Origin of the sequence: Synechococcus sp. UW69 (assembly GCF_900474185.1) — a bacterium.
In the GTDB taxonomy this organism is placed as follows: Bacteria; Cyanobacteriota; Cyanobacteriia; order PCC-6307; family Cyanobiaceae; genus Parasynechococcus.
The window spans coordinates 1-110,391 of the sequence record NZ_UCNW01000006.1 but is presented as its reverse complement, the minus strand read 5'-3'; the positions used below and the strand labels follow the sequence as shown (position 1 = coordinate 110,391).

Annotated in this window: 118 protein-coding genes and 5 tRNA genes (1 of these 123 only partly in view); 86 read left to right on the top strand and 37 right to left on the bottom strand. The window is 59.2% G+C overall.

Annotation, left to right across the window (positions count from 1 at the left end; genetic code table 11):
- A protein-coding gene (locus DXY29_RS03275) for a low molecular weight protein-tyrosine-phosphatase (protein ID WP_115022889.1) crosses the window boundary here: on the top strand, positions 1–346 show its 3' portion. 134 nt of this gene lie to the left of the window's left edge; only the last 346 of its 480 coding nucleotides appear in the window; the start codon falls outside the window, past its left edge; the stop codon is at positions 344–346.
- Here DXY29_RS03275 and DXY29_RS03270 read toward each other — a convergent pair.
- Both DXY29_RS03270 and DXY29_RS03265 read right to left on the bottom strand, forming a co-directional pair.
- Positions 330–1,847: a bifunctional pantoate--beta-alanine ligase/(d)CMP kinase gene (locus tag DXY29_RS03270; protein WP_115022887.1), complete on the bottom strand. Its 1,518-nt coding sequence runs from the start codon at positions 1,845–1,847 to the stop codon at positions 330–332. The genes DXY29_RS03275 and DXY29_RS03270 overlap by 17 nt on opposite strands.
- On the bottom strand, positions 1,844–2,383 hold the full coding sequence (locus DXY29_RS03265; RefSeq protein ID WP_115022885.1) for a septal ring lytic transglycosylase RlpA family protein: 540 nt from the start codon (positions 2,381–2,383) through the stop codon (positions 1,844–1,846). The genes DXY29_RS03270 and DXY29_RS03265 overlap by 4 nt, the downstream gene beginning before the upstream one ends.
- A gap of 319 nt (positions 2,384–2,702) precedes the next feature.
- Here DXY29_RS03265 and purM point away from each other — a divergent pair, with 319 nt between their 5' ends.
- Together purM and DXY29_RS03255 are read left to right on the top strand one after the other, a co-directional pair.
- Complete coding sequence (purM, locus tag DXY29_RS03260; RefSeq protein ID WP_115022883.1) at positions 2,703–3,746, top strand: phosphoribosylformylglycinamidine cyclo-ligase; 1,044 nt, start codon at positions 2,703–2,705, stop codon at positions 3,744–3,746.
- A 119-nt stretch (positions 3,747–3,865) separates the two neighbouring features.
- On the top strand, positions 3,866–4,498 hold the full coding sequence (locus tag DXY29_RS03255) for a histidine phosphotransferase (protein ID WP_115022881.1): 633 nt from the start codon (positions 3,866–3,868) through the stop codon (positions 4,496–4,498).
- Positions 4,499–4,507: 9 nt separating this feature from the next.
- Here the strand turns inward: DXY29_RS03255 and DXY29_RS03250 are convergent, their stop codons facing one another.
- The gene (locus DXY29_RS03250; RefSeq protein WP_244279294.1) at positions 4,508–5,524 is read right to left on the bottom strand and encodes an aldo/keto reductase; all 1,017 of its coding nucleotides are present in this window, start codon (positions 5,522–5,524) and stop codon (positions 4,508–4,510) included.
- On the opposite strand from DXY29_RS03250, the gene DXY29_RS13310 reads away from it, so the two are divergent.
- The 5 genes from DXY29_RS13310 to DXY29_RS03230 all read left to right on the top strand — a co-directional run bounded on the left by DXY29_RS13310 (position 5,523) and on the right by DXY29_RS03230 (position 9,006).
- Complete coding sequence (locus DXY29_RS13310; protein ID WP_166017559.1) at positions 5,523–5,681, top strand: hypothetical protein; 159 nt, start codon at positions 5,523–5,525, stop codon at positions 5,679–5,681. The genes DXY29_RS03250 and DXY29_RS13310 overlap by 2 nt on opposite strands.
- Positions 5,681–6,154 carry a hypothetical protein gene (locus DXY29_RS03245; RefSeq protein ID WP_244279293.1) on the top strand — a complete coding sequence of 158 codons (474 nt, stop codon included), beginning with the start codon at positions 5,681–5,683 and terminating at the stop codon, positions 6,152–6,154. The genes DXY29_RS13310 and DXY29_RS03245 overlap by 1 nt, the downstream gene beginning before the upstream one ends.
- Positions 6,155–6,417: 263 nt before the next feature.
- Positions 6,418–7,794 carry a hypothetical protein gene (locus DXY29_RS03240; protein ID WP_115022877.1) on the top strand — a complete coding sequence of 459 codons (1,377 nt, stop codon included), beginning with the start codon at positions 6,418–6,420 and terminating at the stop codon, positions 7,792–7,794.
- Between the two features lie 257 nt (positions 7,795–8,051).
- Complete coding sequence (locus DXY29_RS03235; RefSeq protein WP_115022875.1) at positions 8,052–8,345, top strand: hypothetical protein; 294 nt, start codon at positions 8,052–8,054, stop codon at positions 8,343–8,345.
- Positions 8,346–8,694: 349 nt separating this feature from the next.
- Positions 8,695–9,006, top strand: coding sequence for a hypothetical protein (locus tag DXY29_RS03230; protein ID WP_115022873.1), 312 nt, complete (start codon positions 8,695–8,697; stop codon positions 9,004–9,006).
- A 114-nt stretch (positions 9,007–9,120) separates the two neighbouring features.
- Here the strand turns inward: DXY29_RS03230 and DXY29_RS03225 are convergent, their stop codons facing one another.
- Positions 9,121–9,945: a hypothetical protein gene (locus DXY29_RS03225; protein ID WP_170952097.1), complete on the bottom strand. Its 825-nt coding sequence runs from the start codon at positions 9,943–9,945 to the stop codon at positions 9,121–9,123.
- A gap of 79 nt (positions 9,946–10,024) precedes the next feature.
- Between DXY29_RS03225 and DXY29_RS12965 the strand changes: the two genes are divergently transcribed.
- Entirely contained in the window at positions 10,025–10,546 is a 522-nt protein-coding gene (locus tag DXY29_RS12965; protein ID WP_136987709.1) for a hypothetical protein, read from the top strand.
- Positions 10,547–11,380: 834 nt separating this feature from the next.
- Here the strand turns inward: DXY29_RS12965 and DXY29_RS12960 are convergent.
- Positions 11,381–11,737, bottom strand: a complete 357-nt coding sequence (locus DXY29_RS12960; protein WP_136987708.1) for a hypothetical protein — start codon at positions 11,735–11,737, stop codon at positions 11,381–11,383.
- 653 nt (positions 11,738–12,390) lie between these two features.
- On the opposite strand from DXY29_RS12960, the gene DXY29_RS12955 reads away from it, so the two are divergent.
- Positions 12,391–13,509 (top strand): hypothetical protein, encoded by a 1,119-nt coding sequence (locus DXY29_RS12955; protein WP_136987707.1) that lies wholly within the window; start codon positions 12,391–12,393, stop codon positions 13,507–13,509.
- A gap of 22 nt (positions 13,510–13,531) precedes the next feature.
- On the opposite strand, the gene DXY29_RS03210 is transcribed toward DXY29_RS12955, so the two are convergent.
- Together DXY29_RS03210 and DXY29_RS03205 are read right to left on the bottom strand one after the other, a co-directional pair.
- On the bottom strand, positions 13,532–13,720 hold the full coding sequence (locus DXY29_RS03210) for a hypothetical protein (RefSeq protein ID WP_115022865.1): 189 nt from the start codon (positions 13,718–13,720) through the stop codon (positions 13,532–13,534).
- Positions 13,714–14,304 (bottom strand): recombinase family protein, encoded by a 591-nt coding sequence (locus DXY29_RS03205; protein ID WP_115023014.1) that lies wholly within the window; start codon positions 14,302–14,304, stop codon positions 13,714–13,716. The genes DXY29_RS03210 and DXY29_RS03205 overlap by 7 nt, the downstream gene beginning before the upstream one ends.
- A gap of 220 nt (positions 14,305–14,524) precedes the next feature.
- Here DXY29_RS03205 and DXY29_RS03200 point away from each other — a divergent pair, with 220 nt between their 5' ends.
- The gene (locus tag DXY29_RS03200) at positions 14,525–14,773 is read left to right on the top strand and encodes a DUF1651 domain-containing protein (protein ID WP_115022863.1); all 249 of its coding nucleotides are present in this window, start codon (positions 14,525–14,527) and stop codon (positions 14,771–14,773) included.
- A gap of 477 nt (positions 14,774–15,250) precedes the next feature.
- Here DXY29_RS03200 and DXY29_RS03195 read toward each other — a convergent pair.
- Positions 15,251–15,321: transfer RNA gene (locus DXY29_RS03195), tRNA-Cys, on the bottom strand.
- 54 nt (positions 15,322–15,375) lie between these two features.
- Here DXY29_RS03195 and DXY29_RS03190 point away from each other — a divergent pair.
- Both DXY29_RS03190 and DXY29_RS03185 read left to right on the top strand, forming a co-directional pair.
- Positions 15,376–16,596, top strand: a complete 1,221-nt coding sequence (locus DXY29_RS03190) for a lipid-A-disaccharide synthase-related protein (RefSeq protein WP_115022861.1) — start codon at positions 15,376–15,378, stop codon at positions 16,594–16,596.
- A 19-nt stretch (positions 16,597–16,615) separates the two neighbouring features.
- Entirely contained in the window at positions 16,616–16,873 is a 258-nt protein-coding gene (locus DXY29_RS03185) for a hypothetical protein (protein WP_115023012.1), read from the top strand.
- Between the two features lie 2 nt (positions 16,874–16,875).
- Here DXY29_RS03185 and DXY29_RS03180 read toward each other — a convergent pair whose 3' ends face one another.
- Positions 16,876–17,520: a ribonuclease D gene (locus DXY29_RS03180; protein ID WP_115022859.1), complete on the bottom strand. Its 645-nt coding sequence runs from the start codon at positions 17,518–17,520 to the stop codon at positions 16,876–16,878.
- A gap of 115 nt (positions 17,521–17,635) precedes the next feature.
- On the opposite strand from DXY29_RS03180, the gene DXY29_RS03175 reads away from it, so the two are divergent.
- Genes DXY29_RS03175 through DXY29_RS03165 form a run of 3 tightly spaced genes read left to right on the top strand, consistent with a single transcriptional unit; the run spans position 17,636 to position 19,491 of the window.
- Positions 17,636–18,019 (top strand): helix-turn-helix transcriptional regulator, encoded by a 384-nt coding sequence (locus DXY29_RS03175; RefSeq protein ID WP_115023011.1) that lies wholly within the window; start codon positions 17,636–17,638, stop codon positions 18,017–18,019.
- 50 nt (positions 18,020–18,069) lie between these two features.
- Positions 18,070–18,624, top strand: coding sequence for a cofactor assembly of complex C subunit B (locus tag DXY29_RS03170; RefSeq protein WP_115022857.1), 555 nt, complete (start codon positions 18,070–18,072; stop codon positions 18,622–18,624).
- 3 nt (positions 18,625–18,627) lie between these two features.
- Positions 18,628–19,491 carry an N-acetylmuramoyl-L-alanine amidase gene (locus DXY29_RS03165; protein WP_115022855.1) on the top strand — a complete coding sequence of 288 codons (864 nt, stop codon included), beginning with the start codon at positions 18,628–18,630 and terminating at the stop codon, positions 19,489–19,491.
- On the opposite strand, the gene hemF is transcribed toward DXY29_RS03165, so the two are convergent.
- On the bottom strand, positions 19,488–20,576 hold the full coding sequence (gene hemF, locus DXY29_RS03160; RefSeq protein ID WP_115022854.1) for an oxygen-dependent coproporphyrinogen oxidase: 1,089 nt from the start codon (positions 20,574–20,576) through the stop codon (positions 19,488–19,490). The genes DXY29_RS03165 and hemF overlap by 4 nt on opposite strands.
- Positions 20,577–20,691: 115 nt before the next feature.
- Between hemF and DXY29_RS03155 the strand changes: the two genes are divergently transcribed.
- The 8 genes from DXY29_RS03155 to DXY29_RS03120 all read left to right on the top strand — a co-directional run bounded on the left by DXY29_RS03155 (position 20,692) and on the right by DXY29_RS03120 (position 31,100).
- A complete protein-coding gene (locus tag DXY29_RS03155; RefSeq protein WP_115022852.1) occupies positions 20,692–21,768 on the top strand; it encodes an Mrp/NBP35 family ATP-binding protein in 1,077 nt (358 codons plus the stop codon).
- A 2-nt stretch (positions 21,769–21,770) separates the two neighbouring features.
- Positions 21,771–23,009: a rod shape-determining protein RodA gene (rodA, locus tag DXY29_RS03150; protein WP_115022850.1), complete on the top strand. Its 1,239-nt coding sequence runs from the start codon at positions 21,771–21,773 to the stop codon at positions 23,007–23,009.
- Positions 23,006–24,355: a sensor histidine kinase KdpD gene (locus tag DXY29_RS03145; protein WP_115022848.1), complete on the top strand. Its 1,350-nt coding sequence runs from the start codon at positions 23,006–23,008 to the stop codon at positions 24,353–24,355. Before rodA ends, DXY29_RS03145 begins: the two co-directional genes overlap by 4 nt.
- Before the next feature lie 102 nt (positions 24,356–24,457).
- The gene (locus DXY29_RS03140; RefSeq protein ID WP_115022846.1) at positions 24,458–24,889 is read left to right on the top strand and encodes a photosystem I reaction center subunit II PsaD; all 432 of its coding nucleotides are present in this window, start codon (positions 24,458–24,460) and stop codon (positions 24,887–24,889) included.
- Between the two features lie 60 nt (positions 24,890–24,949).
- Entirely contained in the window at positions 24,950–26,467 is a 1,518-nt protein-coding gene (locus DXY29_RS03135) for an anthranilate synthase component I family protein (RefSeq protein WP_115022845.1), read from the top strand.
- Entirely contained in the window at positions 26,464–27,612 is a 1,149-nt protein-coding gene (gene gshA / locus DXY29_RS03130) for a glutamate--cysteine ligase (protein WP_115022844.1), read from the top strand. The genes DXY29_RS03135 and gshA overlap by 4 nt, the downstream gene beginning before the upstream one ends.
- 32 nt (positions 27,613–27,644) lie before the next feature.
- Positions 27,645–30,638 (top strand): phosphoenolpyruvate carboxylase, encoded by a 2,994-nt coding sequence (gene ppc, locus DXY29_RS03125; protein WP_115023009.1) that lies wholly within the window; start codon positions 27,645–27,647, stop codon positions 30,636–30,638.
- Positions 30,639–30,644: 6 nt separating this feature from the next.
- A complete protein-coding gene (locus DXY29_RS03120; protein WP_115022843.1) occupies positions 30,645–31,100 on the top strand; it encodes an N-acetyltransferase in 456 nt (151 codons plus the stop codon).
- Positions 31,101–31,117: 17 nt separating this feature from the next.
- On the opposite strand, the gene DXY29_RS03115 is transcribed toward DXY29_RS03120, so the two are convergent.
- Positions 31,118–31,191, bottom strand: a tRNA-Arg gene (locus DXY29_RS03115).
- Between the two features lie 103 nt (positions 31,192–31,294).
- Between DXY29_RS03115 and recF the strand changes: the two genes are divergently transcribed.
- Positions 31,295–32,389: a DNA replication/repair protein RecF gene (gene recF / locus DXY29_RS03110; RefSeq protein WP_244279297.1), complete on the top strand. Its 1,095-nt coding sequence runs from the start codon at positions 31,295–31,297 to the stop codon at positions 32,387–32,389.
- 31 nt (positions 32,390–32,420) lie between these two features.
- A complete protein-coding gene (gene speD, locus DXY29_RS03105; RefSeq protein ID WP_115022841.1) occupies positions 32,421–32,888 on the top strand; it encodes an adenosylmethionine decarboxylase in 468 nt (155 codons plus the stop codon).
- 16 nt (positions 32,889–32,904) lie between these two features.
- Here the strand turns inward: speD and larE are convergent, their stop codons facing one another.
- Positions 32,905–33,732, bottom strand: a complete 828-nt coding sequence (gene larE, locus DXY29_RS03100; RefSeq protein WP_115022840.1) for an ATP-dependent sacrificial sulfur transferase LarE — start codon at positions 33,730–33,732, stop codon at positions 32,905–32,907.
- Between the two features lie 53 nt (positions 33,733–33,785).
- Between larE and DXY29_RS03095 the strand changes: the two genes are divergently transcribed.
- The gene (locus DXY29_RS03095; RefSeq protein WP_115022838.1) at positions 33,786–34,934 is read left to right on the top strand and encodes a cob(I)yrinic acid a,c-diamide adenosyltransferase; all 1,149 of its coding nucleotides are present in this window, start codon (positions 33,786–33,788) and stop codon (positions 34,932–34,934) included.
- A 9-nt stretch (positions 34,935–34,943) separates the two neighbouring features.
- Here DXY29_RS03095 and moeB read toward each other — a convergent pair whose 3' ends face one another.
- Together moeB and DXY29_RS03085 are read right to left on the bottom strand one after the other, a co-directional pair.
- Positions 34,944–36,080 carry a molybdopterin-synthase adenylyltransferase MoeB gene (moeB, locus tag DXY29_RS03090; RefSeq protein ID WP_115022836.1) on the bottom strand — a complete coding sequence of 379 codons (1,137 nt, stop codon included), beginning with the start codon at positions 36,078–36,080 and terminating at the stop codon, positions 34,944–34,946.
- Positions 36,052–36,579: a M67 family metallopeptidase gene (locus DXY29_RS03085; RefSeq protein WP_115023007.1), complete on the bottom strand. Its 528-nt coding sequence runs from the start codon at positions 36,577–36,579 to the stop codon at positions 36,052–36,054. The genes moeB and DXY29_RS03085 overlap by 29 nt, the downstream gene beginning before the upstream one ends.
- A 10-nt stretch (positions 36,580–36,589) precedes the next feature.
- On the opposite strand from DXY29_RS03085, the gene DXY29_RS03080 reads away from it, so the two are divergent.
- Positions 36,590–36,976, top strand: a complete 387-nt coding sequence (locus tag DXY29_RS03080; RefSeq protein ID WP_115022834.1) for a CAAD domain-containing protein — start codon at positions 36,590–36,592, stop codon at positions 36,974–36,976.
- A 3-nt stretch (positions 36,977–36,979) separates the two neighbouring features.
- Here DXY29_RS03080 and DXY29_RS03075 read toward each other — a convergent pair whose 3' ends face one another.
- Entirely contained in the window at positions 36,980–37,867 is an 888-nt protein-coding gene (locus tag DXY29_RS03075; protein ID WP_115022832.1) for a fructosamine kinase family protein, read from the bottom strand.
- A 50-nt stretch (positions 37,868–37,917) separates the two neighbouring features.
- Between DXY29_RS03075 and crtD the strand changes: the two genes are divergently transcribed.
- Entirely contained in the window at positions 37,918–39,420 is a 1,503-nt protein-coding gene (gene crtD / locus DXY29_RS03070) for a C-3',4' desaturase CrtD (RefSeq protein ID WP_115022830.1), read from the top strand.
- Here crtD and DXY29_RS03065 read toward each other — a convergent pair.
- Entirely contained in the window at positions 39,404–40,285 is an 882-nt protein-coding gene (locus DXY29_RS03065) for a prephenate/arogenate dehydrogenase (RefSeq protein ID WP_115022828.1), read from the bottom strand. The genes crtD and DXY29_RS03065 overlap by 17 nt on opposite strands.
- An 83-nt stretch (positions 40,286–40,368) precedes the next feature.
- Here DXY29_RS03065 and DXY29_RS03060 point away from each other — a divergent pair, with 83 nt between their 5' ends.
- The 3 genes from DXY29_RS03060 (at position 40,369) to DXY29_RS03050 (ending at position 42,513) form a co-directional block, all read left to right on the top strand.
- Positions 40,369–41,814, top strand: coding sequence for a helicase (locus tag DXY29_RS03060; protein WP_115022826.1), 1,446 nt, complete (start codon positions 40,369–40,371; stop codon positions 41,812–41,814).
- Between the two features lie 35 nt (positions 41,815–41,849).
- Positions 41,850–42,098 carry a DUF2839 domain-containing protein gene (locus tag DXY29_RS03055; protein WP_115022824.1) on the top strand — a complete coding sequence of 83 codons (249 nt, stop codon included), beginning with the start codon at positions 41,850–41,852 and terminating at the stop codon, positions 42,096–42,098.
- 70 nt (positions 42,099–42,168) lie between these two features.
- Complete coding sequence (locus DXY29_RS03050; protein WP_115022822.1) at positions 42,169–42,513, top strand: DUF1815 family protein; 345 nt, start codon at positions 42,169–42,171, stop codon at positions 42,511–42,513.
- Positions 42,514–42,515: 2 nt separating this feature from the next.
- On the opposite strand, the gene recA is transcribed toward DXY29_RS03050, so the two are convergent.
- The 6 genes from recA to DXY29_RS03020 form a co-directional block, all read right to left on the bottom strand.
- Positions 42,516–43,637, bottom strand: coding sequence for a recombinase RecA (gene recA, locus DXY29_RS03045; RefSeq protein WP_115022820.1), 1,122 nt, complete (start codon positions 43,635–43,637; stop codon positions 42,516–42,518).
- Between the two features lie 86 nt (positions 43,638–43,723).
- Entirely contained in the window at positions 43,724–44,473 is a 750-nt protein-coding gene (locus DXY29_RS03040; RefSeq protein ID WP_115022818.1) for an HAD family hydrolase, read from the bottom strand.
- Between the two features lie 9 nt (positions 44,474–44,482).
- Positions 44,483–44,554, bottom strand: a tRNA-Gln gene (locus tag DXY29_RS03035).
- A 103-nt stretch (positions 44,555–44,657) separates the two neighbouring features.
- Positions 44,658–46,286: an AAA family ATPase gene (locus tag DXY29_RS03030; RefSeq protein WP_115022817.1), complete on the bottom strand. Its 1,629-nt coding sequence runs from the start codon at positions 46,284–46,286 to the stop codon at positions 44,658–44,660.
- A 22-nt stretch (positions 46,287–46,308) separates the two neighbouring features.
- Positions 46,309–47,340, bottom strand: coding sequence for an LdpA C-terminal domain-containing domain (locus DXY29_RS03025; RefSeq protein ID WP_115022815.1), 1,032 nt, complete (start codon positions 47,338–47,340; stop codon positions 46,309–46,311).
- Positions 47,307–47,768: an NAD(P)H-quinone oxidoreductase subunit N gene (locus DXY29_RS03020; RefSeq protein WP_115022813.1), complete on the bottom strand. Its 462-nt coding sequence runs from the start codon at positions 47,766–47,768 to the stop codon at positions 47,307–47,309. The genes DXY29_RS03025 and DXY29_RS03020 overlap by 34 nt, the downstream gene beginning before the upstream one ends.
- A 380-nt stretch (positions 47,769–48,148) precedes the next feature.
- Here DXY29_RS03020 and rplC point away from each other — a divergent pair, with 380 nt between their 5' ends.
- From rplC to prfA, 30 genes are all read left to right on the top strand, one after another.
- Positions 48,149–48,805: a 50S ribosomal protein L3 gene (gene rplC / locus DXY29_RS03015; protein ID WP_115022811.1), complete on the top strand. Its 657-nt coding sequence runs from the start codon at positions 48,149–48,151 to the stop codon at positions 48,803–48,805.
- Positions 48,805–49,440 (top strand): 50S ribosomal protein L4, encoded by a 636-nt coding sequence (rplD, locus tag DXY29_RS03010; RefSeq protein ID WP_115022810.1) that lies wholly within the window; start codon positions 48,805–48,807, stop codon positions 49,438–49,440. Before rplC ends, rplD begins: the two co-directional genes overlap by 1 nt.
- Complete coding sequence (locus tag DXY29_RS03005) at positions 49,433–49,735, top strand: 50S ribosomal protein L23 (RefSeq protein ID WP_115022808.1); 303 nt, start codon at positions 49,433–49,435, stop codon at positions 49,733–49,735. Before rplD ends, DXY29_RS03005 begins: the two co-directional genes overlap by 8 nt.
- Before the next feature lie 15 nt (positions 49,736–49,750).
- Entirely contained in the window at positions 49,751–50,614 is an 864-nt protein-coding gene (gene rplB, locus DXY29_RS03000; protein ID WP_115022806.1) for a 50S ribosomal protein L2, read from the top strand.
- A gap of 35 nt (positions 50,615–50,649) precedes the next feature.
- Positions 50,650–50,925, top strand: a complete 276-nt coding sequence (rpsS, locus tag DXY29_RS02995; RefSeq protein WP_006849645.1) for a 30S ribosomal protein S19 — start codon at positions 50,650–50,652, stop codon at positions 50,923–50,925.
- Between the two features lie 3 nt (positions 50,926–50,928).
- On the top strand, positions 50,929–51,294 hold the full coding sequence (gene rplV, locus DXY29_RS02990; protein ID WP_115022804.1) for a 50S ribosomal protein L22: 366 nt from the start codon (positions 50,929–50,931) through the stop codon (positions 51,292–51,294).
- A gap of 20 nt (positions 51,295–51,314) precedes the next feature.
- On the top strand, positions 51,315–52,043 hold the full coding sequence (gene rpsC, locus DXY29_RS02985; protein ID WP_115022801.1) for a 30S ribosomal protein S3: 729 nt from the start codon (positions 51,315–51,317) through the stop codon (positions 52,041–52,043).
- A gap of 16 nt (positions 52,044–52,059) precedes the next feature.
- A complete protein-coding gene (gene rplP, locus DXY29_RS02980) occupies positions 52,060–52,536 on the top strand; it encodes a 50S ribosomal protein L16 (RefSeq protein WP_115022799.1) in 477 nt (158 codons plus the stop codon).
- A gap of 2 nt (positions 52,537–52,538) precedes the next feature.
- Entirely contained in the window at positions 52,539–52,748 is a 210-nt protein-coding gene (rpmC, locus tag DXY29_RS02975; protein ID WP_038551201.1) for a 50S ribosomal protein L29, read from the top strand.
- A gap of 16 nt (positions 52,749–52,764) precedes the next feature.
- The gene (gene rpsQ / locus DXY29_RS02970; RefSeq protein WP_115022797.1) at positions 52,765–53,061 is read left to right on the top strand and encodes a 30S ribosomal protein S17; all 297 of its coding nucleotides are present in this window, start codon (positions 52,765–52,767) and stop codon (positions 53,059–53,061) included.
- A complete protein-coding gene (gene rplN / locus DXY29_RS02965) occupies positions 53,058–53,423 on the top strand; it encodes a 50S ribosomal protein L14 (protein ID WP_115022795.1) in 366 nt (121 codons plus the stop codon). Before rpsQ ends, rplN begins: the two co-directional genes overlap by 4 nt.
- Positions 53,424–53,425: 2 nt before the next feature.
- Entirely contained in the window at positions 53,426–53,782 is a 357-nt protein-coding gene (gene rplX / locus DXY29_RS02960; protein WP_115022793.1) for a 50S ribosomal protein L24, read from the top strand.
- Between the two features lie 40 nt (positions 53,783–53,822).
- Complete coding sequence (rplE, locus tag DXY29_RS02955) at positions 53,823–54,362, top strand: 50S ribosomal protein L5 (RefSeq protein ID WP_115022791.1); 540 nt, start codon at positions 53,823–53,825, stop codon at positions 54,360–54,362.
- Positions 54,363–54,381: 19 nt separating this feature from the next.
- Positions 54,382–54,783, top strand: a complete 402-nt coding sequence (rpsH, locus tag DXY29_RS02950) for a 30S ribosomal protein S8 (RefSeq protein ID WP_006850769.1) — start codon at positions 54,382–54,384, stop codon at positions 54,781–54,783.
- Positions 54,784–54,797: 14 nt separating this feature from the next.
- Positions 54,798–55,337: a 50S ribosomal protein L6 gene (gene rplF, locus DXY29_RS02945; RefSeq protein WP_115022789.1), complete on the top strand. Its 540-nt coding sequence runs from the start codon at positions 54,798–54,800 to the stop codon at positions 55,335–55,337.
- 33 nt (positions 55,338–55,370) lie between these two features.
- Positions 55,371–55,739, top strand: coding sequence for a 50S ribosomal protein L18 (gene rplR / locus DXY29_RS02940; protein ID WP_115022787.1), 369 nt, complete (start codon positions 55,371–55,373; stop codon positions 55,737–55,739).
- Between the two features lie 14 nt (positions 55,740–55,753).
- Positions 55,754–56,398 (top strand): 30S ribosomal protein S5, encoded by a 645-nt coding sequence (gene rpsE / locus DXY29_RS02935; protein WP_011363379.1) that lies wholly within the window; start codon positions 55,754–55,756, stop codon positions 56,396–56,398.
- Positions 56,399–56,404: 6 nt separating this feature from the next.
- Complete coding sequence (gene rplO / locus DXY29_RS02930; RefSeq protein WP_115022785.1) at positions 56,405–56,860, top strand: 50S ribosomal protein L15; 456 nt, start codon at positions 56,405–56,407, stop codon at positions 56,858–56,860.
- A 104-nt stretch (positions 56,861–56,964) separates the two neighbouring features.
- Positions 56,965–58,284, top strand: coding sequence for a preprotein translocase subunit SecY (gene secY, locus DXY29_RS02925; protein ID WP_115022783.1), 1,320 nt, complete (start codon positions 56,965–56,967; stop codon positions 58,282–58,284).
- A gap of 52 nt (positions 58,285–58,336) precedes the next feature.
- A complete protein-coding gene (locus tag DXY29_RS02920; RefSeq protein WP_115022781.1) occupies positions 58,337–58,888 on the top strand; it encodes an adenylate kinase in 552 nt (183 codons plus the stop codon).
- A gap of 46 nt (positions 58,889–58,934) precedes the next feature.
- Positions 58,935–59,048: a 50S ribosomal protein L36 gene (rpmJ, locus tag DXY29_RS02915; RefSeq protein WP_006850859.1), complete on the top strand. Its 114-nt coding sequence runs from the start codon at positions 58,935–58,937 to the stop codon at positions 59,046–59,048.
- 69 nt (positions 59,049–59,117) lie between these two features.
- Positions 59,118–59,483 (top strand): 30S ribosomal protein S13, encoded by a 366-nt coding sequence (gene rpsM, locus DXY29_RS02910; RefSeq protein ID WP_115022779.1) that lies wholly within the window; start codon positions 59,118–59,120, stop codon positions 59,481–59,483.
- Positions 59,484–59,518: 35 nt separating this feature from the next.
- Positions 59,519–59,911 (top strand): 30S ribosomal protein S11, encoded by a 393-nt coding sequence (gene rpsK / locus DXY29_RS02905; RefSeq protein ID WP_006850182.1) that lies wholly within the window; start codon positions 59,519–59,521, stop codon positions 59,909–59,911.
- A 47-nt stretch (positions 59,912–59,958) separates the two neighbouring features.
- A complete protein-coding gene (locus tag DXY29_RS02900; RefSeq protein ID WP_115022776.1) occupies positions 59,959–60,897 on the top strand; it encodes a DNA-directed RNA polymerase subunit alpha in 939 nt (312 codons plus the stop codon).
- A gap of 49 nt (positions 60,898–60,946) precedes the next feature.
- Positions 60,947–61,297, top strand: a complete 351-nt coding sequence (gene rplQ, locus DXY29_RS02895; RefSeq protein WP_006851925.1) for a 50S ribosomal protein L17 — start codon at positions 60,947–60,949, stop codon at positions 61,295–61,297.
- Positions 61,298–61,322: 25 nt separating this feature from the next.
- On the top strand, positions 61,323–62,204 hold the full coding sequence (truA, locus tag DXY29_RS02890; RefSeq protein ID WP_115022774.1) for a tRNA pseudouridine(38-40) synthase TruA: 882 nt from the start codon (positions 61,323–61,325) through the stop codon (positions 62,202–62,204).
- 157 nt (positions 62,205–62,361) lie between these two features.
- Complete coding sequence (rplM, locus tag DXY29_RS02885) at positions 62,362–62,814, top strand: 50S ribosomal protein L13 (RefSeq protein ID WP_115022773.1); 453 nt, start codon at positions 62,362–62,364, stop codon at positions 62,812–62,814.
- Positions 62,811–63,212: a 30S ribosomal protein S9 gene (gene rpsI / locus DXY29_RS02880; protein WP_115022771.1), complete on the top strand. Its 402-nt coding sequence runs from the start codon at positions 62,811–62,813 to the stop codon at positions 63,210–63,212. Before rplM ends, rpsI begins: the two co-directional genes overlap by 4 nt.
- A 10-nt stretch (positions 63,213–63,222) precedes the next feature.
- Complete coding sequence (gene rpmE / locus DXY29_RS02875) at positions 63,223–63,474, top strand: 50S ribosomal protein L31 (protein ID WP_115022769.1); 252 nt, start codon at positions 63,223–63,225, stop codon at positions 63,472–63,474.
- 15 nt (positions 63,475–63,489) lie between these two features.
- Positions 63,490–64,587: a peptide chain release factor 1 gene (gene prfA / locus DXY29_RS02870; protein WP_115022767.1), complete on the top strand. Its 1,098-nt coding sequence runs from the start codon at positions 63,490–63,492 to the stop codon at positions 64,585–64,587.
- Positions 64,588–64,590: 3 nt separating this feature from the next.
- Here prfA and DXY29_RS02865 read toward each other — a convergent pair whose 3' ends face one another.
- The gene (locus tag DXY29_RS02865; protein ID WP_115022765.1) at positions 64,591–65,091 is read right to left on the bottom strand and encodes an HNH endonuclease; all 501 of its coding nucleotides are present in this window, start codon (positions 65,089–65,091) and stop codon (positions 64,591–64,593) included.
- A gap of 69 nt (positions 65,092–65,160) precedes the next feature.
- Here DXY29_RS02865 and alr point away from each other — a divergent pair, with 69 nt between their 5' ends.
- Together alr and DXY29_RS02855 are read left to right on the top strand one after the other, a co-directional pair.
- Positions 65,161–66,291 (top strand): alanine racemase, encoded by a 1,131-nt coding sequence (gene alr / locus DXY29_RS02860; protein ID WP_170952096.1) that lies wholly within the window; start codon positions 65,161–65,163, stop codon positions 66,289–66,291.
- A 37-nt stretch (positions 66,292–66,328) separates the two neighbouring features.
- Positions 66,329–66,417: transfer RNA gene (locus tag DXY29_RS02855), tRNA-Ser, on the top strand.
- Between the two features lie 16 nt (positions 66,418–66,433).
- Here DXY29_RS02855 and DXY29_RS02850 read toward each other — a convergent pair.
- A complete protein-coding gene (locus tag DXY29_RS02850; RefSeq protein WP_115022763.1) occupies positions 66,434–67,348 on the bottom strand; it encodes a serine hydrolase in 915 nt (304 codons plus the stop codon).
- A 17-nt stretch (positions 67,349–67,365) separates the two neighbouring features.
- On the opposite strand from DXY29_RS02850, the gene DXY29_RS02845 reads away from it, so the two are divergent.
- Both DXY29_RS02845 and DXY29_RS02840 read left to right on the top strand, forming a co-directional pair.
- Entirely contained in the window at positions 67,366–68,094 is a 729-nt protein-coding gene (locus DXY29_RS02845) for a C40 family peptidase (protein WP_115022761.1), read from the top strand.
- Positions 68,095–68,154: 60 nt separating this feature from the next.
- Positions 68,155–69,117, top strand: coding sequence for a glycosyltransferase family 2 protein (locus DXY29_RS02840; protein WP_115022759.1), 963 nt, complete (start codon positions 68,155–68,157; stop codon positions 69,115–69,117).
- Here DXY29_RS02840 and DXY29_RS02835 read toward each other — a convergent pair.
- On the bottom strand, positions 69,075–69,542 hold the full coding sequence (locus tag DXY29_RS02835; RefSeq protein WP_115022757.1) for a HEAT repeat domain-containing protein: 468 nt from the start codon (positions 69,540–69,542) through the stop codon (positions 69,075–69,077). The genes DXY29_RS02840 and DXY29_RS02835 overlap by 43 nt on opposite strands.
- Before the next feature lie 90 nt (positions 69,543–69,632).
- Here DXY29_RS02835 and DXY29_RS02830 point away from each other — a divergent pair, with 90 nt between their 5' ends.
- From DXY29_RS02830 to DXY29_RS02815, 4 genes are all read left to right on the top strand, one after another.
- The gene (locus DXY29_RS02830) at positions 69,633–69,749 is read left to right on the top strand and encodes a photosystem I reaction center subunit VIII (RefSeq protein WP_006851672.1); all 117 of its coding nucleotides are present in this window, start codon (positions 69,633–69,635) and stop codon (positions 69,747–69,749) included.
- A 43-nt stretch (positions 69,750–69,792) separates the two neighbouring features.
- Positions 69,793–70,284: a photosystem I reaction center protein subunit XI gene (locus DXY29_RS02825; protein WP_115022755.1), complete on the top strand. Its 492-nt coding sequence runs from the start codon at positions 69,793–69,795 to the stop codon at positions 70,282–70,284.
- A 109-nt stretch (positions 70,285–70,393) separates the two neighbouring features.
- A complete protein-coding gene (locus DXY29_RS02820; protein ID WP_115022753.1) occupies positions 70,394–73,510 on the top strand; it encodes an efflux RND transporter permease subunit in 3,117 nt (1,038 codons plus the stop codon).
- A gap of 18 nt (positions 73,511–73,528) precedes the next feature.
- On the top strand, positions 73,529–74,518 hold the full coding sequence (locus DXY29_RS02815; protein ID WP_244279292.1) for a cupin: 990 nt from the start codon (positions 73,529–73,531) through the stop codon (positions 74,516–74,518).
- Positions 74,519–74,529: 11 nt separating this feature from the next.
- On the opposite strand, the gene DXY29_RS02810 is transcribed toward DXY29_RS02815, so the two are convergent.
- The 4 genes from DXY29_RS02810 to psaA form a co-directional block, all read right to left on the bottom strand.
- Complete coding sequence (locus DXY29_RS02810) at positions 74,530–75,294, bottom strand: DUF3598 family protein (RefSeq protein ID WP_244279291.1); 765 nt, start codon at positions 75,292–75,294, stop codon at positions 74,530–74,532.
- 38 nt (positions 75,295–75,332) lie between these two features.
- Positions 75,333–76,283: a helix-turn-helix domain-containing protein gene (locus tag DXY29_RS02805; RefSeq protein ID WP_170952095.1), complete on the bottom strand. Its 951-nt coding sequence runs from the start codon at positions 76,281–76,283 to the stop codon at positions 75,333–75,335.
- Between the two features lie 204 nt (positions 76,284–76,487).
- Complete coding sequence (psaB, locus tag DXY29_RS02800) at positions 76,488–78,701, bottom strand: photosystem I core protein PsaB (protein WP_115022749.1); 2,214 nt, start codon at positions 78,699–78,701, stop codon at positions 76,488–76,490.
- 22 nt (positions 78,702–78,723) lie between these two features.
- Complete coding sequence (psaA, locus tag DXY29_RS02795; protein ID WP_115022747.1) at positions 78,724–81,027, bottom strand: photosystem I core protein PsaA; 2,304 nt, start codon at positions 81,025–81,027, stop codon at positions 78,724–78,726.
- Between the two features lie 403 nt (positions 81,028–81,430).
- On the opposite strand from psaA, the gene DXY29_RS02790 reads away from it, so the two are divergent.
- Positions 81,431–82,756, top strand: coding sequence for a hypothetical protein (locus tag DXY29_RS02790; protein ID WP_115022745.1), 1,326 nt, complete (start codon positions 81,431–81,433; stop codon positions 82,754–82,756).
- Positions 82,757–82,825: 69 nt separating this feature from the next.
- Positions 82,826–84,553: a precorrin-3B C(17)-methyltransferase gene (gene cobJ, locus DXY29_RS02785; protein WP_115022743.1), complete on the top strand. Its 1,728-nt coding sequence runs from the start codon at positions 82,826–82,828 to the stop codon at positions 84,551–84,553.
- A gap of 215 nt (positions 84,554–84,768) precedes the next feature.
- On the opposite strand, the gene DXY29_RS02780 is transcribed toward cobJ, so the two are convergent.
- A tRNA-Pro gene (locus tag DXY29_RS02780) sits at positions 84,769–84,842 on the bottom strand.
- Positions 84,843–84,931: 89 nt separating this feature from the next.
- On the opposite strand from DXY29_RS02780, the gene lipA reads away from it, so the two are divergent.
- Complete coding sequence (lipA, locus tag DXY29_RS02775; RefSeq protein ID WP_115022741.1) at positions 84,932–85,801, top strand: lipoyl synthase; 870 nt, start codon at positions 84,932–84,934, stop codon at positions 85,799–85,801.
- Here the strand turns inward: lipA and DXY29_RS02770 are convergent.
- Both DXY29_RS02770 and gltB read right to left on the bottom strand, forming a co-directional pair.
- A complete protein-coding gene (locus DXY29_RS02770) occupies positions 85,779–86,087 on the bottom strand; it encodes a YciI family protein (protein WP_115022739.1) in 309 nt (102 codons plus the stop codon). The genes lipA and DXY29_RS02770 overlap by 23 nt on opposite strands.
- A gap of 14 nt (positions 86,088–86,101) precedes the next feature.
- Positions 86,102–90,703: a glutamate synthase large subunit gene (gene gltB, locus DXY29_RS02765; protein ID WP_115022738.1), complete on the bottom strand. Its 4,602-nt coding sequence runs from the start codon at positions 90,701–90,703 to the stop codon at positions 86,102–86,104.
- A 102-nt stretch (positions 90,704–90,805) separates the two neighbouring features.
- Between gltB and DXY29_RS02760 the strand changes: the two genes are divergently transcribed.
- The 9 genes from DXY29_RS02760 to DXY29_RS02720 all read left to right on the top strand — a co-directional run bounded on the left by DXY29_RS02760 (position 90,806) and on the right by DXY29_RS02720 (position 99,299).
- Positions 90,806–92,503: a phosphodiester glycosidase family protein gene (locus DXY29_RS02760; protein WP_115022736.1), complete on the top strand. Its 1,698-nt coding sequence runs from the start codon at positions 90,806–90,808 to the stop codon at positions 92,501–92,503.
- A gap of 34 nt (positions 92,504–92,537) precedes the next feature.
- The gene (locus DXY29_RS02755; protein ID WP_115022735.1) at positions 92,538–92,864 is read left to right on the top strand and encodes an AIR synthase; all 327 of its coding nucleotides are present in this window, start codon (positions 92,538–92,540) and stop codon (positions 92,862–92,864) included.
- A gap of 72 nt (positions 92,865–92,936) precedes the next feature.
- Positions 92,937–93,311 carry a 30S ribosomal protein S12 gene (gene rpsL, locus DXY29_RS02750; RefSeq protein ID WP_006850614.1) on the top strand — a complete coding sequence of 125 codons (375 nt, stop codon included), beginning with the start codon at positions 92,937–92,939 and terminating at the stop codon, positions 93,309–93,311.
- Between the two features lie 41 nt (positions 93,312–93,352).
- On the top strand, positions 93,353–93,823 hold the full coding sequence (gene rpsG, locus DXY29_RS02745; protein WP_115022733.1) for a 30S ribosomal protein S7: 471 nt from the start codon (positions 93,353–93,355) through the stop codon (positions 93,821–93,823).
- A 90-nt stretch (positions 93,824–93,913) separates the two neighbouring features.
- A complete protein-coding gene (gene fusA / locus DXY29_RS02740) occupies positions 93,914–95,989 on the top strand; it encodes an elongation factor G (protein ID WP_115022731.1) in 2,076 nt (691 codons plus the stop codon).
- A gap of 44 nt (positions 95,990–96,033) precedes the next feature.
- The gene (tuf, locus tag DXY29_RS02735; RefSeq protein ID WP_115022730.1) at positions 96,034–97,233 is read left to right on the top strand and encodes an elongation factor Tu; all 1,200 of its coding nucleotides are present in this window, start codon (positions 96,034–96,036) and stop codon (positions 97,231–97,233) included.
- A gap of 121 nt (positions 97,234–97,354) precedes the next feature.
- A complete protein-coding gene (gene rpsJ / locus DXY29_RS02730; protein WP_011363346.1) occupies positions 97,355–97,675 on the top strand; it encodes a 30S ribosomal protein S10 in 321 nt (106 codons plus the stop codon).
- A 56-nt stretch (positions 97,676–97,731) separates the two neighbouring features.
- The gene (locus DXY29_RS02725) at positions 97,732–98,367 is read left to right on the top strand and encodes an LON peptidase substrate-binding domain-containing protein (RefSeq protein WP_115022728.1); all 636 of its coding nucleotides are present in this window, start codon (positions 97,732–97,734) and stop codon (positions 98,365–98,367) included.
- Positions 98,367–99,299 (top strand): methyltransferase domain-containing protein, encoded by a 933-nt coding sequence (locus tag DXY29_RS02720; RefSeq protein ID WP_115022726.1) that lies wholly within the window; start codon positions 98,367–98,369, stop codon positions 99,297–99,299. Before DXY29_RS02725 ends, DXY29_RS02720 begins: the two co-directional genes overlap by 1 nt.
- Before the next feature lie 20 nt (positions 99,300–99,319).
- On the opposite strand, the gene pheA is transcribed toward DXY29_RS02720, so the two are convergent.
- The gene (pheA, locus tag DXY29_RS02715; RefSeq protein WP_115022724.1) at positions 99,320–100,162 is read right to left on the bottom strand and encodes a prephenate dehydratase; all 843 of its coding nucleotides are present in this window, start codon (positions 100,160–100,162) and stop codon (positions 99,320–99,322) included.
- A gap of 31 nt (positions 100,163–100,193) precedes the next feature.
- Between pheA and DXY29_RS02710 the strand changes: the two genes are divergently transcribed.
- On the top strand, positions 100,194–100,790 hold the full coding sequence (locus DXY29_RS02710; RefSeq protein ID WP_115022722.1) for a DUF1997 domain-containing protein: 597 nt from the start codon (positions 100,194–100,196) through the stop codon (positions 100,788–100,790).
- Here the strand turns inward: DXY29_RS02710 and DXY29_RS02705 are convergent.
- The 3 genes from DXY29_RS02705 to DXY29_RS02695 all read right to left on the bottom strand — a co-directional run bounded on the left by DXY29_RS02705 (position 100,737) and on the right by DXY29_RS02695 (position 106,203).
- Entirely contained in the window at positions 100,737–101,336 is a 600-nt protein-coding gene (locus DXY29_RS02705; protein ID WP_115022720.1) for a ribonuclease HII, read from the bottom strand. The genes DXY29_RS02710 and DXY29_RS02705 overlap by 54 nt on opposite strands.
- Before the next feature lie 5 nt (positions 101,337–101,341).
- Positions 101,342–103,282, bottom strand: coding sequence for an Rne/Rng family ribonuclease (locus DXY29_RS02700; protein ID WP_115022719.1), 1,941 nt, complete (start codon positions 103,280–103,282; stop codon positions 101,342–101,344).
- 257 nt (positions 103,283–103,539) lie between these two features.
- Positions 103,540–106,203: a TIGR03960 family B12-binding radical SAM protein gene (locus tag DXY29_RS02695; RefSeq protein WP_115022717.1), complete on the bottom strand. Its 2,664-nt coding sequence runs from the start codon at positions 106,201–106,203 to the stop codon at positions 103,540–103,542.
- 53 nt (positions 106,204–106,256) lie between these two features.
- On the opposite strand from DXY29_RS02695, the gene DXY29_RS02690 reads away from it, so the two are divergent.
- Genes DXY29_RS02690 through DXY29_RS02680 form a run of 3 tightly spaced genes read left to right on the top strand, consistent with a single transcriptional unit; the run spans position 106,257 to position 108,728 of the window.
- On the top strand, positions 106,257–107,483 hold the full coding sequence (locus DXY29_RS02690; protein WP_115022716.1) for an LL-diaminopimelate aminotransferase: 1,227 nt from the start codon (positions 106,257–106,259) through the stop codon (positions 107,481–107,483).
- Between the two features lie 47 nt (positions 107,484–107,530).
- Positions 107,531–107,851 carry an ATP-dependent Clp protease adapter ClpS gene (clpS, locus tag DXY29_RS02685; RefSeq protein ID WP_115022714.1) on the top strand — a complete coding sequence of 107 codons (321 nt, stop codon included), beginning with the start codon at positions 107,531–107,533 and terminating at the stop codon, positions 107,849–107,851.
- A 4-nt stretch (positions 107,852–107,855) separates the two neighbouring features.
- A complete protein-coding gene (locus DXY29_RS02680; protein WP_115022713.1) occupies positions 107,856–108,728 on the top strand; it encodes a CPBP family intramembrane glutamic endopeptidase in 873 nt (290 codons plus the stop codon).
- Here the strand turns inward: DXY29_RS02680 and DXY29_RS02675 are convergent.
- Positions 108,668–110,257 carry a photosystem II high light acclimation radical SAM protein gene (locus DXY29_RS02675; protein ID WP_115022711.1) on the bottom strand — a complete coding sequence of 530 codons (1,590 nt, stop codon included), beginning with the start codon at positions 110,255–110,257 and terminating at the stop codon, positions 108,668–108,670. The genes DXY29_RS02680 and DXY29_RS02675 overlap by 61 nt on opposite strands.
- Positions 110,258–110,391: the final 134 nt, after the last annotated feature.

Sequence of the window (110,391 nt, the reverse complement as noted above, 5' to 3'; positions counted from 1 at the left end):
ATGGCATGTGGGCAATCCGGCGGACCGACGCATGCAGGGAGCGGCCCACCGCCGTGGCATTCAGCTGCCCAGCCGCGCACGACAGATCAGCCTCGACGATTTCTCGAGTTTCGATCTGGTGCTGACCATGGACGACGACAATCTCACCGCCGTGCAAGGACTGGCCAGGGAAGCTGGCCAAAGGGCAACAGCCACCATCAAACCGATGCTCAGCTACGCCCGCAGCTTCTCTGAAACAGAGGTTCCAGATCCCTATTACGGAGGCGAAGCGGGCTTCGAGCATGTGCTCGACCTGCTCGAGGATGCCTGTTCCAACCTGCTCGACGAGCTCAGCCCGCCGGCGTAGGCCAGGCTTCTTCGGCCACTCGAGACCGAAACTCCGTCACCAGGGCGTCGACCACAGCCGCAATGCTCATGCCATCGGTGACGAGCTCCACGGCATCCTCTGCCTGTACCAAGGGGGCTTCCTCGCGGGTGCTATCGAGATGGTCCCGTTCGGCGATCTGTGCCTCGAGCTCAGATCGCTCAGGCACCGGGAAACCCCGCTGCTCAAGATCAAGGGCTCGACGCCGGGCGCGCTCGCCCACCGTGGCCGTCAGAAACACCTTTAGATCAGCATCCGGAAAAACAGCCGTGCCGATGTCGCGACCTTCCGCCACCAAGCCACCCTTGGCACCCATCGCCTTCTGCTGTGCCGTCAGTGCTTGCCTCACGCAGCGGTGAGCCGCCACAGCCGAGACCGACGCTGTGACTTCAGGGGAGCGAATCGCGTCGCTCACGTCCTGCCCGTTCACCAACACCTGCTGGCCGCCACCGGGCAGCGACCGCAGCTGAAGATCCAAGGCGTTCAGGAGAGCCTCAATGGACGTCGCATCCAGGGGGTCCACACCGTTTTGTTGCACCAACCAGGTCACCGACCGGTACATCGCGCCGGTATCGAGGTAGACCAGCCCCAACCGCTCAGCAAAAGCCCGGGTAACGGTGCTTTTCCCGGCACCGGCCGGGCCATCAATGGCAACGAGAGGCTGGCGAGTCATCAGGAAGACATGATCGATCAAACGGGTCGTCCCGCAGCGCACCGCCGCGGCCAGCAGCGAGATGGCGGTTTCAGACCCACAGGGCTGAAGACTGAGGGGATCGACCCTCTCTACATACTCCACCTCAAGCCCTGCATCAGACAGGCTCCTGCGGACTGAATCCTTGGGATCGTTCTGATCAGCACGGCGCAAAGCTGCTGGCAGAGCAGCAGCACGCTCACGATCCGCAGCAGAGAGGTACTGGTTACGGGAACTCAATGCCAGGCCATCCGCTTCACGAAGCGTGGGAACCCCCTGCACCGCCAGGTTCAAATCCAGATCAGCGACCAGCCGGCGCAGGATCACGAGCTGCTGCCAATCCTTTTCACCCAACCAAAGACATGAGGGCTTCACCAGCTGCAGGAGACGGGCCACGACTGTGACCACACCATCAAAGTGACCTGGACGGGATGCGCCGCAGAGATGGGACTGGAGGGCGGCCGGCGCTGACCGGGACACAACTGAATTGAGTCCACCGGGGTAGACCGTGTCGACACTCGGAGCCCAGAGGGCGTTGGCGCCACTGCCTTGGGCTAAAACCCGATCCGCCTCGAGCGCGCGCGGGTAGCGGTCAAAATCTTCGGTAGGACCGAATTGGAGTGGGTTGACGAACACACTCACAAGAACAGGGCCTTGTTGGGCAGCTCGGCGAATCAGCTGGCCGTGGCCTTCATGCAAACCACCCATGGTGGGCACGAATTGAAGCGGTCCACGGAGGCCAGTCCGGAAGATCTCCAGCTCGGCTTGCGTGGAGAGAACAACAAGGCTCAGCGCAGCACCTCAAGCTTGACTTGGGCAATTCCAGAGGCGGTCAGCCCAAGATCGGAGGCGGCGCCGTGGCCAAGGTCGATCACACGGTGATAAACGAAGGGCCCACGATCATTGATGCGAATAACAGCGCTTCGCCCGTTCCAAAGATTGGTCACACGAACCTTGGTGCCGAAGGGAAGCGTGCGATGGGCCGCCGTCATCGTGCCGGGCTGATAGACCTCGCCATTCGCTGTTCGGTTGCCATAAAAACCGGGGCCGTACCAACTGGCTTCTCCGGTGATGACTTTGACGACGTCAGGGACGACCCTCAGCTTGGGCTTAGGGAGCTCAGCTGCAGGGGGTGCATCGACTTTCTTGACCTCTGCAGGAGAGAGCGTTGCCTGCAACTCAGACACCTGTGGGTCGACGACCAGATCGAGGGGATCCAGGCGTTCTGCACCATCAACAGCCAGAAAATCGCTTGCCACCACCGGCAAGAGTGCAGCACTCCCTGAAATCGCTCCGGAGAGCGTGGCAACCGTCAGAAGGACTCGCATGCAGAGCGGCTTGACCAACGAAACGGAACTGAATTCGCAGTTCTCGAGCGTTGACTGGCCTAATCAAAGAGTTGCTTTAGAACCTAAAAAAACCGCTCCCGAAAGAAAATGGGGCCCCATCGCCATGACCGTCACAACAACCCAAGCCCGACTGCACCGGCAATCCCCGCACTGACTGGCAGATCAACACCCAAAAGCAAGCCCCCACGCATAAGCCGGAAATAAAGGGGCGATAAGCAGATCGAATCAGAAGCTGTGCCGGCAGCTCAAGCCGCACAGGCGCCCCGGCATTGCAGGATCATTGCAACGGATTCATTCCATGGATTACAAGAGCGCTGGAGTTGACGTTGAAGCCGGACGTGCGTTCGTGCAGCGCATCAAGGCCTCTGTAGAAGCCACCCACCGACCGGAAGTCATCGGAGGCCTTGGGGGATTTGGGGGGCTGATGCGCCTCCCCAGCGGCCTGCGAAAGCCCCTGCTGGTGTCGGGCACCGATGGCGTCGGAACCAAATTGGAGCTGGCCCAAGAGCATGGCAGCCATCACGGCGTGGGCATCGACCTGGTGGCGATGTGCGTCAACGATGTGATCACCTCAGGAGCAGCGCCTCTCTTTTTTCTGGATTACATGGCCACTGGCGCGCTGGCGCCGTCGGCGATGGCTGAGGTCGTGGAGGGAATCGCCGATGGATGCAGGCAAAGCGGCTGTGCCTTGCTCGGTGGAGAAACCGCGGAGATGCCGGGGTTCTATCCCAAGGGGCGCTACGACCTCGCCGGCTTTTGCGTGGCCGTCGTCGAAGAAGACCAACTCATTGACGGCCAGCGCATCCAGCCTGGCGACAGCGTGATCGGTGTGGCCAGCAGCGGCGTGCACAGCAATGGCTTCAGCCTGGTGCGCAAGGTGCTGCAACGCGCCAATGCTGATGCGAGCACCGTTTATGGCGATGACCAGCGGCCTCTGATCAGCGACCTACTGGCAGCCACAACCCTGTATGCCGACCTCGTGCAACATCTGCTGCAGGGCGGATGCGAGCTCCACGGAATGGCCCACATCACAGGCGGGGGACTACCGGAAAACCTGCCGCGGTGCCTACCAGAAGGCTTATCTGCTCGCATCGACGCCACCAGCTGGACCAGGCCTCCACTCTTCCGCTGGCTTCAGGACGCAGGAGACATTCCCGAACGGGACCTCTGGCACACGTTCAACCTCGGCATTGGTTTCTGTCTGGTTGTGCCGGCAGGGAGCGAAGGCACTGTCATCGATTACTGCCGCGTCAAACAACATCAGGCCTGGGTGATTGGCGACGTGGCGTCCAAGTCCAACGACCCGGGCAACACAATGGCTCTGGAGGGGGTGCCCGCCTGATTGCGTCAGTTTCAGACGGGTTCAATGCAGCTGAGCACCAGAACGGAAAGGATCGAATAGGGTGCTGCCAAGCACATCGGAATCTTTTCCGATAGCAACGTCAATACATTTATTTTTCAATGCCTTTTGATAAGCCCCAGCGCATCACGCGACGTCGATCGTCTGCAGGACCGGTTCCACCAAGACGCCCATTAGCTTCCGGACAAGACAGGCAGCAGGGCTACAGGCAGGGTGCAAGGCCGACATTTCTCACACTGCGAGATCACGGCAAGGTCTTCGTGGCCGACATGCCATACCTCTCAGATGGGCAGTTGGCCCACATCGGGAAAGAAGCCGAAGAGGTTTTGGAAAGCCTTGAACGGCGGATTCAAGACATGGAGCAGGAGCTCAGTCACGGTCCTCAGGAGCGCGACACCCTGATCAAGGCGTGCACCAAACGCGACGTCACCCGACGATTCATCCGCGCCATTCAGGACGAGCAGGAGAACCGTCAGAACAACCCTGCTTTAAAGAGCGCTGCAAGCGAATCCCTGCCTCGCACATTTCTGGAGGTCGCCCGGCATCGACTGCCCGGGGCAACCTTCGATTCACTCCTGCAAGAAGCGCTAACCGCCTGCGCTCAACAGCAGGAGGCCTCCCCCGCTCCCACTCCCCGGGAACCCTCCGAAGACAAGGTCATTCCGATTCGCACCAACGGAGACAGCCTCCCAGTCGTGGTGAGTCCAGCCCCCGAATCCGCCTCGGAGGCCTGAGCATCTCGCCTAGCGACTCTGGAATGGATTAGCGGGCATCCGCTCGCTGCAACTGCATCGGGCAGCATCCAAACGCTGGCATTCCTGCGTCGACAAGGACCACTGCAGTGCACCGGCAACATCCCTTGCTTGGTTCGGAGTTCGTAGCCCAGGAATCGGCGTCGTACCCATTGCTCTGCACCAGTTCAAGGCGACTTGCACCATCGTTGCCCCATGCTCGATCGCGATGGCATGCATCACCCTGCGCAGCTCAAAACTTGCGGGGAGGAGTCGCCGGAACAGACGACGTCTCAACCAGGTTGCGGGAAGCGTCTGCTCAGCCCCGGGAGGACAACCAAGGACGCCGAAGGCCAGAGGGCTGTAAGCCAAAACCTCCACATCCCTGTCCCTGCTGACGGCGATCAACTCGAGCAGCTGATCATCCCCAGGCGCCAGGAGTGAACACTGAACCTGAACACTGCGCAGGGAAACACCGCGTTCCAACAGACGGTTGTGGATCAACGCCAAGCGCTGGGGGCCCAAATTGGACAGCCCCAGCTCGGAGACCCGGCCAAAAAGCACGAGCTCAGCCAAGCCATCGAGAAGGCCTGCCTCTTGCCAAGGCGCATAGCGAGCGGTGCTCCAGTGCAACTGCACCCGCTGGAGCTGCCCTTTGAGACGCTTTCGGCTGGCCTCAAAGGCGGCATCGAATCCTCGACGGCCCCATCTCCAGGGGAAGGGTGCCAACTTTGTCGCGACCGTCAGCTGGGATCGACGAAGGGCTGGCAACTCAGCCATGAATTCGCCAAGAAGCTCTTCACTGCGCCCAGTCAGCCTCCCTGTGCCATAGGAATCCGCTGTATCCACCAGGTTGAGCCCAGAACTAAGGGCCTGTCGAAACGTGTCGCGCAGTCGGCCATCGTCCCGCTCGGGGTCGTATCCCCAAACCGCCTTGTTACCCCAGGCCCAGGTGCCAAAACCGATGCCGTTCAACGGGGCGACGCTGCTGCCAGCCATGATCGCCTTCATCTCGTCCAGCTGCGTCATGACCGCATCCCCCGCACAGGAGCCTGCGACATCGCCCGATCAGGCTGTGGAGGGATCGTCTGCAGACGAGGAACGCATCCTCTGCAACCACTGCCGAAGAACCGCCAGCAACGGCATTCGCTGCCTGGGCATGTGCGTCGCCGACAGCGATTACTGATGATCCGCCTGTGGCTGGCTTCCCTGCTGCTTGCCGTTCCTGCAACGGCCAATCCAATGCTGACTTTTGGCCGCTTGGAGCACAGGCCTTCAAAATGCCGCATCGTTGTCGACGGGCGTCCCTTGGATTGCAAGCGCCTCCAGATCAGTGCGAACGGAAGTAGTGGCCTGCGGCTTCGCTTCATCGGAGACGATGAGGCGACGGGGGGCAGTTTTCAATTGAGCTTCGTGAGCCTTGATGGAGACCAGGGCAGTCCGCTTCTCTGCGACCGCTCCGGCTGCCGCTTGGATCAGCGCAGCTGGAGCGCGAGCCTGCTCAGCACCGCATGGGCCCGCTTTGACGCCAGAGGACTTCCCACGGGCCTGCCAGTGGCACGCACAGCCACTGGAAGCTGTTGGATTGATGCCGAAACCGTCAACTGCGAGAGTCACTCACGCAACATTCCCGCAATGAGCGCGGAGGCTCAACTGTGACGAGGATTCAAAGGCGGCACCCAGATTCGAACGGGGCGTGAACTCCTAAAAAGCACTAAATAAGCACCAAAACGTTGCTCAAGCGATACAAAATCGCCTACTCAAGCAGGCACTCCGCTACACCTCCGCTACACCGCTACCCTTGAGATCCCAGTAAAAACGTCACGACCTGGCGTTAAGGGGGTAGCGGACTGGTGCCCAGAAAGAAACCACAACCAACCCTTCCAGAGGACTGGTTAAGCGGTGAGCGGAAATCGCTGCTGGTGGTGGAGGAACTTGGATTTCCCAGTAGGGGCGTCCCCGACGGACTGGTGGTTCAGAGGATCACCAAATCCAAGAACCTGGAGGCGGCATATCTCCCTCTGGAGGAAGACGACCCCAGAGACTTCGGAGGAGGCGCCAGGGGCGGCAAGAAGCGTCGTGTAAGGCGTAAAGCGTCTACAGGCACCCCTGACCCATACGAAGCGGCACAGAAGGCGATTGCGTGGGCAAAGCAGGACCTGGCGGATCTGAAGGCACAGAAGAAGGAGCAGGCACAGCAAGACGAGAAATCGCTCTTCCACTACTGGGAGACCTGGTTCGAGAGCGAGAGCAGGAAAAAAAGACAGCAGAGGGGGTTTGAAAAGTGGGCGAGAGAACGCAACCGCCTTTGGTCAGCAGAGGGTTACGGGGTCAAGCACCAACCATTCGCCAAGAAGGCAGTGACTGAAATCACCTTCAGAGATTTCTCCGATTACTGGACGCTCCTGGACGAACGATCACTCACACGGGGGAACGCAACCAACGGCGGAGCAACCAAGAAGGACCTGCGGACCCTCATCAACCACCTTCTGAAGGCAGCGAGGGAGAAGGACTATCCAGCACTAGTGCTGCCGCAATTCCCCGAGATCACCCATCAGAGGCACCCACGAGACCATTTCACGAGAAAGGAGTGGGATTCGCTCATCAGCAAGGTCATCGACCTATCAGGAGGTGCGGCACGACAGGACCTAACCCCAGAGCAATACGCGGAACTGCCTTCAGCGTTTAAGCGGATCGACTCCCAGAGGAACTGGGTGGATCTGTATGACGCCCTATGCCTTATGTGGTTCTTCCACCTGCGACTGGAGGACCTGCCCCGCTTGAAAGCGGAGTGGTTCAAGGCAGGGGAGGGCGAAGACCAGGTGATCTGCACTCTCGAAGAGACCAAGCAGAACCGTGACGCCCAGAGAACGGAAAACCCAAGACCAGACGGATACAGGTTCTGGGAACGACTGACGAAGAGGAAACCAACGGGATATCTGGTGTTCCCACAGAAAGAACGACCAGGCGGAGATCCAGTTCGGAGTTCTGTGCTGCCCGACATCAGGCACCTGTTCAAGCACTTGAAAGCGGTGGTTCAACCGCCAATCACCAGGTCAGGGGTGGAACCGAAGCAGACGAGGCACACAGCATTCCGCCTGCTAGTTGAAGAGGATTTCGAGTTCTACAGCACACCAGAGGGTCTGGCGGATCTTGCTTATCAGGGGAACACTTCGACCGACGAACTTCGCAGCAAATACCTGGAACCAGTCAGACGAGAACGCAACGCAGCAAAGGGCAGAAAACGATTAAAACCAGCAACCTGGTCAAACATCAAGCGTGTCGGAGACGACTTCTAAATCACGCTTCGGGTGCCGTAATTATACCACAATTTAATCAAATAAGGGGGGTCAACACGCCGCCAATGGAAGTGGTCAGAATGCTGTTCACAAAAGGACTTCTGGACTATAATATGTTCATCGGAAAGGCGGGAAACACCGCCACCCGACAACCAACTGAATACTTCATTCAATCCGCAAGGATTTTCTCCCATAACCAATTACTTGGTTCTTTAACTAACAAGTTAAAAGCAGAATAAACTCTTACCTTATTCATTATGCCCGCTGAAACCTTCTGCGTAAAACTCTATTGCGATTTTCCATCGCTACTTTCCCCAGCAACATTTTTCTTTAGTGAAAAAGAGATTAAAAAGGAAGTATCAATTCAAGAACTTAATCGTGATATTCTTGATAACATCCTGAAGAGTTGTAAGGGAGAATACTTGGGAAGTATGGGTAGAGCAACTACCTGGAATATTCCATCCAATCAATCGAGTAAACTCTTGAAAAAGATTCAAGCGTATAACAGCAAGAAAGAGTTAAAGCACATTATTCATCTGGAACTTTACTAATTCCTGATACAAGAAAGGGCACACCACTGCCCTTTCATTAATCCCGCAGAACCAGCAACCTGCGTTAAAATCCAAGATTAGAAACACCAACAATGGTGGGGGTAAATGCTGGGTTTAATTGCTAATCAATTATCCACATAACACACGTAGAAAAATGATTACTGCACAAAAAATGGTTCGCAAAGAAATCGCATTTGAGTATTCACTTGGAGTTCCATCCTTTACTCCTGAAAGAGAACTCACTCTCTCTGCTGCTCTCCTTCTTCCAACTTCAAGAGAAGTGCTTGTGCTGATTTGAGAAATTTTATTCGCTCTACACAATTACAAGTAAACCCTACCAATATTCACCATGAAACCACACGAATTGCCCAACTTTATTGATATAGAAAACCAGCTTCAGGAACTCCTGGAGTTATATTCTGGGTGGGAAAGAATGTACATCTCTACTTTAGAAGATTCACTTCCCCAGAGTTTCTTTGATTCCACAAATCCCGATTTAGATTTTAATGCTTGCCTACAGGAGTTTGAGTTAGAAGAAGAAGAAGTTGAAATTACGCTTGAACCTGGAGGACTTCCACCTCGAGCCTCTCTATATCAGTTTCTCAAGGCGAAGAAAATTGGTATTCGTGCAAAGGATTATGAGTTTTATACGCTTCCTTAGGTTGGCATAAAAAGGCAGGACTTTGCGGGGTTCCTGCCTTTGCTGTACTGCCGTTAGCGGATCAAAAATCTTGAACTAGTCCAGAATGTATGCTCGGGAAGAATCTTAATCTGGCTAAAACTGACTCTCATCAATCTTTACAGCATCTAGGACAGAGATCGTGTATTCAGTACGATAAATTTCAACTCCCGAAGTGCCGCGAAAGTGAAAGCAAGAATACTTTGAGCAGTATCCAGTTATATGCCCAGTCTGTTCACTATACTTTGGCTCATATTTTTGCTCAATTAATGCCCAAAATGCCCTTCTCTCAGCTTCATTATTAATAAAAAACTCCATGCTAAAAAGCACCTGCTTAGTGCTTGTATTGGGATGAGAAGTAAAATAAGCTTTGTTCAATAACATGTTAATCCCACCTACAGAAAACTCACAATCACTCTGCGAGTAGTCTGGGTAAACACCTCTAGTGTCCCTCACAATTGGACGATAATAATCGCCAGCACGATCTAGCTGCAGATACATCTTCGTACTGCCTGCATTTGCTCCGATATGAAGATGCACTTCGTCCCCGAAATGACCTTCCACTTTGTATTGTTCTATTGCTTTAAATCCGTCTTCGCCAACTTTTCCTTTTAGATAAGATCTGCCATCTTTATGATGATAAGTCTCTACATACTGATTTAGTGATTGGTCTTTTCTGGCCTCTCCATAAGCACATTTTGGAACGTATTTTTTAAATGCATCTGATGATGCCATCATTTCTGCCGATAAGGATTTGTCCCACCTAAAGTCACCCAGAATGCGCATATAGCCTTCGCTTTCAGAATTGCGTATTGATTGAGTACCCTTGGGAGAATTACCATCTCCGCTTGAGGTCGCTGGATTTACCTGGTATTCTGTAGTAGTGCAGGAAGAAAGAAGAATTGACGAACTAAATGCCAAAAACAACTTAAAATTCATTTTCTATTACTTTTATTGCATTAGATTAGTATAGGCAGTCAAATTTTTCTGCACTACATCGTTGATTCCATTTGCGATTGTTATGGTTAGAGCGTTAATGAGTATGGGCATGAAAGTGGGTGTAACTACAAGTGATTTATGCAGTGGCATCTCGGGGTTTCAATCGCTGCGGATATATACCTCCAAAAGAGTTTCGGATTTGTTTGTTGTTTGCAAAATCTCAATATGCAGATACGCTTTTATGATTATAGCTATTCATGCTGGTATTTGCATTCCAGTAAAGTCTGCTTCCATGATTTCTGCTATATGCAAAGGTGATATCAACGTCTTGCTAAGCATCTCAGAAAAAGAAGTTGTTGTTGAGCGTTCGGTCAGTCAGAATAATCTAGAAAGCCTAATAACATTGAATGATTACAGTAAGCCTGGTTCTACAGCCATATTTTATGGTGGCCAGTCTAGGTATTTTAGAAGTTATGATGAGTCAATATACTTTAATTATACTGTTGGGCATGGCGAGTCAAGGCAGATTTCAAATGCTTGGCTCAGGACAAAATCTGGCGATCGCTCTTGCGCAATAAAATAAACACGTATACTTTAAAGTCTATTGTCAGCTATTCATGCTTCGTCTAGCTTGCGGTTGATATGAATTTAAGTGCTAATCCATTTTTGTATGTCTTGCGATCAAATCTTTTTGCCCCTGCCTTGTTCTTTCGGTGGCTGAAGGTAGTGCAGGTATGGCTATCTATATTTTGATTGATATAACTTTCTGATCAGATCGGAGAGGTAGCTTTTCGGGTCTGTTTGGCGATCCCTCTTAATTAATTCCTTCAACATTGCTGCAGTAACTGTGTCAAATCGGATGTTCATTTAATTTCTTGTCGGTTTGCTTATGTATTTCGTTCAAAAGATCCTTTCTTCTCTTGCCTGTATCTGCTTGGGTTGATCATATTCCCTCGATTTAAATCCTCAATTATGCTTCGGCAGTGTCAGTTGTAATTACGATGTAATTAGGATCTTTTGTGGCTTGTCGTTGTTCAAGCGGTAGAAGTCTGTGGATTCCCTGAGGGACCATCGTTTAACGGCATCACTTGTCTCCCCATAACGCTGACCATTCGGCGTGCTGCTTCTCTGCCTTGCCTCTACGGATCAGGCGTCTGAAGTAGTGGGACCTGGAGGAACAGCACTCCATACGTGCCTGAAGATCCATCTCCTCAATTAGGTCCAGTTCGTGGAACGGAACGCTTATGGAGATAACAGTGCCTTTGTGCTCCTGCTCTTCACCAAGAGAGTCGCTTCCATATCCACTTGTCTGATTTGGTCTAATTCCTGAATACATTCTTTTCGTATCTCCTGTATGAGTTCGCCAAAGGTGTCGGCGATTGGTTTATTCAGTTGTTCTCTATAGAGATTTATAAGTTCAGCGAGGTAGTGCTTCCTGTCTTGGGTTTCGTGCATTCCAGTCACCAGTCGTTAAGTCCATATCACTTGCGGTCAGGTCAATAACGTCGGCAATGGAAAGGTCCTTGCCCACTTGCTTGGTGCAATACCCCAGAACACCGTTGAGTTCGGTGATCGGTTTCACCACAACCCCCAGTGTTCCATTGGGAACGGAGGAGTGGAGTCGGAGCACACGCTTCAAGAGAGCAACCTTCTGGGTGTCCGTTGGTATGCCCCCAGAGAGGGCGGTGAAGAGTGCTTCTGCATCGCGCTCCGACAGGAACCGCTCCATACGCTTTGAGGGCGTTTTCCAGAGTTCTGGAGGAAGGTCCTCCACCAGCAAGTGGCGGTGGAATCCTCCGTAGTGCCTGGAGACAGGATCCGTATGAACCTCATTGAAGAACCAGATCCTGATCGGATACTGGTAGAAATCACGAATGGTTCTTCGTAATCCCCTGTTATCACTACTGACTTGCCTTAAATCAGATTGCTTAAACCTATAAGGAATAGTCACAAAATACTTAAACTCAATACTACAATCTTCTATAAGTTTGTTTAGTGTATCTTTAATCATAATCTTATTGGTTCTTATATTGTGTTGTTATTGATAATCTCTGATATACAGAGAACAACCCATTATTCAGTTGATTAGAGGTCTTATTGTTCCTAGTGAATCCTTCTACTAGTAATTAATAAGTCCTAGTAATTATATAGCAATCTGAATTCTTCAGTAGAAGCAATCGCCATACATTGCTCGCTTCACTCGCAAGTCCTTCGGACGTTTCTGTATTTATCTGAACCTTTTTAATAACATATTTTCCATAAAGTTTTGATTTGACGAGATGTGTGGCCACTTTATGCTCTCGTTTATTGTTTTTGGCAATTCTTGTGCATTTTGATTATTACTATCTAATCGCATGCATCGCTGTAGTCATCGGTTTATGCATAATGCTATAATGAAAATATATAGAGAAAGCAGTAGATTATTTCATGAATAAACAAGAATTTTATGAGTTGGTTATTAGAGAAAGGATGGGTCCATCCAGGCTCGAAGAAGTCTCGCATCAGGTAACTGGTTCTTCTTATAACTGGGATAGAGCAATTAATTTACTATGTGGTTGGGAGGGGGAAATGAGTAAAATAACCCAACCACCAGATGATTCATTTGATTCCTACTCGCGCCTTCTCTATGAAGTTGAGCACCTAAAAGGTATCCATAGAAATATTTTAAAAACAGATAGATCTGTTCTTGGTGAAATAGAGAAGATCCTGGATGCCCTTTCGACTGTAAGCATTAATAAAAATTTCTACGAGTTGATCAAAGAATCTTCAGTCAGCTTTAAGTCAGGAAAATCTAATGATCAACGGATCAAGTTGATTGACCAAGAATCAAGTCATTCATTTAAGAGCAATAAAGGAAAAAAATTATTTGACCGCATAATGAATATCTTGCCAGTAATACCATTAATACCCTTGGCGATATTGTTATCTATGAGTTTTTACGAGAGAAATAAACGCACTGAAGACCTGCAGCAAGATCAAAGAATAGAGGGACTTATTGATGATACTTTTGCAGAACTTAATCAAGCAAAGGCGCATTATTATCGTGATAGTCCACACGGTGCAAATTTTTCTACTGCAGATGATTGTGATGGTCTCTCTAAGAGGCGGGCGTTGGATGAGCGCAAAAAAAGCGCTGAAAAGTTGGGCATAAGAAACGCTGATGCCGCAAAGGATGTTAATAAGTGCTCCTATCTAATTGTTCATAGAGCATCTGCAAAACTCAACATAGGCGAACTCAAGGGTGCCAAAAAAGATATTTACAGAGCATTGCATTTGAAGAATGATAATTGTCGTGCAATCGGTTTATATGGCGTTGTTCTTGCGCGTGAATCACAAGATCAAAAAGCAATAAAACAGTTTTTTCGTGCCATTGAATGTCATAAAGCAGAGACTGTTCCTTCTAATTTCGCTGAGCTTTATTATCAAATTGCAGGAGTTTACGGAAGAAGTGGTGATTGCAAGAAGAGAAAAGAGTACTTGCGCATTGCTGCTCTAAGGGGGAGCATGAACGCGCAATTAGAATACAATGTTCTTAAGTGTGAATAATCCCGATACCTTGGTATGTCTGTTACCAAGTAGATCGCTTCTTTACCTTCTCCTCCACCACGTCTCTCACCTTATCTTGAAAGTTCTTTCCCTCCTTCTCAGGAGCGAGGGCATCGGCAGCGGCACGAAGAGCATCAGCGGTGATTTGACGGGCACCTTCATTGGTGAAGAGCACAAACCCCAACGCCACGCCCAAAAGAATCTTCAGCACGACACCGCCTCCTGTTCCGAAATGATCCTGCGGATCGTGGAGAGAGCAAGTCCTGTCTGTTCTCTGATTGATCGGTAGGAGCACCCCTCATCACGCAGGCGAAGCACCAGGCGTTCCTTTGCTGCATTGGTCTTCGGGCGACCACCAAGATTCCCTCCAGTTGCTTTGCGGTGGGCAATTGACTCCTGGACTCTCTCGTTGATCAGGGACCGTTCCACCTCCGCCAGACCAGAAAGCAGTCCGATCAGAACAGGAGCGAACTTTCCTAGTCCTTTGGTCGAAACCATTCCATCAAGAGTTCGGACATGGATGCCTTCCTCCTGGAGTTGGTGCAGGCGTGAAACCACTTCCACTTGGGTCCTGCCCAAGCGATCCAACTTCGCCACAACCAGTTCGTCGCCGCTCTCAAGGGACGACAAAGCGGCTTGGAACTGTGGGCGGTTCTCTTCCTTCACCCGAGTGCTGACCTGCTCTTGGAAGACCACAGAGCAACCCGCTTCCTGCAGTGCGATCACTTGTGCCTCCAGTCCTCCCACTTGCCTGGAGGTTGAAGTTCTGGCGTATCCGATTGATTTGGCAAGCACGTTCCAGAAACCACCCCTGTTGTTGGAATTATAGAACAGAATCAACCGAACGGTCTTTTTGGAACGGTCAGACCCCAGTGGAAGTGACCTTTGGTGTTCTCGTTTGATCCTTGCTCGCAACCTCTAACTTTTTGGAACACCCGTTTCTTCCGTTTTTCGCCCTTGACCAGACCCCGCTAACCGTGAGTAGAACATATGCACTACTCAACAGGAGGGTTCAGTGAGAGAGGGTTGGTTGATTGATCAGGACGACTGCTGGATATGGCGGTTCTGGCGTGACGAGACGGCGTGGGTTCGGGATCCGAAGGTTTTCCTGGACAGGGGACGACTACTTCCTGGAGAGGAACCGCTACTGAAAGAGAGGCATTACCTCCGTAAGGACGCAGCAGAGCAGTTATGGAAGTCCCTTCAAACGCAGGGATGGAAACCGCTGAAGACGCCTGCTTGGGGTGCAACTGCTGAACCCTGAACAGGTCTATCTGCTGATGCCCTGGTGCTTTGAACCGCTTTAGACCAGGGATGAGGTAAGAGACCGCTGAAGCAGTAAAACCAGGTCTCAACGACCTTCAGGGGGGGGGGGCACCGCTTGCCCCCCTTCTCAATGCTTACGGGGGACCGAACCAGGAACGGTCGCCACTACCTGTTCTGACGGTTCTCCTACTCCTCACGGGAGAAATCCAGGAGGAAGGTGAAGGGGTCAAGAACGAGGAGACGGAACCTCTGGGGTGTGGGCACTCCAGAGGTTTTTCTTTGCGTGTGTGTATCGGAGATCTGGGAGACTTGTCGCAACTGCGGATTACAAGTTTTCCGCTACACCTCCGCTACACCAAAGCGGGATAAGTCAGTCGCAAATGAGACTCAAGTCAAACGCTATATATGGGGTATTTCAGTAGCGTGGAGATACCAAAACCACTAAAAAAGACCCTTTCGGGCCTCAATCAGATAAAGGCGGCACCCAGATTCGAACTGGGGATAAAGGATTTGCAATCCTCTGCCTTACCACTTGGCCATGCCGCCGCTGGGGAACAGCCGCTCCCATCAGGGGATCGTATCAGCCATGCCCCTGGCTCTCTGCTGTTTCTCTGCAACGGCCACGGAGAAGACCTGATCACCCTGCGGATCATCCAGGCCGTCCATAGACGTGCTCCCCGACTTTCCCTATCCGTGCTTCCTCTGGTGGGAACGGGCCGTGTTTTTGATGCTGCGGTTCAGCAGGGATGGTTAACGCGAATGGGGCCGAAAGCGGCTCTACCAAGCGGCGGATTCAGCAACCAAAGCCTACGGGGACTGCTGGCGGACCTCAGCGCTGGTCTTCCAACCCTTAGCTGGAGCCAGTGGCGCCTGGTGCGCCGCCTGGGTCATCACCACCAACCCATCGTTGCCGTCGGCGATCTGCTGCCGCTGCTGATGGCCTGGAGCAGTGGCTCCCCTTTTGGTTTCATCGGCACCCCCAAGAGCGACTACACCTGGCGCAGCGGGCCCGGACGGGCAAGAAGCGACTGCTACCACCTGCTCAAAGGCAGTGAATGGGATCCCTGGGAATGGAGCTTGATGCGTTCGCGGCGCTGTCGAGTTGTGGCCATGCGTGATCGCCTCACGGCCCGTGGCCTGCGCCGCAAAGGAGTGGATGCTCTGTCTCCGGGCAATCCGATGATGGATGGCCTACGGATTCATCCGTTGCCGTCGGCCCTAGAACGCTGCCGACGGGTGCTCCTGCTTTGCGGAAGTCGCATGCCGGAGGCCCAGCGCAACCTGCAGCGGTTGGTGCGTAGCGCCATGGCGCTGTCCGGCCGTGTGCCGATGGCACTGCTCGTGGCCGTCGGCGCCCAACCCGATGCAGAGGCACTGAGCGACAGTCTTGAACAACTGGGTTTTCGACGCAGCCTGCCGCCTTCGGACCAACTGGGTGCCGAAGCGTGCTGGGTGAAAGGAGCCTGCCTGGTACTGATCGGGCGAGGTTGCTTTGACCAATGGGCCGGCTGGGCGGAAGCCGGCATCGCCACCGCCGGAACGGCGACGGAACAATTGGTGGGGCTAGGCATTCCTGCCCTTTCCCTGCCGGGACGAGGACCACAGTTCAAGCCAGGCTTCGCCCGCCGTCAGAGCCGCCTGTTGGGGGGAGCGGTTCGTCCGTGCTCTGACGAATCCGAGCTCACCAGACGGCTCGAATACCTCCTGGATGACCCGGCACTCCGCTCCCACTTGGGACGAATCGGTGCTCAGCGGATGGGACCTGCAGGAGGGAGCGATCAGCTGGCACGCCTCATCCTGGATCGCTTCAACGGATACTGAAGACCCCCGGTTGGATGCGATGGCTGCGATTCAAGACCCCACCCTCGTCAAACTTTGCGCTCAGCTGGCGAGTCGATTGAGCATCAGCCTCGCCAGCGCCCGTCGCCAGGTCGAGCAAGCCGCGGCCCGTGAAGGTCATCGCGATGTGCAGGGGCGACGGGCGACGGCTGAATCCATGCTGGCCGCCCTCGACAACGACAACGGTGAGCACGCCCGTCAGCTGAACACGTTATTGGAGCACAGCGAAGGAGATGGCAATTTCATGCTCGAAGACTGACTTCAGTGCTCAAAAATCTGGTGAAAACGCTGCCGGTCCAACTCGGCAACCACCGGAACGCATTGAAAACAGCGCTGAGCCAGATCCCAGCGCCCTTCCCGTCGCAGCATCTGTTCCAAACGCTCCCGGGCCGGCAAGAGATATCGGACGTCGTTAGCGGCATAGGCCAGCTGAGCATCCGTGAGTTCGTCCACACGGCCCCAATCACTGCTCTGGGCGCCCTTATCAAGCTCAACACCCACCAATTCCATCACCAGATCCTTGAGACCGTGGCGGGGGGTGTAGGTCCGCCCGAGCCGACTCCCGACCTTGGTGCAGAAGACAGGATCCACCGCAATCCCCAGACCGGCGGCGAGAGCTGCCACATCAAACCGTGCGAAGTGAAACACCTTCTCCACAGTGGAGGCCTCAAACAGGCGCTTCAGGTTGGGCGCCTCGGTCTGGCCCAAGCCAATGCGGACACAGGCGACACGGTCTTCTGCGTCCGCAATTTGAACAAGACAAAGCCGGTCACGACCATGGATCAATCCCATCGCTTCGGTATCGACCGCAAGCCGCGGGCACTGCAAATAGCGCTCCGTCCAAGCTGCATCGAGATCGCGATCAAAGACGGCGAATTCCGCAGGGGACGAGGACTGCTCAGCCATGGCTTCAAGGATGGATATGGCCAGTGTGGCCAACCGCCTCTACAGCAAGTCTCAAGACTCTCCTCTTGAATCTCGAAATGAGATCGCATTTGATTGGGGGAGTTATCCCTCGCCTGTGTTCTCCCGCAGAAAGCCATCGCGCACCTGCCTGGCAGACATCGAGCAGTACTTCCACCAGCCACCGCCACAATTTCTCGACCTGGAACTGGCTGTCTGCTGGATCCTTGAGTGCCTGCTCAAAGACGACAACTATCCCTCCGCGCTCCTGCAGAAATTGATCCAGGAAGAGCCACAACTACGGCTCTCTGAAACCGTGCTGCAGCAGGCTCTGGATTTTCTCGAGCAACAGGGCTCAATTAGCAGCTACACCCAACGCTGCCCGAGTCGTGGACGACCACGGCGCATGCTGCATCTTCAATCGGATGCCCGCAATGAAGCCGAGCGACTCATGGCCCCCTGGCGCAGCTGGCTGGACGCACACCGATTTGCGTTGAACTAAGCGATTCAGCCTGCGAAAGGCTTAAAAAGGTTCATCACGATCGGGATGCCATGCCTGCAGGATTCCAATCCACTCTCCTGCTGACCGTTCTGCTGGCGATTGGCCTGGTGTTCTTCCTGCGGGCAGCAAGCAAAGACCGAACCACTGTTGTGGATGTGATGTCTCCCCAACCGCCCTTGACCGTTCTCGACGGGCTCAGCGCTTGGCTGGAGGCTCGCGGTTGGAGCCGAGATGGCGGAGATGCAGAGCGGCAGGTGCTCCGCTTTAAGGGGAAGGTGGCATCCAGCCAACCCCTGGCCGTCCTGCTGTCTCTACTGGCTGCCATCGGCTCCGCTTGCTTCGCCCTGGTTCTGCGTCAGCTGTCACCACAACTGCACTGGTGGCCCCTGCTGTTGATTGGCGTCGGACCTATGGCCGGAGCTCTTTACACACGACGAGCCTCACGCACAGAAGCCTTAGAACTGCAGTTGCTACCTCCTCCAGAGGGAGAAGGCAGCGCCATTCGCTTGCGGGCCCATCGCGACGAATTGATCGCGATCGAACTGGAACTGGCCGAGACCCTTGAACTCGCCAGTGATGGATCCCTGCTCTCCTCCCCCATCTGAACCATGCGTCTGCCGGCCTGGATTCAACGGCGTCGCTTTGCCACAGGCCTTGCCATCACAGGGCTGTCCCTGGTGACGCTCGCCATGACCAAGGCTGCTGAACAGCGCAATTGGCTGAGCACACCAGGGTCGAAAGAGCAACCAGCAGAGCAACTAGCAGAGCAACTAGCGCCGGCACCGCCAGACCCAAAACCCTGTCCCGCACCCGCCACGCCAGACCCGCTGCTGGGCCCGCGCACGAAGGAATCCGGGAGCTGGGTCGGTAGCAGCCCTGTTCAAACCAACTTGCCGATCGTCGTCATGGCAGGACACGCCGACTCCCAGGGCACCGCCAGTCCTGGAACACCGGGTTATGCCGTGGATCAGCAAAACCGTCCGCCGATGCAACCGGGCATTCGGGATGAGCTGTTCTGGAACCGCGAGGTTCAGGCTGCTGTTGTCAGCCAAGGCAAAGCACGTGGCTTGAACATCCGGTCTTACACCCCTCCCTCAATCACCATCGCGAACGACAACCACCCTTCCACCAACTGGTCGAAAGCCAAAGTGTTTTCCGAACGCGGGGAATATGTACTAGAGATCCATTTCGATGCCTACCGGCCCCATGGCTTCGGCTCAGGCCTGATTCCCGTGCTCGCGAACGTGCGTGCACTCAATGTCGTCGATGAAAGCTTGGCCAAGGCCTTTGGACGATTCCCACGGAATTTTCGAGGAGGCCTTGGAGGTCCAAGGCGTGGCATCGGGATTCTTGAAATCGCCATGCTTGAACCCCCCCTCGAAACCAAGCTCAGAGATCCGAGCACAAGGGAGCAAACCGTGAACTGCCTGGCCGAGCGCGTGGTGAACGCACTCGTTCAGGGCGTCAGTTAGTTGATCGCTCCATGGGGGCGGCAACGGTCTTCGAGGGTGGAATCCCCAAGCCAATCCTGAGGCTTGGTGAACAGCTCGGTCAGCAGGGCCTCCCTTGATCCGGCCTCTGCGGTGTAGCCATACTCCCAGCGCACGAGCGGGGGCAGAGACATCAGGATCGATTCCGTACGCCCATTGGTCTGCAATCCGAAAATCGTGCCGCGATCCCAGACCAGGTTGAATTCCACGTACCTGCCACGGCGATAGAGCTGGAACTCTCTCTCGCGGTCGCCATAAGCCATCGGGTGACGCTTCTCAACGATGGGTGCATAGGAGGGAAGGAAGGCTCTGCCGTTGGCCTGGCCGAGCGAGAACAGCTGCTCCCAGCTCAACGGTCTGGCCCCCAAACGTACAGACACCTGGGCGGCTGGGCCCGCCGGGTCCTGTCCCTTGTAAAGCGTGCCGTTGGCGTCTTGATAGTCGTAAAAAATGCCGCCGACGCCGCGGGTCTCACCACGGTGCTTCAAAAAGAAGTACTCATCGCACCAGGGCTTGAAGACCTTGTGCAGATCCGGATGAACCGAATCACAGGCCGCCTGATGGGTGCGATGAAAATGGCGTGCATCGTCGAGGAAGGGGTAATAGGGGGTCAGGTCGGCGCCCCCTCCAAACCACCACACCGGGCCAGCTTCGAAGTAGCGGTAATTGAGGTGAACCGTTGGGATGTAGGGGTTGCGCGGATGCAGCACCATCGACGTCCCCGTGGCGAACCAGGGATGACCCTTCGCCTCCGGACGCTGCTTGAGGATGGATGGAGGCAGTTCTTCCCCTTGAACCTCTGAGAAATTCACGCCGCCTTGTTCAAAGACACGGCCCTCACGCATCACCCTGGAGCGGCCACCACCCCCTTCAGGCCGCACCCAACTTTCCTCTGCAAAGCGACCTTCACCATCGAGAGCTTCCAGACCAGAGCAGATCTCGTCTTGAAGCCCCATCACCATTGCCCGAGCCCGATCTCTGGAGTCGCTGGGGGGAAGCTCGAGGGTGGAGTTGCTGACACCCACGTCCTGGCGTCCGAGGACGCGGCGAATCAGGGAGCGGACCATGTGTCAGAGACTGAAGACATCGAAACCTAACCAAGTCACCCCAGGCCTGGACAAGCATCCGTGAGGGACTGTCACGGGCGACGCCCCTAGGATCCGGCTTGCCCTAATGAAACTGATGAACCCGGTCGAGCAGGCCAACCACGCCCTCCAGCAAGTCAAAGATGCCGGCAGTGGCAAATCGGCACTGGAGCTCGGCTGGATCGAACAAATCCGCATCAGCCCGCCGCGGGCCGTGTTTCGCCTCAGCCTTCCCGGCTTCGCCCAAGGTCAGAGAGACCGAATCGTGACCGAGGCACGGGAAACTCTGCTGAGCATCGACGGCATCGACGACGTCCAGATTGAGATCGGCCAACCACCAAGCCAGGGGGGGATTGGCCAAGCAGGCCACGGACAGCCGGCTGAACGCCAGTCGATCCCAGGAGTGCGCCAGGTGATTGCTGTGAGCAGCGGCAAGGGAGGCGTCGGCAAGAGCACCGTGGCGGTCAATCTGGCCTGCGCACTCGCCCAGACCGGCCTGCGGGTTGGGCTCCTGGACGCCGATATCTACGGCCCCAACGCACCAACCATGCTGGGTGTGGCTGATCAAACGCCGGAGGTGCAGGGAAGCGGAGATCAGCAGCGGATTGTCCCGATCGAAACCTGCGGAATCGCCATGGTGTCCATGGGTCTGCTGATCGATGATCACCAGCCCGTGATCTGGCGTGGCCCGATGCTGAACGGCATCATTCGTCAGTTTCTCTACCAGGCCGAATGGGGTGAAAGGGACGTTCTTGTCGTCGACCTTCCGCCGGGCACCGGTGATGCGCAGTTGTCCCTGGCCCAGGCAGTTCCGATGGCAGGAGTTGTGATCGTGACCACCCCGCAACAGGTATCGCTGCAAGATGCGCGAAGGGGACTTGCCATGTTCCGGCAGATGGGCATTCCCGTCCTCGGCGTGGTGGAGAACATGAGCGCCTTCATTCCTCCGGATCGTCCCGACTGCCGTTATGCCCTCTTCGGCAGTGGCGGCGGAGCCCAACTCGCCTCCGACTACGACGTTCCTCTTCTGGCCCAAATTCCGATGGAAATGCCTGTGCAGGAAGGTGGAGACACAGGACGGCCGATCGTGATCAATCGCAGCGAATCAGCCAGCGCCGCAGAGTTCAAGGGGCTCGCAGATGCAGTGCTGAAGGCCGTCACCCAGCCCGCCTGAAGATGTTCAGCCGACGTGACCGCCGCAGACCGCACCGGGAGTGGGTGCTCTGGGGTGTTCCGATCGGGATGATCGCCATCGCCGGGGTGCTGATCGCCAGCACACAACGCCAGGCGGACTACGCCGACTGGTATCACCACTGGATCACCGCGGCCTTTGGGGTGCTGCTGGCGCTGGGACTGGAACGCCTGCCACTTCAGCGGCTCCGACCGCTGCTACTTCCTGTCTATGGCCTGACCGTGATCAGTCTGATAGCGGTACGGGTCATTGGAACCACGGCGCTGGGGGCCCAACGCTGGATCAGCATCGGCGGGGTTCATGTTCAGCCGTCGGAATTCGCCAAGATCGCCGCGATCCTGCTTGTGGCAGCGGTGTTGTCACGACACCCGGTGGAACGACCGATCGATCTCATGCGTCCGCTGGGGGTGATCGCCGTGCCTTGGCTCCTGGTGTTCATCCAGCCTGATCTGGGCACATCCCTTGTCTTCGGCGCCCTGATGCTCACGATGCTCTATTGGTCGGGAATGCCAATTGAGTGGGTGATTCTTTTGCTGTCACCGCTGGTGACGGCCCTTCTGTCAGGGCTTCTCCCCTGGGCCATGGGGATCTGGATCCCACTGATGGTCGTTGTCTCCTACCGCTCCCTGCCCTGGAAGCGCCTGGCGGCAACAGCAACCTTGGCCATCCACAGCGCCATGGCGGCAGTGACACCATGGCTTTGGATGCATGGCCTGAAGGACTACCAACGGGATCGTTTGGTGCTGTTCCTTGACCCCAGCAAGGATCCCCTCGGCGGGGGGTATCACCTCCTTCAAAGCACCGTGGGCATCGGTTCAGGCGGCGTCTTGGGGACGGGCCTTCTTCAAGGGCAACTGACCAAACTGCGGTTCATTCCCGAACAACACACCGATTTCATCTTCAGCGCTCTAGGCGAGGAGACGGGGTTTGTTGGGTGTCTCCTCGTGGTTCTTGGCTTTGCTGCATTGATGGCGCGGTTGCTTCAAGTCGCGCGCAATGCCCGCACCGACTTCGAATCGCTCGTGGTGATCGGAATCGGCACGATGCTGATGTTTCAAGTGGTGGTCAACATCTTCATGACCATTGGCCTGGGCCCTGTCACTGGAATCCCCCTGCCCTTCCTGAGCTATGGGCGCTCAGCGATGGTTGTGAATTTCATCGCCCTCGGCCTCTGCCTCTCTGTGGTTCGGCAGAGCCGTCGCTCCTTGGCACAACTCCGTTGACCGGACCAACCTTTACCGACCTGCGGCAACGACTGGCGCAGGATGTGCCCCAGGGTCGCTGCGATGAGATCGGTGTCCGAAGGCTTTGGTGGGCAGCTCTGGAGACCCTGCAACAGGACCTGCTTGAGCGCGGAATTGAGCGTGGAATCTGGCTAGCGGCGCCCCTGCCAGCTCTCTACGAACCGGAGTTGCTGAAACATCTGCAGGGATGGGTCTGGGCTCCAGAGCGCCTGGATCAATTGAGTCCTCATCCAACGGCACTACCTGGACGGTCAAGCAGCGATGAACCAGGCACGCTGCAGGGATGCCAACGCTTGTCACTGCGCCGCGATGACGGAGATGATCCCCTGCTGCTGGTCATCACGCCCGAGGTCCAAGTCGCCCTGGCCCTGCACGGCCCCGCCCAGAAACGCCAGTTGCTGATGCGTTCTGACCCGGAAACACTCAGTGATGTTCTGTTGCAGCTCGGGCGTCGGCTGGAGCATCAGTCACCGGCAGAGGCCGATCAGCTGCGCAAAGCACTCGAATCCATCGGCACCCTTCAGGGCAATGGATCCTGGTCAGAACAGTTCTGGCCCCGCCTAACTGAACGGCTCACCGGAACAGCCCCGGGGCTGATGCTGCAACCCATCCAGGCCGAGCGCCCACCAGAAGACCCCAGCCATGGCGATCTGAATTTGCTGGAAGCCATCACCCATGAGGTGAGAACCCCTCTAGCAACGATCAGAACATTGATCCGGTCTCTGCTGCGGCGGAAGGATCTGCCCGAAGTCGTCGTGAATCGCTTGCGTCAGATCGATGTTGAATGCAGCGAACAGATCGACCGATTTGGCCTGATCTTCCATGCCGCCGAGCTTCAACGGGAGCCCAACGAAGCCAATTTGGCCCGCACGGATTTACACGCCATCCTCACCGCCCTTGCACCCAGCTGGACGGAGCAACTGGATCGGAGAGGGATCAGCCTTGAGCTGGACCTCACCGCTGACCTGCCGGCCATTCTCAGTGACTCCCGACGGCTGGAACCGATGTTGGGAGGTCTGATCGACCGCTGCACCAGAGGGCTAGCCCCCTGCAGTCAGCTGACACTTCATCTCCAAGCGGCGGGCCCGCGAGTGAAGCTTCAACTCCATGTGGAGCATCCCAACAGAACCTCAGCCACCGAGCCCGGCACAGCTCCCCAACGCGAGGAAGTAGGGACCGTCCTGAGCTGGGATCCCAGCACTGGAAGCCTGCAGTTAAGTCAGGATGCAACTCGCCAAATGATGGCCAGCCTGGGGGGGCGCTATCAGTCCAGACGTGATCGCGACATCACCGTTTTCTTCCCCGTACACACCCCAGGAAACTGATCAATATGTTGTCGGGTGTGAAGCTTGCTTTCGGAGAGCAAAAGAGCAGCCGATGACGGTGCTACTTTCCAGTCGTAACGGCTCTTGTGGATTCCTTCAGCCATGGCAGCAACGGCGTTGAATGGTCAACTTCCTCAGCACATCGCCAGCACTGGCGGACTTCTGAACTCAGCAGAGACTGAAGAGAAATACGCGATCACCTGGACCAGCAAGACAGAGCAGGCTTTCGAGCTCCCCACCGGTGGGGCTGCCCTGATGAACTCAGGCGAAAATCTGATGTATTTCGCCCGCAAAGAGCAGTGCCTCGCCCTCGGCACCCAGCTGCGCACAAAATTCAAGCCCCGGATTGAGGACTACAAGATCTACCGGATCTACCCCGGTGGTGACACCGAGTTCCTGCATCCCAAGGATGGTGTTTTCCCCGAAAAGGTGAACGAAGGACGTTCCATGGTCGGGCACAACGCCCGTCGCATCGGCGAAAACGTCAACCCTGCCAACATCAAGTTCAGCGGCCGCAACACCTTCGACTCCTGAACGATCAATCTGCAAGCCCGGAGGTCGTGATCTTCGGGTCTTGGCTGCGATGATCAGGAGATGTTCAGTCCCGATCGCGACGCCTTTCATCAGGCGGTTTGCAGTGGAGCCAACCTGATCCCTCTGGCTCAGAGTTGGCCCGCAGATCTTGAAACACCGCTCACCACCTGGATCAAGGTGGGAGAGGGTAGGCCTCCAGGTGTTTTGCTGGAGTCCGTCGAAGGAGGTGAAACCCTCGGACGCTGGAGTGTGATCGCCTGCGATCCCCTCTGGACAGCATCAGCCAGGAATGACCGTCTGACACGCACTTGGCGCGATGGTCGTAAAGACGAGTTCACGGGCAACCCGTTTGAATCGCTCCGCGACTGCTTAGCTCCTTACGCCTGCGTCAACCTGCCGGGCTTGCCCCCACTGGGACAGCTCTATGGCGTTTGGGGCTACGAATTGATCCAATGGATTGAACCAACCGTTGCGGTGCATCCCCGAGGCGCGTCCGATCCCCCGGACGGGATCTGGATGCTGATGGACGCACTCCTGATCTTTGATCAGGTGAAACGGCAGATCACGGCCGTCGCCTTCGGCGACTTGTCCGATGGCGCGGATGAGGAACAGGCCTGGCGGTCCGCCATCGGACGGATTGACGACCTGCGCCAACGGATGGATGCACCTCTTCCGGCCGTCCAACCGCTGACCTGGGATGCCAGAAGCAAAGAACTTCCCGCCGTGCGCTCCAACCGCAGCCGCGATGAATTCGAAGCCGCCGTCGACACTGCCAAAGAACACATCGCGGCCGGCGATGTCTTTCAACTGGTGATCAGTCAGCGCCTTGAGACCGACGTTCCTCAGTCGCCCCTGGAGCTGTATCGCAGTTTGCGGATGGTGAATCCATCTCCCTACATGGCGTTCTTCGACTTTGGGGACTGGCAACTGATCGGCTCAAGCCCGGAGGTGATGGTTCAAGCCGAGCCTGCAGCAGATGGCATCCATGCCAGCCTGCGGCCCATAGCGGGCACCCGACCTCGGGGAGCCACGCCACTAGAGGATCGAGAGCTGGAAGCTGATCTGCTGGCCGACCCCAAAGAGCGCGCTGAGCACGTGATGCTGGTTGACCTGGGACGCAATGACCTCGGCAGGGTCTGCCAACCCGGAAGCGTGGCAGTGCAAGACCTCATGGTGATCGAGCGCTACTCACACGTCATGCACATCGTCAGCCAAGTCGAAGGACGCCTGGCCCCGACGCACGATGTGTGGGATTTGCTGATGGCGGCCTTTCCCGCCGGCACCGTCAGCGGCGCACCGAAGATCCGTGCCATGCAACTCATCCATACGCTTGAGCCCGATGCGCGCGGCCCCTATTCCGGGGTCTATGGATCCGTCGATCTGGCCGGAGCCCTCAACACGGCCATTACGATCCGAACCATGGTGGTGCAACCACGAGACGGTGGTGGATGCCGGGTCAAAGTTCAGGCCGGGGCCGGCATCGTTGCCGATTCACAACCGACGGCTGAATTCGAGGAAACCCTGAACAAAGCACGGGGAATGCTGACAGCACTGGCTTGCCTGAACCCGCCGGGATGACAGCTCAAAACCTTCTACTGAAAGGCTTCGAGGTCGAACTGTTCACCGGTCAGCCCAACGGAGCCAACGTCGGCGTCGCCACCGACGTTGCCAGGGAACTGCCTGGCTTCGTAACAGAACCGGACTGTCGCAATCTCGAATACATCACCGACCCGATCAGGGATTACGCCGAACTCCCCGAGGCACTGCTCGCGCCCCGACGGGAATTAAGGCGGTGGCTGCACGAGCGGGAGCTCACGCTTCTGCCAGGCAGCACCATGAGTTTGGGAGACAGCAGCCGGTTCGAACGCTCGGACCCCGGCAATGCGTATCACGCTCTCATCGAGCGGCTTTACGGCACCAGGGTCGTGACGGCCAGCATTCACATCAACCTCGGCATCACAGATCTGAACTGGTTGTTTGCGGCGGTCCGGCTCGTGCGCTGCGAGGCGGCTCTCCTGCTCGCCATGAGCGCCAGTTCCCCCTTTCTGGATGGGCGCAGCACAAGCCACCACTCCCAGAGATGGCATCAATTCCCCCTAACGCCGCAATCGGTTCCCCTATTTCGGGATCACGACCACTACATCCAGTGGGTGGAGGAGCAACTGGCCACGGGGGCCATGCGCAACGAACGTCACCTATGGACGTCCGTTCGTCCCAATGGTCTGCGACGCCCGTACGACCTCAACCGACTGGAATTACGCATCTGCGATCTCATCACCAATCCCCATGAGCTGCTGGCGATCACCTGCCTGCTTGAGCTGCGGCTTCTGGCCCTCAGACAGGACATGACTCGCCTCGATCCCCTTTGCAACAGCGTCCTATCCGCGGATGAGCTGGCCCAGCTGGCTGACAGCAATGATGCAGCCGTCGCTCAATCAAGCCTGAAGGCTGAACTCAAGCATTGGCGGGATGGCCGCCGTGCTATCACCTGCAAGGACTGGCTTGAGGAGCTGCTTGATGAGCTCGCTCCCCTCGCCGAATCCCTCCAGCTCAGTGCTTATTTGAAGCCGTTGGATGCACTGCTGACCCACGGCAATCAGGCCATGCGCTGGGAAGCGGCTCATGCCCGGGGCCAATCCATCGATGACTTGCTTCAGGAGGGGATCCAGCTGATGCAGCAGGAAGAACAACAGATAACCACCGGGGAACCCTGTTTGGGATGATCATGTTGAGTCCGTCGCAGCGTGGAGACTTCATGCCCGAGTCCACCACCCATGTCTCCGACAACGAGACAACACGCTTGAACGGTGGTGCATCCGGTGCCGGGCAGCTTCTTCAGCACCGTCTGGATCTGATTGAAGACCTGTGGAAGACGGTGCTGCGCAGTGAGTGCCCACCGGAGCAGAGCGAACGTCTGCTGCGACTCAAACAACTCAGTGACCCTGTCTCCTTAGAGGGACGGGACGGCGACAGCACGAGCGAGGCGATCGTCGAGCTGATCCGAGCCATGGATCTTTCAGAAGCCATCTCGGCGGCCCGCGCCTTTTCGCTCTATTTCCAGCTCATCAACATCCTTGAGCAGCGGATCGAAGAAGACAGCTATCTCGACAGCCTGCGGCCCAATCTCAGTGCTGAGTCGGCTCAACGGGACGCCTTTGATCCCTTTGCACCCCCTCTCGCCAATCAGACTGATCCAGCCACCTTTGGAGAAGTCTTCGAGCGGCTGCGTCGGATGAACGTCCCCCCCGCGCAGGTGGAGCACCTGCTGCGGGAGCTGGATATCCGTCTGGTGTTCACCGCCCATCCCACGGAGATCGTTCGGCACACCGTGCGTCACAAGCAGCGACGTGTGGCCAACTTGCTCCAGCAACTTCAATCAGACAACCCTCTCGCGAATCAGCTGCGCGAGGACTGTCGCGACCAACTGGAAGAGGAAATCCGACTGTGGTGGCGGACCGATGAACTCCACCAGTTCAAACCCACCGTGATCGATGAGGTGGATTCGACCCTGCACTACTTCCAGCAGGTGTTGTTTGACGCGATGCCGAAACTGCGTAAGAGGCTGATCACTGCTTTGCATCGGCATTACCCCGATGTCCAGGTGCCCCAGGCATCCTTCTGCACATTTGGCTCCTGGGTGGGTTCCGATCGGGACGGCAATCCCTCGGTGACACCCGACATCACCTGGCGAACAGCCTGTTACCAGCGTCAGCTGATGCTGGAGCTGTACATCCACTCCGTCCAGTCGCTACGCCAGCAGCTGAGCATCTCCATGCAGTGGAGTCAGGTGGCGCCATCACTGCTGGAGTCCCTGGAGATGGACCGGCTCCGGTTCCCGGAGATCTACGAGCGCAGAGCAGCTCGATACCGACTGGAGCCCTACCGGCTGAAGCTCTGCTACGTGCTCGAAAAGCTTGAGCGCACTCTTGCCCGCAACAATCAGCTGTCGGAGGCGGGCTGGCAGATGCCCTGTGAAGCCCTGACCGATCCCAAGGACGGACTCGGCGGAGCCGATGTTCTCCACTACACCTCGGTGGATCAGTTCCGCAGTGACCTGGAGTTGGTCCGCAACAGCCTCGTCAGCACCGAATTGAGCTGCGAACAGCTCGACACACTGCTGCACCAGGTGCACATCTTTGGGTTTTCGCTGGCCAGCCTTGATATCCGTCAGGAGAGCACCCGCCACAGCGATGCGATCGATGAACTCACCCGCAACCTGGAACTGCCCCAGGCCTACGGGGACATGGATGAAACGCAGCGGATGGCATGGCTCCTCCAGGAACTGCAGACCCGCCGGCCCCTGATTCCGCCAGCCACCAGTTGGTCAGCGCCGACATCAGAGACGTTGGCGGTGTTCCGAATGCTGCAGCGCCTCCAGGAAGAATTCGGCCAGCGGATCTGCAACTCCTATGTGATTTCGATGAGCCACACGGCATCGGATCTCTTGGAGGTTCTGCTGCTGGCGAAAGAGGCGGGTCTGGTGGACCCGCCGAATAAACGGGCCTCCCTACTGGTGGTGCCGCTGTTCGAAACCGTGGAGGATCTCCAACGGGCCCCCGCGGTGATGGAGGGGTTGTTTAAAACGCCGCTCTACCGCGAACTCCTACCGGTTGCAGGCCAACAGAAACAGCCGCTGCAGGAGCTCATGCTGGGCTATTCAGACAGCAACAAGGATTCCGGCTTTCTCTCCAGCAACTGGGAGATTCACCAGGCTCAGATCGCACTTCAAGAACTCGCCAGCCGCCAGGATGTGGCGCTTCGCCTCTTCCACGGCCGCGGTGGGTCTGTCAGTCGTGGAGGAGGGCCGGCTTACCAGGCGATCTTGGCCCAACCCAGCGGCACGCTGCAGGGCCGGATCAAAATCACCGAACAGGGTGAAGTACTGAACTCCAAGTACAGCCTGCCCGAGTTGGCGCTGTACAACCTGGAGACCGTGACCACGGCCGTGGTTCAAAACAGCCTGGTAACCAACCAGCTGGATGCGACGCCAAGCTGGAATCAGCTGATGAGTCGCCTCGCCACCCGTTCAAGGGAGCATTACCGGGCTTTGGTTCACGACAATCCCGATCTGGTGGCGTTCTTCCAGCAAGTCACTCCGATCGAGGAAATCAGCAAACTGCAGATCTCCAGCAGACCGGCCCGACGCAAAACAGGCGCAAAAGACCTGTCCAGTCTGCGGGCGATCCCCTGGGTCTTCGGTTGGACCCAGAGCCGATTTCTTCTGCCGAGCTGGTTTGGCTTCGGCACAGCTCTGTCGGAAGAAGTGGGCAGCGACTCCGAACAACTCGATCTGCTGCGCCGCCTCCATCAACGCTGGCCTTTCTTCCGGATGCTCATTTCAAAGGTAGAAATGACCCTCTCCAAGGTGGATCTCGACCTGGCTCATCACTACATGAACAGCCTGGGGCACCCCGAACAGCGAGAGGCCTTTGAAGCGATCTTCCAAGTGATCGCCAAGGAATACGAACTCACCCGCAAGCTGGTGCTGGAAATCACGGGACAAAACCGACTGCTGGGAGCTGATCAAGGGCTGCAGTTGTCCGTTGATCTGCGCAATCGCACCATCGTTCCCCTGGGCTTTCTCCAGGTTGCACTGCTGAAGCGACTGCGTGATCAGAACCGGCAACCGCCCATGAGCGAAACCCCGGGAGCGCCCGAAGACACACGCACCTACAGCCGCAGTGAGCTGCTGCGAGGTGCACTGCTCACCCTCAATGGCATTGCAGCCGGCATGCGCAACACCGGTTGAGCCACTGTGCTGTCGTTCCTTCAACAACCCTCGATTCCACCGTTGCCCCAGGGCACGCGACTTGAGACATCGACCCCTCCAACGTCTGAACAGCTCAACACCCTTCTGATGTCCTGTGGGGAATCAACCCACCCTGAAGAACGCTGGGAGCTCGCGCTTCAGCGCAGTCTGTGGCAAATCAGCATCCTGGATGAGTCGAATGGGGAACTGATTGGATTTGTGCGGGCCACCAGTGATCTAGCCCTCAACGCCAATCTTTGGAATTTGGCAGCGAAACCGGGGCCAAACCAAGCGATCCTCTTCGCTGTTCTGGTGCATCGTGCCCTGCAAATCCTGCGTCGGGATCTACCAGGCTGCAGCCTTTCGATCTCGGCACCAGCAGATGCCCTGCAGGCTCTCAAAGAGCAAGGTTTTCTGATTGATCCCAATGGCATCCGAGCCATGGGACTCAGCCTGAGCTGAGACATTGAGGTCAAACACGAGCATGGAGGGACTCGAACCCCCGACCCTCAGAACCGGAATCTGATGCTCTATCCAACTGAGCTACATGCCCACTGATCGGCGGTAAGCCGCAGTGATATCGAGCGGCAACCGACCCGATACAGGTACCTTACTCACTGTTCGCCCCTGCACCCATCCGGCTACACAGGCTCCAGCTGCAGGGCTTCCGGAACCACACCGTTCTGCAGCTTGAACTGACGCAGCCGCGCTTGCTGGTGATCGGACCCAACGGAATTGGCAAGTCCAACCTGCTCGAGGCGGTTGAGTTACTGGGCAGCCTGCGCTCCCATCGCTGCAGCAATGATCGGGACCTCATCCAGTGGGACAGACCCCAGGCCCTGATCCGTGCCGACGTGGGGGATGGTGATCGTCTGGAACTGGAACTTCGTCGCCAGGGAGGGCGTCAGGCCAAGCGGAACGGAAAGTTGCTGGATCGGCAGCTGGACCTGATTGGTCCGCTGCGCTGCATCGGCTTCAGCGCCCTGGATCTTGATTTGGTGCGAGGCGAACCCGGCCTGCGCCGGCAGTGGCTTGACCGCGTCGTGCTGCAGCTCGAACCGGTCTATGCCGATCTGATGGCACGGCTCAACCGGTTGTTGCGACAGCGCAGCCAGCTTTGGCGCCAGAGACAGACCCCCAGCGCCGAACGCCATGCGCTGCTCGACGCTTTTGACGTCCAGATGGCGCTGGTCAGCACCAGAATTCACCGGCGGCGTCAACGGGCCCTGCAACGGCTGGAACCAATTGCCCAGCGCTGGCAGGCCCACCTCAGCGGTGGGACAGAAGCTCTGGAATTGCAATACAAACCAGGCAGCCGACTCGACGGAGAAGACGCCGAAGAACCATGGCGACTCGCCATTGAGGAGCAACTGCGCGAGCAGCGGGAAGACGAGGAACGCCTCGGCAACTGCCGCGTGGGGCCACACCGGGATGAAATCGCCCTGCTCCTGGGCGGCAGCCCAGCACGACGGTTTGGATCCGCTGGACAGCAGCGGTCGCTGGTGCTGGGGCTGAAGCTGGCTGAACTGGAGTTGGTGACCCAGTTGTGCGGAGAGCCACCGCTGCTGCTTCTCGATGATGTGCTCGCCGAACTGGATCCAACCCGACAGCAGCTCTTGCTCGAAGCCGTGGGCGAATCGCATCAATGCCTGGTGAGCGCCACCCACCTCGAAGGCTTTGGCGGCGGCTGGCAGCAGCAGGCCCAAATTCTCGGAGCAAGAGACCTGAGACCAGACCTGGACATCAGATAGTCTGGCGGCCTTGTTTTTCTCTCATCGCCTGATGGAGCAGACCCTCTCTGAACTGCATCCCAACCCGGGATGGGGTGCAACTGAGATTCATGCCACCGACATGGTCGGTAAACACTGCATTCTCGAGCTCTACGACTGCGATCCAAACCGACTCGACGACGAAGCCTTTATCCGCACAACGATCACCTCAGCAGCCAAAGGCGCTGGTGCAACGCTGCTGAACCTGATCACCCATCAATTCCAGCCCCAGGGGGTCACGGGTCTGGCCCTGCTGGCGGAATCCCACATATCCATCCACACCTGGCCGGAATCCGGCTACGCAGCCGTTGATGTGTTCACCTGTGGTGACCACACCATGCCGGAGCAGGCCTGCGCGATTCTCTGCACGGAGCTTCAAGCGAAACGCCATGCGCTGAAAAGCTTTCTGCGCGAAACGCCTGCAGCCATTGCCACTGGGGTGAGAGAACCCGTGGAGACACCGACCCAGCTCCCCAGCTGAACAGACCGGCAAGCGTTCAGCGGCGATTCAACTTGCCGCTGACGAGACCTTCGAGATCCAGGTTGACGGAGGTGAACCCAAGGGAGCGAAAGGTTTCGACCAGAGGTTCGCTCTCCGCGAGCGCAAACACAGCGCGAATCTGTTCACTGGGCACCTCAATGCGCGCAGCGAGACCATGGGATCGCACACGGACTGTGCTGAAACCCCTGGCGATCAACCAGGCTTCCGCCTGGCCAACCCGCTTCAGCCGTTCAGCACTGATGCTTTCGCCGTAGGGGAAGCGAGACGCCAAGCAAGGCTGCGCTGGTTTGTCCCACCAGGGGAAACCGAGGGCCCGAGACAGCAGACGGATCGCTGCTTTGTCGATCGACAATTCAGCCAGGGGGGAGCGAACCCCAGCCTGTTGGGCGGCCTCGATACCAGGGCGATGATCACCCAGGTCATCGAGATTGACGCCATCAATCACCAACGCATCGCCCGCCTCCGCGGCAATGGGCTGGAGATGGTGATGCAATTCGCGCTTGCAGGCAAAGCATCGATCGACGGGGTTACTGCTGTAGTCGGGGTCGCTCAACTCGGCCGTAGGACACTCCCGATGCTGAATGCCGATCCAGGCAGCCTGGTCACGCGCCTCCCGCAACAGATGAGGAGCCAATGCCGGAGATACGCCCGTTACCGCCAAGGCTGAACTGCCCTTGGCTTCATAGGCGATTGCCGCCACCAGGGTGCTATCGACCCCACCGGAATAGGCCACACACAGTGCGGACTGCGCATCCATCCATTGCCGCAATTCAGCCAGCTGCTGCTGCTCACGATCCGCCAAAGGCTCCTGCAACCGAAACATCAGCGGGGAAAATCGTTTGATCTCTGTAGGCTCCAACGGTAAGAGCCGCCCCCATGCCTCAAAGCATCGGCATCGTCACCGCAGCGGACAGTCGCGAGCGCAGCCATGGACAGCTGCACATTTATGACGGCGAGGGCAAGGGCAAAAGCCAAGCCGCCCTTGGGGTTGTGCTGCGCACCATCGGACTCGGCATCTGCGAGCAGCGGCAGACCCGTGTGCTGCTGCTGCGCTTCCTCAAGGGTCCCGGCCGTGCCTACGACGAGGATGCGGCCATTGAGGCCTTGCAGCAGGGCTTCCCACACCTGATCGACCACCTACGCACCGGAAGGGCCGACCACTTCACGGCGGAGGAAGCCACCCGCTTCGACCGAGAGGAAGCGCAGCGGGGGTGGGTGATCGCCAAAGGCGCGATCGCTAGTGCCCTCTACTCGGTGGTGGTGCTTGACGAACTCAATCCTGTGCTGGACCTCGGCCTGCTGGATCTTGAGGATGTGGTCCGCACCCTCAGCAACCGGCCGGAGGGGATGGAAATCATCGTCACCGGTCGGGCCGCACCTGCCCCATTGGTGCGTGAAGCCGACCTCCACTCCGAGATGCGGGCCCATCGCCGTCCGGGCATGAACGACAACCGGGTCGTGCCTCTCAATGTGAGCAGCGGCATCGAGATCTACACCGGGGAAGGCAAAGGCAAATCGACCAGTGCGCTCGGGAAGGGCCTGCAGGCCATCGGTCGGGGCATCAGCCAAGACAAGAGCCATCGGGTCTTGATCCTGCAGTGGCTGAAAGGCGGGAGCGGCTACACCGAAGACGCGGCGATCGCCGCCCTTCGCGAGAGTTATCCCCATCTGGTGGACCACCTCCGCTCCGGCCGTGATGCGATCGTCTGGCGGGGCCAGCAGGAACCGATTGACTACGTGGAAGCCGAGCGGGCCTGGGAGATCGCAAGGGCAGCTATCTCAAGTGGCCTCTACAAGACCGTGATCCTCGATGAGTTGAACCCCACGGTGGACTTAGAGCTGCTGCCGGTCGAACCGATCCTGCAGACACTGCTCCGCAAACCGGCCGAAACCGAAGTGATCATCACGGGGCGCTGCAAAAACCCTCCCGCCTATTTCGATCTAGCGAGCATCCATTCGGAGATGGTGTGCCACAAGCACTACGCCGAACAGGGTGTCGATCTCAAGCGAGGGGTGGATTACTAACCCTGGGGTTCAGTAGCGGGGAACCGCAGGATCCACCTGCTGCGACCAGGCATCAATTCCACCGGTCACATTCGTGGCCGCGATGCCCTGCTGCCCCAGCAGCTCAACAGCACGTGCAGAGCGCCCCCCCAGCTTGCAGTGCACCAAAAGGCGCCGTCCCTCCGCCAAGGAACGCACGAGATCGATCGCCTCTCCACTCTCCAGGGAGGCCAAAGGAACCAAGTGGCTTCCTTCAATCGAAGCCACCTCTGCCTCAGCAGGATTACGCACATCGACAAGCACAATCTCGCCTGGGGCGGAGTCGAGCAAGGCCTTCAGCTCCGTGACATTGATGGATTCCATCTCCGATGACGCCGGACGGCAGAACTCGCGATAGTCAATCAGGCTTTCAATCTTCGGGCGATCGGGATCAACGCGGAGGGTGAGTTCCCGAAAGCGCATCGCCAGGGCATCCACCACCAGCAGCCGACCATCCAGGCATTCACCGATCTCGGTGATCAGCTTGATCGCTTCCGTGGCCTGAAGCAGACCGATCAGCCCCGGCATCACGCCCATCACCCCAGCCTCTGAACAAGACGGAACAGACTCAGGCGGGGGAGGTTCTGGGAGCAAATCGCGGTAGTTAGGGCTCATCGGCGTGCGATTGAACACGCTGACCTGGCCGTCAAAGCGCTGCACGGATCCATAAACAAGTGGCTTGCCAAGCAACACGCAGGCGTCGTTGATCAGATAGCGACTGGGGAAGTTATCCGTGCCGTCACACACCAGGTCATAGGCACCGATGAGATCCAAGGCGTTGTCCAGATCAAGCATGTGTTCGTGCACATCGACCTGGCAGTGGGGGTTGAGCTCATGGATTCGAGCTGCTGCCGACCGAGCCTTGGAACGACCAACCCCACTTGAGCTGTGGATCACCTGACGCTGAAGATTGGAGAGCTCCACCACATCACCATCCACGATTCCGATGCGGCCAACGCCTGCCGCAGCCAGATAAAGCAGCAGAGGAGATCCCAGCCCACCGCTGCCAACACAAAGCACAGACGCAGATTTCAGCCGGAGCTGGCCTGCCGGGCCAACCTCGGGAAGGATCAGATGGCGGGCATAGCGACCCCGCTCATCAGCACTCAGCATCGATCGGTCCTGCATGGTTGTGAGTGTCCCAAAGCTGGATGGGAATTTCATCCACGGTGCGGTCGCCATGCAGCCACCAGGCACGCAACCCAACCGAAGCCGAAAGAATCAGCATCAGACCTTCAGTCTCTCCCCAAAGCCGATCGTGATGCGATGGCACTGCTGGGGAAGCCGGATGGGAGTGGGCCACGCCAAGACAACGTTGATGGCGTGCACGAGCCCAACGCTGCGCTGCAAGCTGTTCTCTGGGGTCCACCAGAAATCTGCGGCGGCGGCCGATGACGGGCTGCTGCTCTGATCCTCCTCGCCCCCAAACATTGCAACAGGGCCAGGCCGTTTGAAGTCTCAAGAGCCCTGGCGAGACCCGTTCGCCAAGCAGCAATGCACAACCCTCCTCGGGGTGAGGTGCCAGCAGCGTGCAGCACAGATCCGTGTGGCATCGGTAATCAATTTGCAGCACGGATGGCGTATATCGCGTCTCACCGATACCCTCAGCTGAAATAGCGAATGACATGGTCGTTTCCATGAGTGACGCCCCCACTGAAGTCAAGGATGCCGACACAACCGTGACGACACCCGTCGACGGTCCTGCTCAGGAAGACACCACCTCCTTTGCTGAGCGCTACAGCGACGTTCTGGGCAAGGTGAACGACACCCTTGACCAGGTCGACTGGAGTCAGATGGGACGCATCGGCAAGATCGTTGGCATCTTTGCCGCTGTCATCATTGCCCAGATTCTGATCAAGGGCATCCTGGACACGATCAATCTCCTACCGATCGTTCCAGGGCTGCTTGAACTGCTCGGCGTGGTCGTGGTCGGCCAATGGAGCTGGCAGAACCTGACCACCAGCGACAAGCGCAACGCCCTGGTTCAGCGTGTTCAAACACTCCGACAGGAGTACCTGGGCTGATCCTCAAAGCCGTCGAGCCAGATCGCCAAGACTGGCTCGACATTGGTTGATGTAAGCGCCCCCAAACAAATTGGCGTGGTTGAGCAGGTGGTACAGGTTGTAGATCTCCACCCGACCGTCAGCGCCTGGAACCTCATGAAGGACTGTCCGATAGGCAGATCGGAACTCTTCCCCGAAGCCGCCGAACAGTTGGGTCATGGCCAGATCGACTTCCCTATCAGCCCACCAACTGGCGGGATCAAAAATGCTTCCCCGTCCATCCGCGAGGCTGGCGGCATTCCCACCCCATAGATCGCCATGCACCAACGCAGGACGCGGTTGATGCTCATTCAGGTGCTCTGCAAGGCGATACAACAACGGGTCCAAGTCGATTGAAGCTTGATTCAACCCATCAAGGGCCTCGAGCTGCGGGCGCAGCCTCAACTCCACGAAGGCCGATCCCCAGTCATCGCGCCACCCCCCCGGTTGAGGTCCAGCGCCGATGAAGCCGTCACGGTGCCAGCCGAAACGAGCTGGGCTAGAAGCCATCGACGACTGATGAAGCAGTGCCAAACCCCGGCCGAGGGCTGTTTGGTCGTTGCCACCGCAATCCAACCAGGGCAACAGCAGCACCGCACCATGGGGCAGTGCCGCCAGAGCGATGGGCTGGGGCACAACCAAGAACGAGGCATCGGCTTGGGCATGCAAGGCCTCAAGGGCCTCCGCCTCCACTTCAAACAGGGGCAGCGCGCTAGCGCCACCGCTTTTGGCAAACAACACCTGACCATCACGGAGGCGCAGTTTCCAGGCCTGATGAATGCAACCACCCCCGACGGGGGAGACATCCGTGATGACAGCCCCCGCCAACGGGCCATCTTCCGCGGTGAGATCCCGGCGCAGTTCGCTGTTCATCCTCAGCAAGCCCCCTGTCTTGCCAGCATGGCCTGATTCTTCAGGGCGTCGTGAGCGATTCCAGCGTGATCGTGGTGGGTGGTGGAATCGCTGGCTTAACGGCAGCGGCACTGCTGGCCCGCGATGGCGTCGACGTCACGTTGCTGGAAGCGCATCAACAACCGGGGGGATGTGCCGGAACGTTCCGGCGTGGTCCATGGGTGTTCGATGTTGGGGCGACCCAGGTCGCTGGGCTAGAGCCCGGGGGCAGTCATGCACGACTGCTGAAGCATCTGGACATGCCTCTGCCCACGGCAGAGCTTCTGGACCCAGGTTGTGTGGTCGACCTGGGCGATGGCTCGCCCCCCATTCCCCTTTGGCATGACCCGGAAGCGTGGGCCGCTGAACGGGAGCATCAGTTTCCTGGCAGCAAACCTTTCTGGAGCCTTTGCCATCAGTTGCATTCGAGCAACTGGCAGTTCGCCAATCAGGACCCCGTGGTGACTCCACGATCCCTCTGGGATCTCGGCACGTTGCTACGGGCCCTGCGGCCCGCAACGCTGGCATCGGGACTGTTCACAGGTCTGACCATCGCCGATCTGTTGCAGCTGTGTAGATGCGGTGACGATCCACGGCTGCGGCGCTTTCTCGACCTCCAGCTGAAGCTGTACTCACAGGAGCCGGCCGATCGCACGGCGGCGCTGTACGGCGCAACCGTCCTACAGATGGCCCAAGCACCTCTCGGGCTCTGGCATCTGGAGGGGTCGATGCAGGTGCTGAGCGACCAGCTGGTGGCCGCCATTAAGCGCGACGGCGGGAACGTGCTTTTGAAGCATCGGGTTACCAAAATGCAGCCCTGCTCATCCGGTTGGCAAGTGCATGTCACCACGGCCGGAGACGAGCACAAACAACTCAACAGTCGCGATGTGGTCTGCAGCCTTCCCCCCCAGTGCCTGCTGAAACTGATCGATCTGAATCAGCTGCCCAAGGGATATCGAAGGCGACTAGAAAACCTGCATGAACCGAGTGGTGCACTGGTTCTCTACGGAGCGGTATCTCGTGATGCCCTGCCCGATCCCTGCCCAGGCCATCTCCAGCGCGGCTGCGCATCCCCAGGATCCCTATTTGTCTCTGTCAGCCGCGACGGCGACGGGCGCGCGCCCCGGGGACAGGCCACCTTGATCGCCAGCGTGTTCACTCCAACGGGTGACTGGTGCCGCTTGCCGGAGCCGGACTATCAGCAGCGAAAGCAAGAAATGATGACCCTGATCCAAGCAGAACTGAACAGCTGGCTCAACCTTCGGGAGGATGCCTGGTTGCACGCTGAGCTGGCAACGCCGCGGGGCTTCGCCGGCTGGACGGGTCGTCCCAATGGAATGGTGGGGGGACTCGGGCAGCATCCCAGCCGGTTTGGCCCCTTTGGCCTGGCAGGACGAACGCCCATGCCCGGTTTTTGGCTCTGCGGCGACAGCCTTCACCCAGGCGAGGGAACAGCAGGGGTCAGCCTGTCTGCCCTGAATGCCTGCCGTCAGCTCATGGCGGAACGGGGACAGCCCCTCAGCTTTCGGAGCTGACCTCACCAGGTGCCCTCAAAAAATCTGGGCGCAGGGTTTGCGTTCGGAGCAATTCCAACTCCAATTGAGACCAGTTTTGCTGGAGAACGGCATCTTCAAGCTGCTCGAGGCTCCAGCGGTAGGCCGCCAATCCGCGCAACACCGCATCTCGATTGGTGGAGGCCATCGCCACCCCCAACTGCGGATTCCCTCCACCCACGCGACTGGTGTCGGCAAAGCCGCTGGAGGCCAGCACCATCGCCAGCTGCCGGATTTCCGGATCCCGCTCATCGCCCACCGCACGCAGCAGTGCGGCACTGACCAGCACCGGCATATGCGAAATCAAAGCAACGGCCTGGTCGTGTTGAGAGGCGGTGGACGTCAGCCAATGTCCACCCACGCTGAGGGCAAGATCACGAACCTGGTCCAGGGCGATGGGGTCCGTTTGAGCATCCGGAGTTGCGATCCAGGGGCGACCTCGGAACAGATTCAGCACACCGGCATCGACGCCCGCCTGGGCCGTACCCGCCATGGGGTGACTCGCCACAAAGCGGGGATGCCGGTGGCGCCAAGCCGCCAAAACGGGCTGCTTAACCGAACCGACATCGGTCACCACCGCTGATTTAGGCAGTGCGGCCACCAACTCTTCAGGTGGGTTCAGCAATAAGGGAATCGGCAAGGCCAGGATCACCACATCGCAATCCGCGAGGCAGCGCGGATCCGTCGACACCGTTCCCACCAGCCTCCGGGCCATGGCACGATCCGCCGTGATCTGACGATGCACGAGACCCTGCACCGTCCAACCTTGCGCCTGGAGATCGAGACCGAGGGATCCCCCAATCAATCCAAGGCCAACGATCCCCACCCTTCCCGGTTGCACCGCCATCACTCCTGCAGGGTCGTAAAGCCATGTTGATGGATGGATTGCCATGAACCAATCACAGGGGGAGCCCTGCTTAGGGTTTGACGATGTTGGAAGCCCAGGCCCACCATCAGATCAAAACCCTGCTACGCCAGGAGGAATCGGATTGGCCCCACCACCTGACCTTGAGCCGGTTGGTGGCCAGAAGCCTGAGGCGTCGCGATACAACACTCGTCCAACTCCCCCCCAGCAGCAGCGAACGTTGGTGGCTCGGTCTTCTTGTACCGCTTTGTCTGGCTCCCGAAGCTGGGGCTCTTGTGTTGACGGCCCCCCAGCGTCGGCGCCTGCTCCAGTTGGAATTGCCCCGTTTACGGAACCAGGGCCTACGCCTTCCCTGTTGGCAAGGGACAACCCCACCTGAGGGGCCACAGCTCTGGTTGATGGATGTTGCAGAGCTGATTCAGGCCCATCGGGACGGGCACTTGGGCACGCGACAACTGCTGATCCCGGAGATGGATCAGTTGAGCCGTCGAATGCGCAACGCCCTCACGTTTGAGATCACTCCCCATCACTGGGACGAGCTTCGCCAAGCCTGCCCACAGGCTGAAGCCGGGTTGATGGAGCTGCATGACCGGATGAGCCGACAGCTGTTCGCTGGAGCCACGCGACCAGGGGGCGCGGTGCGACTCGAGGGATCAGCAGGGCAAGCGCTGCGTGACCTCCTCCAGCTGATGCCATCGAGCCCTGAGCCCTGGGACAAGCTCCGAAAGATCAACCCGGCGGACTGGACGGAGTGGGCTGAACTCGATCACCGGTTGCTCCAATGGCGCTGGCAGCTGGCCCCCTTGGAACCCCTTCAACTTCTGCGGGGGGTTCTGCATGATCACCCCTGCCTGATGTTTAGCAGCAATGGAGATAACGCAAGGCTGGATCTGGAGTTTGAGCAGGCGGGGGTGGTCCCCGACGTCCGCGCAACACTGCGCGAACGGGAGCTCAATGAACCCCTCCCTCTCTATGCCCCCCGCCGCCAGCCGCTGCCGAACACACGGATCTATTCCCAACATCTCCTTGAGGAGAGCAGACGGCTCATCCTTGGTCAGGCGGGAATGACCATCCTGCTGATCAATGACGACCAACTACGGCGACAGCTCACCAGCTCCCTGGCTGCCGAATTCGGACGCCGTGTGGACCATGAATCGACTGCACCCGAAAGCAATGGTGTGGTGACCTGCAGCTGGGACTGGTGGCTTGAGCATCAGGAGCATCTCCCCTCTCCAGCGCAGCTGATTATCGGCATGCTTCCCCTCGCCAGCCTGGACAATCCACTCACATCAGCAAGGGTGGAACGCATGAAACAACAGGGCGAAGACTGGTTCCGCACTCTGCTTTTGCCGGAAGCATTGAGCTTGATTCCAGCAGCCATTGCACCACTGCGACGCAGCGGTGGACGCCTAGCCATCCTTGATGGTCGTCTCCGAGGGCGCAGTTGGGGTGATCAGGTGCTGCATCGGCTTGAGCCTTGGATTCCACTGCAGCGACTGCTGCCGGACTGAACAACGCCTAACCTCCGTTCAACGCGCAGAAGTGCATGGGAGAAGCACGCCGCCGAGCTGCACAGGGCATGCCCCCTCGTCAGCCCAAGGCCAACACAAAAGCACCGGATACATCGCCGCGAGTGGTGTCCTGGCTTCCTCTGACGCGCAATCAGACACAACAGTTCATGGCGGTGACCACACGCGGCGCCTGGATCGGCATCGGAGCCATGGTGGTCCTATGGATCACGGTGCGATTCATCGGACCCGCCGCAGGCTGGTGGACGCTCTCGGATACCCCCTGATCGGCCAGCCGGACCAAACACGCGAAAACGAAAGAAAACTTTTAGGATTGGTCTCATTGGAGACTCAATCATGTTTCCGCGTTTAGCCGAGCACTACAGGTCTGTCGTCGAAGACTTGGTGATGAGCCTGCAGGCCCTCGCCGGCAGCCTCGAAACTGCCGGCGTCACAGCCACCTGTTACTCCTGCGGCGACGGCCGCGATGGCCATGGCGCGTCTTTTGTGGCTGACATCGGCGATGGCCACATTGTGCGCTTTCTTGTCTCCGATTTCGGCATCAGCTGGGTGGAATCCCGCAATGGCCGAGAACTCGTGAAATTGGAGGGAGCTGAAGCCATCCAGGAACTACACCGAATGGTTGAACTGGCTCAGCAGGGCCAGGTCTGCGGCAAGCAGTCACTGACCCAAGCCGGCTGAGATCAAGCAGCCGCTTCCGGGGCCTTACCCGGAGTCGACTTATCGACAGTCGCCTTCGCAGCAGCCGCTAGGGGCCGCATGGAATTCGACTTCACTTCCGAACCTTCCGTCAGCTTTTGACGCACGAGCGTCTCAATCGTGGCCGTCGATTCCGGGTTCTCCTCCATCCAGGTGATGGTGTTGTCGCGACCCTGCCCGATGTTGTCTCCCTCGTAGCTGTACCAAGCGCCCTTGCGCACAACCACGCCTGTCTCTTCGGCGAGATCGAGCAGACAGCCCAGGGTGCTGATGCCGCGGCCAAAAAGAATGTCGAATTCAGCAATGCGGAAGGGTGGCGCCACCTTGTTTTTCGCCACTTTCACTTTGGCCCTGATCCCGAATTCCTCCGTCCCCTTCTTGAGCGTCTGAATCCGACGGATGTCGAGGCGAACCGAGGCATAGAACTTGAGCGCATTACCTCCAGTGGTCGTCTCTGGATTGCCGTAGGTCACACCAATCTTGAGACGCAGCTGGTTGAGGAAGATGACGGTGCAACCCGACTTGCCGATGTTGCCGGTGATCTTGCGCATGGCCTGACTCATCAGACGCGCCTGACTGCCAACCGCCAGGTCTCCCATTTCTCCCTCGATCTCGGCGCGGGGCGTGAGAGCGGCCACCGAGTCGATCACGACAAGATCAACCGCCGCCGATCGCACCAGTTGATCGACGATCTCCAGAGCCATCTCACCGGTATCGGGCTGAGAGACCAGAAGGTTCTCAACATCCACACCCAACGAAGCGGCATAAACGGGGTCCAGAGCATGCTCCGCATCCACGAAGGCCGCCACACCACCACGCTTCTGCACTTCAGCAATCGCATGCAGGGTGAGAGTGGTTTTACCGGAACTTTCTGGGCCATAAATCTCCACCACCCGGCCCTTCGGGTAACCACCACCCAGGGCAAGATCAAGGGTCAGAGCACCGGTGGAGATCGTCTCCACCCTCATGCGGGAGGCATCGCCGAGCCGCATGATCGACCCTTTACCGAAGTTGCGCTCGATCTGACCAAGGACCAGATTTAGCGCCTTGTCTTTCTCGCCGGAGGAGCGGGGGTCGGAAGCACTGGATTTCATATCTGCAGGCATGGAAGAGACCTGAAACTAAGGAACGAGAGATCCAATGCCACAGAAGCGCCGAATCGTCTCAGGTAGTACAAGCGTACCGTAGCGAATCAGGGCCATTGCGCCAGGGGGGCCCGGAAACGATCCGGATGGAGCAACGCAATCCCGGGAGGAAGATTGCTCTGATCCTGGGGGCGAAGATAGCCCCAACTCACCAGGAAGCAGGGCAGTCGTTCCAACCCTGGCGTGGACCGCACAGCCTCCAGCGTCGCCCGACGGTCTTCAACGAAGCCACACAACGTTCGCTGCTGCTGAAGCCGAAGCAAAACCTGGGGCTTCGCTCCAGCTTCGCGACCGTCCAAACGCCAGGGATGCAGGCCAAGACTGTTCAGCAGCTCAGCGGTAAAGGCCTGAGTCTTGGTGGTCAGGACAGCCCAGTCCACGCCCTCAGCCTCAAGCTGGCGGAGCCTTGCCACCAACCCTGGGAAGGGCCGATGCAACGCCAACCAAGCGGAGCGGTTCTGCCGAACAGATTCATCACGGGACGCATCCAGGGCGGCTTGCAGCTGCTCCGGCTCCCATCCGTGACGCTGTAAAGCGAGCGCCTGGGCTTCGGCGTAGGACTGCATCCAAACCTGGGGATCCAGAACAGGCAGCTCAGCAGCCAGCAACACCATCTCCCAACCGTGATGCACCCATGGGCGCAGCCGACGGAACGCATCAGGCACCCGGTCGGGAGTCAATCCTGTCGGAGAGGCATCAAGGCGAAGACACGCATGCCAAGCACTCCACCAGTACTCGGCCATGCCATCGACGATGACCCCGTCGAAATCGAACACCAGCAAGGGTCGATGGTTCATGGACAAAAACTGGGCCGCTAGGATTCGAACCTAGGAATGGCGAGACCAAAACCCGCTGCCTTACCGCTTGGCGACGGCCCACTGAACCGGAAAAGACCACAACCTGCGGCTCACCGGAGCACTAATAGTTACTCATAGCAGCCAACCCTTCGTCAATCCACCGGGCGAATCAAGCGAAGCGCGATCAGGGAGGGAAGACCCGCAAACGCGACTGTTCGGCTTGACCGAAAACATCACTACGCAGTTGGTAACGACTGACAAGATCCGCCTGCATGCGAAGCACGCGTTCAGTTCGCGGCAACAACTCCACGGGCCTGCCTTGCGGCATCACCACTTGTTCCACTGCAAGCCGGCATTCCTCAAGAGCAGCAAATTCATCGTCCTTTGACGCCCGATCGGGAGCGATGGCATCCGCAGCCGTTTCACTTGCCCGACGACTCAAGAGGCGAGCCATAGCACGGGTCACCTGGGGCAGGGTGTCGGACTTGATCACCAGGATTGGAATCCCAAGATCCCTAGCCTGACGCCTCAGAGACGGTTGACGGCTGAGTCCCAGCCGAATGCTCAACACAACATCCGCCTCACTTAAATCGTCCACCACCCGCGCAGTCCAGCCGTGAGAACGAATGGTTTCGTCCACAAGCCGGGGGGTGATCCCACAACAGAGAACCTGCAAAACGTCGGTGTTCTCAGGAGGGGCAGGAGGAGATGCTTCTGCTGCACTGGTCTGAGGCACAGACACAGGAACAGAGACAGGCCGTCCAGCTGCCGGTCGAGGAGAAGGAGGGCTTAGCAAACCCGACGACTGCGGGGGATCGACAAGCTGAACACCACCCTCAGCAGTCAGCTCGCGCTCCTGAACTCTGGGCTGCAGGCCCCTGAGCAACTGGTCCACCGTGGCAGCAACGTCGGTATGCACGGCCCAGCGGTGGCGACTGTGCATTTCAACCGCAACCGGAAAAGTTGGGTCAGCCGCGCGCTCGAGCACCGTCTTCTGACTGCGCCGCCGCCGGGCCTCCTCATCCCCAAGGGTGACCGCCTGAATTCCACCCACCAGATCACTAAGGGTGGGGTTCTTGATCAGGTTCGCCAGGGCATTGCCATGAGCGGTGGCGACCAGCACCACGCCACGCTCAGCAATGGTGCGCGCCGCCTGCGCCTCCAGCTCGGTGCCGATCTCATCGATCACGATGACTTCAGGCATGTGGTTTTCCACCGCCTCGATCATGGTTTGGTGCTGCAGTTCAGGCCTGGCCACCTGCATGCGGCGGGCCCTGCCAATAGCGGGATGCGGGATGTCGCCATCACCCGCGATCTCATTGCTCGTGTCAATCACCACAACGCGCCGCTCCAACTCATCAGCGAGCACCCGGGCGATCTCCCGCAATGCCGTTGTCTTGCCGACACCCGGGCGCCCCATCAACAGCAGGGACTGCCCTCCATCCAAAAGATCCCGCACCATGGCAACGGTGCCGAACACGGCACGCCCCACCCTGCAGGTCAGACCAACCACCTCACCCTGGCGGTTGCGGATCGCGCTGATCCGGTGAAGGGTCCTTTCAATCCCTGCTCGGTTATCGCCTCCGAACTGACCAATCCTGGCCACCACCGCCGCAAGGTCCTCCCGAGACAAGGGCGTGGAGCCCAGTGCCAAGGCACGACCTGGATAACGCGCTTCCGGGAGTCGACCGAGATCGAGCACCACCTCAAGCAACTGCTGTCGAGCCTCCTCCTCCCGCAACTGCTCCTGCACGGCATCCGGCAGAAGTTCGAGAAGGCGATCCAGATCGTCGGTGACCCGTTGCGTGCCCATGGGATCTGCGCGTTTCAGCCTTCTAGCAAGAGCGGCGCAGCCATGGAGTAACCAATGGACGCGCAAGGGAGAGGGCACGCTCCCAACCCTCGGGCCATTGCCACAGGGCAGATCCACGGGTTTGCGCCTCATTGAGCACGGGCATCAGCAAGCGACGCGCCACACCACCAAAGGCAATGCCAGCCGGCCGTTCCGTCGAATGCAAGAGATCCACCGTTGCGGCATTGGTTCCACCGGCAAGCTGCAGCGGACCAGGTGGTGCCAGAAGACGCATGGCACGCCAGAGCTGAACCGCAGCCCGCGCTGTTCCAGCCCCCACATCACCACTCATCGGCCGCCCATCCAATTGCCAGAGGGGCCTGTAACCGGCTTGCCGCAAACAGGAATGGCGATGCCACAGCAACCGAGCCAACTGATCAGCATTCACGCCATGCCCCTCCAACCCGCAGCTCACGGCCAAGCGCTGCAAGGGAACGTTGTGGTGCTGAAGGCTTTGGATCAGCATCGTGGAGCCCTCCTCATGCCCAGACCCCGTGTGAATCTCCACCGCATCGGGCTGAATGGATTTCAGCAGCGTGATCACCTGCTCTGGAGTCAGTCGATGGTCGCGTTCCTCGATTAGCCCATGGGGGCAGGCCGGCAAGCAGCGACCACAGCCATAGCAACGCTGCTGGTCGATCCCAGAACCGGGCGGAATTGCTGCAGCGGGGCAAATCCTTTCGCAAGGACGCGGACAGTCCGCGGGACAGCGGTCGGCGTCGAACCAAGCCTTGCGGAAGTGAGCATCCATGCCATCGCTGAGGCTGACCATGAGCCAGGGACGATGGCCCGTTTGGGCTTCAGCCCAGTCGAGGCCACGACGGGCTGCAAGCGCGACCGCTGGATCGGCAGCCACATCAATGCAATGAACACCGACAGCCGCAAAAACAGCGGTCAGATCGGCAATGGCAGGCAAATCCTGATTGCTGGCCCCACAGATGAGCTTGACCCAGCGGCCCTGATCGAGGGCTTCCTCAGGTGTCAGGCGTTCAAATGTGTGGTCATCGGTTCCCACTTCAGGCTTCGGGCACCACCCATCTCCACGATGATGCGTAATCGGGGTTCGCGCTTGCAGAGGTCGCAAAGCGAGAGAAGTTCCGAACGCGACAGCACCTGACCCTCAAGAAGCCAGAGAGCCACAGGGGCATCACCCTCAAACAGGTCTCCGAGCTGGGGAGCCACCTCCTGCACTTCTCCCACAGCAGCACCACGACCCACGCTTTGATGACCCAGATGAGGAGGACGGATGCCGTGCTTCTGGGTGAGGAACACCTCCGGATCACCGAGTCCCCGGGCTGATGTCATGCGGGTGCGGTATCCAGCGCCTCGCAAACGACGCAGCAAGCGCGTTTCTGCACCACCCTCGAGCGGGGCCTGAACAGCCAGACAGCCATTGGCTTCGAGATCGCGGCGAAATGCCTGACCGGTGAGAAGCAGAGGCATGGCATCTACAGGGATTGGAGTGATTCTGGCAGCAGGCAGAGGGATCAGGGGAGCTGCAAGGGCGGTGGTGTAGGTTCGTTGTTTGTTCTGTGTTTCTGTGCCCGTCCGCTAGCCGGGCCTCCAGTCGACAGAACAGATTCGACGATTGCGTCGGATCTCTAGGCCAGTACGGGAGCTTTCTTCGGAAATCCCCGTCGGGAAACTGCAACAGCACACCGTGCAGATGCAAGTCCCAGCCTCGCTGCATCGTTCGCTAGCCCATTCGAATCCACTCCCTCGGGAGTTCAGCTTCGAACCACGTCTGCGTCCAATCGATCAGCACCTGACCCCATGCGGATCTCCGCCTGGTGGTTGTCCACGCTGGCGCTTCCTCCCCACCCATGTCCATCGGCATTCTCGGGAAGAAGCTGGGTATGTCCCAGTTCTTCGACGAGCAGGGCAGAGCTGTTCCGGTCACCTTGATCGAAGCCGGCCCCTGCCGCATCACCCAACTCAAAAACAACGACACTGACGGTTATTCCGCAGTGCAGATCGGCTTTGGCGAATCCCGCGAAAAGCTGATCAACAAACCCGCCCAGGGTCACCTGACCAAATCCGGTGAGGGTCTTCTTCGTCATCTGCGCGAATACCGCATCGACAGCGTTGAAGGGCTCGAACTCGGTGGATCCATCACCGTCGGCGATTTCGAAGCCGGTCAGAAGGTGGACGTCAGCGGTGACACCGTGGGCCGAGGCTTCGCTGGCTACCAAAAGCGCCACGGTTTCAGCCGGGGTCCGATGACCCACGGCTCCAAGAACCACCGCGAACCGGGTTCAACCGGTGCCGGTACAACCCCGGGCCGCATCTACCCCGGCAAGCGGATGGCCGGTCGCTACGGCGGCAAGAAAATCACCACCCGCGGTCTGACCATCCTCAAGGTGGACAGCGAGCACAATTTGCTGGTGGTGAAGGGATCCGTGCCCGGCAAACCCGGTGCGCTGCTCAACATCCGCCCGGCCGTGCGCGTGGGCGCCAAGCCCGCCAAAGGAGGTAAGTGATGGCCAGTTGTGTCGTTCGTGATTGGCAGGGCAAGGAAGCCGGCAAGGCAACCCTGGACCTGAAGGTGGCCAAGGAGACCACCGCGGTTGATCTCATGCACCGGGCTGTTCTGCGTCAGCAGGCCCATGCACGCCAAGGAACCGCCAGCACCCTCACCCGTTCAGAAGTACGTGGTGGCGGTCGCAAGCCTTACAAGCAGAAAGGAACTGGACGGGCCCGCCAGGGATCCATCCGGACTCCCCTGAAACCGGGCGGCGGCATCATCTTCGGACCCAAGCCCCGCACGTACAACCTTGCGATGAACCGCAAGGAGCGTCGTCTGGCCCTGCGCACAGCGCTGATGGCCCGCATTGACGACGTGACTGTCGTGAAGGATTTCGCTGCTTCGCTGGAAGCCCCCAAAACCCGTGAGATCACGGATGCTTTGGGACGCCTCGGTGTCGCTGCCGGTTCCAAGGTGCTCATCGTTCTGACGAACCCCTCCGATGTTGTTCGCCGCTCCGTGCGCAACCTGGAGAAAGTCAAGTTGATCTCCGCGGATCAGCTGAACGTCTTCGACCTGCTCCATGCCAATGCTTTGGTGCTGGGCGAGGAAGCTCTCGCAACCATCCAGGAGGTCTACGGCGATGACTGAACGTTTCCAAGGCCGCCTGGCGGATGTGATCCGCCGTCCCTTGATTACCGAGAAGGCCACACGAGCCCTCGAAATCAACCAGTACACCTTCGAGGTGGACCACCGCGCCGCAAAACCCGACATCAAGGCCGCCGTTGAGCAGCTCTTCGATGTGAAGGTCACCGGCATCAGCACCATGAATCCCCCTCGACGCTCGCGTCGGATGGGGCGCTTCGCTGGCAAACGTGCCCAAGTGAAGAAAGCCGTGGTGCGCCTTGCGGAGGGCAACTCGATCCAACTCTTCCCTGAGTCCTGAGGGGTCTGAATCGTCATGGCAATCCGTAATTTCCGCCCCTACACCCCCGGTACCCGCACCCGGGTGGTCACTGATTTCAGTGAGATCACCAGCCGCAAACCGGAGCGGACCCTGGTGGTGGCTAAACACCGCCGCAAGGGCCGCAACAACCGCGGTGTGATCACCTGCCGCCACCGCGGTGGCGGTCACAAACGCCTCTACCGCGTGGTGGATTTCCGTCGCAACAAGCACGGTGTCTCCGCAAAGGTTGCAGCAATCCACTACGACCCGCACCGCAACGCACGCCTGGCGCTGCTCTTCTATGCCGATGGCGAGAAGCGCTACATCCTGGCTCCCGCAGGAGTGCAGGTCGGCCAGACCGTGGTCTCCGGCCCTGATGTTCCGATTGAGAACGGCAACGCCATGCCGCTTTCAGCGGTGCCTCTTGGTTCCAGCGTCCACTGCGTCGAGCTCTACGCCGGCCGCGGTGGCCAGATGGTCCGTACCGCTGGTGCCAGCGCCCAGGTGATGGCGAAGGAAGGCGACTACGTCGCTCTCAAACTTCCCTCCACCGAAGTTCGGCTGGTGCGCCGCGAGTGCTACGCCACCCTCGGCGAGGTCGGCAACTCCGAGATGCGCAACACCAGCCTGGGCAAGGCTGGACGTCGCCGCTGGTTGGGTCGTCGTCCTCAGGTTCGAGGCAGTGTGATGAACCCCTGCGATCACCCCCACGGTGGTGGTGAGGGTCGTGCACCAATCGGCCGTTCCGGTCCGGTGACTCCCTGGGGCAAACCCGCCCTCGGTCTCAAGACCCGCAAGCGGAACAAACCCAGCAACCAATACGTGCTCCGGAAGCGTCGCAAGACCTCCAAGCGGAGCCGTGGCGGACGCGATTCCTGATGCAAACCATCACTTTGCCGCTTGCTTAAACCGTTATGGGACGTTCACTCAAAAAAGGTCCGTTTATTGCCGACAGCCTGCTTCGCAAGGTTGAAAAGCAGAACGACAACGACGACAAGTCCGTGATCAAGACCTGGTCACGGGCCTCCACGATCCTGCCGATGATGATTGGCCACACGATCGCGGTACACAACGGCCGCACCCACGTGCCGGTGTTCATCACCGAGCAAATGGTCGGTCACAAGCTGGGGGAGTTTGCTCCCACCCGCACCTTCAAGGGCCACATCAGAGACAAGAAAGGAGGCCGCTAATCCATGACATCGTCTACCCCAACGGCACCCATTGCCCAAGCTCACGGACGCTTCATCCGAGGCTCCGTTTCGAAGGTGCGCCGTGTGCTTGACCAGATCCGTGGCCGCACTTACCGCGACGCACTGATCATGCTCGAGTTCATGCCTTACCGCTCCACCGGACCCATCACCAAGGTGCTCCGGTCTGCAGTGGCCAACGCTGAGCACAATCTCGGTCTCGATCCCTCATCTCTGGTGATCGCGAGCGCGAGCGCTGACATGGGCCCCTCCATGAAGCGCTATCGCCCCCGCGCCCAGGGCCGGGCCTTCCAGATCAAGAAACAGACCTGCCACATCAGCATTGCTGTGGCGGCTCAGACCGATTCCTGACCCCCGAGGACTCTGACCCAATGGGACACAAAATCCACCCAACCGGTCTGCGCCTGGGGATCACCCAGGAACACCGGTCACGCTGGTACGCCTCCAGCAAGAGTTATCCGGCTCTCCTTCAAGAGGACGATCGGATTCGCAAGTTCATCCACAAGAAGTACGGCTCGGCAGGCATCAGCGATGTGCTGATCGCCCGCAAGGCCGATCAATTGGAAGTTGAACTCAAGACCGCACGCCCCGGTGTGCTGGTCGGCCGTCAAGGCAGCGGTATCGAAGAACTTCGCTCCGGCATTCAGAAGACCGTCGGCGACTCCAGTCGTCAGGTGCGGATCAATGTTGTCGAGGTCGAACGCGTCGACGGTGATGCCTTCCTCCTGGCCGAGTACATCGCCCAGCAGCTGGAAAAGCGTGTGGCCTTCCGCCGCACCATCCGCATGGCTGTGCAGCGCGCCCAGCGTGCCGGTGTACTGGGTCTCAAGATCCAGGTCTCCGGTCGCCTGAACGGTGCTGAGATTGCTCGGACGGAGTGGACCCGTGAGGGTCGAGTTCCCCTGCACACCCTGCGTGCCGACATCGACTACGCCACCAAAGTGGCTAGCACGACCTACGGCGTGCTTGGCATCAAGGTGTGGGTGTTCAAGGGCGAGGTGCTGAGCGAACAGGCTCAGCCCATGCCGGTGGGTGCCGCCCCCCGGCGCCGGGCCAGCCGTCGGCCCCAACAGTTCGAAGACCGCTCCAACGAGGGTTGAACAGGAGGCCTGAACCATGCTGAGTCCAAAACGCGTCAAATTCCGTAAGCAGCAGCGAGGCCGCATGCGCGGCGTCGCCACCCGGGGCAACACCATTGCCTTCGGACAGTTCGCGCTGCAGGCACAGGAATGTGGCTGGATCACCTCGCGCCAGATCGAGGCCAGCCGTCGTGCCATGACCCGCTACGTCAAGCGTGGCGGAAAAATCTGGATCCGGATCTTCCCCGACAAGCCAGTCACCATGCGCGCTGCCGAAACCCGGATGGGTTCCGGTAAGGGCAACCCAGAATTCTGGGTGGCGGTGATCAAGCCCGGCCGGATCTTGTTCGAGATGGGCGGTGATGAAATCACCCCCGAAATCGCCAAGGAAGCCATGCGCCTCGCGCAATACAAGCTTCCCGTGAAGACCAAGTTCATCCAGCTGGATGAGCAGGAGAAGCCAGCTGGTGCCAAGGCCCCGGCAGCTTCTGAAGCCGTCACCGTGGAGTCCTGACCATGGCCCGTCCCAACGCCGCAGATGTGCGCAGCCTCTCCGATTCGGACATCACCGAACAGATTGACGGCCTCCGCCGCGAACTGTTCCAACTCCGTTTCCAGCAGGCCACGCGCCAGCTCGCCAACACGCACCGTTTCAAAGAGGTCCGCATCAAGCTGGCCCAGCTGCTGACGGTGCAGTCGGAGCGCCAGCGCTCCACCGCCTCCTGATCCCCCCTCCGTAACCATGGCAGTCAAGGAAAGGGTCGGCACCGTCGTCAGCGACAAGATGGAGAAAACGGTGGTGGTCGCGGTGGAAAGCCGCTTCCCTCACCCCATCTATCAAAAGACGGTCAGCCGTACCACCCGTTACAAGGCTCACGACGAAGACAACACCTGTCGCGTCGGAGACCGCGTTCGTATCACTGAAACCCGTCCCATGAGCCGCCAAAAGCGGTGGGCCATTGCCGAGGTTCTCAGCCACAGCCCCAAGGCTGCAGCTGAGGAAGCCAGCAAGGCTGAAGCTCAGGAGGTGAAGCAGTGATCCAGCAGGAGTCCTATCTCACCGTTGCCGACAACAGTGGCGCCAAGCGCATCCAGTGCATTCGCGTCCTCGGCACCAACCGTCGCTATGCCCACGTGGGCGACGTGATCGTTGCCGCGGTAAAGGATGCCGCCCCCAACATGGGCGTCAAGAAATCCGACGTCGTCAAGGCTGTCGTGGTGCGCACCAAAGCCACCATGCGCCGTGAAACCGGCAACTCGATCCGGTTTGACGACAACGCCGCCGTGCTCATCAACGACGACAAGAACCCAAAAGGCACCCGCGTCTTCGGACCGGTGGCCCGTGAGCTGCGCGAGCGCAGCTTCACCAAAATCGTGTCCCTCGCTCCGGAGGTGATCTGACCATGGCGACTGCAACCACCAAGGCCAAGGCCACCGAGCGCATCAAAATGCGCATCCGCAAGGGCGACACCGTCCAGGTGATCGCCGGCAAGGACAAGGGCAAGACCGGTGCCGTTCTGCGCACCCTGCCCAACGAGAACCGTGTCGTCGTGGAAGGGGTGAACATGCGCACCCGCCACGAAAAGCCCACCCAGGAGGGCGAGACCGGCCGCATCGTGACCGAGGAAGCATCACTGCATGCCTCCAACGTGATGCTTTATTCCACCGCCAAAAAGGTGGCAAGCCGCGTTGAAATCGTCGTCGAGAAGGACGGCACCAAAAAGCGCCGGCTGAAGAAAACCGGTGAAGTCCTCGACTGATCCCGACTTCTGACCACGTCCAGAAGCACCCCAACCCGTTATGTCACTCAAGAAGCGCTACAGGGAGACCATTCAGCCCAAGCTGAAGAAGGATCTCTCCCTCAACAACATCCATGAAGTCCCCAAGGTGGTGAAAGTCACCGTGAACCGGGGTCTCGGCGAAGCCGCCGCCAACGCCAAGTCCCTCGAGGCTTCGGTCAATGAGCTGGCGCAGATCACCGGCCAGAAGGTCCTGGTGACCCGTGCAAAGAAGGCCATCGCCGGCTTCAAGATTCGGCAGGGCATGCCGATCGGCTGTGCCGTCACCCTCCGTGGTGATCGGATGTACGCCTTCCTCGAGCGCCTGATCAACCTGGCGCTGCCTCGCATCCGCGACTTCCGCGGGGTCAGCCCCAAGAGTTTCGATGGGCGCGGCAACTACACCCTTGGGGTGCGCGAACAGATCATTTTCCCTGAGATCTCCTTCGACAAGATCGATGCAATCCGGGGCATGGACATCACCATCGTGACCACCGCCCGTTCGGACGAAGAGGGCCGGGCCCTCCTCCGCGAGATGGGAATGCCGTTCCAGAGCAACTGAGCCCTCCCCGTCGACACCTATGGCCAACCACGACCCCATTTCCGACATGCTCACCCGCATTCGCAATGCGAGTGAGAAACGTCACGAAACCACCAAGATCCCCGCTTCGCGGATGACTCGCAGCATCGCCAAGGTGCTGCAGCAGGAGGGCTTCATCTCCGAAATCAGCGAGCAGGGTGAAGGCGTTCGCACCGAACTGGTGCTCGCCCTCAAGTACAGCGGCAAGCACAGGCTGCCCACCATCCGCTCGATGCAGCGGGTCAGCAAGCCCGGTCTCCGCATCTACAAAAACACTCGCGGCCTGCCCAAAGTCCTCGGAGGACTGGGCGTGGCGATCATCTCCACCTCCAAGGGTGTGATGAGCGACCGCGACGCCCGCCGTGAGGGCGTCGGTGGCGAAGTGCTCTGTTACGTCTACTGATCCGGAGCTGAACCATGTCACGAATCGGCAAAAACCCCGTTCCCGTCCCTGAGAAGGTCACGGTTTCCCTCGACGGACTCACCGTCAAGGTGAAAGGACCCAAGGGTGAACTGGAACGCACCCTTCCTGAAGGCGTCAGCGTCAGTCAGGACAACGACTCCATCGTGGTCTCACCCACGAGCACCAAGCGCATCTCCCGAGAGCGCCACGGCCTGAGCCGAACCCTGGTCGCCAACATGATCGAAGGGGTCAGCAACGGCTACAGCAAAGCTTTGGAGATCGTCGGCGTGGGCTCCCGTGCCCAGGTCAAAGGCAAAACCCTCGTGGTAAGTGCTGGCTACAGCCACCCCGTGGAGCTGGAGGCCCCTGAAGGCATCACCTTCAAGGTGGAAAACAACACCAGGGTGATCGTCTCCGGCATCGACAAGGAGCTGGTGGGCAACGAAGCCGCAAAGGTCCGCGCCGTCCGTCCCCCCGAGCCCTACAAGGGCAAGGGCATCAAGTACGAGGGCGAGCACATCCTGCGCAAGGCGGGCAAGTCCGGCAAGAAATAAGCCTTGTCCTGACGTTCCTTCCTTTCACCCACCATGTCCAAACTTTCCCGCAAACAACAGACGCAGAAACGCCACCGGCGTCTGCGCCGCCACATCACTGGCACCCCAGACCGTCCGCGGCTGGCAGTGTTCCGTTCCAACAATCACATCTACGCCCAAGTCATCGACGACGCGGCTCAGAGCACTCTCTGCTCTGCGTCCACCGTCGACAAAGAGCTGCGTACCGGTCTCAAGGCTCCTGCTGGTAGCTGCGACGCCTCCGTCGCCGTTGGCGAACTGGTGGCCAAGCGAGCCATCGCCAAAGGCATCCAGCAGGTGGTGTTCGACCGTGGCGGCAATCTGTACCACGGCCGGATTAAAGCCCTTGCCGACGCCGCCCGGGAAGCGGGCCTTCAGTTCTGATTCCTGCTTAACCCATGACAGATTCCTCCCCCCAATCCAATCCCAACGCCGTACCGGGTGCGGCCGACGTTCCAGCGGCAGCCGAAGGGCAGCAGCAACAGGAGCAACGCCGTGGTCGTGGCGACCGTGATGGTCGTCGTGGAGACCGTCGCGGCGGTCGCCGCGGCCAAGAGCGCGACTCCGAATGGCAGGAGCGTGTGGTGCAAATCCGCCGCGTCTCCAAGACCGTGAAAGGCGGCAAAAAGATGAGCTTCCGCGCCATCGTCGTCGTCGGCAACGAAAAAGGCCAAGTCGGCGTTGGTGTCGGCAAAGCTGGTGATGTGATCGGCGCCGTCCGCAAGGGTGTTGCCGACGGCAAAAAGCACCTCGTCAAAGTGCCATTGACCCGTCACAACTCCATCCCGACCCTCTCCAATGGTCGCGATGGTGCAGCAAGCGTGCTGATTCGCCCTGCAGCCCCTGGTACTGGTGTGATCGCCGGCGGATCCATCCGCACGGTGCTCGAACTCGCCGGCATCAAAAATGTCTTGGCCAAGCGCCTGGGCAGCAAGACACCCCTGAACAATGCCCGGGCTGCCATGGTGGCCCTGTCGCTTCTCCGCACCCACAAGGAGACGGCCAAGGAACGGGGAATCTCCCTCGAGCAGATCTACTCCTGATTCCCGATGACTCTCCGACTCGATTCCCTCAAATCCAATAAAGGCGCTCGTCGCCGCAAACTGCGCAAAGGTCGCGGCATCGCCGCAGGTCAGGGTGCCAGCTGCGGCTTCGGTATGCGCGGTCAAAAGTCCCGCTCTGGCCGCCCCACTCGTCCAGGCTTCGAAGGTGGCCAGATGCCTCTGTACCGCCGGGTACCGAAGCTGAAGCACTTCCCCCTGGTGAATCCCAAGCACTTCACTGTGCTCAATGTCTCGGCATTGAACAACGTGAAAGAGGGCAGCACCGTCAACCTGGATTCCCTGGTCAAGGACGGCATTGTGACCAGCCCCAAGCATCCGCTGAAGATGCTCGGTAATGGCGAACTGACAGCCAAAAAGCTGACAGTTCAGGCCTCAGCGTTCACCGCCTCCGCCCGCACCAAGATCGAAGCTGCAGGCGGCACCTGCGAAACCCTCGACTAAACGGGGGCTCGTCCCCCAGTCAGCCCTAGGGTCTGAGCCGTCCGCTGGATTTCGATCCACGGGCGGCTTCTTGGCTTTTCGCCCAACTTCACTTTCCTCCAGACATGCTCGTCAGTCGGGGTCGCAACCCCAACGCCTCCGAAGTGATCAGCCAGCTGATCACCAACCCTGGGCTACGCAGTCGCGTGCTCACCACGCTCGGGCTGCTGCTGTTGGTGCGTCTTGGGATCTACATCCCAATGCCAGGAATTGATCGAGAAGCGTTCAAGCAGTTCATCGATCAGGGCGGACAACTGATCGGCTTCCTGGACATCTTCACCGGTGGTGGCATTTCCACCTTGGGCATCTTTGCCCTGGGGATCCTGCCATTCATCAATGCTTCGATCATCCTCCAACTGCTAACCGCAGCTTTGCCTCAGTTGGAGGATCTGCAGAAGAATGAAGGTGAGGCAGGTCGGAGAAAGATCGCCCAGATCACCCGTTATGTCGCCTTGGGCTGGGGTCTCGTCCAGAGCGTGGTCTTCGCAATGATCCTGCGCCAGTACGCCGTGGAAGGCCTGAGCGAAGTGGTCTTTGTCGTGCAGACAGCGCTTGCCTTGGTCACCGGGTCAATGGTGGTGATGTGGCTTAGTGAAGTCATCACAGAGCGGGGCATTGGCCAAGGCGCTTCCCTTGTGATTTTCCTGAACATCGTCGCAACACTGCCTCGCACGCTTGGTGCGACGATCGAAGCCGCTCAGACTGGTGACCGCGACACCGTTCTTGGCATCGTTGTTCTGGTGCTGGTGTTCCTGGCCACGATCGTCGGAATCATCTTCGTGCAGGAGGGAGCGCGCCGGATCCCCATCGTGAGTGCAAAGCGCCAGGTGGGTGGAGCAGGCGTTCTCCCCACCCGTCAGAGCTACCTACCGCTCAAGCTGAACGCTGGTGGGGTTATGCCGATCATTTTCGCCTCGGCCCTGATTTTTCTTCCGGTCACCATCGCCAATCTGACCAAAAGCGAATTGTTGATCCGCGCAGCCAGCGCCCTGAACCCTGGAGCCGCTAACCCCTGGCCCTATGCGCTCACATTTTTTGCGTTGATCCTGGGTTTCTCGTATTTCTACGCATCACTCACCGTTAATCCCGCTGACATTGCCACGAACCTGAAACGCGGCGGTGTCGCCATTCCAGGCGTTCGCCCCGGCAGCGCCACCGCCACATATCTCTCGGGCGTCCAAAACCGTCTCACCTTGCTTGGTGGTCTGTTCCTCGGCGCCGTCGCGATCATTCCAGCTGGCGTCGAACGCGCCACCAATGTGCAGACCTTCCAAGGCCTTGGAGCCACTTCGCTGCTGATCTTGGTTGGTGTGGCCATCGACACGGCCAAGCAAGTCCAGACCTATGTGATTTCGCAGCGCTACGAAGGGCTCGTTCGCCAGTGAGCGCTGCTGAGCAGCGCACCTTCTGTTCTCTCAACTTCACGATTACGTCACCATGAAAAATCGCTTGCTCTTTCTTGGTCCTCCTGGAGCCGGCAAAGGCACCCAGGCTGCTCGCCTGTGCGATGCCAACAGCATGAAGCACCTGTCGACGGGTGATCTGCTGCGCTCCGAAGTCGCAGCAGGCAGCGAACTGGGCAAAGAAGCTGAAGCGGTGATGAACCGTGGCGAACTGGTCAGTGACGCCCTGGTGCTGGCCATCGTGGAAAGCCAGATGAAGGCTTTAACCACAGACGGCTGGCTTCTCGATGGGTTTCCCCGCACGGTCCCCCAGGCTGAAGCGCTGGAACCACTTCTTGCCGAACTCAAGCAACCCATCCAAGCCGTGGTTCTGCTGGAGCTCGATGACGCTGTTTTGATTGAACGGCTGCTGTCGCGGGGTCGCGCCGACGACAACGAAGCTGTGATCCGTAACCGCTTGGAGGTGTACCGGGAGAAGACAGCACCTCTGATTCGCTTCTACAGCGATAAGGAGCTGCTGGTGTCCGTCCCCGCCCAGGGCTCTGTAGAGGAGATCACCAAGCGGATCGAATTAGTGCTTGGTTGACCCGCATGGTAACGTTGCCGTTTGGAAATTTGGAGAGCCACGCCTCATGAAGGTGCGCAGCTCAGTCAAGAAAATGTGTGACAAGTGCCGGGTGATCCGTCGCCACGGCAAGGTCATGGTCATTTGCGCCAACCCCAAGCACAAACAGCGTCAGGGCTGATCCCCCGCTGTTCTGAACATCCTCGCCTCCAGGACCTCGGAGGCATCTGTCCTTTTCAATTGAACAACCGTGGCACGGATCGCCGGCGTTGACATTCCCCGCGACAAGCGGGTTGAAGTGTCCCTCACCTATATCTACGGAGTTGGTCTCACCCGCTCGCAGGCCATTCTGGCCAAAGCCGGTGTGAGCCCTGACATCCGGGTCAAAGATCTCGAGGACGGAGATCTTCAGAAGCTCCGGAATGCCATGGAGGAATACACCATTGAAGGTGACCTGCGCCGGCAGGAAGGCATGGCCTTGAAGCGCCTGCAGGACATTGGTTGCCTTCGTGGCCGTCGCCATCGCATGAGCCTTCCCGTTCGTGGACAGCGCACCCGCACCAACGCTCGGACCCGCCGCGGCGCGCGGAAAACTGTGGCCGGCAAGAAGAAGTAAGCCCTCAACGTCCTTAACCCTGACTGCATTCGGCCATGGCAAAAACCGTCAAAAAATCCGGGCCCAAGAAGGCCAAGCGCAACGTCCCCAACGGTGTTGCTCATATCCAGAGCACCTTTAACAACACCATCGTTTCGATCACCGACACTGCCGGTGAAGTGATTTCCTGGTCGTCCGCAGGTGCGAGTGGCTTCAAAGGTGCCCGCAAAGGAACCCCTTTCGCTGCTCAAACGGCTGCCGAAGCAGCGGCCCGTCGTGCCCTTGATCAAGGGATGCGCCAAATCGAAGTTCTGGTGAGAGGTCCTGGATCAGGACGCGAGACCGCCATCCGCGCTCTCCAGGTTGCTGGTCTCGAAATCACGCTCATCCGTGACGTCACCCCCCTGCCTCATAACGGTTGCCGGCGGCCTAAGCGCCGCCGCGTCTGAACCGACCTGATTTCCGTCCGGTTTCTCCACTTACCCCGATTCAGACAGTGCTGCAGTACCAGATTGATCGCATTGAGCATCAGGTATCCGAGGATCGCGCCCAATCGGGTGTGTTCCTGATTGGTCCGCTTGAACGTGGCCAGGCCACGACCTTGGGCAACGCGCTGCGTCGCGTGCTGATGGGTGGGCTCGAAGGCAGTGCCGTGACCGCGATTCGTATTGCAGGAGTCAATCACGAATACGCCACGGTGCCTGGTGTTCGTGAGGACGTGCTCGACATCCTGTTGAACTGCAAGGAGCTCACTGTCAACAGCCGCTCTGGCGAGCTCGAGATCGGCCGCCTCGTTGTGGCTGGTCCTGCCGAAGTCAAGGCCGGCGACCTTCAGTTTTCCTCCCAGGTCCAGGTGGTCGACACCGATCGTCCGATCGCGACTGTGGCCGATGGACACAGCCTTGAGCTGGAAGTTCATGTGGAACGCGGCGTCGGCTATCGCCCGGTTGATCGTTACAACGAAGAAACCAGTGCGATTGATCTGCTCCAGATCGATGCTGTGTTCATGCCCGTAACCCGGGTCAACTTCACCATCGATGAAACCGCCGTTGCCGAAGGCGGTTCAGCACGGGAGCGCCTTCGGATTGAGATCGTCACTGACGGTTCCATTACCCCTGACGACGCCCTAGCTCAATCAGCCAATCAACTGATCGAGCTGTTCCAGCCGCTGGCCACGGTCACTCTTGTTGAGGAAGTCCCTGCTGAGCCGGAGCCTTCGGCAGAAGCACAGATTCCGCTGGAAGAGTTGAACCTTTCGGTTCGTGCCTACAACTGCCTCAAGCGCGCTCAGGTCAACTCCGTGTCTGATCTGATGGGCTTCAGCTATGAGGATCTGCTCGAGATCAAGAACTTCGGTTCTAAATCCGCTGATGAAGTGATCGAAGCCCTCGAGCGCATCGGCATCTCCATCCCCCAGAGCCGCACCTCTGCATAACTGCAGCACGGCCTGAACGTCCTTTTTCGTCTTCGTCACCAACAGAACCATGCGTCATCAATGCCGAGTTCCTCAGCTGGGACGCCCAGCTGACCAGCGCAAGGCAATGCTGCGCGCCCTGACCACCCAGCTGATTCGGGAAGGTCGGGTTACCACCACCAAGGCACGGGCCAAGGCGCTTCGCGACGAAGCCGAGCGCATGATCACCCTGGCAAAGGACGGCAGCCTCGCCTCCCGCCGCAGGGCCATGGGATACATCTACGACAAGCAGCTTGTCCACGCTTTGTTCGACAAGGCCCCCAACCGCTACAGCGATCGCAAAGGTGGTTACACCCGTATCACCCGGACTGTTCCCCGTCGTGGTGATAACGCCGAAATGGCCATCATTGAACTGGTCTGATCACACCTCACGTCAGTCCTGACGTTTGAACCTCGAACCCTCGTCTGCAGGTCCTGAGTCGTCGTCCCTTCAGAGGATTGCGCTCAGTCTTCAGTACGAGGGTTCTTCGTTTTGTGGATGGCAGCGTCAACGCAACGGTCGCAGCGTTCAGGCCGTGCTGGAGGATGCCATTGCACAGCTTGATCCGCATCGGCCTGTGCAGAGCTTCGCTGCAGGCCGAACTGACGCCGGTGTTCATGCTGCAGGCCAGGTCGTGCATTTCGACTGCAGTGGTCCGATCCCGGCTCGCAAATGGGCCCCCGCCTTGAACGGACGCCTCCCCAGCACGATTCGTGTGCGCGAATCCGTCACCCGTCCGCTCGATTGGCATGCCTGTTATTCGGCCACATACCGGCGATACAGGTACACGATTTACAACGGACGACGTCCCAACTTGTTTCTCAGTCCGTGGAGCTGGCACCGTTACCAACACAGGCTGGATGCGTCCCGCATGCGGGACGCTTTGAACACGATGCTTGGCCTGCACGACTTCAGTGCCTTCATGAAGGCAGGCAGCCGTCGCGCCCATGCCCGAACAACGGTGCAGGAGGTTCTCGTGGAACGTGATGGCGATCTTCTACGGGTCGAAATTCAGGCCAGCGGTTTTCTGTACGGCATGGTTCGCCTGCTGATGGCCCAGCTGGTGGCAGTCGGCGAGCACAGGCTCAGCGTTGCTGCCTTTGAACAGCGCTGGCGCGAACGACGACGCCATGAGGTGAAGGAGGCAGCACCCGCCTCGGGGCTCTGCCTGCTTCGGGCTGGCTATGCCGAGCCCATCTTCACCAAAGCCGGCTGGTATAATAGTCAGCCGTGGTTTTTTCTGGCTGAGAACGATCCGCCTCCGGATCCACCCTCAACGCCGGGATAAACGGGCCTCTACTCGGAGTGCTGCCCAACTCGAAGGAGCTGGAGGGCTGAAGAGTAAGCTCGATCTTTGAGCCCCGTCAGGTCCAGATCTGGACCGACCCCCTTTGCCCAGTTCCGCTGCAACAGGCGGGACATACCCGAACCGGCATGCCGGCGCGATGAACAAGACCTCTCTCCCCCCGATTGATTCGATCGACCGCCAGTGGTACGTGGTGGACGCTGAGAATCAGACCCTCGGCCGCCTGGCCACTGAGGTAGCCGCCGTGCTTCGCGGCAAGAACAACCCCAGCTTCACCCCCCATCTGGACACCGGTGATTTTGTCGTCGTTGTGAACGCCGAGAAAATCAAAGTCACCGGCAGAAAGCCCCAGCAGAAGCTGTACCGCCGTCACTCCGGACGTCCCGGGGGCATGAAGGTTGAAACCTTTGAGGCTCTGCAGGAACGGATTCCAGAGCGGATTGTGGAGAAGGCCATCAAAGGCATGCTTCCTCACAACGCTTTGGGCCGCCAGATGTTCCGCAAGCTCAAGGTCTACAAGGGCACCGAGCATCCCCATGCGGCTCAGAAGCCCCAGCCTCTCCAGCTCAACCCCTCCGCATCCGCCAAATGAGCAGCAACTCCGTCGTTTACTGGGGCACCGGTCGCCGTAAGACCTCAGTCGCCCGTGTACGCCTTGTTCCCGGCAATGGAACGATCACGATCAATGGTCGTCCCGGTGACAACTATCTGAACTACAACCCCTCGTACATCGCAGCGGTCAAAGCTCCCCTGGAGACCCTTGGCCTCACTAGCGAATACGACATTCTGGTGAATGTTCACGGCGGTGGACTTACAGGTCAGTCAGGCGCCATCAAGCAGGGTGCAGCCCGCGCCCTCTGTGAGCTTTCCGCTGACAACCGCAAGCCTCTCAAGACGGAAGGTCACCTGAGCCGCGACCCCCGTGCCAAGGAACGTCGCAAGTACGGTCTCAAGAAAGCCCGTAAGGCTCCTCAGTTCTCCAAGCGCTGATTTTTTACCAATGCCAAAGCCCGACATCCACCCCACCTGGTATCCCGACGCCAAGGTGATCTGCAACGGCGAAGTGGTCATGACCACTGGTGCCACCCAGCCAGAGATCCATGTCGACGTCTGGAGCGGCAACCACCCCTTCTTCACCGGCACCCAGAAGATCCTCGACACCGAGGGACGCGTGGACCGCTTCATGAAGAAGTACGGCATGGGCACCAAAAAGAAAGGTGCCGAACCAGCCCAGGCCGAGTCCAAGGCCTGAGGGTGAGCACGGGGCATGGACGCCTCGACGTTGTTTTCTCGGCTGGAAACGGCCACAGCCAGCTTCCGCAACCTCGAGCGGCAGCTGGCTGATCCTGATGTGGCCGCTGACCCAAAGCGGCTCGAATCGATCGCGCGGGAGCGATCAAGGCTTGAGCCGCTTGTGCTCGATTTTGAGGAACTGAAAAAGCTCGAGAACGAGCGGGATTCAGCACGTCAGCTGCTCAAAGACAGCCGCGGTGATGCCGCGATGGAGGAACTGGCCCAGGATGAACTGGTCAGCCTCCAGGAAAAGCACACAACGCTGACGGAGCGACTCACCCTGGCTCTACTACCGCGGGATCCCCGCGATGAGCGCAGTGTGATGCTCGAAATTCGAGCCGGTGCAGGAGGCGATGAGGCCTGTCTCTGGGCCGGTGATCTGGCTCGGATGTACGAGCGTTACAGCCAGAAGGTGGGCTGGGCGGTGCAGCCGATGAGCTGCACGGAGGCCGACCTGGGAGGGTTTCGAGAGCTGATCCTTTCGGTGCGCGGCGACAGCGTGTACAGCCAACTGAAATTTGAAGCGGGGGTCCATCGGGTTCAACGCGTCCCGGCTACGGAATCCCAGGGGCGGGTTCACACCTCCACCGCCACTGTGGCGGTGATGCCGGAAGCCGATGCAGTGGAAGTTCAGCTTGATCCAAAGGATCTGGAGATCAGCACCGCCCGCTCGGGTGGTGCAGGGGGACAGAACGTCAACAAGGTGGAAACCGCCGTGGACCTCCTCCACAAACCCACGGGCATCCGCGTGTTCTGCACCCAGGAACGCTCCCAGTTACAGAACCGGGAACGGGCCCTGGAAATCCTCCGGGCCAAATTGCTGGAGCGGGAACAAGCTGCTGCTGCGGAACGGGAAAGCAGCAACCGACGCGCTCAGGTCGGCAGTGGAGACCGCTCCGAAAAAATCCGCACGTACAACTACAAGGACAACCGAACCACCGATCACCGGCTGGGCCGGAACTTCACTCTGGAGCCTGTGCTGGAGGGCCAATTAGAGGACCTGATCGGTGCCTGCATCGCCGAAGAACAACGTCAGAAACTCGAAGCCCTGAGCGAACAGACCGACGCCTGACGTTCAAGAACCGATGACGTATTTCGCCCATTCCTGGTGATGGCCTGAATGGATCTGACGCCGGGCCTCGAAACTGAGGCTGCTGGCCGGACGGCGCGGCACATGGCTCAGAGGCATGGCCGCCTCCTTTGGCGTTCGGTTGCCCTTGCGAACATTGCAGCTGAGGCAGGCTGTTGTCACGTTTTCCCAGGTGTCGCCGCCTCCACGACTTCGTGGCATCACATGGTCGATCGATAAATGATCGTCACGACTGCCGCAGTACTGGCAGGTGTGGTTGTCCCGCTGAAACACATTGCGACGCGTCAGGGGCAGCTGGCGGAAGGGCACCCGTACGTATTGGCGCAATCGGATCACGGTCGGCAGGTGGGTGCCCTGACGAAGTTGCCGACAGGGGTCATGTTCCAGACCTTCGGCCTTTCCCTTCAGCATCATCACCACCGCCCGCCTCCAGGTGGTGATATTGAGCGGCTCATAGGACGCATTGAGAACGAGAACCTGGCCCATGCCAGCTCACTCAATAAGCGTCATGCTATCGGCCACATGAAGCCGTCTCGGTAGCGCCGAGCACCGCCTGTGATTCCGGAGCTGAATCCACGTCAGCGTGCCTGGGTGGAAGTCTCACCTGCAGCGATTCGGGCCAATGCCAAGGCTCTCTGCCATCACCTTGGCCCTCGCACCCAGTTGATGGCGGTTGTGAAGGCCGATGGCTATGGCCATGGCGCCGAGACCGTGGCACGAGCAGCACTCCAGGGGGGAGCCACCAGCCTTGGAGTAGCCACACTCCAGGAAGGCCTCGAGCTGCGCCGGGCTGGTCTGGAGGCACCGGTGCTGTTGCTGAGCAACCTCCACGAACCGGACGACCTACACACCTGCCTGCACTGGCGATTGATGCCCACCCTGAGCAGCCTCAGCGATGCTCAGCTGTGCAACGCGCTCGCAGCCGACAGTGGTCGACGTTTCGACGTGCAGCTGAAGATCGACACCGGCATGGCACGGCTGGGCTGCTCCCTCAGCGACAGTCATCAGACCGCAGCGGGGCTTCAAAGCCTGGAACATCTGAATCTGGTGGGTATCTACAGCCATCTGGCCTGTGCAGACGAACCCGACGATTCCCTGACAAGCATCCAGCAGGATCGCTTCGTCAACATGCTTTCGGCCGTGCCACAAGAGGGCGACAGCATCACCCGCCATCTAGCCAACTCCGCTGGAACCTTGCTCAATCGTGAGCTGCACCACGACCTCGTCCGCGTCGGCCTGGCCTTGTACGGCCATGCCCCTGCTGCCCACCTGAGCGACGTCATTCCCCTGCAACCCGCCCTGGCCGTACGTGCCCGGGTCAGCCTCATCCGTGCAGTCCCTGCCGGAACAGGCGTCAGCTACGGCCATCGCTTCGTCACGCAGCGCCCCTCCCGACTAGCGGTGGTGGGCCTGGGCTATGCCGATGGCGTTCTGCGGTCTCTCAGCGGGCACATTCATGCCATACATCGGAATCACCTGCTCCCGCAGGTGGGGGCCATCACCATGGACCAGCTTCTGATTGATGCCACCGATGCACCCGAACTGAAAGAAGGCGACATCGTCACCTTGCTTGGTCGAGACGGCGAGCTTGAATTGAGCCCTCAACGTTGGAGCGATCACTGCGGTTCGATTCCCTGGGAAATCCTCTGCGGTTTCAAACGACGCTTGCCCCGCGTGGAAGTCTGACCAACTGCCCAGCACTTGGTACTCTGGGTGCGCCGCTGGAGAGGTGGCTGAGTGGTTGAAAGCGGCTCCCTGCTAAGGAGTTACAGGAGGCAACTTCTGTCGAGGGTTCGAATCCCTCCCTCTCCGTTCCAAGCTCATGTGCTTAATCCACCCGCTCCTCGGAGCTGGTGAACTGGCTGAGTTGCCGTGCCAACTCCGGTAAAAGGGATGCATCCCTGGCACGATCAGGGCCCGTTGTGAACACCACCAGCAAGGTCGGTGGCTGCTGATCGGGAGCCTGAAACCAAGCCGCATCATGACGGGCCTGACTCATCCAACCGGCCTTGCTCCACAGTTGCGTTTCCTCGGGTAAGCCCTCGCCGAGGAACCCATCCACCTGGTTCTCAGGATCGGCACGCCGCTGCTGCTGATCCAGCGAGCGCTGCAACAGACCTTGCAGCCGACGACATGCCGGCGGCGACACCACCGCACCGGTCATGACGGCCTCCAACATCCGGGCTGTCGCGACGGTGGACAAGCCATTGCGGTTGCTGTTGTCGGCTCCATAGAAGATTTTCTCCCGGCCATAGGGACCATCTCCCCAGGTCTTCTGACAGCAATTCACCGCCTCCAGCTCTGGCCAGGCCAAGCTCTGCAGCCAGGCATTGATCAAGCGACGCTGCTGGGTCCAGAGCTCCCAGCGCTCGCCATGGAGTGCAGGGCCGCTGGTGGTGCCCGTAAGCAGATCAACCACGAGCCCAGTGGCATCGTTGCTGGAGTCGGCGATCATGTCGCGCACGGCGCGCTGCAGTTCATCACCGTCTGGGATCAGGTCGCGCTGCAACCACTGCTCAACGGCGACGGCATAAAACAGTTTGACCACGCTGGCCGGATAGAGGATCCGGTCTTGATTCCAGGAGGCGCCGCACCCCTGACCAGCCTCCGGTGCAGCATCGGTGTAACGCACCCAGGTGATCGCCAAACTGTTGCGCAGCCCCGGACGGCCGTCTGCATCGAGCGCATCGAGTGCCGTCTCAAGCCGAGCCGCCATGTCGGGATCGGGACGGTAGAACGCCATAGCGATTCGATTGGGCCATGGCGACGTTAGGCACCCTGCTGGCCCCAGACCTGATTCAGGCAGGTTCCAGCTGGCAGCTGTGTGAGGACGTCAATGGTTATGCGCGACCTAATGGCGAGAATCTGACCACGCAGGCCTGTCGTGGACGCCGCTTTCGCATCTTGGAGAAGCAGCGCAACAGGATCGCCGTGCAGCTGCTGGAGGATGGTTACCGCTGCTGGTTGGACCTTGAGGCTGTCCTGGGGCGAGCTGAGCAATGCTCACCCTGGAGACCGTCGCTGCTGAGCGAGTCGGACATTGAACGGAGGCTGCCCGGCGTGCTCGCCTGGAGCGAAACCGCCCAGCAACAGCCCAATACCTATCTGTGGGGCGGAACCACCGAGCCGGACATGGATTGTTCCGGCCTGATGCAAATGGCCTTCGCCAGCCAAGGCATTTGGATTCCGCGAGACGCCTACCAACAAGAACGGTTCTGCCAACCGATTGCTGCTCTTCCCGACGATTACAGCCTGCTGAAACCGGGAGATCTGCTGTTTTTCGGCACACGCCGGCGTTGCACCCATGTGGGGCTTCATCTCGGCGATGGCCGCTATCGCCACAGCTCAGGCCAGGCCCATGGGCGCAATGGAATCGGCATCGACAGTCTCCACAGCCGCGACCGACACCCGGTCGCTTGCCATTACCGAGCTGAATTTCGCAGCGCAGGTCGTGTGGTTCGTTGCCATGACGGATCCCATCTCTCCTGACGCTGTCAGCAAGATCGGCAGGGACCCTGCTTAAGTTGAGCGACTCGCAGCGCGACCGGCATGAGTGCACCTCTGAATCTCTCGGTGGTGGTGCCGCTGTACAACGAAGAGGAAAGCCTTCCCCATCTGGTTAACCAGCTCATCTCGGCACTGCGTCCAACCGGTGAGACATTTGAACTGGTCCTTGTCGACGATGGATCCAGCGACCGCACCGCAGAAGTGCTGGCACAAGTCAGCAGCGACGTACCGGAAGTAGTGGCTGTGCTGCTGCGCAAGAACTATGGGCAGACCGCAGCCATGGCAGCAGGGTTTGACGTTGCTGGTGGAGAGGTCATCGTCAGCCTGGATGGCGATCTTCAGAACGATCCAGCCGACATCCCAATGCTGTTGGCCAAATTGCGAGAGGGATATGACCTTGTGAGTGGCTGGCGCCATCAGCGCCAGGACGCCGCGCTTCAACGCAAATTGCCCTCCCGGATGGCCAACCGTTTGATCGGACGGGTGACCGGCGTGCGACTTCATGACTACGGCTGCTCACTGAAGGCCTATCGACGGGAGGTGCTGGCAGATATGCGGCTGTATGGAGAGCTGCATCGCTTTCTTCCCGCCCTGGCCTTCATCGAGGGCGCAAGAATCACCGAAGTGAAGGTGAATCACCGCGCCCGCCAGTTCGGCAGCAGCAAGTACGGGATCGACCGCACCTTCCGGGTGTTGATGGATCTGCTCACCGTCTGGTTCATGAAGCGGTTCCTAACCCGACCGATGTATGTGTTCGGCTTCGGGGGCTTGCTCGCGATTGCCGCCAGCTTGATTGCCAGCACCTACTTACTGGCGATCAAAGTGATGGGGGGCGACATCGCCAACCGCCCTCTGCTCACACTGGCCGTGGTGCTCGGGTTAGCAGGGATTCAGCTGTTCTGCTTCGGACTCCTCGGTGAACTGCTGATCCGCACGTATCACGAAAGCCAGGATCGGCCGATCTATCGCATCCGTGAAACGTTGCGGGGCAGTCGAGCCGCCTGAAGGGTCGGAGCCGCAGCTGGAGCACCACGGAACGGCGCGATCGCGGCGGCCGCCTCTTCCACCACGCGTGCATCACTGTCCCGCAGCGCTTGGCGCAGCAAAGGAAGCGCTGAACGATGCCCCCATCGAGCCGCCAAACGGACGGCACGCAACCGTTCCTCTGGCCCAGCCTCCATATCAGCTTTCAAGCGACGCTGCAAAGCAAGATGCTCCAGCTCGCTTGTTGGTGCCGTCCAGGACTCCAGTGACCCATCAGCGGAATCCCCATCAGAGGCTGGCTCAATCACCAGTTCCAGCTGGGCGCGATTGAGCTGGGCAATACCACTGGCATCGGTGCTGGAGAGCATCGGCTTGACCGGTTTCCTGCGCAACCAGAGCACCACCGTGAGCAGGACGACGGCACCAGGGAGGAGAACGTTCTGCATGCGGATTGAACTTTTATGTCGCCGACGCGGCCTAAAGCAGGCCGTCAGATCGGACCTCCTTACAGTAGCTGCGAAGCTTTTGGCCTCGACATGACTGGAGATTTCGCTGCTGCCTGGCTGCCTGCGATTTTTGTGCCCATCACCGGAATCGTTTTTCCCGCAGTGTTCATCGTCCTTGTTGGTCGAGTGATCACCGCTGCCGAGTGACCGCGAACTGCGGATCGTTTCAACCCCTCAGCACTCGTAACTCATGACTGTCACTCCTGCTGCTGATCCCTGCGTCGGCAATCTTGCGACCCCCGTCAACAGCGGTTATTTCATCAAGGGACTGATCAACAACCTGCCCCTTTACCGCCCTGGGATTTCCCCGAACTTCCGTGGCCTGGAAACGGGCGCAGCTTTCGGTTATCTGCTCTTCGGACCTTTCACCATCTGTGGCCCTTTGCGTGCCACCGAGTATCAGCAAACCGCCGGTCTGCTGGCCGCCATTGGTGCTGTTCACATCCTCAGCCTGCTGTTCTTGCTGTACAACCAGCCCGGCAAGCAACCCAACATCCCCCCGGCAGACGTCACGGTTGAGAATCCTCCCGCCGACCTCTTCACCCGCACAGGTTGGTCCGACTTCACCAGTGGGTTCTGGCTTGGTGGCTGCGGCGGCGCCGTTTTTGCCTGGTTCCTCTGCAACACCGTTCACGTTCAGGATCTGTTCAAGATCGCTGCTGGTGTCTGGAGCGTCGGCTGAATTCATTCACCCGAGCCCTTCACCCAAACCATTAATCCCCCGGTTGCTTGCCCCGCAGGCAATCGGGGGATTTTTCCTGCCAAGATCCACACACTTTTGAGACGTCCAGGTGCGGTCGATCTCCCAGCCGTTTCTCCGACGGCCGGTCCTTACGGTCGTCTGCAGCCTGCTGATCCTCCTGGCGGGCTGCACAGCGCTGTTCGGCCTTGGGCTAGAGGATCTTCCGCCACTCGCGCCCACCCGCGTCAGCGTTAACGCCAGCTTCCCTGCGGCTTCGCCGGAGGTGGTGGAGCAGAGCGTGACACGGGTGTTGGAACAACAGCTGAATGGCCTTGAAGGGGTCGAAAGCATCAGCTCAACCAGCAGGCAAGGCGGCGCCAGCATCTCGTTGCGATTCAACGCGGGAGATCCCGAGCTGAATGCCATCAAGGTGCAGAACGAGGTCAACCTCGCAAGCCGCCGGTTGCCTCAAGCGGTGACGCGCCAGGGACTCCAGGTGCGTCGCTCCTCGGAAGACCTGTTGATGATCTTGGGGTTCAGCCACCCACCCGATCAATACGTCCCGACTTTTCTCACAGGTTGGCTGGACCAGACCCTGCGCGACGCACTGCTCACCACACCAGGCATCGGCGATGTGCAGATCTTCGGCAGCAGTGAACTCTCCTTTCGCCTGTGGCTGGATCCGCAACGCCTCGAACAAACCAACCTGACCCTTGGCGATGTCAGCCGAGCCCTGGCTGAACAGAATGTTTTGGCTGCCGTTGGCAGCATTGGCGCGGCCCCTGTTCCATCGGGCCAGCTGCTGAGCCTTCCGGTGGAAGCGGAGGGGCGCCTCCGCAGCAGGTCGGATTTCGAGAATCTCGTGTTGCGCCGGCTGGACAACGGCGGGCTGCTGCGACTGAAGGATGTGGGACGGGTTGCCCTCGGACAGCGCAACTACGGACGAGAGGCCATGAATTTGGACGGGGAGCGCTCCGTCGCCGTGGGGATCTACCAGCGTGACGGGGCCAATGCCCTGGAGGTGAGCAGGGCGATCAAGCGCAAGTTGCAGCAGTTGGGACCGAGCTTCCCGCCGGGCATCGAGCTTTCGATGATCGTTGATGTGGCCGACACGGTTGAGGCCAACCTTGATCGCACCTTCATCACTTTGCGCGATGCCGTGCTGCTGGTGCTGGTCGTGCTGGTGCTGTTTTTGGGCCGATGGCGCCTCGCCCTGATCCCGGGCCTTGCCGTGCCGGTGGCGCTGGTGGGAAGCCTCAGCCTTGTGAAGCTGAGCGGTTCCAACCTCAACAGCCTGATCCTGTTTGGGCTGGTGCTGGCCACCGGGATCGTTGTGGATGACGCCATCGTCGTAAGCGAAGACATCGCCGGACGCATCGAACAGGGCACCCCCCCCGAACAGGCGGCGGAAGACGCAATGGCTGAGCTGGCGACTGCTGTTGTGGCCACCTCATTGGTGTTGGCAGCTGTGTTCCTTCCCGTGCTGCTCATTCCTGGATCGATTGGACGCCTTTATCAACCCATCGCCCTGGCCATCAGCGGAGCGATTCTGTTCTCCACCTTGAATGCGCTCAGCTTTACCCCGATGGCCTGCGCCCGTGTGTTGGGTCCAGGTGGTGGCCGTCTTCCTGGGGCCATCGGCAAGCTCAGCCGCTGGCTTCGGGAGGGAATGCAAACACTGCAATGCCAATACGCGAAGCACCTCGAGCACTGGCTGCAGCGAAAGCGGCTCATCGCCTTTGTGCTGCTGAGCGGCCTTGTCATCACAGCCTCAGGGTTGGCGGTGATGCCGACAGCTTTCATCCCCGATGACGACCAAGGTCAGATCCGCGGCTACTTCACCCTTCCCGACGGCGCCAGCCTCGAGCGCAGCGTGGCCGTGATGGACGACATCCGGCGCGTCGTCAGCGAAGAACCGCTGGTGCGCACCGGCAACTTCTATGCCGGCAGTTCGTTCGGACAGAGCGGAGAAGACCGAGGTTCCTTCTACCTGCGACTGCAAGCCCTGAAAGATCGGCCCGGCGTTGAGCAGAGCAGTGGCGCCATCAAACGCCGTCTCAACCGCAAGATTCAGCAACGGGTCGGCGATGCCAGGGTCGTGCTGATTACCCCTCCGGCAGTGCGGGGCTTCAGCAGTGAATCAGGACTCTCTCTTGAACTGCTGGACCGCAGCGGCGGCCAATTAAGCCTGGAGCAATTCGGCCGAGTCGCCCAAGAGTTCATTCAAACGGCTCAAGCGACAGACAGCTTTGAACGGGTGAGCACCCGCTTCGATGCCAGTTTCCCCCGCTGGCGCCTGGAGCTCGATCGCGACCAACTGGCCGCTCTCGACCTCGACTACGGCGCAACACTGCGGGAAATCGGCACAGCTTTCGGTGGCCGCTACATCGACGACACCTTCGACGGCGGTCGGATCCGCTCGATTGTTCTGCAGCTGGATGGCCGCGAGCGACGTCGCCCCGAAGATCTCACCGGCCTAATGGTGCGGAATCGCAGCGGTGAGCTGGTGTCCGTGGCAACAGTGGCCAGCTTGAGCCGAGAGGAGGGCGTCAACAACATTCGCCATTTCGGACTCAACCGAGCGATCCGCATCACCGCCATCCCCGCTCCAAGGGTCAGCAGCGGTGAAGCCATCGACGCTCTAACCCAGGCAGGAGAACGGATTGGAGGCAGCAACATCGGGTTGGCCTTCACAGGCCTGGCGTTGGAAGAACAAAGGGCTGCACAGGTGACCTGGGTGCTGTTCGGCCTTGGTGTGACTGTGGTGTATCTGCTTCTGGCCGCGCTCTACGAGAGTTTCGTCGACCCGTTGATCATTCTGCTGACGGTGCCGATGGCTCTGCTCGGAGCTCTGATCGGCTTGAAATTGCGGGGCCTTCCGCTGGATGTCTACGGCCAGATGGGACTCCTGGTGCTGGTGAGCCTGGCGGCCAAGAACGGAATTTTGATCGTGGAATTCGCCAACCAACGGCTTGCAGCAGGCCTGGAACTGCGCCAAGCAGTGGTCGACGCTGCCGTGAACAGGATGCGCCCAATCCTGCTGACAGCGGTCACATCCTTGGCGGGTTTCCTACCTCTTCTGCTCGCCCAGGGCACGGGAGCCGCCAGCCGGATCAGCATCGGCACCGTGGTCTTCAGTGGACTGCTAGTGGCCTCGTCGCTGTCCCTGTTTGCAGTCCCTGCTGTCTACCTGCTGTTGAAACGCGATCGAATGCCCACCGCGTAGGGTGCCGACCTCGATCCAATGGTTCTGCTGCTGGAAGGAACGATGACCATCACCCCGCAGGCGACGACGACAACCAGTTCCCAGGCGCAGTTCTTCGACTACGCCTCAGCGGCCAATCCCCTGCAGCAGGGGCTGATCAGCACGATCCCCTACCGGAGCTTTTCAGCCAGTTTCTTTGATGAGCCTGGGACGGCCCTTCAATCTCTTGATTTGAGTGCCGAGTTGCACTGCGAGGGCCCGGCCACCGGTCCATCCCTCTGCGGCAATTTCATTCGACTGGACCAAGGAGCACTCCGCACCAATGCAGATGCAACCAGTCAGCTGTTCTTCGTTGCCCGAGGCCGTGGGCAAACCGAAGCCTGTGGTCAGGTTTTTCACTGGAGCGCAGGAGATACGTTCGTCCTTCCGGCGGGCGGGGAAGCGATTCATAGCAGCAAGGGTCGCGCCGGCCTCTACTGGGTGCACGATGCCCCCCTGCTTCGTTATCTGGGCGTGACCACCGTGAAGCCGGTGTTTGAACCCTGCTTCTACGGCCATCAGGATGCTCGCGCTGAGCTGGATGCCATCGCCAACAATCCTCGAGGAGCCAACGCCAATCGGGTGAGTGTGCTGTTAGGCAACGACGCATTTCCTCAGACACGAACCGTCACCCACACCCTGTGGGCCATGTTGGGAATTCTCCCCGCAGGTCAGATCCAACGCCCGCATCGACACCAGTCGATCGCTCTTGATTTTGCGGTGGCCTGCCAACCGGGGTGCTACACGATGATTGGCACCGAACTGGACGCCAACGGAATGATCCGCAATGGTCACCGGGAAGACTGGGTTACCGGTGCAGCCTTCGTGACACCCCCGGGCTACTGGCACTCCCACCACAATGAGTCCGGCGCAGACGCCTATGTGCTGCCGATCCAGGATGCAGGACTGCACACCTACCTCCGTACGCTCGACATTGCTTTCAGCAATCAAAGACGGGGTGAACGAGAGTCATTGAGCAACACCCCCTAAGGGGGAAGAGGTCAACGGGTAAGCAGCTGATGATCCACCGACGTCAGCGCACCGTTGATTGCATAACGACGCGCAATTCGCTCGAGACGCGTCGGACTCGACAACCAAAGCGCTTCGATGCTGAACGTCTGGTTGGGATCAATCTGCAGCGGCGCCAGAAACGCACCTCCGTCGGGCAAGAAGACCCACTGCTCAAGATCGTCCGCTTCAAGCCGAAGGCCATCTCCTGGGGAGTTGATGTCGCAACGCCAGTCCCCCATAAGTTGATTGGCCTCCAAGGGTGGACACTCGACCGCTGAACTCCCGACAAGGAACTCCCGGATCAAAACGATCCGATCCAACTGCCCTGCACTGTCCCAAAGCAGAACCAGGCGATGGCGCCGTTCGTTGTGCAAAAAACCGAATTCGGCATAGAGCGTGCTCCAGTTGGACCGGTGCAGCGTGCCTCTGGAAAAGCTGCCCGTAGCGAAGACACCCATATCGGCATCCACGCGCATGAAGCTTTGAACAATCCGCTTTTCAGGCTCGCCGGCGGGAGTTTGTAGGAGAGATCCCGACCCCTCCGGCCAGAACAGCAACGTCAGATGAAGAGCGATGCCGGAGAGCGCCGGTTGCAGCGTGAGCAGAGATGGCTGACGTTTGGTTCGTTGCAACGATCGGTCCATGGTGTCGAACCAGCCGCGCCACTCACCAACGTTCCGCAGCAGAAGCTCCCATTCATCCACGATCAGCCTGGTCTTGATCCGACTGCAGAGGCTAGGCAGAGCCAGGGCCAAAAGGACAGAAAAAGTTCAACGCAAGTTCCCTTGACCTTTCAGCGGGACGCCAACAAGGTTGTGCGCGGAGTCTCCGCGAAGAGATCTCGATAGGCACTTGCGAAGTGATTCCGACTTGCAAAGCCAAAATGCTCGGCGGTCTGCTGAACGGTGTAACAACCCAACCGTTGCTGGAGATCAGGATTGGACAGCGCTTCGTGCACTTGCTGCAACCGAATACGACGCATCAATGCCATCGGGCCATAACCAAACATTTCACGACAACTCACGGTGAGGGTTGTCTTGGTGGTGAACAGCGCTTGACACACCGAGCTCAGTGAGATGGGCGTCATACTCGATCGAAAGGAAAAGCGAACCAACTCCTGCACAAGATCAGTGTGATGGTTTTTTTGCACAGGCTGCAGAAGAGCTGAAGTCTCTGGCGAAAGAGACTCGATCAGCTGAGCTTCAAGAAAATCAGCCTGGAAAGGCTGTGGCACATCAGCACCCTGCCAGGCGGGAAGCACCATCAACTGACGCAACTTGCGATGAACCATTGGGGGAAGAATGGCTGTGTTGTTGTGCTCCATTCGATTGGCAATCTCGGATGCACCCATCAGTTCGACCCAGGTGTCAATGCGACGACGATCGACAAGAGCAGCTGCAATCCGATTGCCACCTGGAGACGTTCTCATCAATGTCTCCTTCATCTTGGTGTTGAACCCAGCCAGGGCATTCGGAGCCAACGACTCACCAAAATGACGGTGTTCGCTGTAGTTGCCCGTATGTTCAATCGTGAATGGCAACCAGCGAGGGTGACGTGTGCCCTCCACCAACAACGCCTGATCTGCTTGCATCGAAACAAGCAGGATTCCATCCTGATGGTCGACCCTTAGACGTCCACGAAGGGGGCCTTGCGACACCTGAACGATGTTGTAATCACAGCCAAGCTGCCTCCACAACCGCGCACAGTCCTCCGCACTGCTGAATAAGCGGTCGCAACAGGGCAAAAGAACAGACGATGGCGCAGTTTTAGGGATCAGATTCGAACCAAAAAAGATTTCATGCAAGTTAGCTAACAATCACTAATCAATGGTGATCAGTAACCAAACGCCTAATGAATGAGATTCCAACAAGAAAGATCCCCACCCGGAAGACCGGATGGGGATAAGTGAAACGAGGAACGACTCGTCGCCGGTTGAATCAGGAAAGAATCAACCGAACTTTCCTGAAGTCGAAGCTATCAGGAAGGCTGCGTACGTCAGTACATAGCCGACCGTGAAGTGGGCGAGACCAACAACACGGGCCTGAACGATGGACAGTGCCACAGGCTTGTCGCGGTAACCCATCATGTTGGCGATGGGGCTGCGCTGATGTGCCCAGACAATGGTCTCGATCAGTTCCTGCCAGTAACCCCGCCAGGAGATCAGGAACATGAAACCGGTAGCCCATACCAGGTGACCGAAGAGGAACATCCAGGCCCAGACGGCCAGGTTGTTGCTTCCAAACGGGTTGTAACCGTTAATCAGCTGGGAGGAGTTGAGCCACAGGTAGTCACGGAACCAACCCATCAGGTAGGTGCTGGATTCGTTGAACTGAGCAACGTTGCCGGACCAGATGGCCAGGTGCTTCCAGTGCCAGTAGAAGGTCAGCCAACCCACGGTGTTCAGAGCCCAGAAGACTGCCAGATAGAAGGCGTCCCAGGCAGAGATGTCGCAGGTACCGCCACGGCCGGGGCCGTCGCAGGGGAAGGAGTAGCCGAAATCCTTCTTATCGGGCATCAGCTTGGAGCCGCGAGCATCCAGGGCACCCTTCACGAGGATGAGGGTGGTGGTGTGCAGACCCAAAGCGATGGCATGGTGAACAAGGAAGTCACCAGGGCCGATCGGCAGGAACACATCGGTGTTGCCGTTGATGGCATCAAGCCAGTAGTGGTCGCCAGGAATGTTCTGGGACGCAAGGCTGGCGGAGCTGGAGGCATTGGAGAGCAGCACGTCCATTCCATACATGGCCTTGCCAGAGGCGGCCTGTACGAACTGGGCGAAAACGGGCTCAACCAGAATCTGCTTCTCGGGGGTACCGAAGGCAACGACCACATCGTTGTGGACGTAGAGACCAAGGGTGTGGAATCCGAGGAACAGGGAGACCCAGCTCAGGTGACTGATGATCGCTTCTTTGTGCTCGAGCATCCGAGCCAGGACGTTGTCCTTATTGGCTTCGGGGTCGTAGTCACGGATGAAGAAGATCGCACCGTGAGCAAAGGCACCACACATCAGCGCAATGGCGATGTACTGGTGATGGGTGTACAGGGCTGCCTGGGTTGTGTAGTCCTTCGCGATGAAGGCATACGACGGCATCGAGTACATGTGCTGCGCAACGAGGCTGGTGATCACGCCAAGGGAGGCGAGAGCCAGACCAAGCTGGAAGTGCAGGCTGTTGTTGATGGTGTCGTAGAGACCTTTGTGGCCCGCACCCAGATCACCAGGAGTGCCCTGGGGAGGGTTGTGGGTTTCAAGGATCTCCTTGATGGAGTGACCGATACCGAAGTTGGTCCGGTACATGTGGCCGGCGATCACGAAGATGCAACCGATGGCCAGGTGGTGGTGGGCGATGTCCGTCAGCCAGAGAGCTTCTGTCTGAGGGTGGAAGCCACCAAGGAAGGTGAGGATGGCGGTGCCGGCACCTTCGGAACTACCAAAGACCTGATTCAGAGAATCGGGATTTTCGGCATACACACCCCAGTTACCGGTGAAGAAGGGTCCAAGACCGGCGGGATGAGGCAGAACGTTGAGGAAGTTGTCCCATCCAACGTGCTGACCGCGGGCTTCGGGGATCGCAACGTGAACCAGGTGACCGGTCCAGGCGATGGAACTGAAGCCGAACAGAACAGCCAGATGGTGGTTCAGACGCGATTCAGCGTTTTTGAACCAGGCCAGGGAAGGACGGAACTTGGGCTGCAGATGCAGCCAGCCGGCGAAGAGCGCCCAAGCCGACAGGATCATCATGAAGATGGAACCCTGATACAGCTCGGCATTCGTCTTCATGCCGATTGTGTAGAACCAGTGATACAGGCCTGAGTAGGCGATGTTCACCGGGGAGGAAGCACCCGCCTGGGTGAAGGCGTCAATGGCGCCTTGACCGAAGTGGGGATCCCAGATTGCGTGAGCGATGGGGCGCACGTGCAGGGGGTCGGCGACCCACTGCTCGAAGTTGCCCTGCCAGGCGATGTGGAACAGGTTTCCCGAAACCCACAGGCCGATGATCGCGAGGTGACCGAAATGAGTGGAGAAGAGCTTCTGATAGAGGCGCTCCTCCGTCATTCCGTCATGGCTCTCGAAGTCGTGAGCCGTGGCGATCCCGTACCAGATACGACGGGTTGTCGGGTCCTGGGCCAGACCCTGGCTGAACGAAGGGAATTTCGTTGCCATTAGAGGGAGAGGTCAGGTGAGGTCAACCGACCACAAGAATGTGGGCGTGGAAGAAGGCCCACGTGGTCGCAATTCCGCCCAAGAGGTAATGGGCAACACCCACGGCACGGCCTTGGATGATGGAAAGAGCACGGGGCTGGATGGCGGGAGCCACCTTCAGCTTGTTGTGAGCCCAAACGATGGACTCGATCAGCTCCTGCCAGTAGCCGCGGCCACTGAACAAGAACATCAGGCTGAAGGCGAACACGAAGTGAGCGCCGAGGAACATGATTCCGTAGGCAGCCGTGTTCGAGCCATAGCTGTTGATCACCTGAACGGCCTGAGCCCACAGGAAGTCACGCAGCCAGCCATTGATGGTGATGGCACTTTGAGCAAAGTTGCCATTGGTGATGTGCGCGACGGAACCGTCGGCATTCACCGTTCCCCAGATGTCGCTCTGCATCTTCCAAGAGAAGTGGAAGATCACAACCGACAGGGAGTTGTACATCCAGAACAGGCCCAGGAACACATGGTCCCAAGCGGAGACCTGGCATGTGCCACCACGACCGGGGCCATCGCAGGAGAAGCGGAAGCCCAGGTTGGCCTTATCAGGAATAAGGCGAGAGCTGCGGGCGTAAAGAACACCCTTCAGCAGGATCAGCACCGTCACGTGAATCGTGAAGGCGTGAATGTGGTGGACCATGAAGTCGGCAGTGCCGAGCGGCATGGGAGCCGCGGCGACCTTGCCGCCCACGGCGACCACAGAGCCGTTGAACACTTCACTCACACCCGCGAGGGCGTTAGGAGCAGTGCTACCGGCAGCTGCGGCGTGCACGTTCTGAATCCACTGAGCAAAAATCGGCTGAATCGAGATAGCCGAATCGCTGAACATGTCCTGGGGACGACCCAAGGCACGCATGGTGTCGTTATGGACATACAGGCCGAAGCTGTGGGCTCCGAGCCAGATGCAGACCCAGTTGAGGTGACTAATGATCGCGTCGCGAGCCTTGAGCACCCGATCGAGCACGTTGTCGATGTGCTTCGCGGGGTCGTAGTCGCGCACCATGGCAATGGCAGCGTGAGCGCCGGCGCCAACGATCAGGAAACCGCCGATCCAAATGTGGTGTGTGAAGAGACCAATCTGGGTCGGATAGTCGATCGCTTGGTACGGATACGGAGGCATCGCGTACATGTGCTGAGCGACGATGATGCTCACCGAGCCGCCGATGGCCAGATTGACCGCCAGCTGGGCATGCCAGGAGGTGGTCATGAACTCATAGAGTCCGTCGTGACCATTGGTGGCAGGGAACAGCAGGGGATCGCCCTTCTGGCCTTCGTGGATCTCCTTGATGGAGTGACCGATGCCCCAGTTGGTCCGGTACATGTGACCGGCAACGATGAACATCACGGCGATCGCCACATGGTGATGGGCGATATCCGTCATCCAAAGGCTTCCAGTCACAGGATTTAGACCACCTTTGAAGGTGAGGAAATCGCTGTAGGCAGCCCAGTTACCGGAGAAGAAGGCACCGACACCGGCACTGAAGCCGGGGTACAGCTGAGCCAGCAGATCCTGGTTGAAGAATTCGTGCGGCAGCGGAATGTCTGCAGCCGAAGCGATGGTCTTGCCGTTGAGAACCAGCGGCTGGCCGGCATCAATGGCATCCATCAACTTGGTGACAGGCGCCGAGACGTGGATCAGGTGGCCTGCCCATGACAGTGAACCGAGACCCAGCAGACCTGCCAGGTGGTGGTTCAGCATCGACTCAACGTTCTGGAACCACTCCAGCTTTGGCGCTGCCTTGTGGTAGTGGAAAACACCAGCGTTGAGCATCAGGCCGGCCATCACCAGAGCACCGATGGCCAAAGCCATGAGCTGGGTTTCACTGGTGATGCCCCAGGCCCGCCACATCTGGAAGAGGCCTGAGGTGATTTGGATGCCTTGGAACCCGGCACCCATGTCTCCATTGAGGATGTCTTGGCCAAAGACAGCCCAGACTTGCTGGGCGCTTGGCTTCACATGGGTGGGGTCGGCAAGCCAACCGGAATAGTTGGAGAAGCGTGCGCCGTGGAAGAAGGCACCGCTGAGCCAGATGAAGATGACGGCCAGGTGGCCGAAATGCGCGGAGAAAATCCGCCGAGAGACCTCTTGCAGGTCGCTCGTGTGAGCGTCGAAGTCGTGAGCGTTGGCGTGAAGGTTCCAAACCCAGGTGGTGGTTTTGGGACCTTTCGCGAGGGCGCGGTCGAAATGTCCGGGCTTACCGAACAATTCAAAGGTTGCAGGATTGTCAACCTTCTCGACCTGGCTCTTCGCGTCACTCCCACGCTCTGGTGGGCTGATGGTCATCGAGTCGTTCCTCGAGGGACGGGATTCGAGGTGGTGGGCCACCCCTCCGGCGAATCGGAATCCACCGGGGCCCCGGACACCAATCCACAGGGAATCAGCGTCAGGGCGTCAGTGAGACAGGGAGCCGAAACCCCTTGACTGCACTGAAGCTGGGGCCCCACAGAGGGGACCGCTGGCGGAAGCATAGGTGCGGAGGTGGGGGTTAAAGGGAACTGAGTTACAAAGGTTCAATCCCATGGCGGGCCAGTCAGCGACAGGCGTCTGCAGAAGGCCGAGAATCAGTCAAACAATGAAGATCTCAACCAGTAAGAAATACAATTTCCCGCAAATATTCTCCTTAAATAACTAAAACTGTGACATTGAAGGGCTGATTGTTCAGAATGATCAGATCTGTTCATGCCCAATGCTTCGCCCTGGCCTGAAGTCGATATGGGCTGTTCTGCTGACAGCTGTGGTGCTGCTGAGCGCCGGATTGCCAGTTCATGCACGACCTGGATTCTTCAACCGCGATGTCGGCACCGGAGCGAAGCCCCTATCGAGCTCCACCCCCAGCGGCAAGCTCCAGGAGGTGGCCCCACCAGGGGCGGTGCAACAGCTGCGGCAGGAGCTTCAACGGCACCGTCCATCCCTGCGGTTGGTGAATCCAAGCAACGACACCATCGTGGCGACGCAAGAGCTTGAGCTGAGTTTCGAGATCGATGACTGGCCCCTGAACAACGACCCCGAACTGGGTCTGGGCCCCCACATCGCCATCCAGATCGATGACCGTTCTCCCCTACGGCTGAGCGATAGCGATGGCAACCGCCTGACGGTCCGCATTGACGATCTGGAAGCGGGCAGTCACCGGTTCAGCGCATGGGCTGCTTATCCCTGGGGGGAGGCCGTTCAGTCACCAGGGGCCTCCATCCAGGGCCGCGTCCACCTCTGGCAAAAACTTCAGGGCACGCAACCCGACCGGGATTCACCCTGGCTGGTTCCTGTTCCACCCGCTGGAGAACAAGGCCTGCAACCACTTCTGGTGGACTGGCTCCTTTGGAATGCTCCGCTCCAAAACCTGCGTGAGGGGGATGGACGCTGGCGTCTACGCATCAGCATTGATGGAGACAGCTTTCTGGTTGATCACCAGGAGGCCCTGTGGCTCAAAGGATCGAATGGCGCAAGCAGTCACGACATTCAGATGGAACTTCTGAATGAGCTGGGCGAGCCGATCACACCCGTGTTCAACAATCAGCTGGTTCACCTGAAGGCTCCATCAGGTCCCAAGCCGGGCTGGATGCGATCGCGCCTCAATGAGAGCCAGCTCGCCCGCTTAAGCGGATCACCTGAGCCAGAGATGCCGGAAACGGTCGAACAACCGAAAGAGGCTCCACAGAAAGCAGAACAGCCACCACAACTGGCGCCAGTCGAGATCGAGGCCGAGACAGAGACAGAAGCAGAGACAGAGACCGATCCCATCGCCCCCGAGAACAGCGATCACGAGACCCCACAGTCGCCCCTGGCTCAGGACCAAGCCACGGCAGAGGCCAGCCAGCCAACACCGACCAAGGAGCAGCCCGCTGACAACGATCTTCCAATGAACACCAGCGAGAACAATCCACCGGTTGCGGAAAAGCCAACCGAATCGCTCGAACAGCAGGCCAAGACAGAAGCCAAGCTGATGCCGAGCAGCAGCCTGGGAGGATCAGCGCGTGAGCTGCTCAACAGTGATGGCCGCTTGCGCAAGCCCTGACCTGGATTCCCTGCCCTGAACCCAACACCCGACGTACCTGCTCTGGGCCTAGGACTCTCCCCCAGCGCCATGCCGCTCTTGGAGCGATTGCTGCTGCGCGGCCACATTGACCGGATCAAGGCGGCCGATCAAAACATCAATACTGCTCTTGATGAGCACTGGATGGCGCAGAACGTCGTGCTGATTGTGGGTGCCGTGGGCGCGGTGACACGCCTTATCGCACCGCGGATCCAAAGCAAGGAGCAGGATCCGGCCGTTCTGGTTCTCGACCCGAAAGGGGATTTCATCATCCCGCTGCTGGGAGGCCATTCCGCAGGTGCTGAACAACGCGCGCGGGAGATCGCCATGGATCTGGGAGGGCAGGCCGTGATCACTGGCGCCTGCGCCCATGAAGGACGTCTCCCCCTGGATGCCTTTGGTGAAGGCTGGGGCTGGAGACGCAGGGGGTCGGTGGCGGGTTGGCGCACTCTGATGGTGCGGCAAGCCCAGGGATTCAGCATCAGCATTCACCAGAACAGTGGATGTTCCGCCTGGCAATGCCCCGAAAGCCAGCACTTGCTCGAAAAAGTGTCGTCAGAGGCCGCTGACCTTGTGATCGGAGCGCGCCTTCAGGGTGATTGCCAATGGCATCCAGCAACGCTCTGGATCGGCATCGGCTGCGAGCGCAACACCAGTCTGTCCTTGGTCGAAAAGGCCATTACCGAGGCTTTAGCAACAGCCGGGCTGGCGAAGGAGGCTGTCGCCGGCATCGCCAGCGCAGAGAGGAAATCCGATGAACCAGCCTTGCAACAACTGAGCCAGACCAGGGCATGGCCGTTCCGAACCTTTGCAGAGCAGACGCTGGCCTCCATTGACGTGCCGAACCCCTCCGAGGTCGTGCGCAGGGAAATGGGAACAGCTTCAGTGTCAGAAGCAGCGGCGTTGCTGGCGGCAGGCGACAAAGGTGTTCTGATCCAGCCAAAGCAAATCAGCCATCCCGCGCCGGGAGAACAGGGCGCGGTCACGGTGGCCATTGCCGAAGCTCCACTACCCCACGCACCGGGTCGGGGAGAACTACACCTCGTCGGCAGTGGTCCCGGAGATCTATCCCTGCTCAGCGGAGACGCCAAATCGGCCCTGTCGCGATGCTGCGCCTGGGTCGGCTACAGCCTCTACCTCGATCTGCTGGAGCCCCTGCGGCGGGCGGATCAAATTCGGTTCGACGGTCAGCTCACCCGGGAATGGGACCGCTGTGCCGAAGCACTGCGCTTGGCACAACAGGGCGCCAAGGTTGCTCTCATCTCCTCTGGAGATAGCGGGATCTATGGAATGGCGGGATTAGCTCTGGAGCTGCTGCTTCAGCAACCCGAGCAGGACCGACCGAGCTTCACGGTGCATCCCGGAATTTCAGCATTCCAGCTGGCCGCTGCCAGAGCGGGAGCGCCACTCATGCATGACTTCTGCAGCGTGAGCCTCAGCGATCGCCTTACACCCTGGAACGTGATCGAGAAGCGACTAGAGGCCGCTGCATCAGGAGATTTTGTTGTTGCGCTCTACAACCCACGCTCTAAAGGACGGGATTGGCAACTCGGGAAAGCCAGAGAGATCCTGCTGAGACACCGCCCCCCAACAACCCCGGTAATGCTGGCTCGGCAGCTGGGCCGCGCAGAAGAATCTCGTCAGCTGACGTGCCTTGAACGCTTAGAGCCTGAATCAGTGGACATGCTCACCTTGGTTCTGATCGGGAACAGCAGCAGCCGAGCAGAGGATGGCTGGATGGTGACGCCGCGGGGGTACCCCGGGGCGAGCCTCCAATGAGATCTGTGACGTGGTTTATCGCGATCAATTCACCTGCATCGCCGCCGGAGCATTGATGGTTTCAAGAGATAAAGCAGCTCCAACACGAAAAAGGGTTGAAGCAGGTCGAAACATTTGAACCTACGCAGCCATGCTTCGTCGATCGGAACTTTGCGTTCGTCTAGGCCAACCCAGGTCTTCAACCAAGACCTTCTGGCGCAGCACGAAAGCATCAATCGGGATGACAGGATTCGAACCTGCGGCCCCTTCGTCCCGAACGAAGTGCGCTACCAAACTGCGCCACATCCCGGCACTTCAATCTTAGGAGATTGGTGTTTCCGAGAGGCCAGCAGAGACATCGGCGCAAGGTCTAAGGTCATGGATTGAAGAGACTTCGCCGTGCTCAAGCCGGAGTGGTTGCGCGTTAAGGCTCCGCAGCGCGAACGGATCGGCGCCGTGGCCGACCTGCTACTGGACTTGAACCTGAACACGGTCTGCCAGGAAGCGAGCTGCCCCAACATCGGGGAATGCTTCGCAGGCGGCACAGCCACGTTTCTGATCATGGGGCCTGGCTGCACCCGCGCATGCCCCTACTGCGACATCGACTTCGACAAGAGCGTGCGCGAGCTGGATCCGACGGAACCGCAACGGCTCGGCGAAGCGGTAGCCCGTCTGGGCCTGAAACATGTGGTGATCACCTCCGTGAACCGTGATGATCTCGCTGATGGCGGCGCCTCCCAGTTCGTGGCCTGCATTGAACAGGTCAAAAAGCGCTCACCGCTCACAACAATCGAGCTGCTGATTCCTGACTTCTGTGGCAACTGGGACGCTTTGGCAAGCGTGATGGGAGCTGCACCCCATGTGCTGAACCACAACATCGAGACGGTTCCGCGGATGTACCGCCTGGCTCGGCCCCAGGGCATCTACCAACGCTCCCTGGAGCTGCTGCAGCGTGTGCGTGACCAATGGCCCAAGGCTTACAGCAAGTCAGGCCTGATGGTCGGGCTCGGTGAAACCGATGAGGAGGTGATCCAAACGCTCCGGGATCTGCGCCAGCACAAGGTCGACATCGTCACCATCGGCCAATACCTCTCTCCAGGTCCGAAACATCTGACCGTCGACCGCTTTGTGACTCCTGCTCAGTTCGACACCTACAGAAGAGTCGGCGAAGAGGAACTGGGCTTCCTCCAGGTCGTCAGCTCACCACTCACCCGCAGCAGCTACCACGCCGGTGAGGTGCAGCGGCTTATGACCAGCCACCCCCGCTGACGGGGATCCATTCGTGCAACTGCCAGTCCACCAGACCGGCGCGAATCATCGGGTCGTTCTGCACCCACGCCCGAGCTTCGGCGTAGGACGAAGCTTCAAACATCAGCAATCCCCCGCCACCAGGCCGCCGGTTGTCATCAACCAGGTAACCGCTCTGAAGACGTCGTCCTGCAGCTGCTTCCTGCACAACCCAGTGGCGGTGAGCCTCCAAGGTGGGCCGCCGCTGCTCGACGGGCAGAGCGGCGGCGACGGCCGTGAAGGTTTCGGTCTTGACGAACCAGGCCACGAGAGACGACGGCGCTAGGCGGCCACAGCCTGCTTAACGGCCAATCCCATGGGTTCCCGCTCGCTTGGTGGGACCAACACCTTGAAGCGATGCTTCGCCGCAGACCAGTGGGCCAAGAGATCGGCAGCCTTTTCGCTGCCCGTTAGATCCACATGCTGTTGCAGCAGGCCCTTCAGCAGCGTCTCCTGCTCATGGGTGGTGATGGTACAGACCTCAACAATCTCCGGGTTCACCCGAGGCGCGACACGGCCCTCCTCATCCAGCAAGAAGGCCACACCACCGGTCATGCCAGCACCGATATTGCGGCCGGTGCTTCCGAGGACAACCACCACACCACCGGTCATGTACTCACAGCAGTGGTCACCAGCGCCTTCCACCACGGTGCGGGCTCCACTGTTGCGAACGCCGAAGCGCTCGCCAGCTCGACCATGAGCAAACAGCTCACCACCGGTGGCCCCATAGAGACAGGTGTTGCCAAGGATCACCTGATCCCCTGGAGAGGCAGAACCGTCAGAAGGCACCAGGGTGATGCGACCACTGTTCATGCCCTTGCCGACGTAGTCGTTGGCTTCACCCTCAAGACGAACCTGCATGCCCTGCACCAGGAAAGCCCCAAAGCTCTGGCCCGCGGCACCACGGAACGTCAGATCGAGCTGTCCATTGAATCCGCGGTTGCCATGACGCTGGGCAATTTCACCAGCCAGACGTGCACAGACACTGCGATCGGTATTGATGATCTCGATGCTGCGGCTGACGGCACCGTGGTTCTCCAACGCTGCCATGAGGTCAACATCGGCGAGCAGCTGATCCTCAAGAATCAGACCATTGCCGTGAGCCTGATCACTGTGACGAAGCCAGGACCGATCCGCAGCGCCACTGATCGGAGCGATTAAGCCAGATAGATCCACACAGTTTGTCTTGGCCAGATCGACGGAACGAGCCTTGAGAAGATCCATACGGCCAATCAGCTCTTCCAGGCGGGTAACGCCGAGCAGACTCATCAGCTGCCGCACTTCCTCGGCTACATACCAGAAAAAGTTGACGACGTGCTCAGGTACACCGTTGAAGCGCTTGCGCAGGTTCTCCTTCTGCGTGGCGACCCCGACAGGGCAATTGTTGGTGTGGCAGACACGAGCCATGACGCAGCCCTCAGCGATCATGGCGATCGACCCGAACCCGTACTCTTCCGCGCCGAGCAGGGCAGCGATCATGACGTCCCAGCCGGTTTTCAGACCTCCATCAGCACGCAGCAGGACCCGATCGCGCAGACCGTTTTCCACCAGAGAGCGATGCACCTCGGTCAGGCCCAGTTCCCATGGACTGCCGGCGTGCTTAATCGAACTCAGGGGAGATGCGCCCGTGCCCCCGTCGTGACCCGAGATCTGGATCACATCCGCGTTGGCCTTCGCCACGCCCGCAGCGATGGTGCCAATGCCGATCTCGGCCACCAGCTTCACGCTCACAGGAGCAGCAGGATGCACCTGGTGCAGGTCATGAATCAACTGCGCCAGGTCCTCAATGGAATAGATGTCGTGGTGAGGCGGCGGCGAAATCAAGGCCACTCCTGGCTTGCTGTTGCGCAGCCAGGCGATGTACTTGTCGACCTTCGGCCCAGGCAGTTGGCCCCCTTCACCGGGCTTGGCCCCCTGGGCCACCTTGATCTCCAGTTGTTTGCCACTGCGCAGGTATTCAGCCGTCACACCGAAACGCCCTGAAGCAACCTGCTTGATCGCCGAACAAGCGGTGTCGCCATTGCGAAGCCCGCCGATGCTTGGGAATGCGGCGGACCGTCCTTCCCCATCCACATCCTTGAGGATCTGGAAGCGTGCGGGGTCTTCACCACCTTCACCGCTGTTGCTCTTGCCACCGATGCGATTCATCGCCACGGCCAGCACTTCATGGGCTTCCCGGGACAACGCACCGAGGCTCATCCCCCCCGTACAGAAGCGGGTGCAGATGCTCTCCACGCTCTCCACCTGGTCGAGGGGCACCGGGGTGGGCGCCAGCTTGAACTCCAACAGGTCACGCAGGGCCATCACCGGGCGGTTCTCCAAGAGCGCCTGGTAGGTGGAGAAGTGGTCATAACCAGGGCCCTGGGCCACTGCCTTGTGCAGCGCCTTGGAAAGCTCGGGGTTATTGCGGTGGTATTCAGCACCACTGCGGTACTGAACAAAGCCCATGAACTCGAGCTTGCTGCGGTTGAGCTCGGGGAAGGCCTTGGCATGCATCGAGAGCGTTTCATTCGCCAACTCGGAGAGCGTCATGCCTGCAACACGGCTCGTCGTCCCGGTGAAGGCGGTCTCCACCACATCCGCACCTAGTCCAATCGCTTCAAAGATCTGGGCGCCGTGATAGCTGGCAAGCAAGGAGATTCCAATTTTGGAGAGGATCTTCCGGAGACCGTTCTCCAGCGACAAACGCACATTGGCCTGCGCCTGATCGGCATCCAGGGCTGGCAACTTGCCCTGTTCGATCCGCTTCTTGGTCTTGGGATGCTCCAGCCAGTGGCGCGTTGTCTCCCAGGTGAGCCAAGGGCAGACGGCACTGGCGCCGTAGCCGATCAGACACGCCATGTGATGGGTGCTCCAGCACTGGGCGGTATCGACCACAAGAGAGCACTGCAGACGCAACTTCTGGCGCAACAGATGGTGGTGAACAGCACCCACGGCCAGCAAGGCCGGCATTGCCACCGTCGTGGGCGTCAGCTGTGCCGCCGCCCCCGTGCTGTCGACCCGATCGGAGAGCACCAGCACCTGCGCACCAGCACGCACCGCCTGTTCCGCAAGGCTGCAAAGCGCATCAATGGCCTTCTGAAGGCCTCCCGCGCAGGACTCAACTGCCACCTGGGTGGACACGGTCTGGACGGGCAAACCTTGCTGACTGATTGCCGCTAGTTCCGCCTCATTCAAAACAGGAGTCTCGAGGTGGATCACTGAAGCCGCTTCCGGCTGGGGCTTCAGGGCCGGCCGGCGTTCACCCAGATGCATCTCAAGGCTCATCACCAGCTTTTCCCTCAAGGGATCAATCGGTGGGTTGGTGACCTGGGCGAAGCGCTGCTTGAAATAGTCGTAGAGCAGGTGCGGCTTATCGGAAAGCACCGCCAGGGGAATGTCATCCCCCATGCAGTAAGTCGGCTCCTTGCCGAGGGCCGCCATGTCTTCAATGATCAAATCGAAGTCTTCAGCGGTGAAGCCCATGGCGGTCTGCAACCGCAGCAGGTCGAGTTCACCCACCTGTCGGTTTTGAGTCCAAGGCTGGGGTTCCACACCGCGGCGATGCTGCTGCAACCAATCGGCATAGGGGAATCGACATGCCGCGTCTTCCTTAACCGACCAGTTGTCGAGCAACTCACCGCGTTCCAGATCAACGGCCACCATCTGGCCGGGGCCAAGACGTCCTTTCTGAACAATCGTCTTGCCGCTGAGGTCGACCACGCCGGTCTCAGACCCCATGATCACGAAGCCGTCTTCGGTGGTGCACCAACGCGCCGGGCGCAACCCATTGCGGTCGAGCGTGGCACCCACCCGCTTGCCGTCAGCAAAGACCAGCAGGGCTGGGCCATCCCATGGCTCCTGAATTCCCGCGTTGAATTCATACATCGCCATCACATCGGGACGGCTGTCGAGGTCGGGCTGATTGCGGAAGGCTTCCGGAACGAGCGTGATCAGGCTGTCGGTGATCGACCGCCCACTGCGCACCATCAGCTCCAGGGTGGCGTCAAGATTGGCGGAATCACTGAACGCAGGGTTTACCACTGGGATCAGGTCGTCTGCAGCATCTCCCCAAACGTTCTCGAGGCTGGCTTCTGACGCCTTGGCCCAGTTGAGATTTCCCAGCAGCGTGTTGATCTCACCGTTATGACCCAAAAGCCGCATCGGCTGCGCCAGAGGCCAACGGGGCAAGGTGTTCGTGCTGAAGCGACGGTGATAGACCGCAAAACTCACCGCAAAACGTGGATCCTGCAGATCGGCGTAGTACTGCGCCAGAACCTCGGACCGGACCATGCCCTTGTAGACAACCGTCCGGCTGCTCAGGGAAGCGACATAAACCTCCTGGGCCACCTCGGCGCCAAGGGCAGCCCGCACACGGGCGCCAATCCGCCGCCGCAAGCGGAGAAGCTGCCCATCAAACCCTGCGTCGTCCGCATCGCCGTTGAGCACCCACTGCTCAATGACGGGAGCGGTGGCGCGGGCCAGGGGGCCAAGCACCGCAGAGTCCACAGGAACAATTCGCCAACCAAGCGGTTGCAAGCCGAGCGCCTTGGCCTCGTCATCACAGAGGCCTCGGACCTCGGCACGACGGGTGGCATCGGTCGGCATGAACATCATCCCGAGGCCCCGCGCTGCACCCGCCTCAGGCCAGACGGCTTTTAGGTACGTCCAGGGGATTTGACACAACACCCCTGCGCCATCGCCGGAGTCTCCATCTCCCCCACAACCGCCTCGGTGCTCCATGCATCCCAAACCACGCAGGGCCTGTTCCAACACCCAATGGCTGGCCTGTCCCTGGAGCTGGGCCAAAAAGCCAACGCCACAAGCATCCTTCTCACCCGCAACAACCTCGGGCGCAGGGCTGTCGCAGTAAGGCCAGACAGCGGAACGGATGGCTTCAGTCATAGGGAACTCAACCGGACGGACGCATGGGCCTGCAGCTTCGAGCTCTGCAGAAACCATCTCGAGGGACGATCCTAGGCAGGCGCCTCTCCGCCAAGGCATTTGATGCTGGCCTTTGCCCCACTTTCCGCGCCACCGCCCGCGCCACCTCCAGAGCTGCGCTTTGTGCCGAAGCAAAGTGGTGATGAAGTCCTCGTCGGCCGAGAGCGCAGCAAAGCGGTTTGGCTTTGGAGGGGCAGCAACACAGCAACAGAGGAACTCTGGCTGCCCTTGGAGCTCCTGGAATCCCGGCTGGGTTTCAGGCGCGTTGCTCGCATCGACGGAGAGGCACTGGAATGGTTCGGTCGAACCGTCCCCCTGGCTTCGCTAGAGACCCGTTCGCTCGGGGATGAAGTCGGTCTCGAAGTGAGCGACTGGCTCACCGAGATCGGTGTTGCCACCCAAGTGAACGGAAGCAGCCTGACGCTTCGGCTGCCCACCCCAACCGTGAACAACCTGCGCCGCGGCAAGGGTTCAACAGCCGATCGTTTGGTGCTTGATCTGAACGGACCCGCCTTGGTGCAGCAGCTGAACGGTGACCTGTTGCTGGAGCTCAAGGTCTCGCCGTCACAGAAACGTCAGCTCAAAGCGTGGGGGCTCGCTCCTCAGCAGCGTCATGACGGCGGCCTTGTGCTGCAGGGACAAGCCACAAAGCTACGGAGCTTGAGCCTGTCGTCTCCCTGGCGATTGGTGCTGGACGGTGTGCGGGTCGGCGGCCGCCGCCAACCCCCAAGCGCACGCCTGCCCCTAAGCAATCCAACTGTTGCCGCGTTGCTCAGGCGGGGCTTTGTGCTGGAGAAACGCACGATCAAGGTGGGGGTGAAACCCATCCAGGTGTTTCGTGCTGGCGGTGACCTGAGCGGCCTTGGGATCACCCTGCAGCCCCTGGCCAAGACCGAACAGCAACAGGGCCTGCAGTTTCTTCCGCAGCTCTCCCAACCAGCAGGGGCGCTGGTCGCCGTGAACGGAGGGTTTTTCAACCGGATCAATCAACTCCCCCTTGGAGCCCTGCGGCGCCAGGGGGTCTGGCTATCGGGACCGATTTTGAACCGCGGCGTCATCGCTTGGGGATCGTCAGGAGATCTGCAGTTCGGCCGACTTCGCCTGGACCAAACGTTGCAGGTGAACAACGGTCAGCACTGGGGCATCAAAGCGATCAACAGCGGCTACGTCCAAAAAGGACTGAGCCTTTACACACCGGCCTGGGGCCCCCGCTACCGGGCCTTGAGCGGTGAAGAGGAAGCACTCTTGATTCGCGGTGGCCGCGTCGAGGCAACGTTCGAGCAAACCAACCTGCAGCGCGGGATTTCCATCCCACAGGACGCTGAGTTGGTGGTGGCTCGCGGGCGCACCCCACTACCAGCGCGACCTGGCGATCGGATCCTGTTGAGATCACGGGCGAGCTCATCCCTCGCCCAACAGCCGAATGTGCTGGGCGGCGGTCCACTCCTGATGCAGAACGGGCGTGTGGTTCTGAATGGACGCCAAGAAGGCTTTAGTCCCGGCTTCATGAGCTTGGCGGCACCGCGGACCGTGGTGGCCCAAGGGCAGAGCGGTCAATGGCTAATGACCCTGCGTGGTGCCTCTGGCAGTGATCCCACGCTTGTGGAAACAGCACTGGCAGCCCAACAACTGGGCCTGCGTGATGCGTTGAATATGGATGGCGGCAGTTCGACAACGCTCGTCGTGGCAGGTCAAACCGTGATGAACGGTCGTGGCAGCACCCCGAGAGTTCATAACGGACTGGGGCTTATCCCCCTCTGAGACCTGCAACAGTGGAGAACCCAAGAAACTGAGCATGGCTGCCAATTTGCGGCTGACCGCTGCCGCTGCTGCCGAGCTAGGGCGTCAGGCTGCCGTGGCGGGAACACCCGGGCAGATGCATCTCGACGTCACTCCAGGGGAATGCGCACAGCATGTGCTGCGCATTCGAGCAGGACATTTGGCCGGTATTGCCATTGCAAGGGCCGATGGCGTGACGCTGCACGCCCCTGCAGAGCAGCTCAAATTGCTCGAGGGTCTTTGTCTGGACTACCGCGGCGACCTCAGTGGTGGCGGATTTCTGATCCGCAGCAGCGACGGTGTTGAACCCTGTGCCTGTGGCAGTGCCTTCAGCCGCGTCTGAAAGGGGACCGTCACCCGGTATCGTGGTCGATTGTCGAATCAGGTCGGGAGTCCGACCGCTCACCGACCATCGATGCCAACCATCCAACAGCTGATCCGCACTGAGCGCTCACGCCTCAAGGCCAAGACAAAGTCCCCGGCCCTGAAATCGTGTCCGGAACGACGCGGTGTTTGCACCCGCGTTTACACCTCAACGCCGAAAAAGCCCAATTCGGCTTTGCGCAAGGTGGCTCGTGTGCGCCTTACTTCCGGCTTTGAAGTCACGGCTTATATCGGTGGCGTCGGTCACAACCTGCAGGAGCACTCGGTCGTTTTGATCCGTGGTGGTCGTGTCAAGGACCTCCCTGGCGTCCGCTATCACATCATTCGCGGAACCCTGGATACAGCTGGTGTGAAAGACCGGCGTCAGTCCCGCTCCAAGTACGGCGCCAAGGCTCCCAAGGAGTGATCACCGGTTTCTTCCTCATTCCCACAACGTTCTGATCCCTAATGTCCCGCCGCAACGCCGCTGAAAAGCGCCCGATTCTTCCCGATCCGCAGTTCAACAGCCGCCTCGCCACGATGATGGTGGTGCGCCTGATGCAGCACGGCAAGAAGTCCACAGCGCAACGGATCCTGTCCGACGCGTTCGGGCTGATCAATGAGCGCACCGGCGGAGATCCGCTCGAACTGTTCGAAACTGCCGTCAAGAACGCCACTCCATTGGTGGAAGTGCGCGCTCGCCGGGTTGGTGGCGCCACCTATCAGGTGCCCATGGAAGTGCGCCAGGAGCGCGGAACGGCCATGGCCCTGCGCTGGCTGGTGAGCTTTTCCCGTGCCCGTAATGGTCGGAGCATGGCCCAGAAGTTGGCTGGCGAATTAATGGATGCCGCCAATGAGGCTGGCAGCGCCGTTCGCAAGCGCGAAGAGACCCACAAAATGGCCGAAGCCAACAAAGCCTTCGCCCACTACCGCTACTGAGCCTTTCAGGCCAGCCCGTCAACACAGATGTTCATGGCTGACCTGTAGAGTCTCCCCGCCTTTTCACGCCCCACCCCCGGAGAATTTCCTGTGGCCCGCGACTTCCCCCTGGAACGCGTCAGAAATATTGGTATCGCTGCTCACATCGATGCCGGAAAAACCACCACTACCGAACGGATCCTGTTCTATTCCGGTGTGGTGCACAAAATCGGCGAGGTGCATGACGGCGCTGCAGTCACCGACTGGATGGCCCAGGAGCGGGAACGTGGCATCACGATCACGGCAGCTGCCATTTCGACGTCTTGGCAGGACCATCGGATCAACATCATTGACACGCCTGGCCACGTGGACTTCACCATCGAGGTGGAGCGTTCCATGCGTGTGCTGGATGGTGTGATCGCCGTCTTCTGCGCGGTTGGTGGTGTTCAGCCCCAATCCGAGACCGTTTGGCGTCAGGCGGATCGCTACTCCGTCCCCCGGATGGTGTTCGTCAACAAGATGGACCGCACCGGTGCGGACTTCCTCAAGGTTCACGGCCAGATCAAGGATCGCCTCAAGGCCAATGCTGTCCCGATCCAGCTTCCGATCGGGGCTGAAGGTGAACTGAGCGGCATCATCGATCTCGTTGCCAACAAGGCGTACATCTATAAGAACGATCTCGGCACCGATATCGAAGAGGCCGAAGTGCCGGCTGCTATGGCCGACGAGGTGGCCGAATGGCGGAACACCTTGATGGAAACCGTCGCCGAAACCGACGAGTCTCTGATCGAGAAGTTCCTCGAGAGCGGCGAACTCAGCGTTGATGAGCTCAAGCAAGGCATTCGCGAAGGCGTGCTGAAGCACGGTCTTGTACCCATGCTCTGCGGCTCTGCCTTCAAGAACAAAGGCGTGCAGCTGGTGCTCGACGCCGTGATCGACTACCTGCCAGCTCCTGTCGATGTCCCCCCCATCCAGGGTGTGCTTCCCGACGGCAGCGAAGCCGTGCGTCCTTCCGACGACAGTGCTCCTTTCAGTGCCCTCGCCTTCAAGGTGATGGCCGATCCTTACGGCAAACTCACCTTCGTCCGGATGTACTCCGGCGTGCTGGAGAAAGGCAGTTATGTGCTCAACTCCACCAAGGGAGAGAAGGAGCGCATCTCTCGTCTTGTGGTGCTGAAGGCGGATGATCGCGAAGAAGTCGATGCCCTGCGAGCCGGAGACCTCGGCGCTGTGCTGGGTCTGAAGAACACCACCACCGGTGACACCCTCTGCACCCAGGACGATCCCATCGTTCTTGAGACCCTGTTCATCCCCGAACCGGTGATCTCAGTGGCCGTGGAGCCCAAGACCAAGGGCGACATGGAAAAACTCTCCAAGGCACTTGTGTCTTTGGCAGAGGAAGACCCCACGTTCCGCGTCAATACTGACTCTGAAACCGGTCAGACCGTGATCGCCGGCATGGGCGAGCTCCACCTGGAAATCCTGGTGGACCGCATGCTGCGCGAATTCAAGGTGGAAGCCAACATCGGCGCACCTCAGGTGTCCTATCGCGAAACCATCCGTGGTTCCGCAGGTGGCGAAGGCAAGTTCTCTCGTCAGACCGGTGGTAAGGGTCAATACGGCCACGTCGTGATCGAAATGGAACCGGGTGAGCCCGGCTCCGGCTTCGAATTCGTCAACAAGATCGTGGGCGGTGTCGTTCCGAAGGAATACATCAAGCCCGCCGAGCAGGGCATGAAAGAGACCTGCGAATCCGGTGTGATCGCCGGATATCCGCTGATCGATGTGAAATGCACGATGGTGCATGGCTCATATCACGACGTCGACTCTTCGGAGATGGCGTTCAAGATCGCCGGATCCATGGCCTTCAAGGACGGCGTCAAGAAGTGCAATCCTGTGCTGCTTGAACCGATGATGAAGGTCGAGGTCGAAGTCCCCGAGGATTTCCTCGGTTCGATCATCGGCGACCTGTCCTCCCGTCGAGGTCAGGTTGAAGGCCAGTCCGTCGATGACGGCACGTCCAAAATCTCGGCCAAGGTGCCCCTTGCCGAGATGTTCGGTTACGCCACCGAGCTCCGCTCCATGACCCAGGGCCGGGGCATTTTCTCGATGGAATTCGACAATTACGCCGAAGTTCCTCGCAATGTGGCCGAGGCCATCATCTCCAAGAATCAGGGCAATTCCTGATCTCTAAACTCCTCCAAACCCAACCCTCGATTCTTTAAACACCCATGGCACGCGAGAAGTTCGAAAGGAACAAGCCCCACGTCAACATCGGCACCATCGGCCACGTTGACCACGGCAAGACCACCCTCACCGCCGCGATCACCAACGTGCTCGCCAAGAAAGGGCAGGCTGAAGTTCAGAACTATGCCGACATCGACGGCGCCCCCGAAGAGCGTGAGCGCGGCATCACCATCAACACCGCTCACGTTGAGTACGAGACCGAGTCTCGTCACTACGCTCACGTGGACTGCCCTGGCCACGCGGACTATGTGAAGAACATGATCACCGGTGCCGCTCAGATGGACGGCGCCATCCTGGTGTGTGCTGCCACCGACGGCCCCATGGCCCAGACCAAGGAGCACATCCTTCTGGCCAAGCAGGTGGGCGTTCCAGCTCTGGTGGTTGCACTGAACAAGTGCGACATGGTCGATGACGAAGAGATCATCGAACTGGTGGAAATGGAGATCCGTGAACTGCTCTCCAGCTACGACTTCCCCGGCGATGACATCCCCGTCGTTCAGGTGTCTGGCCTGAAGGCCATCGAAGGCGAGGCTGAGTGGGAAGCCAAGATCGAGGAACTGATGGCGGCTGTTGACGCCAGCATTCCTGAGCCTGAGCGGGAAGTGGACAAGCCCTTCCTGATGGCTGTGGAAGACGTCTTCTCCATCACCGGTCGTGGCACCGTGGCCACCGGCCGTATTGAGCGCGGCATGGTCAAAGTCGGCGAAGAAATCGAGATCGTCGGCATTCGCGAGCCTCGGAAGACAACCGTCACCGGTGTGGAAATGTTCCGCAAGCTGCTCGACGAGGGCATGGCTGGCGACAACGTTGGTCTGCTGCTGCGCGGCATCCAGAAGGAAGACATCGAACGCGGCATGGTGTTGGTGAAGCCTGGCTCCATCACCCCTCACACCAAATTCGAAGGTCAGGTGTATGTGCTGAAGAAGGAAGAAGGCGGCCGCCACACTCCTTTCTTCGCTGGCTACCGCCCGCAGTTCTACATCCGTACAACTGACGTGACCGGCCAGATCACCGCCTTCACCGCTGAAGACGGCAGCAATGTCGAAATGGTGATGCCTGGTGACAACATCCAGATGACCGGTGAGCTGATCTGTCCTGTTGCGATGGAAACCGGCATGCGTTTCGCTATCCGCGAAGGCGGCCGCACCATCGGTGCTGGCGTGGTCTCCAAGATCATCGAGTGATCAGCGCGAGCTGAACCACAAAGCAGGAGATGGAGGGGCTCCGCCCCCCATCTCCTACATTTCTAAGAACCTCGACAACTGAAGTCCTGCTTCGTCTTCGGAGCTCTTTCGCCTCTCTCCTATGTCCACTGCCATCGCTCAGCAGAAGATCCGCATCCGCCTTAAGGCGTTTGACCGCCGCATGCTGGATCTGTCTTGCGAGAAAATCATTGAAACGGCCGATAACACCGCTGCAACTGCAATCGGTCCGATCCCCCTGCCCACGAAACGCAAGATCTACTGCGTTCTGCGCTCCCCCCACGTGGACAAGGACTCCCGCGAGCACTTCGAGACCCGCACGCACCGTCGGATCATCGACATCTACAGCCCTTCAGCCAAAACCATCGACGCGCTGATGAAGCTAGATCTCCCCAGTGGTGTGGACATCGAAGTGAAGCTCTGATCCAGTCGATCAGGACTTCACTTTCCTAGGATTCAGTTGCCTACAACACGGCGTTCGTGTCCGATTTTTCCGTGAGGGAGCTTCCCCTGTTCCCCCTGCCGGACGTCGTGTTGTTCCCTCAGCAGCTCCTGCCGCTGCACATTTTTGAATCGCGTTATCGGATGCTTCTCCAGACGGTTCTGGAGACCGACAAACGATTCGGCATCGTTCGCATCAATCCTGAGAACGGCGAGATGGCCGAAATCGGGTGCTGCGCAGAGGTGCTCCAGCACCAAACCACTGAAGACGGTCGCAGCTACATCGTTTCGCTGGGCCAACAGCGGTTCCGCCTGTTGAACATCACCCGTGAAACGCCCTACCGAACAGCCATGGTGAGCTGGTTGGAAGATGAGCCCGTGGCCGATGCCGAGGCACTCAACAGCTTGCGGGACAAGGTCAGCGAAGCCTTGAACGACGTCGTTCAGCTGACAAGCAAGCTGCAGAACCGAGAGGTGGAACTCCCTGATGATCTCCCTGATCTACCGCGGGAGCTGTCGTTCTGGATCAGTGCCCATCTCGACCAGGCCGCATCAGAGCAACAGAGTCTTCTGGAACTGACCGACACCCAAGAGCGTTTGAGTCAGCAGTTTGAAATGTTGGACCACACCCGACGCCAGTTGGCGGCCCGCACCGTACTGATGGATCTGAAGTGATGTTGGGATCTCTGCTTGTGGTGGCCGGAGCGGCTGGAGCAACCGGGCTTGCCCTATGGCTTCGTCGCGACCGGCGCTACGAATCGTCGGAGAGTGTTGCCTCCGCCTACGACGCCTGGACCGAAGACCGTTTGTTGGAGCAACTCTGGGGGGAACATGTCCATCTCGGCCATTACGGGACCCCGCCCGGCTCCTGCGACTTTCGCGAAGCCAAGGAAGCCTTCGTTCACGAGCTTGTGCGATGGAGCGGTCTGAACCAACTTCCCGCCGGCAGCCGGGTGCTGGATGTGGGATGCGGCATCGGTGGCAGTGCCCGCATCCTGGCGCGGGATTACGGGTTGGACGTTCTCGGCATCAGCATCAGCCCAGCCCAGGTGAAGCGGGCCACGCAACTCACCCCATCAGGCCTGACCTGCCGCTTCCAGGTGATGGACGCCTTGGATCTTCAACTGCCCGATCAGAGCTTTGATGCGGTCTGGAGTGTGGAGGCAGGCCCGCACATGCCGGACAAACAGCGTTATGCCGATGAACTGCTGCGGGTGATGCGGCCGGAGGGTCTGCTTGCTGTGGCCGACTGGAACCGCCGCGACCCATCCGACGGCGGCATGACGCGACCCGAACGCTTGGTGATGCGTCAGTTGCTCAACCAGTGGGCCCATCCCGAATTCGCCAGCATCAAGGGGTTCCGCCAAAACCTCGACAACAGCGCCCACCATCGTGGTCAGATCGTCACCGATGACTGGACCCAGGCCACGCTGCCCTCATGGATTGACTCCATCGTCGAGGGCATCCGACGTCCCTGGTCTGTGCTCAGCCTGGGACCCAAAGCAGTGCTTCAAGGCCTGAGGGAGACGCCGACGTTGTTGCTCATGCACTGGGCCTTCGCCACCGGCCTGATGCAATTTGGCGTTTTTCGGATCCGTCGAGACTGATCGTCAACAACCACTGATTTTCAACAGCCACTGAGGTCGCTGCTGGGGTAGGCGCCGAAATGGGCGAGATGCTCACAGAGAGGCTGCAATTGAGCGATGAGTTCAGCCAGCGCAGTTGAAGGCGCTGCAGGAAGGTCCACATCCACAAAAAACACGTATTCCCCCAACTCCCGTTTGGACGGACGAGATTCAATTCGGCTCATGTTCAACCCCCGCTGAGCCAAACAAGCCAGCGCCTCCAGCAGGGCCCCAGGTGCATTGCGATGCAGCGAGAACGCAAGACTGGCCACATCTCCATGTTCATTGCGTTCACCACGGCGCAACAAGAGAAAACGGGTGCGATTTCCCGCCACATCATTCACGGGAAAAACCAACTCATCCAACCCGTGTTCGCTTGCAGCCGTCTTGGAGGCAATCGCAGCACGAAAGGGACTGCCGGCCACCATGCGAGCAGCCTCAGCGGTAGACGAGGTAGGCAGCTGCAGGGCATCAGGCAAATGCTGCGCCAACCAGCCACTGCACTGGGCAAGGGCCTGCGGATGAGAGAGCACTTCCGTGACTCTGCTGAGTGGACCACTCCCCAGCAGAGCATGCTGAATCGGGAGCACCAACGCCCTTTGAATACAAAGCTCAGGATGCGACCAGAGCGCATCGAGGGTCGCTGTCACTCCCCCTTCAACGGAGTTCTCAATCGGAACAACGGCTGCATCACACTGCCCCTGAGCCAGCTGTTCCACAACCGATCGAAGACCGGTGCACGGCATCAACTGGACATCATTTAGGGCGTCCTGGTCGATCAACACCCGGGCGGCCTGCTCGCCATAGGTCCCAGCTGGACCAAGGAATGCGAGACGTGTAGGCATCGAAGCCGCACTGCATGGACTCGATAAGATCATGCCGCGTCAGGTGAAGTCCATGCCCCTGGCCTTCGAAGCCAGTCAAAAGCTTGATCTGCCTGTCAGAACCGGAGCAGAGCGGCTGCCCACCTATTTGCTTGAGGAGGAACGGGTTCTCGGAGCCCTACTAGACGCACGCCAGCTCACCCCCTTACAGCCGGGTCTTTACCGCTACGTCGTGACCAGCCTGAAGGTCTTTCAGCTCCATGTGAAGCCCGTGGTGTCGCTTCAGATCCATAGGGAAGGGGACACTCTGGTGATGCGCGCCCTGGATTGCGAACTGGAAGGCCTAGGGATCGTTGATGACTTTGCGCTGAATCTGGAAGCACGACTCGCCTGCACACCCGAGGGGCTTCAGGGGAACGCGCATCTTTCGGTCAGCGTGAGTCAACCCTCCCTGCTGAAGCTGATTCCAAAACGAGTGTTGGAGTCAACAGGGGAATCCATCCTGAGCGGCATCCTCATTGGCATCAAAACCCGTGTCGGCCAGCAGCTCATTGACGACTATCGGAGCTGGTGCGGTGCAACAGAGGCGCAACTCTCATCCCAGCAGCCGCTTCAGGAACGTCTGCCGATGCAAGGGCGTGGGGCCTGAAGCCATCAAGCTCTGACGATGCTGTGCCGTGCCATAGCCCGCATGGCGCTCGAGTCCATAACCGGGGAAGCGATCGGACAAACGCCGAATGAGTGCATCCCGGGCCTCCTTGGCCAGAACGCTGGCAGCAGCGATGGCAGGTGAGCGGCTGTCGCCGGAAACAACAGTGCGCTGCGGGCCCAGCCACAGCCTGAGGGGAAGGTTGCCATCCACAAGCACCAAGCCAGGGGATTGCGGCAGTCGCTGAAGAGCACGCAACATGGCGCGTTCAGTGGCGACGCGAATACCACTGGCGTCAATTTCTCGCGCTGAAGCCTGGCCCATGCCGGAGGCAACACACAGCGAATGAATCAAGGGAACCAAGGTAGCCCGACGTTTGGCGGAGAGTTTCTTGCTGTCGGTCAGTCCCGCCTTCAACAGGCGTTCTGCAGCTGCGCCATCCAGCACGACAGCGGCCGCAAAAACAGGTCCGAACAAGCAACCACGACCAACTTCATCCACTCCAGCCACATCCCTCCCGATGGGGAGAGACTCCTGCGGAGTCATCCGGTTCAGACCGTGGCGACAGCAGAGGAGCGGCGACGACGACGGCGGGGCTCCTCTGACTCAGCCGTATCCGCCACCGGAGCAGGCTCCGACTCAACCGGTTCCGTAACGATCGTTGGCTCTGGTTCGCTGATCGTCAGATTGGTCACGGCCTCCAAGGGGGTGATCTCCACCATCAGGGGTGCAGTCTCATCCGGGACGGAAGACGTCACGACAACTGGAGTTTCCGTGGCAGGGGTCACGGCGGGCTGACTGACGCCATTACGTGCACCTGAACGGCCACCACGCCCGCCGCGACGACGACGCCGTCCTGCAGTTGCCGCCAGTTGCTGCCGAGCAGCCTCCAGCACCTCCTGCTCATCCTCGCCAGGGCTAACAACCCTCACAACAACATTGTCGGATTCAGGAGGCTCTTCCAGCAACAGGGCAGGATTCAAACCAAGCCAGCCAAACAACTGCTGCTGTTCGTCGGTCATGGGGACGGCAACCAATTCAGGGTCCTGACGACGGGCTATCGCAGGCTCATGCGCCTCTTGCGTCGACACCTCAGGAGCGGTCGTATCGGAGGTATCGACCGGAAGGACAGCATCCTGAGTGCCGCGCCCTCGGCCACCACGCCGCCTCCGGCCATTCCCTCCGTTCTCTCCGGGAGAAACCACTTCAGCGCGGGCAGAAGCAGCGGAACGAACCAATCCCGTGGCGGTCGCCAGGGGCTGGAGAAGATCTTTGCCTGGGAGCACAGCCACGTGGCCCAGGCCCCCACAGCTGGGGCAGGCCCGTCCGAAGAGTTCGTAAATGTTCTGCCCTTGACGCTTGCGTGTGAGCTCCACCAGGCCAAGTTCACTGAGCTGTGCGATCTGCGGTCGAGCTGAATCGTCACGAACGGCTGTCGTGAAATGCTCCAGCAACTGGAGCTGATCACGACGGGAATCCATATCGATGAAATCGATGATGATCACCCCGCCGATGTTGCGAAGCTTGAGCTGACGAGCGATCTCAATCGCAGCCTCGCAGTTGGTCCACAGAATGGTTTCTCGAGCATTGGCCGAGCGCGTGAACGATCCGGAGTTCACGTCAATCACCGTGAGCGCTTCGGTGGGCTCGATGATCACGTATCCACCGGAAGGCAGGTCAACCCGAGGCTTGAGCGCATCGCGGATGGCGGCATTGACCTTGTAGTGCTCCAGCAACTCGCTGGGTTCACCGTGGGCTTCTACAAGAACATTGTTGGCATCAGCACCAAGGAAGCTGCTGACACGGCCCACGGCAGCGGCATCGTCCACCACAACCCGGGCCAAATCCGGCCCCATGTGATCCCGCAGAATCCGGTGGATGAAATCTTCATCGCGATTGAGAAGAACAGGGGGGGCTGCTGTCTCAGCTGCTTGCTGAATTGCCTCCCACTGGCGCAACAACGACTCCAGATCTTCAATCAGGAGATCTTCACTGATGCCGTCGGCTTCCGTTCGAATCAGCAGGCCAGCCCCGGGCGGCTTGATCAGAACACCGAGGGCACGGAGTCTGTTCCTCTCTGCATCGGAACTGATGCGTCGGGAAATGTTCACCCCCTGACCATGGGGCTGGAGCACCAGGTAGCGCCCAGGCAGGGCAAGGTTTCCAGTCAGCCGTGGGCCCTTGGTACCGGTCGGTTCTTTCATCACCTGAACCAGAACCTTTTGACGAGGCTCGAGAAGTTCAGTGATCCCAGCGGAACCTTTCTTCAGACGCAGCGGCCCCAGATCGGTGACGTGGATGAAACCATTTTTCTCACTTTCACCGATATTGACGAAAGCGGCATCAATGCCGGGCAAAACATTTTCAACCGTTCCGAGATAGACATCTCCGATCTGATAACGACCCTGCGCGACGATCAATTCGTCAACACGTTCATCGGTTAGCACTGCTGCGATGCGCAGCTGCTCCGCGATGACAATTTGCTGGGGCATAGGAGGACTGGTTGAGCCCAATTCAGGGCCATATCCGTTGTGGAACCTGCCGGTCCGCACTCACGGGTTGATGGAAAGATCTGAGCTGGTCAATGTGACCGAAAGGATGCGGAGCTTGCACTCCTATGAATCAAGCTTGGGGGTTCCGAAATAGACCGCCACGCAAGCCGTGATATGGACCTCGATATCCGTGTGGGATCAGACAAGACCGGAACAAGGGTGGTCCCGACGGACAAAACACTTGCTCTGTATTCAAACTAGCACTGAGCACTAAGGATCAGAGCTTCACGGGTCAAGCGTTGCACTTGCAAGGGCTGCCCGACTGTCTCGGCAAGCCAGTGCTGAATCTGAGCAGGGCGCAAGCTTCGGCCCATGTCATCCACCGCTGCTTCCAACCGAAGGCGAGCGGCCCCACTGGAGTTCTGATTCGTCACTTGAAGCGCTTTCAAAGCTGGGCGGCAATCTCGCTCTCTGGGGCGCCCCTTCTTATCAGTGTCATGCCATACCAAGGTCTTGGCCTGCAGCAGTTGATCGACAGCCGCACTCCAGTCCACAGGGATCTGCGTCTGCTCGTCCTGAACGAGATCAAAACACCAAACAGCGCCCGTCAGTTCTTGAGAGAGGCTTTTCCCACTAACGGGAACCTCTGCTGCCGCTAACAGCTGAATCCCATCCGGCAACAAGGGCTGGAGCGTGCTGCAGAAGTGATTTGGGTCCTGTACCTCGGTGAATTCCAGATCCATCCACTCGCTCTGGGCCTCGGCGCCGAGGGGAAGGGCCAGAGCGATTTGAACACGAGGCAGGGGATGAAACCCTCCGGTGAAGCTGATCGGGAGAGCACTGCGACGCAGGGCTCTCTCCAGCATTCGCATCAGATCGAGATGACTGAGCAGCGCCATCGATCCCGTTTTGGCGAATCGCACCCGAATGCGACACACCCGTTCGCTTGGAGGCGCCTGCGTGGGCACTTGAATCGGCACCTCGGGAGCAGGGACAACCACGTTGTGCCCCAAATCCGGGCCACACACACCACAGCTGCTGCATCCGTCAAAGGAGCAGTCCGGCACAACCGCCGCGGCAAGAGCCCGTTGCAGATCATCTGTCAGCCAGGCCTTATCGATGCCTGTATCGATGTGGTCCCAGGGGAGCGGCTGGGCACAGAAGGCTTCTAGGTCCTCCCGATCCAGCGCGGCCACGGCACTCCAGCCCCCGACCTCCATCTCCCGATAACGCCCTTCCAAACCAGCGTCCGCAATAGCTCCGGTCCAGGCGGCATAGGCACGATCCAGCGACTCAAACCACGCATCCATTCCGGCACCGGCCCTCCAGGCCGCCTCGATCACCGGTGCCAGGCGCCGATCACTGCGACCAACAAAATCCTCCATGGCGGACAGCCGCACATCGGTGAAGTTCACCTTCACGCCGCGCAAACGCCTGAAGGCCTCCCTGAGCAGGGTCTGCCGCCGCTCAAACTCAGCTGTTGAGACGCTGTGCCACTGAAAAGGCGTGTGGGGCTTGGGCGTGAAATTGCTGATCGTGATATTGAGGTTCAGCCGACCCAGGTCACGACAGCGCTGCTGCAGCATCACGCAGGTCTCTGCAATGCCGAGGACATCGGGATCCGTCTCCCCAGGAAGACCGATCATGAAATACAGCTTCACCTTGCGGTAGCCGTTCTGCATGGCGGTGCGGATGCCATGCAGCAGGTCGTCATCGGTCAGGCCCTTATTGACGATGTCGCGGAGTCGCTGCGTACCGGCCTCAGGAGCGAAGGTCAGGCCCGCTTTTCGCGTACCGCCCAAAATGTGCGCGATGTCTTCATCAAAGCGATCCACCCGCTGACTGGGCAGCTGAAGCGTGACGTTCTGATCCGCGAGGCGGTTCCGCAATTCAACCCCTACCGCCGGCAGCGCTAGGTAGTCGCTGCAACTAAGTGACAACAACGAGAAATCGCTGTAGCCGGTTTGTTTCATCCCGGTTTCAACAGCTTCGATCACCGCCTCTGGTTCAACATCCCGGGCTGGACGCGTCAGCATCCCTGGCTGACAAAAACGACATCCCCTGGTGCAACCGCGTCGAATCTCCACCGTGAGACGGTCATGCACCGTTTCCACATGGGGGACAAGGCCCATGGCGTAGTAGGGCATCGGCGTCGCCACACGCCGGAGAACCCTCTGCGGAACATCAGCATGGAGCGGCTGAAGGGTGACTCCGTCCGCGCCCAGCTCATAGAGAGAGGGCACATAAACGCCAGGGACCTGGGCCAGATCGCGGAGCAGTTGCGATCGGGTCAATCCATCGGCTTTGGCCTGAGCCACCACTAGACCGATCTCGGGAAGCAGTTCCTCCCCGTCCCCCAGTGCAACGAAATCGAAGAAAGGGGCGTAGGGCTCTGGATTGCTGGTGGCTGTCGGACCCCCCGCGAAGATCAGCGGAGGAGCTGCAGGATCACTCAGCGGCAAGTCGCCACGATCGGCGGCTCGAATCGGCACCTGGGCAAGGTCCAGCATCTCGAGGATGTTGGTGGCGCCGAGTTCGTAACTCAGGCTGAAGCCCAGAATGTCGAAGGTGGGCAAGGGCCGACGGCTTTCCACCGCAAACAGCGCCTGACTCCGCTCCCGCAAGCGGCCGGCCAGATCGGCGGCCGGGAGATAAGCGCGATCGCACAATTGCCCAGGCACGGCATTGAGGATCGAATAGAGGATGATGTGGCCGAGATTGCTGGAGCCGACCTCGTAAATCTCGGGGTAAGTGAGCGCCCAGCGCACCGATGCGGCTTGCCAATCCCTTGGTTCGACCCCTAACTCATGCCCCATGTACCGGGCGGGTTTGTTGATGCCGCTGTCCACCAGGGCATGGAAATCAACCGGGTGATCCGGGGTTGAGACGACCACGTCGGATGTCCTTACTCCTGAAGTCATCGTATGGAGCTGCCGACACGGCAAGATGCCCCGCAGACATAGCTTCCGGTTCCGTGGTTCAGGTCAACGGCAATTACCTCAAGCTCAAGGCGGGCTACCTGTTCCCTGAGATCGGTCGGCGCGTGAAGGCGTTCAGCACCGACCACCCCGATGCAGCGCTGATTCGCCTGGGCATCGGTGATGTCACGGAGCCCTTGCCACTCGCCTGCCGTGAGGCGATGAAGACAGCGATCGATGCGATGGGCACAGCCGAAGGCTTTCACGGCTACGGCCCCGAACAGGGCTACGGCTGGCTGCGGGACGCCATCGCCAAAAACGACTTCCAATCCCGAGGCTGCGACATCAGTGCCGATGAGATTTTTGTCTCCGACGGCTCCAAATGCGACAGCAGCAACATCCTCGACATTCTCGGCGAGGGCAACAAGGTGGCTGTCACCGACCCCGTCTACCCGGTGTATGTCGACAGCAACGTCATGGCCGGCCGCACCGGTGAAGCCGGTGAGATCGGTCGCTATGCGGGCCTGAGCTACCTCCCGATCAGTGCGGACAACGGCTTTGCAGCGCAGATTCCCAGTGAACCTGTCGATCTGATTTATCTCTGCTTCCCCAACAACCCCACTGGTGCAGTCGCCACCCGGGAGCAACTCCAAGCCTGGGTGGACTACGCCCGTTCCAATGGCGCCCTAATCCTGTTCGATGCGGCCTATGAGGCCTTCATCCAGGACCCAGCCCTCCCCCACTCCATTTTTGAGATCGACGGCGCCCGGGACTGCGCCATCGAATTCCGCTCCTTCTCCAAAAACGCTGGCTTCACTGGCACGCGCTGTGCTTTCACCGTGGTGCCGAAAGGGCTGAAAGGCAAGGCAGCCAGCGGTGAGGACGTTGAACTCTGGGGGCTATGGAACCGGCGCCAGAGCACCAAATTCAACGGTGTGAGCTACATCATTCAGCGCGGAGCTGAAGCTGTTTACTCCGAAGCCGGTCAGGCCGAGGTGAAGGCCCTGGTGCGCTTCTACATGGAGAACGCCGCGATCATTCGCCGCGAACTCAGTGAGGCAGGCCTCACTGTTTATGGCGGCGAACACGCTCCCTATGTCTGGATCAAGACCCCTGAAGGCATGGACTCCTGGGGATTCTTCGACCATCTCCTCAACAAAGCCAATGTGGTCGGCACACCCGGAAGCGGTTTCGGCGCCGCCGGAGAGGGTTATTTCCGCCTGTCAGCTTTCAACAGTCGCGCCAATGTGGAGGAGGCCATGGCCCGCATCAAGGCTCTATGAGCCGCCCCTCCTTCGCATTCCCCTTAGATTTCAAAAATCTCGGATCAATGGTCATGGCCGTGGATGCTCCCAGCCAAAACCCAGGAGGTGCGGCTGTTCTGGACAAAGCTCCGGAACGGGTTCGCAAGCGCTCACCTCGCTACAAGGTGCTTCTGCACAACGACCCGGTGAACTCCATGGAATATGTGGTGTCCACCCTTCAACAGGTTGTGCCCCAACTCAGCGAGCAGGACTGCATGGCCGTGATGCTGGAAGCCCACAACACAGGTGTTGGCTTGGTGATCGTGTGTGACATCGAGCCAGCTGAGTTCTATTGCGAAACACTGAAGGGCAAAGGACTGACAAGCTCCATCGAGCCCGAGAGTTAGTGAGATGAAGCAACTGCTGGACAGGTTTCTCCTGCTTCAGCCGGTCTGGCTGCCCACACTTCTGTTCATTCCGCTGCTCTACGCGTTGGGGTGGATTACAGCTGTCCCTCTCACGCTGCTTGGGCTGCCGGCACATCAGGTCTCGCTCACAGGAACCGTTCTGAGTTTTGTGCTGTTTCTGCTGGTGATGCCCAGATGGGCTGCCGTGCGGTGGTCAGCATCACAACCCTGGGCCGCCTTGGGCATAAGCAAGAAAGACTCCGTCAATCGGCCCATTCACGCGGCTGGATTGCTAAGAGGCCTCTTCATCGCCGCAGGGCTACTGACGTTGATCACGAGCATTGTTCTGATCGGAGGTTGGGGTCGATGGCTGGGCCATATCGATGGCATTCACGTCCTCAATGCTGTGCTGCTCTGCCTTGGGGTGGGCTTTGCTGAAGAGTTGATTTTCCGCGGTTGGCTGTGGACCGAACTGAACCGAATCATCGGCTCACGTGGTGGAGCCGTCGCTCAAGCTGTCATTTTCAGCCTTGTCCACACACGCTTCAACCTCGGGCTGGCTGGCATGGGTGGACTCCTTGTCGGTCTTTTTATGTTGGGGATAATTCTCGCCAGACAGCGTCAAGCTGACCAGGGCTCGCTTTGGGGCTGTATTGGCCTGCATGGAGGGCTTGTAGCTGGATGGTTTCTGCTGCTGAACGACTGGCTTCAGCTATCGCCTCAAACCCCTTCCTGGCTTGTGGGTCCTGGAGGGAATGCCCCCAATCCACTTGGGGGCGTGATCGGACTGACTTGTTTGCTAACGCTGTTTCTGATTCAGCGCACAGCCGTTGCCAAGGCCGATCGGCCTGCAACAGGAGCACGCAACGCTTCCTGAAGTGGAGCCACTCCGTAATCCCTTTCGAGGAGCGACATCACCGTGCGACCGAAATCGGCAGGATTGCGATCAAAGGCCTCGAGACACACCCGGCCGAAGGTGCTTCCCATCGGCTCTGGGTTCCAGAGAAGCTTGCGCGCGGTCCACGGCATCATGCTCATCGGGTTGTAACCCGGCTTGATTAAGCCCTGATCGAACCCGTACTGCTCGAGATGGGTGTGGGGCTGCAAACCGATGAAAAAGATCGCGGGCTCAACCAAATCAGCACCAAAAATCGCCTCCAACTCACGGTGATAAGCGACGGTTTGGCGGATAGTTTCCGGCCGCTCGTCGATCACGTTGAAGGAGTAATTGACTGAGACGTGATCGCGGAAACCGGCATCCGCAAGCATGCGGCAACTCTCGAGAACGGTGCGCAAGTTGTACCCCATGCGCATCTTGCGAACGAGCTCCTGTGAGCCGGAGGTGATGCCGATCTCGAAATAGCTCATGCCCGTCTCCACCATGAGCTGAGCCAATTCGGGATCAAGGTTGTCAGCGCGGATGTAAGCGGCCCAACGAATGCCTGTCAGCCCTTCAGCCTTGATCGCTCGAAGCAATTCCTTGGCGTCTTCGATGTAGCGCCGAGCGGGAATGAACTGAGCATCGGTGAACCAGAAACCACGCACCCCGCGGTCGTAGAGCTGGCGCATCTCTTTCACGACCTCGGCAACAGGATTGAGGCGCACCTGCTTGCCTTCCACCACTGTGTAGACGCAGTAGCAGCAGTTATGAGGGCAGCCGCGCTTGGTCTGAACACCGACGTAGAAGTCGCCGCCTTCGAGATACCAGTCGAGCTGGGGCCAAACCGAGGCGATGTAGTCGTAATTGCAGGCTGTCTTGGGACGACTCTCCGGTTGCTCATGGATCAAGCCTGACCGGGGCGGTTCACCAACAACGAAGCAGCGCTCTTGCTCGAGAGACTGACCCTGTATCAACTTTTCTAGAAGCGGCTCCCCCTCGCCGACGGACACAATCGTGCCCTTGGGAAGCGACTTGCCGAGCTGTTCATAGAACACACTGACGGCTCCACCTCCAAGAACGGCCCGAGCGCTTGGCTGGTGACGGCGTGCGCGCTTCAAGCCCTGACGCACCAGACGCTGGTTTCTGCTCAGCTCGCCGTAATGACTTCGCATCAACTGAAGCCCGCCCAAGGCGCCATGGAGTCGCTTCAGTGGGTTACGGGCATAAAAGACTTCAAACGAATTCTGGAGAGGGTTGCCCCCTCGCCCGTCGACCGGGGCATAGATCTGAATGTCTCTCCAGGAGAACACCAGAAGCGTGGGCTGGAATTGGTCAACGGTCGCGTCCAGCACGCGATGCACGTCGAGCACTGGTAGAGCCGCAAGATCCAGGATGCGCTGAGGCATCTCCGGGAAGCACTTGTGCAGATGGTCGGCGAGATAGATCGGCCCGATCGGAAAGATCGGATTGCAGGGCAGCCGCACCAGTAACACCCGTTCTTGCTGTGGTGCCAAGTCAGCTGCCATGGAGCTTTCGGGACGCTAACAAGCGCGACAGCCAAAGGCGCTGAGGCCCTCTTCACAAGAGCTTCATAAAGCTTGCGATACACAGCGCAAACTTCCGTTACACTCGGAACCAGGCAGGGCTCTCCTGCCCTTCC

Excerpts from the sequence above, each read along its gene's own strand:
- DXY29_RS03265 (WP_115022885.1), bottom strand. The coding sequence starts at position 2,383 with ATGCGAGTCCTTCTGACGGTTGCCACGCTCTCCGGAGCGATTTCAGGG.
- purM (WP_115022883.1), top strand. The coding sequence starts at position 2,703 with ATGGATTACAAGAGCGCTGGAGTTGACGTTGAAGCCGGACGTGCGTTC.
- DXY29_RS03255 (WP_115022881.1), top strand. The coding sequence starts at position 3,866 with ATGCCTTTTGATAAGCCCCAGCGCATCACGCGACGTCGATCGTCTGCA.
- DXY29_RS13310 (WP_166017559.1), top strand. The coding sequence starts at position 5,523 with ATGACCGCATCCCCCGCACAGGAGCCTGCGACATCGCCCGATCAGGCT.
- DXY29_RS03250 (WP_244279294.1), bottom strand. The coding sequence starts at position 5,524 with ATGACGCAGCTGGACGAGATGAAGGCGATCATGGCTGGCAGCAGCGTC.
- DXY29_RS03245 (WP_244279293.1), top strand. The coding sequence starts at position 5,681 with ATGATCCGCCTGTGGCTGGCTTCCCTGCTGCTTGCCGTTCCTGCAACG.
- DXY29_RS03235 (WP_115022875.1), top strand. The coding sequence starts at position 8,052 with ATGCCCGCTGAAACCTTCTGCGTAAAACTCTATTGCGATTTTCCATCG.
- DXY29_RS03230 (WP_115022873.1), top strand. The coding sequence starts at position 8,695 with ATGAAACCACACGAATTGCCCAACTTTATTGATATAGAAAACCAGCTT.
- DXY29_RS12955 (WP_136987707.1), top strand. The coding sequence starts at position 12,391 with ATGAATAAACAAGAATTTTATGAGTTGGTTATTAGAGAAAGGATGGGT.
- DXY29_RS03185 (WP_115023012.1), top strand. The coding sequence starts at position 16,616 with ATGGCTGCGATTCAAGACCCCACCCTCGTCAAACTTTGCGCTCAGCTG.
- DXY29_RS03180 (WP_115022859.1), bottom strand. The coding sequence starts at position 17,520 with ATGGCTGAGCAGTCCTCGTCCCCTGCGGAATTCGCCGTCTTTGATCGC.
- DXY29_RS03170 (WP_115022857.1), top strand. The coding sequence starts at position 18,070 with ATGCCTGCAGGATTCCAATCCACTCTCCTGCTGACCGTTCTGCTGGCG.
- DXY29_RS03165 (WP_115022855.1), top strand. The coding sequence starts at position 18,628 with ATGCGTCTGCCGGCCTGGATTCAACGGCGTCGCTTTGCCACAGGCCTT.
- hemF (WP_115022854.1), bottom strand. The coding sequence starts at position 20,576 with ATGGTCCGCTCCCTGATTCGCCGCGTCCTCGGACGCCAGGACGTGGGT.
- DXY29_RS03155 (WP_115022852.1), top strand. The coding sequence starts at position 20,692 with ATGAACCCGGTCGAGCAGGCCAACCACGCCCTCCAGCAAGTCAAAGAT.
- rodA (WP_115022850.1), top strand. The coding sequence starts at position 21,771 with ATGTTCAGCCGACGTGACCGCCGCAGACCGCACCGGGAGTGGGTGCTC.
- DXY29_RS03140 (WP_115022846.1), top strand. The coding sequence starts at position 24,458 with ATGGCAGCAACGGCGTTGAATGGTCAACTTCCTCAGCACATCGCCAGC.
- DXY29_RS03135 (WP_115022845.1), top strand. The coding sequence starts at position 24,950 with ATGTTCAGTCCCGATCGCGACGCCTTTCATCAGGCGGTTTGCAGTGGA.
- gshA (WP_115022844.1), top strand. The coding sequence starts at position 26,464 with ATGACAGCTCAAAACCTTCTACTGAAAGGCTTCGAGGTCGAACTGTTC.
- ppc (WP_115023009.1), top strand. The coding sequence starts at position 27,645 with ATGCCCGAGTCCACCACCCATGTCTCCGACAACGAGACAACACGCTTG.
- speD (WP_115022841.1), top strand. The coding sequence starts at position 32,421 with ATGGAGCAGACCCTCTCTGAACTGCATCCCAACCCGGGATGGGGTGCA.
- larE (WP_115022840.1), bottom strand. The coding sequence starts at position 33,732 with ATGTTTCGGTTGCAGGAGCCTTTGGCGGATCGTGAGCAGCAGCAGCTG.
- DXY29_RS03095 (WP_115022838.1), top strand. The coding sequence starts at position 33,786 with ATGCCTCAAAGCATCGGCATCGTCACCGCAGCGGACAGTCGCGAGCGC.
- moeB (WP_115022836.1), bottom strand. The coding sequence starts at position 36,080 with ATGCAGGACCGATCGATGCTGAGTGCTGATGAGCGGGGTCGCTATGCC.
- DXY29_RS03085 (WP_115023007.1), bottom strand. The coding sequence starts at position 36,579 with ATGTCATTCGCTATTTCAGCTGAGGGTATCGGTGAGACGCGATATACG.
- DXY29_RS03080 (WP_115022834.1), top strand. The coding sequence starts at position 36,590 with ATGAGTGACGCCCCCACTGAAGTCAAGGATGCCGACACAACCGTGACG.
- DXY29_RS03075 (WP_115022832.1), bottom strand. The coding sequence starts at position 37,867 with ATGAACAGCGAACTGCGCCGGGATCTCACCGCGGAAGATGGCCCGTTG.
- DXY29_RS03065 (WP_115022828.1), bottom strand. The coding sequence starts at position 40,285 with ATGGCGGTGCAACCGGGAAGGGTGGGGATCGTTGGCCTTGGATTGATT.
- DXY29_RS03060 (WP_115022826.1), top strand. The coding sequence starts at position 40,369 with ATGTTGGAAGCCCAGGCCCACCATCAGATCAAAACCCTGCTACGCCAG.
- DXY29_RS03055 (WP_115022824.1), top strand. The coding sequence starts at position 41,850 with ATGGGAGAAGCACGCCGCCGAGCTGCACAGGGCATGCCCCCTCGTCAG.
- DXY29_RS03050 (WP_115022822.1), top strand. The coding sequence starts at position 42,169 with ATGTTTCCGCGTTTAGCCGAGCACTACAGGTCTGTCGTCGAAGACTTG.
- recA (WP_115022820.1), bottom strand. The coding sequence starts at position 43,637 with ATGCCTGCAGATATGAAATCCAGTGCTTCCGACCCCCGCTCCTCCGGC.
- DXY29_RS03040 (WP_115022818.1), bottom strand. The coding sequence starts at position 44,473 with ATGAACCATCGACCCTTGCTGGTGTTCGATTTCGACGGGGTCATCGTC.
- DXY29_RS03030 (WP_115022817.1), bottom strand. The coding sequence starts at position 46,286 with ATGGGCACGCAACGGGTCACCGACGATCTGGATCGCCTTCTCGAACTT.
- DXY29_RS03020 (WP_115022813.1), bottom strand. The coding sequence starts at position 47,768 with ATGCCTCTGCTTCTCACCGGTCAGGCATTTCGCCGCGATCTCGAAGCC.
- rplC (WP_115022811.1), top strand. The coding sequence starts at position 48,149 with ATGTCCATCGGCATTCTCGGGAAGAAGCTGGGTATGTCCCAGTTCTTC.
- rplD (WP_115022810.1), top strand. The coding sequence starts at position 48,805 with ATGGCCAGTTGTGTCGTTCGTGATTGGCAGGGCAAGGAAGCCGGCAAG.
- DXY29_RS03005 (WP_115022808.1), top strand. The coding sequence starts at position 49,433 with ATGACTGAACGTTTCCAAGGCCGCCTGGCGGATGTGATCCGCCGTCCC.
- rplB (WP_115022806.1), top strand. The coding sequence starts at position 49,751 with ATGGCAATCCGTAATTTCCGCCCCTACACCCCCGGTACCCGCACCCGG.
- rpsS (WP_006849645.1), top strand. The coding sequence starts at position 50,650 with ATGGGACGTTCACTCAAAAAAGGTCCGTTTATTGCCGACAGCCTGCTT.
- rplV (WP_115022804.1), top strand. The coding sequence starts at position 50,929 with ATGACATCGTCTACCCCAACGGCACCCATTGCCCAAGCTCACGGACGC.
- rpsC (WP_115022801.1), top strand. The coding sequence starts at position 51,315 with ATGGGACACAAAATCCACCCAACCGGTCTGCGCCTGGGGATCACCCAG.
- rplP (WP_115022799.1), top strand. The coding sequence starts at position 52,060 with ATGCTGAGTCCAAAACGCGTCAAATTCCGTAAGCAGCAGCGAGGCCGC.
- rpmC (WP_038551201.1), top strand. The coding sequence starts at position 52,539 with ATGGCCCGTCCCAACGCCGCAGATGTGCGCAGCCTCTCCGATTCGGAC.
- rpsQ (WP_115022797.1), top strand. The coding sequence starts at position 52,765 with ATGGCAGTCAAGGAAAGGGTCGGCACCGTCGTCAGCGACAAGATGGAG.
- rplX (WP_115022793.1), top strand. The coding sequence starts at position 53,426 with ATGGCGACTGCAACCACCAAGGCCAAGGCCACCGAGCGCATCAAAATG.
- rplE (WP_115022791.1), top strand. The coding sequence starts at position 53,823 with ATGTCACTCAAGAAGCGCTACAGGGAGACCATTCAGCCCAAGCTGAAG.
- rpsH (WP_006850769.1), top strand. The coding sequence starts at position 54,382 with ATGGCCAACCACGACCCCATTTCCGACATGCTCACCCGCATTCGCAAT.
- rplF (WP_115022789.1), top strand. The coding sequence starts at position 54,798 with ATGTCACGAATCGGCAAAAACCCCGTTCCCGTCCCTGAGAAGGTCACG.
- rplR (WP_115022787.1), top strand. The coding sequence starts at position 55,371 with ATGTCCAAACTTTCCCGCAAACAACAGACGCAGAAACGCCACCGGCGT.
- rpsE (WP_011363379.1), top strand. The coding sequence starts at position 55,754 with ATGACAGATTCCTCCCCCCAATCCAATCCCAACGCCGTACCGGGTGCG.
- rplO (WP_115022785.1), top strand. The coding sequence starts at position 56,405 with ATGACTCTCCGACTCGATTCCCTCAAATCCAATAAAGGCGCTCGTCGC.
- secY (WP_115022783.1), top strand. The coding sequence starts at position 56,965 with ATGCTCGTCAGTCGGGGTCGCAACCCCAACGCCTCCGAAGTGATCAGC.
- DXY29_RS02920 (WP_115022781.1), top strand. The coding sequence starts at position 58,337 with ATGAAAAATCGCTTGCTCTTTCTTGGTCCTCCTGGAGCCGGCAAAGGC.
- rpmJ (WP_006850859.1), top strand. The coding sequence starts at position 58,935 with ATGAAGGTGCGCAGCTCAGTCAAGAAAATGTGTGACAAGTGCCGGGTG.
- rpsK (WP_006850182.1), top strand. The coding sequence starts at position 59,519 with ATGGCAAAAACCGTCAAAAAATCCGGGCCCAAGAAGGCCAAGCGCAAC.
- rplQ (WP_006851925.1), top strand. The coding sequence starts at position 60,947 with ATGCGTCATCAATGCCGAGTTCCTCAGCTGGGACGCCCAGCTGACCAG.
- rplM (WP_115022773.1), top strand. The coding sequence starts at position 62,362 with ATGAACAAGACCTCTCTCCCCCCGATTGATTCGATCGACCGCCAGTGG.
- rpsI (WP_115022771.1), top strand. The coding sequence starts at position 62,811 with ATGAGCAGCAACTCCGTCGTTTACTGGGGCACCGGTCGCCGTAAGACC.
- rpmE (WP_115022769.1), top strand. The coding sequence starts at position 63,223 with ATGCCAAAGCCCGACATCCACCCCACCTGGTATCCCGACGCCAAGGTG.
- prfA (WP_115022767.1), top strand. The coding sequence starts at position 63,490 with ATGGACGCCTCGACGTTGTTTTCTCGGCTGGAAACGGCCACAGCCAGC.
- DXY29_RS02865 (WP_115022765.1), bottom strand. The coding sequence starts at position 65,091 with ATGGGCCAGGTTCTCGTTCTCAATGCGTCCTATGAGCCGCTCAATATC.
- DXY29_RS02850 (WP_115022763.1), bottom strand. The coding sequence starts at position 67,348 with ATGGCGTTCTACCGTCCCGATCCCGACATGGCGGCTCGGCTTGAGACG.
- DXY29_RS02845 (WP_115022761.1), top strand. The coding sequence starts at position 67,366 with ATGGCGACGTTAGGCACCCTGCTGGCCCCAGACCTGATTCAGGCAGGT.
- DXY29_RS02840 (WP_115022759.1), top strand. The coding sequence starts at position 68,155 with ATGAGTGCACCTCTGAATCTCTCGGTGGTGGTGCCGCTGTACAACGAA.
- DXY29_RS02835 (WP_115022757.1), bottom strand. The coding sequence starts at position 69,542 with ATGCAGAACGTTCTCCTCCCTGGTGCCGTCGTCCTGCTCACGGTGGTG.
- DXY29_RS02830 (WP_006851672.1), top strand. The coding sequence starts at position 69,633 with ATGACTGGAGATTTCGCTGCTGCCTGGCTGCCTGCGATTTTTGTGCCC.
- DXY29_RS02825 (WP_115022755.1), top strand. The coding sequence starts at position 69,793 with ATGACTGTCACTCCTGCTGCTGATCCCTGCGTCGGCAATCTTGCGACC.
- DXY29_RS02815 (WP_244279292.1), top strand. The coding sequence starts at position 73,529 with ATGGTTCTGCTGCTGGAAGGAACGATGACCATCACCCCGCAGGCGACG.
- psaB (WP_115022749.1), bottom strand. The coding sequence starts at position 78,701 with ATGGCAACGAAATTCCCTTCGTTCAGCCAGGGTCTGGCCCAGGACCCG.
- psaA (WP_115022747.1), bottom strand. The coding sequence starts at position 81,027 with ATGACCATCAGCCCACCAGAGCGTGGGAGTGACGCGAAGAGCCAGGTC.
- DXY29_RS02790 (WP_115022745.1), top strand. The coding sequence starts at position 81,431 with ATGCTTCGCCCTGGCCTGAAGTCGATATGGGCTGTTCTGCTGACAGCT.
- cobJ (WP_115022743.1), top strand. The coding sequence starts at position 82,826 with ATGCCGCTCTTGGAGCGATTGCTGCTGCGCGGCCACATTGACCGGATC.
- gltB (WP_115022738.1), bottom strand. The coding sequence starts at position 90,703 with ATGACTGAAGCCATCCGTTCCGCTGTCTGGCCTTACTGCGACAGCCCT.
- DXY29_RS02760 (WP_115022736.1), top strand. The coding sequence starts at position 90,806 with ATGCTGGCCTTTGCCCCACTTTCCGCGCCACCGCCCGCGCCACCTCCA.
- DXY29_RS02755 (WP_115022735.1), top strand. The coding sequence starts at position 92,538 with ATGGCTGCCAATTTGCGGCTGACCGCTGCCGCTGCTGCCGAGCTAGGG.
- rpsL (WP_006850614.1), top strand. The coding sequence starts at position 92,937 with ATGCCAACCATCCAACAGCTGATCCGCACTGAGCGCTCACGCCTCAAG.
- rpsG (WP_115022733.1), top strand. The coding sequence starts at position 93,353 with ATGTCCCGCCGCAACGCCGCTGAAAAGCGCCCGATTCTTCCCGATCCG.
- tuf (WP_115022730.1), top strand. The coding sequence starts at position 96,034 with ATGGCACGCGAGAAGTTCGAAAGGAACAAGCCCCACGTCAACATCGGC.
- rpsJ (WP_011363346.1), top strand. The coding sequence starts at position 97,355 with ATGTCCACTGCCATCGCTCAGCAGAAGATCCGCATCCGCCTTAAGGCG.
- DXY29_RS02720 (WP_115022726.1), top strand. The coding sequence starts at position 98,367 with ATGTTGGGATCTCTGCTTGTGGTGGCCGGAGCGGCTGGAGCAACCGGG.
- pheA (WP_115022724.1), bottom strand. The coding sequence starts at position 100,162 with ATGCCTACACGTCTCGCATTCCTTGGTCCAGCTGGGACCTATGGCGAG.
- DXY29_RS02710 (WP_115022722.1), top strand. The coding sequence starts at position 100,194 with ATGCCGCGTCAGGTGAAGTCCATGCCCCTGGCCTTCGAAGCCAGTCAA.
- DXY29_RS02705 (WP_115022720.1), bottom strand. The coding sequence starts at position 101,336 with ATGACTCCGCAGGAGTCTCTCCCCATCGGGAGGGATGTGGCTGGAGTG.
- DXY29_RS02700 (WP_115022719.1), bottom strand. The coding sequence starts at position 103,282 with ATGCCCCAGCAAATTGTCATCGCGGAGCAGCTGCGCATCGCAGCAGTG.
- DXY29_RS02695 (WP_115022717.1), bottom strand. The coding sequence starts at position 106,203 with ATGACTTCAGGAGTAAGGACATCCGACGTGGTCGTCTCAACCCCGGAT.
- clpS (WP_115022714.1), top strand. The coding sequence starts at position 107,531 with ATGGTCATGGCCGTGGATGCTCCCAGCCAAAACCCAGGAGGTGCGGCT.
- DXY29_RS02680 (WP_115022713.1), top strand. The coding sequence starts at position 107,856 with ATGAAGCAACTGCTGGACAGGTTTCTCCTGCTTCAGCCGGTCTGGCTG.
- DXY29_RS02675 (WP_115022711.1), bottom strand. The coding sequence starts at position 110,257 with ATGGCAGCTGACTTGGCACCACAGCAAGAACGGGTGTTACTGGTGCGG.